Source organism: Haemophilus sp. SZY H56 (assembly GCF_054332415.1).
The window spans coordinates 1-92,528 of the sequence record NZ_JBTGNX010000010.1; the positions used below are offsets into that span (position 1 = coordinate 1).

Annotated in this window: 85 protein-coding genes, 4 tRNA genes, 1 pseudogene and 1 riboswitch; of the genes and pseudogenes, 43 read left to right on the plus strand and 47 right to left on the minus strand. The window is 39.7% G+C overall.

The window, feature by feature from the left end; genetic code table 11:
* Positions 1–104: 104 nt before the first annotated feature.
* From ACXVWP_RS08080 to wecA, 4 genes are all read right to left on the minus strand, one after another.
* Positions 105–181 (minus strand) — tRNA-Pro (locus ACXVWP_RS08080).
* A gap of 23 nt (positions 182–204) precedes the next feature.
* Positions 205–280: transfer RNA gene (locus ACXVWP_RS08085), tRNA-His, on the minus strand.
* Between the two features lie 30 nt (positions 281–310).
* Positions 311–387, minus strand: a tRNA-Arg gene (locus ACXVWP_RS08090).
* Positions 388–568: 181 nt separating this feature from the next.
* Positions 569–1,633 carry a UDP-N-acetylglucosamine--undecaprenyl-phosphate N-acetylglucosaminephosphotransferase gene (gene wecA / locus ACXVWP_RS08095; RefSeq protein WP_289902087.1) on the minus strand — a complete coding sequence of 355 codons (1,065 nt, stop codon included), beginning with the start codon at positions 1,631–1,633 and terminating at the stop codon, positions 569–571.
* 121 nt (positions 1,634–1,754) lie between these two features.
* Here wecA and hemL point away from each other — a divergent pair, with 121 nt between their 5' ends.
* From hemL to torD, 5 genes are all read left to right on the plus strand, one after another.
* The gene (gene hemL / locus ACXVWP_RS08100; protein WP_289902086.1) at positions 1,755–3,038 is read left to right on the plus strand and encodes a glutamate-1-semialdehyde 2,1-aminomutase; all 1,284 of its coding nucleotides are present in this window, start codon (positions 1,755–1,757) and stop codon (positions 3,036–3,038) included.
* A gap of 295 nt (positions 3,039–3,333) precedes the next feature.
* Positions 3,334–3,468, plus strand: coding sequence for a hypothetical protein (locus tag ACXVWP_RS08105; protein WP_049368002.1), 135 nt, complete (start codon positions 3,334–3,336; stop codon positions 3,466–3,468).
* A gap of 19 nt (positions 3,469–3,487) precedes the next feature.
* A complete protein-coding gene (gene torC, locus ACXVWP_RS08110) occupies positions 3,488–4,663 on the plus strand; it encodes a pentaheme c-type cytochrome TorC (protein ID WP_289902085.1) in 1,176 nt (391 codons plus the stop codon).
* A gap of 11 nt (positions 4,664–4,674) precedes the next feature.
* Positions 4,675–7,134, plus strand: a complete 2,460-nt coding sequence (torA, locus tag ACXVWP_RS08115) for a trimethylamine-N-oxide reductase TorA (protein WP_297569179.1) — start codon at positions 4,675–4,677, stop codon at positions 7,132–7,134.
* On the plus strand, positions 7,127–7,705 hold the full coding sequence (torD, locus tag ACXVWP_RS08120) for a molecular chaperone TorD (protein ID WP_289902083.1): 579 nt from the start codon (positions 7,127–7,129) through the stop codon (positions 7,703–7,705). The genes torA and torD overlap by 8 nt, the downstream gene beginning before the upstream one ends.
* Positions 7,706–7,750: 45 nt before the next feature.
* Here the strand turns inward: torD and glnD are convergent, their stop codons facing one another.
* Positions 7,751–10,336 carry a bifunctional uridylyltransferase/uridylyl-removing protein GlnD gene (glnD, locus tag ACXVWP_RS08125; RefSeq protein ID WP_297569176.1) on the minus strand — a complete coding sequence of 862 codons (2,586 nt, stop codon included), beginning with the start codon at positions 10,334–10,336 and terminating at the stop codon, positions 7,751–7,753.
* A gap of 61 nt (positions 10,337–10,397) precedes the next feature.
* Positions 10,398–11,201, minus strand: a complete 804-nt coding sequence (gene map / locus ACXVWP_RS08130) for a type I methionyl aminopeptidase (RefSeq protein ID WP_128787403.1) — start codon at positions 11,199–11,201, stop codon at positions 10,398–10,400.
* A 125-nt stretch (positions 11,202–11,326) separates the two neighbouring features.
* Between map and erpA the strand changes: the two genes are divergently transcribed.
* From erpA to ACXVWP_RS08190, 12 genes are all read left to right on the plus strand, one after another.
* Positions 11,327–11,674, plus strand: a complete 348-nt coding sequence (erpA, locus tag ACXVWP_RS08135; RefSeq protein WP_049357392.1) for an iron-sulfur cluster insertion protein ErpA — start codon at positions 11,327–11,329, stop codon at positions 11,672–11,674.
* A gap of 1 nt (position 11,675) precedes the next feature.
* The gene (locus tag ACXVWP_RS08140) at positions 11,676–12,029 is read left to right on the plus strand and encodes a YacL family protein (protein WP_172622034.1); all 354 of its coding nucleotides are present in this window, start codon (positions 11,676–11,678) and stop codon (positions 12,027–12,029) included.
* 24 nt (positions 12,030–12,053) lie between these two features.
* Positions 12,054–14,453 carry a penicillin-binding protein 1B gene (mrcB, locus tag ACXVWP_RS08145; protein ID WP_458473351.1) on the plus strand — a complete coding sequence of 800 codons (2,400 nt, stop codon included), beginning with the start codon at positions 12,054–12,056 and terminating at the stop codon, positions 14,451–14,453.
* Between the two features lie 211 nt (positions 14,454–14,664).
* Positions 14,665–16,569 carry an FTR1 family protein gene (locus ACXVWP_RS08150; RefSeq protein WP_289902080.1) on the plus strand — a complete coding sequence of 635 codons (1,905 nt, stop codon included), beginning with the start codon at positions 14,665–14,667 and terminating at the stop codon, positions 16,567–16,569.
* Between the two features lie 28 nt (positions 16,570–16,597).
* Positions 16,598–17,119 (plus strand): iron transporter, encoded by a 522-nt coding sequence (locus ACXVWP_RS08155; protein WP_049357398.1) that lies wholly within the window; start codon positions 16,598–16,600, stop codon positions 17,117–17,119.
* A gap of 115 nt (positions 17,120–17,234) precedes the next feature.
* Positions 17,235–18,629, plus strand: a complete 1,395-nt coding sequence (locus tag ACXVWP_RS08160; protein WP_289902079.1) for a Fe-S-containing protein — start codon at positions 17,235–17,237, stop codon at positions 18,627–18,629.
* The gene (locus ACXVWP_RS08165) at positions 18,629–19,969 is read left to right on the plus strand and encodes an ABC transporter permease (protein WP_289902078.1); all 1,341 of its coding nucleotides are present in this window, start codon (positions 18,629–18,631) and stop codon (positions 19,967–19,969) included. The genes ACXVWP_RS08160 and ACXVWP_RS08165 overlap by 1 nt, the downstream gene beginning before the upstream one ends.
* On the plus strand, positions 19,956–21,089 hold the full coding sequence (locus ACXVWP_RS08170; RefSeq protein WP_297569170.1) for an ABC transporter permease: 1,134 nt from the start codon (positions 19,956–19,958) through the stop codon (positions 21,087–21,089). The genes ACXVWP_RS08165 and ACXVWP_RS08170 overlap by 14 nt, the downstream gene beginning before the upstream one ends.
* 1 nt (position 21,090) lies before the next feature.
* Positions 21,091–21,762 (plus strand): ABC transporter ATP-binding protein, encoded by a 672-nt coding sequence (locus ACXVWP_RS08175; RefSeq protein ID WP_289902076.1) that lies wholly within the window; start codon positions 21,091–21,093, stop codon positions 21,760–21,762.
* A complete protein-coding gene (locus ACXVWP_RS08180; protein ID WP_049357407.1) occupies positions 21,752–22,231 on the plus strand; it encodes a TlpA family protein disulfide reductase in 480 nt (159 codons plus the stop codon). The genes ACXVWP_RS08175 and ACXVWP_RS08180 overlap by 11 nt, the downstream gene beginning before the upstream one ends.
* Before the next feature lie 5 nt (positions 22,232–22,236).
* Positions 22,237–22,560 (plus strand): c-type cytochrome, encoded by a 324-nt coding sequence (locus ACXVWP_RS08185; RefSeq protein WP_049357409.1) that lies wholly within the window; start codon positions 22,237–22,239, stop codon positions 22,558–22,560.
* A gap of 101 nt (positions 22,561–22,661) precedes the next feature.
* Positions 22,662–23,276: a lipoprotein HlpB gene (locus ACXVWP_RS08190; protein ID WP_289902075.1), complete on the plus strand. Its 615-nt coding sequence runs from the start codon at positions 22,662–22,664 to the stop codon at positions 23,274–23,276.
* Positions 23,277–23,398: 122 nt separating this feature from the next.
* Here the strand turns inward: ACXVWP_RS08190 and ACXVWP_RS08195 are convergent, their stop codons facing one another.
* From ACXVWP_RS08195 to ACXVWP_RS08230, 8 genes and pseudogenes are all read right to left on the minus strand, one after another.
* Positions 23,399–23,833, minus strand: a complete 435-nt coding sequence (locus ACXVWP_RS08195) for a pseudoazurin (protein WP_308602891.1) — start codon at positions 23,831–23,833, stop codon at positions 23,399–23,401.
* Between the two features lie 13 nt (positions 23,834–23,846).
* Positions 23,847–24,118: pseudogene (locus tag ACXVWP_RS08200) on the minus strand (ABC transporter ATP-binding protein); the annotation flags it as partial.
* Positions 24,117–25,256 (minus strand): cytochrome-c peroxidase, encoded by a 1,140-nt coding sequence (locus ACXVWP_RS08205; protein ID WP_289902074.1) that lies wholly within the window; start codon positions 25,254–25,256, stop codon positions 24,117–24,119. The pseudogene ACXVWP_RS08200 and the gene ACXVWP_RS08205, both read right to left, overlap by 2 nt.
* 79 nt (positions 25,257–25,335) lie before the next feature.
* Positions 25,336–26,418, minus strand: coding sequence for a lytic murein transglycosylase (locus ACXVWP_RS08210; RefSeq protein WP_289902073.1), 1,083 nt, complete (start codon positions 26,416–26,418; stop codon positions 25,336–25,338).
* A gap of 33 nt (positions 26,419–26,451) precedes the next feature.
* Positions 26,452–27,255, minus strand: a complete 804-nt coding sequence (locus ACXVWP_RS08215) for a glycosyltransferase family 2 protein (RefSeq protein ID WP_289902072.1) — start codon at positions 27,253–27,255, stop codon at positions 26,452–26,454.
* Positions 27,256–27,277: 22 nt separating this feature from the next.
* A complete protein-coding gene (locus ACXVWP_RS08220) occupies positions 27,278–28,159 on the minus strand; it encodes a glycosyltransferase family 2 protein (protein WP_289902071.1) in 882 nt (293 codons plus the stop codon).
* Positions 28,152–29,351 carry a hypothetical protein gene (locus ACXVWP_RS08225; RefSeq protein ID WP_297569161.1) on the minus strand — a complete coding sequence of 400 codons (1,200 nt, stop codon included), beginning with the start codon at positions 29,349–29,351 and terminating at the stop codon, positions 28,152–28,154. The genes ACXVWP_RS08220 and ACXVWP_RS08225 overlap by 8 nt, the downstream gene beginning before the upstream one ends.
* Before the next feature lie 8 nt (positions 29,352–29,359).
* Positions 29,360–30,130 (minus strand): glycosyltransferase family 25 protein, encoded by a 771-nt coding sequence (locus ACXVWP_RS08230; protein ID WP_297569187.1) that lies wholly within the window; start codon positions 30,128–30,130, stop codon positions 29,360–29,362.
* Positions 30,131–30,525: 395 nt separating this feature from the next.
* Between ACXVWP_RS08230 and purR the strand changes: the two genes are divergently transcribed.
* Positions 30,526–31,536, plus strand: coding sequence for an HTH-type transcriptional repressor PurR (gene purR / locus ACXVWP_RS08235; RefSeq protein ID WP_289902069.1), 1,011 nt, complete (start codon positions 30,526–30,528; stop codon positions 31,534–31,536).
* 176 nt (positions 31,537–31,712) lie between these two features.
* Complete coding sequence (ppc, locus tag ACXVWP_RS08240) at positions 31,713–34,352, plus strand: phosphoenolpyruvate carboxylase (RefSeq protein ID WP_369866768.1); 2,640 nt, start codon at positions 31,713–31,715, stop codon at positions 34,350–34,352.
* A gap of 56 nt (positions 34,353–34,408) precedes the next feature.
* Here ppc and ACXVWP_RS08245 read toward each other — a convergent pair whose 3' ends face one another.
* Positions 34,409–34,840, minus strand: a complete 432-nt coding sequence (locus ACXVWP_RS08245) for a MarR family winged helix-turn-helix transcriptional regulator (RefSeq protein ID WP_369866769.1) — start codon at positions 34,838–34,840, stop codon at positions 34,409–34,411.
* 135 nt (positions 34,841–34,975) lie between these two features.
* On the opposite strand from ACXVWP_RS08245, the gene ACXVWP_RS08250 reads away from it, so the two are divergent.
* Both ACXVWP_RS08250 and ACXVWP_RS08255 read left to right on the plus strand, forming a co-directional pair.
* Positions 34,976–35,836 carry an ABC transporter six-transmembrane domain-containing protein gene (locus ACXVWP_RS08250; protein WP_369866770.1) on the plus strand — a complete coding sequence of 287 codons (861 nt, stop codon included), beginning with the start codon at positions 34,976–34,978 and terminating at the stop codon, positions 35,834–35,836.
* Positions 35,837–35,932: 96 nt separating this feature from the next.
* On the plus strand, positions 35,933–36,256 hold the full coding sequence (locus tag ACXVWP_RS08255; RefSeq protein ID WP_049357433.1) for an HI1450 family dsDNA-mimic protein: 324 nt from the start codon (positions 35,933–35,935) through the stop codon (positions 36,254–36,256).
* Between the two features lie 67 nt (positions 36,257–36,323).
* Here ACXVWP_RS08255 and hypE read toward each other — a convergent pair whose 3' ends face one another.
* The 5 genes from hypE to ACXVWP_RS08280 all read right to left on the minus strand — a co-directional run bounded on the left by hypE (position 36,324) and on the right by ACXVWP_RS08280 (position 40,310).
* Complete coding sequence (hypE, locus tag ACXVWP_RS08260; protein ID WP_302998631.1) at positions 36,324–37,337, minus strand: hydrogenase expression/formation protein HypE; 1,014 nt, start codon at positions 37,335–37,337, stop codon at positions 36,324–36,326.
* A gap of 4 nt (positions 37,338–37,341) precedes the next feature.
* Positions 37,342–38,454, minus strand: coding sequence for a hydrogenase formation protein HypD (gene hypD / locus ACXVWP_RS08265; RefSeq protein WP_369866771.1), 1,113 nt, complete (start codon positions 38,452–38,454; stop codon positions 37,342–37,344).
* Between the two features lie 9 nt (positions 38,455–38,463).
* Positions 38,464–39,270, minus strand: coding sequence for a hydrogenase nickel incorporation protein HypB (hypB, locus tag ACXVWP_RS08270; protein WP_070590768.1), 807 nt, complete (start codon positions 39,268–39,270; stop codon positions 38,464–38,466).
* 187 nt (positions 39,271–39,457) lie between these two features.
* Entirely contained in the window at positions 39,458–39,799 is a 342-nt protein-coding gene (hypA, locus tag ACXVWP_RS08275; RefSeq protein ID WP_289902065.1) for a hydrogenase maturation nickel metallochaperone HypA, read from the minus strand.
* Between the two features lie 97 nt (positions 39,800–39,896).
* Positions 39,897–40,310 (minus strand): MerR family transcriptional regulator, encoded by a 414-nt coding sequence (locus ACXVWP_RS08280; protein WP_128787424.1) that lies wholly within the window; start codon positions 40,308–40,310, stop codon positions 39,897–39,899.
* Between the two features lie 85 nt (positions 40,311–40,395).
* On the opposite strand from ACXVWP_RS08280, the gene ACXVWP_RS08285 reads away from it, so the two are divergent.
* Genes ACXVWP_RS08285 through ACXVWP_RS08305 form a run of 5 tightly spaced genes read left to right on the plus strand, consistent with a single transcriptional unit; the run spans position 40,396 to position 43,477 of the window.
* Positions 40,396–41,079, plus strand: a complete 684-nt coding sequence (locus tag ACXVWP_RS08285; RefSeq protein WP_289902064.1) for a DUF4198 domain-containing protein — start codon at positions 40,396–40,398, stop codon at positions 41,077–41,079.
* Complete coding sequence (locus tag ACXVWP_RS08290) at positions 41,079–41,582, plus strand: carboxypeptidase regulatory-like domain-containing protein (RefSeq protein WP_289902063.1); 504 nt, start codon at positions 41,079–41,081, stop codon at positions 41,580–41,582. The genes ACXVWP_RS08285 and ACXVWP_RS08290 overlap by 1 nt, the downstream gene beginning before the upstream one ends.
* Position 41,583: 1 nt before the next feature.
* Positions 41,584–42,195, plus strand: coding sequence for a cobalt transporter CbiM (gene cbiM / locus ACXVWP_RS08295; protein ID WP_289902062.1), 612 nt, complete (start codon positions 41,584–41,586; stop codon positions 42,193–42,195).
* Positions 42,192–42,836: an energy-coupling factor transporter transmembrane component T family protein gene (locus tag ACXVWP_RS08300; protein WP_289902061.1), complete on the plus strand. Its 645-nt coding sequence runs from the start codon at positions 42,192–42,194 to the stop codon at positions 42,834–42,836. Before cbiM ends, ACXVWP_RS08300 begins: the two co-directional genes overlap by 4 nt.
* Positions 42,836–43,477 (plus strand): energy-coupling factor ABC transporter ATP-binding protein, encoded by a 642-nt coding sequence (locus tag ACXVWP_RS08305; protein ID WP_049357449.1) that lies wholly within the window; start codon positions 42,836–42,838, stop codon positions 43,475–43,477. The genes ACXVWP_RS08300 and ACXVWP_RS08305 overlap by 1 nt, the downstream gene beginning before the upstream one ends.
* A gap of 83 nt (positions 43,478–43,560) precedes the next feature.
* On the opposite strand, the gene fdhF is transcribed toward ACXVWP_RS08305, so the two are convergent.
* The 12 genes from fdhF to ACXVWP_RS08365 all read right to left on the minus strand — a co-directional run bounded on the left by fdhF (position 43,561) and on the right by ACXVWP_RS08365 (position 57,476).
* Positions 43,561–45,714, minus strand: coding sequence for a formate dehydrogenase subunit alpha (gene fdhF / locus ACXVWP_RS08310; RefSeq protein ID WP_369866778.1), 2,154 nt, complete (start codon positions 45,712–45,714; stop codon positions 43,561–43,563).
* A 183-nt stretch (positions 45,715–45,897) separates the two neighbouring features.
* Entirely contained in the window at positions 45,898–46,356 is a 459-nt protein-coding gene (hycI, locus tag ACXVWP_RS08315; RefSeq protein WP_289902060.1) for a hydrogenase maturation peptidase HycI, read from the minus strand.
* A complete protein-coding gene (locus tag ACXVWP_RS08320) occupies positions 46,346–46,753 on the minus strand; it encodes a formate hydrogenlyase maturation HycH family protein (RefSeq protein WP_329504681.1) in 408 nt (135 codons plus the stop codon). Before ACXVWP_RS08320 ends, hycI begins: the two co-directional genes overlap by 11 nt.
* Positions 46,754–47,007: 254 nt before the next feature.
* Positions 47,008–47,784: an NADH-quinone oxidoreductase subunit B family protein gene (locus ACXVWP_RS08325; RefSeq protein WP_288505530.1), complete on the minus strand. Its 777-nt coding sequence runs from the start codon at positions 47,782–47,784 to the stop codon at positions 47,008–47,010.
* Entirely contained in the window at positions 47,781–48,428 is a 648-nt protein-coding gene (locus ACXVWP_RS08330) for a formate hydrogenlyase complex iron-sulfur subunit (RefSeq protein WP_049357457.1), read from the minus strand. The genes ACXVWP_RS08325 and ACXVWP_RS08330 overlap by 4 nt, the downstream gene beginning before the upstream one ends.
* A gap of 12 nt (positions 48,429–48,440) precedes the next feature.
* A complete protein-coding gene (locus ACXVWP_RS08335) occupies positions 48,441–50,171 on the minus strand; it encodes a hydrogenase large subunit (RefSeq protein WP_297569148.1) in 1,731 nt (576 codons plus the stop codon).
* Positions 50,172–50,191: 20 nt separating this feature from the next.
* Positions 50,192–51,730, minus strand: a complete 1,539-nt coding sequence (locus ACXVWP_RS08340; RefSeq protein ID WP_289902057.1) for a hydrogenase 4 subunit F — start codon at positions 51,728–51,730, stop codon at positions 50,192–50,194.
* 4 nt (positions 51,731–51,734) lie between these two features.
* Positions 51,735–52,373, minus strand: coding sequence for a hydrogenase 4 membrane subunit (gene hyfE, locus ACXVWP_RS08345; protein ID WP_369866772.1), 639 nt, complete (start codon positions 52,371–52,373; stop codon positions 51,735–51,737).
* Positions 52,374–52,388: 15 nt separating this feature from the next.
* Positions 52,389–53,834 carry a hydrogenase 4 subunit D gene (locus ACXVWP_RS08350; RefSeq protein WP_289902055.1) on the minus strand — a complete coding sequence of 482 codons (1,446 nt, stop codon included), beginning with the start codon at positions 53,832–53,834 and terminating at the stop codon, positions 52,389–52,391.
* A gap of 11 nt (positions 53,835–53,845) precedes the next feature.
* Positions 53,846–54,808, minus strand: coding sequence for a respiratory chain complex I subunit 1 family protein (locus ACXVWP_RS08355; protein WP_049357464.1), 963 nt, complete (start codon positions 54,806–54,808; stop codon positions 53,846–53,848).
* A gap of 10 nt (positions 54,809–54,818) precedes the next feature.
* Positions 54,819–56,840: a hydrogenase 4 subunit B gene (gene hyfB, locus ACXVWP_RS08360; protein ID WP_297569144.1), complete on the minus strand. Its 2,022-nt coding sequence runs from the start codon at positions 56,838–56,840 to the stop codon at positions 54,819–54,821.
* 36 nt (positions 56,841–56,876) lie between these two features.
* Positions 56,877–57,476 (minus strand): 4Fe-4S dicluster domain-containing protein, encoded by a 600-nt coding sequence (locus tag ACXVWP_RS08365; RefSeq protein WP_014065505.1) that lies wholly within the window; start codon positions 57,474–57,476, stop codon positions 56,877–56,879.
* 347 nt (positions 57,477–57,823) lie between these two features.
* Here ACXVWP_RS08365 and hybG point away from each other — a divergent pair, with 347 nt between their 5' ends.
* Positions 57,824–58,099, plus strand: coding sequence for a hydrogenase maturation factor HybG (gene hybG / locus ACXVWP_RS08370; protein WP_005696275.1), 276 nt, complete (start codon positions 57,824–57,826; stop codon positions 58,097–58,099).
* A gap of 13 nt (positions 58,100–58,112) precedes the next feature.
* Positions 58,113–60,380, plus strand: coding sequence for a carbamoyltransferase HypF (hypF, locus tag ACXVWP_RS08375; RefSeq protein WP_128787438.1), 2,268 nt, complete (start codon positions 58,113–58,115; stop codon positions 60,378–60,380).
* A 176-nt stretch (positions 60,381–60,556) separates the two neighbouring features.
* Here the strand turns inward: hypF and ACXVWP_RS08380 are convergent, their stop codons facing one another.
* From ACXVWP_RS08380 to ACXVWP_RS08390, 3 genes are all read right to left on the minus strand, one after another.
* Complete coding sequence (locus ACXVWP_RS08380; protein WP_128787439.1) at positions 60,557–61,387, minus strand: hypothetical protein; 831 nt, start codon at positions 61,385–61,387, stop codon at positions 60,557–60,559.
* Positions 61,388–61,503: 116 nt separating this feature from the next.
* The gene (locus tag ACXVWP_RS08385; RefSeq protein WP_128787440.1) at positions 61,504–61,908 is read right to left on the minus strand and encodes a hypothetical protein; all 405 of its coding nucleotides are present in this window, start codon (positions 61,906–61,908) and stop codon (positions 61,504–61,506) included.
* Positions 61,909–61,923: 15 nt separating this feature from the next.
* Positions 61,924–62,145, minus strand: coding sequence for a helix-turn-helix domain-containing protein (locus tag ACXVWP_RS08390; RefSeq protein WP_049368124.1), 222 nt, complete (start codon positions 62,143–62,145; stop codon positions 61,924–61,926).
* A 209-nt stretch (positions 62,146–62,354) separates the two neighbouring features.
* On the opposite strand from ACXVWP_RS08390, the gene ACXVWP_RS08395 reads away from it, so the two are divergent.
* Complete coding sequence (locus ACXVWP_RS08395) at positions 62,355–63,074, plus strand: helix-turn-helix domain-containing protein (RefSeq protein WP_128787441.1); 720 nt, start codon at positions 62,355–62,357, stop codon at positions 63,072–63,074.
* Positions 63,075–63,617: 543 nt separating this feature from the next.
* Here ACXVWP_RS08395 and ACXVWP_RS08400 read toward each other — a convergent pair.
* Together ACXVWP_RS08400 and aroG are read right to left on the minus strand one after the other, a co-directional pair.
* The gene (locus ACXVWP_RS08400) at positions 63,618–64,535 is read right to left on the minus strand and encodes a LysO family transporter (RefSeq protein WP_369866779.1); all 918 of its coding nucleotides are present in this window, start codon (positions 64,533–64,535) and stop codon (positions 63,618–63,620) included.
* Between the two features lie 123 nt (positions 64,536–64,658).
* Positions 64,659–65,750, minus strand: a complete 1,092-nt coding sequence (gene aroG / locus ACXVWP_RS08405; RefSeq protein WP_369866773.1) for a 3-deoxy-7-phosphoheptulonate synthase AroG — start codon at positions 65,748–65,750, stop codon at positions 64,659–64,661.
* A gap of 414 nt (positions 65,751–66,164) precedes the next feature.
* Between aroG and ACXVWP_RS08410 the strand changes: the two genes are divergently transcribed.
* Entirely contained in the window at positions 66,165–67,556 is a 1,392-nt protein-coding gene (locus tag ACXVWP_RS08410) for a DegQ family serine endoprotease (RefSeq protein WP_128787443.1), read from the plus strand.
* Positions 67,557–67,596: 40 nt separating this feature from the next.
* Here ACXVWP_RS08410 and uvrB read toward each other — a convergent pair whose 3' ends face one another.
* Positions 67,597–69,633, minus strand: a complete 2,037-nt coding sequence (gene uvrB, locus ACXVWP_RS08415; RefSeq protein WP_369866774.1) for an excinuclease ABC subunit UvrB — start codon at positions 69,631–69,633, stop codon at positions 67,597–67,599.
* 389 nt (positions 69,634–70,022) lie between these two features.
* On the opposite strand from uvrB, the gene ACXVWP_RS08420 reads away from it, so the two are divergent.
* Positions 70,023–70,098 (plus strand) — tRNA-Asn (locus tag ACXVWP_RS08420).
* A 132-nt stretch (positions 70,099–70,230) separates the two neighbouring features.
* Here ACXVWP_RS08420 and ACXVWP_RS08425 read toward each other — a convergent pair.
* From ACXVWP_RS08425 to ACXVWP_RS08435, 3 genes are read right to left on the minus strand one after another with little or no spacing between them, the layout of a single operon-like run.
* On the minus strand, positions 70,231–71,004 hold the full coding sequence (locus ACXVWP_RS08425; RefSeq protein WP_297569266.1) for a TIGR01619 family protein: 774 nt from the start codon (positions 71,002–71,004) through the stop codon (positions 70,231–70,233).
* 9 nt (positions 71,005–71,013) lie between these two features.
* On the minus strand, positions 71,014–71,817 hold the full coding sequence (gene xthA / locus ACXVWP_RS08430; protein WP_369866775.1) for an exodeoxyribonuclease III: 804 nt from the start codon (positions 71,815–71,817) through the stop codon (positions 71,014–71,016).
* Between the two features lie 51 nt (positions 71,818–71,868).
* A complete protein-coding gene (locus ACXVWP_RS08435; protein WP_369866776.1) occupies positions 71,869–72,561 on the minus strand; it encodes a TIGR01621 family pseudouridine synthase in 693 nt (230 codons plus the stop codon).
* A gap of 18 nt (positions 72,562–72,579) precedes the next feature.
* Here ACXVWP_RS08435 and cls point away from each other — a divergent pair, with 18 nt between their 5' ends.
* Entirely contained in the window at positions 72,580–74,040 is a 1,461-nt protein-coding gene (gene cls, locus ACXVWP_RS08440; protein ID WP_369866777.1) for a cardiolipin synthase, read from the plus strand.
* A 64-nt stretch (positions 74,041–74,104) separates the two neighbouring features.
* On the opposite strand, the gene ACXVWP_RS08445 is transcribed toward cls, so the two are convergent.
* Positions 74,105–75,625, minus strand: a complete 1,521-nt coding sequence (locus ACXVWP_RS08445; protein ID WP_297569262.1) for a Na+/H+ antiporter NhaC family protein — start codon at positions 75,623–75,625, stop codon at positions 74,105–74,107.
* Positions 75,626–75,688: 63 nt separating this feature from the next.
* A riboswitch (Lysine riboswitch) is annotated at positions 75,689–75,865 on the minus strand.
* 296 nt (positions 75,866–76,161) lie between these two features.
* Between ACXVWP_RS08445 and ACXVWP_RS08450 the strand changes: the two genes are divergently transcribed.
* The 3 genes from ACXVWP_RS08450 (at position 76,162) to aroA (ending at position 78,772) form a co-directional block, all read left to right on the plus strand.
* Positions 76,162–76,566, plus strand: coding sequence for an H-NS family histone-like protein (locus tag ACXVWP_RS08450; protein ID WP_297569258.1), 405 nt, complete (start codon positions 76,162–76,164; stop codon positions 76,564–76,566).
* Between the two features lie 71 nt (positions 76,567–76,637).
* Positions 76,638–77,474: a formyltetrahydrofolate deformylase gene (gene purU, locus ACXVWP_RS08455; RefSeq protein ID WP_128787450.1), complete on the plus strand. Its 837-nt coding sequence runs from the start codon at positions 76,638–76,640 to the stop codon at positions 77,472–77,474.
* Entirely contained in the window at positions 77,474–78,772 is a 1,299-nt protein-coding gene (aroA, locus tag ACXVWP_RS08460) for a 3-phosphoshikimate 1-carboxyvinyltransferase (protein ID WP_128787451.1), read from the plus strand. Before purU ends, aroA begins: the two co-directional genes overlap by 1 nt.
* Before the next feature lie 44 nt (positions 78,773–78,816).
* Here aroA and folE read toward each other — a convergent pair whose 3' ends face one another.
* Positions 78,817–79,467, minus strand: coding sequence for a GTP cyclohydrolase I FolE (gene folE / locus ACXVWP_RS08465; RefSeq protein ID WP_128787452.1), 651 nt, complete (start codon positions 79,465–79,467; stop codon positions 78,817–78,819).
* Positions 79,468–79,621: 154 nt separating this feature from the next.
* On the opposite strand from folE, the gene moeA reads away from it, so the two are divergent.
* The 4 genes from moeA (at position 79,622) to yedF (ending at position 83,329) form a co-directional block, all read left to right on the plus strand.
* On the plus strand, positions 79,622–80,839 hold the full coding sequence (moeA, locus tag ACXVWP_RS08470) for a molybdopterin molybdotransferase MoeA (RefSeq protein WP_297569253.1): 1,218 nt from the start codon (positions 79,622–79,624) through the stop codon (positions 80,837–80,839).
* Positions 80,839–81,561 carry a molybdopterin-synthase adenylyltransferase MoeB gene (gene moeB / locus ACXVWP_RS08475; protein ID WP_297569250.1) on the plus strand — a complete coding sequence of 241 codons (723 nt, stop codon included), beginning with the start codon at positions 80,839–80,841 and terminating at the stop codon, positions 81,559–81,561. Before moeA ends, moeB begins: the two co-directional genes overlap by 1 nt.
* A gap of 233 nt (positions 81,562–81,794) precedes the next feature.
* Positions 81,795–83,018 (plus strand): selenium metabolism membrane protein YedE/FdhT, encoded by a 1,224-nt coding sequence (gene yedE / locus ACXVWP_RS08480; RefSeq protein WP_297569247.1) that lies wholly within the window; start codon positions 81,795–81,797, stop codon positions 83,016–83,018.
* 41 nt (positions 83,019–83,059) lie between these two features.
* Complete coding sequence (gene yedF / locus ACXVWP_RS08485) at positions 83,060–83,329, plus strand: sulfurtransferase-like selenium metabolism protein YedF (RefSeq protein WP_289902047.1); 270 nt, start codon at positions 83,060–83,062, stop codon at positions 83,327–83,329.
* 59 nt (positions 83,330–83,388) lie between these two features.
* Here the strand turns inward: yedF and pntB are convergent, their stop codons facing one another.
* From pntB to rsmI, 4 genes are all read right to left on the minus strand, one after another.
* Complete coding sequence (gene pntB, locus ACXVWP_RS08490; protein ID WP_289902046.1) at positions 83,389–84,768, minus strand: Re/Si-specific NAD(P)(+) transhydrogenase subunit beta; 1,380 nt, start codon at positions 84,766–84,768, stop codon at positions 83,389–83,391.
* A 10-nt stretch (positions 84,769–84,778) separates the two neighbouring features.
* The gene (gene pntA / locus ACXVWP_RS08495; RefSeq protein ID WP_054418819.1) at positions 84,779–86,320 is read right to left on the minus strand and encodes a Re/Si-specific NAD(P)(+) transhydrogenase subunit alpha; all 1,542 of its coding nucleotides are present in this window, start codon (positions 86,318–86,320) and stop codon (positions 84,779–84,781) included.
* Between the two features lie 303 nt (positions 86,321–86,623).
* Entirely contained in the window at positions 86,624–88,072 is a 1,449-nt protein-coding gene (tldD, locus tag ACXVWP_RS08500) for a metalloprotease TldD (RefSeq protein ID WP_297569243.1), read from the minus strand.
* 81 nt (positions 88,073–88,153) lie between these two features.
* Positions 88,154–89,002: a 16S rRNA (cytidine(1402)-2'-O)-methyltransferase gene (gene rsmI, locus ACXVWP_RS08505; protein WP_289902044.1), complete on the minus strand. Its 849-nt coding sequence runs from the start codon at positions 89,000–89,002 to the stop codon at positions 88,154–88,156.
* Positions 89,003–89,071: 69 nt separating this feature from the next.
* Here rsmI and ACXVWP_RS08510 point away from each other — a divergent pair, with 69 nt between their 5' ends.
* The 4 genes from ACXVWP_RS08510 (at position 89,072) to dolP (ending at position 92,419) form a co-directional block, all read left to right on the plus strand.
* On the plus strand, positions 89,072–90,793 hold the full coding sequence (locus ACXVWP_RS08510; RefSeq protein ID WP_289902043.1) for a penicillin-binding protein activator: 1,722 nt from the start codon (positions 89,072–89,074) through the stop codon (positions 90,791–90,793).
* Positions 90,794–90,796: 3 nt separating this feature from the next.
* The gene (locus tag ACXVWP_RS08515; protein ID WP_289902042.1) at positions 90,797–91,156 is read left to right on the plus strand and encodes a YraN family protein; all 360 of its coding nucleotides are present in this window, start codon (positions 90,797–90,799) and stop codon (positions 91,154–91,156) included.
* Between the two features lie 12 nt (positions 91,157–91,168).
* Positions 91,169–91,753, plus strand: a complete 585-nt coding sequence (locus tag ACXVWP_RS08520; RefSeq protein ID WP_289902041.1) for a D-sedoheptulose-7-phosphate isomerase — start codon at positions 91,169–91,171, stop codon at positions 91,751–91,753.
* Positions 91,754–91,837: 84 nt separating this feature from the next.
* On the plus strand, positions 91,838–92,419 hold the full coding sequence (gene dolP, locus ACXVWP_RS08525; RefSeq protein WP_458473356.1) for a division/outer membrane stress-associated lipid-binding lipoprotein: 582 nt from the start codon (positions 91,838–91,840) through the stop codon (positions 92,417–92,419).
* The last annotated feature ends 109 nt before the right edge of the window (positions 92,420–92,528 follow it).

Consider the following 92,528-nt stretch of genomic DNA (forward strand, 5'->3'; position numbering starts at 1 on the left):
CACCTATTAAGACTTCAAAATTAAAAAATATTTTTAAAACAAGTCAATCAACAAGTGCCCACACAGATTGTCTGATACATTGTTAAAGAGCAAAAAAAATAAATTGGTCGGCGAGATAGGATTTGAACCTACGACCCACTGGTCCCAAACCAGTTGCGCTACCAAGCTGCGCTACTCGCCGTCAGATTTCTCAACCAAGAGAAATGGGGTGGCTAATGGGATTCGAACCCACGACAACTGGAATCACAATCCAGGGCTCTACCAACTGAGCTATAGCCACCATTGATTTGTTGTTCATCGCATTGACTTCTGGCGCGCTCGACAAGATTCGAACTTGCGACCTTTGGCTCCGGAGGCCAACGCTCTATCCAACTGAGCTACGAACGCGTTACTGCGTCGTTGCGGGGCGTATATTAATGATTTACAAATATCTTGTCTAGCACTTTTTTGAAAAAAAATATCAAAAGATAAATTTTTGTTCAATTTGTATAGAATTTATTATGCATTCGTTTATTTTTAATGCTAAAACGTAAAAAAGGATAGCAAATTGCTATCCTCTTTATTTCATTTATTGCTTGTTACGACGTGCGCGACGTTTCATTCTTCGTACCCAACGGGTGATTTTCCATGCTTTTGTAATTGAATAAGCATAAAGGAAGAATAATACAATAAACGCAATAAACATTGCCCATTCATTAATATAGAAGACTTCGCCTAAAATCCCGATTGTGGCACAAATGGCCGCAAAGAAAGTAATTAATAAAAAGGCTTGGCGAGAGGTTAATCCAGCACGAACCATTAAGTGGTGTACGTGTAAGCGATCCGGGCGGAATGGACTTTTTCCTTTGCGTAAACGGCGATAAATGATGGCCACCATATCAATTAAAGGAACAGCAATAATCCAAAGTGCGGTCACTGGATTCATCGGATGTCCTTTTCCTTGCGTACTTAAAAGTAGAATCCAAATAATCGTAAAGCCGATTAAAGTACTTCCTGCATCGCCCATGAACACTTTATATTTTGGTCCGAACGGAATCCCTAAGTTTAATAATAAGTAAGGCAGAATCGCGACAATTAAACCAAAACTCCAATATGCCATATCCATTTGTCCATCACGGAACATCAAGATACCAATAGCAGCAAATGAAACAATAGACAACCCACCTAGCAATCCATCAATACCATCAATCATATTAAAGGCGTTAATAATTGCGATCGTGGCAAATACGGTAATAATCAATCCGATAGAACCAAGCGTTAATTGGAACGGCCCGAGAATTTGGCCTAAATGATCTAAATAAACATTACCTAAATCGATCATTAAAATCGCAAGAACCGCTTGAATCCCTGCACGTAAGAAAGGGCTAATATCAAAGCGGTCATCTAAGATACCGATTGCGAGTAGAATAAAGATACTGAATATATAAAGATAAGGTAAACGAAGTTGATCCCACTCCATTAAATAATAGCAAAGGTTTCCCATAAAAAGAGAAACACCGCCAATCAGTGGGATCGCACCTTGGTGACGCTTACGATAATTTGGTTTATCAGCCAAGCCAATTTTATTCGCAATTGGTCGCATCACAATCAAGGTTAAAAATGCCCCTAAGAAAGTTACAATAAGACTTAGCATAGTTTTTATCCTAAAAATTTTTTTGCAAAGGATAACATAAAGAAAAATCAGCACACAAAGATTTTTCTCAAATTCAGTTTTTTAGTACAATATGCTTACTATTAATATAAGGATTCAAATCATGACAAAATCAACCGCACTTTTCTCTCGTGCACAAGAAGTTATTCCTGGTGGCGTAAACTCTCCTGTTCGTGCCTTTAAAGGCGTAGGTGGTACACCTGTATTCATTCAAAAAGCCAAAGGCGCTTATATTTACGATACTGAAGGCAAACAATATATCGATTATGTGGGTTCTTGGGGGCCTATGATTTTAGGTCACAACCACCCTGCTATTTTAGATGCTGTATTAAAAGCAGCGGAGAATGGTTTAAGCTTTGGTGCACCAACCCCCTCTGAAATTGATTTAGCGGAATTAGTCTGTGAAATTGTGCCATCTATTGAAATGGTTCGTATGGTAAGTTCAGGTACTGAAGCAACCATGACAGCAATCCGTCTTGCGCGTGGTTATACAAATAGAAGCAAAATCTTAAAATTTGAAGGTTGTTACCACGGCCATTCTGATTCACTTCTAGTAAAAGCAGGATCGGGGGCGTTAACACTTGGTCAACCAAGCTCACCAGGTGTGCCTGAAGATTTTGCAAAACATACATTAACAGCAGAATATAACAATCTTGATTCTGTTAAAAAATTATTTGAAGAATTTCCTAACGACATCGCTTGTGTGATTATTGAACCTGTCGCAGGCAACATGAACTGTATTCCACCAAAAGAAGGTTTCTTACAAGGCATTCGTGAAATTTGTGACCAATATGGTGCACTTTTCATTATTGATGAAGTCATGACGGGTTTCCGTGTTTCACTTGCAGGTGCACAAGCTTATTATGGAGTCACACCAGATCTCACTACATTAGGGAAAGTCATTGGCGGCGGTATGCCTGTTGGTGCAGTGGGTGGTAAAAAAGTGATTATGCAACACCTTGCACCGACCGGTCCGGTTTACCAAGCGGGTACCCTTTCTGGTAACCCGATTGCAATGGCGGCAGGTTTAGCCTGTTTAACTGAATTGAAAAAAGCAGGTAACGAGCAACACCTTGCAGAATTAACCACAAAACTTTGTGATGGCTTAAAAGCATTAGCTCAAAAACATAATGTGCCATTTGTGATTAATCATGTAGGCGGCATGTTTGGCATTTTCTTCACTGACCAAAAACAAGTTACCTCTTATGCAGAAGTCATGAAATGTGATACCGAAAAATTCAAAGTGTTCTTCCATAAAATGCTCGATCAAGGCGTTTATTTTGCGCCTTCTGCTTTTGAAGCGGGCTTTATGTCTTTAGCACATACAAATGAAGACATTGAAAAAACGCTTGCTGCCGCTGATATTGCATTTGCAGCAGTGGCTTAAAATATAAAAGTGCGGTTAATTTTCACCGTATTTTAGCCAAACTAATGAAGTGCTGATTTTTATAGAAAATCAGCATTTTTTATTTTCTCAACTATCCCTTCTCTGCTCTAAAAACACTTAAAGTATAAAAAAACGTCTTTTACCCAAAAGAAGGATGCAAATTCTATTTAATCAATAAAGTTTGATATAAATCACTTTTTTTTTCACTAGCGTATGATAATATTGCCCGCTAATTAAAAATAAGTATGTAAATATGAACATATAGGGGGGGGGGGGAGCGATGAATCAATCATCAATGAGAAGCGATATCTCAAAATTACTACTTTTATTATTTATTATTTTACCTTTAGGTATGGCAATGAGTGTGGGGTTATATGGCTTTATTGTCTGGTTCTTACAATTATATGTAATTGGTTTACCAACCGCTTAGTCAATATAAGGAGCCAAAAATGAAAAAACAAATAAAGTCATTTTTTCTGAAACCATCTAACCGAATTGGACTTGGTGTACTCGTTACGCTTGGTTTTATAGCAGGTGCAATTGCTTGGCAACAATTTAATAATGTCATGGATGCGACAAGCACAGAAGAGTTTTGTGTGAGTTGCCATTCAATGGAAACACCTCTTGAAGAACTTAAACAAACTGTACATTGGAGCAATAACAGTGGCGTACGTGCAACCTGCCCTGATTGTCACTTGCCACATGACAAAACCGCAAAATATGCACGTAAAATGCAAGCAAGCCGCGAAGTATTGGCAGAATTGAGCGGTAAATATAATGAAGAAGGCTCTTTTGAAGAACATCGCGCAGAAATGGCAGAACGCGAATGGGCGAGATTTGCTGCAAATGGCTCTAAAGAGTGTAAAAATTGCCATAGTTACGATCGCATGAACTTTGAAAAAATGTCTAAAGCGGCACAAAAAGCCATGAAACCAGCTGCAGAACGTAATCAAAGCTGTGTCGATTGTCATAAAGGTATCGCTCACCACTTACCAGCTAAAAAAGCAGATGCTGGCAACACATCTAAATTTGAAGCATTCGTAGTGAGTGATATTAAACCATCTCAACAATACTATGCGAAAGCCATTGTGCCATTATTTGCAGATGAATCGTTGACTCAAAATATCGGTCATCTCGAAACAGCCGCTCCAGTTAATGCAGTAAAATCCACCGATAAAGGTGATCTTGTTGAATTGGTGATGTGGCGTAAAGACAAAGGATTTGGACGCATTTGGTATAACCAATTTGGTAAAAATATTACTGATGCGGTATTAACAAAAGAATTTATGCAGTCTGAACCGCAATATACCGTCTTAGAAACCAAAGAAGATCCATTAACGGGCTTAACTTGGCAAAAAGTGAAATTACCGGTATGGATTGCAAAAAATCAATTAATTAGCGATGTAAATACCGTATGGGAAGCGGCAGAAAACGTTTATAAAACACAATGTAGTACTTGTCATAGACAGCCACATGTTGATCATTTTGATTCCAACACCTGGATTGGTCTATTTAAAGGAATGGTTGGTTTCACAAATATTGATGAAGCAACCAGTAAAGAAGTCCTACGTTATTTACAATTACATGCTTCAGATACCGCACCTAAGAAAGAAGAAGGAAAATAGGAGATATCATTATGTTACAAACACGTCGTCAATTTTTAAAAAATATATCTCTTATGGGTGCTGCGTGCGCAATGCCTAGTTGGTTAGTCGCAAAAACACCAACAGATGAAGATATTACTCAATGGAAAATTACTGGCTCTCACTGGGGGGCAATTCGTGCCAAAGTAGAAAACGGTCGAGTCGTTGATGTAAAACCTTTTGAGTTAGATAAATACCCAACAGAAATGATCAATGGTATCAAAGGGCTTATTTATAGCGAATCACGTATTCGCTACCCTATGGTACGTTTAGATTGGCTCAAAAATAAAGAAAAAAGCGACCGCACTTCTCGTGGCGATAACCGCTTTGTTCGTGTCACTTGGGATGAAGCCTTAGATCTCTTCTACGAAGAACTAGAACGCATTCAGCAAAATTATGGTCCTTGGGCATTACATACAGGTAACGTAGGTTGGCGTTCAACTGGACAATTCCATAGCTGCGGTAACCATATGATTCGTGCGATTGCGATGCACGGAAACAGTGTTAGCACAGCGGGCGATTATTCAACTGGTGCCGGTCAAGTGATTTTGCCTTATGTATTAGGTTCAACTGAGGTTTATTCTCAAGGTACTTCTTGGGAAATTATCTTAAAAGAAAGTCAAAACATCATTTTCTGGGCAAGCGATCCGGTTAAAAACTTACAAGTAGGTTGGAACTGTGAAACCCATGAGGCCTATGCTTACTTGGAAATGTTAAAAGAAAAAATCGCGAATAAGCAAATTAACGTGATTAGCGTTGACCCTGTTAAAACGAAAACACAACGTTATTTAAATTGTGAACAACAGTACATTAACCCACAAACTGATGTGCCGTTTATGCTGGCTATTGCGCATGAGCTTTACACCAAAGGGCTATACGATAAAAAATTTATTGATGTTTACACCGTTGGTTTTGAAAAATTTGTGCCGTACTTACTTGGTCAAACTGAAGATCACATTGAAAAAACACCAGAGTGGGCAGCAAATATTTGTGGCGTGGGTGCTGATCGCATTCGTGAGTTTGCCCACATGCTTGCAGGCAAACGTACTCAACTTATTTTTGGTTGGGCTATTCAACGTCAACAACATGGTGAACAACCTTATTGGTTAGGTGCTGTTTTAGCCGCGATGTTAGGTCAAATTGGCTTACCTGGTGGTGGAATTAGTTATGCTCACCATTATAGCTCTATTGGTATTCCAGAATCTGGTGCGGCTATGCCTGGTGCATTCCCATTAAACTTAGATGAGGATCAAACACCAAAATATAATAATACAGACTATAAAGGCTACAGTGCAGTTTTACCTTGCGCCCGTGTCACTGATTCGCTGTTATATCCAGGTGAAACCATTAACTACAATGGTAGCAAAGTGGTTTATGCACCTTATAAAATGGCTATCTTTACTGGTTGTAATCAGTGGCATAGACAGTCTGAACGCAATAAAATGAAAAAAGCCTTTTTAGCGTTAGAAACGATTGTGTCGATCAATTACAGTTGGACTGCAACTTGTCGATTCTCCGACATTGTATTACCAGCCTGTACGCCATTTGAGCGTAACGATATTGATGCCTACGGTTCTTATAGCAACCGTGGCATTATCGCAATGCAAAAATTAGTTGACCCACTGTATCAATCCAAACCAGATTTCGAGATTTTTAAAGAACTCTGCCGCCGTTTTGGCAAAGAAAAAGAATATTGTCGCAATATGGATGAAATGGAATGGGTTGAAAAATTATATGAAGATTGCCGAAAAGAAAACAAAGGCAAATTTGATATGCCTCCATTTGCAGAATTCTGGGAAAAAGGCTATGTCATGTTCCCAGAGGGTAAACCTTGGGTAAGACATGCTGATTTCCGTGATGATCCAGAACTGCATGCATTAGGTACCCCATCAGGTTTTATTGAAATTTACAGTAATAAAATTGCGAGTTTCGGTTATTCCGACTGTAAAGGGCATCCAATGTGGTTTGAAAAAGCCGAGCGTTCTCATGGTGGCCCTAATTCAGATAAATTTGCATTCTGGCTACAATCCGTTCACCCAGATAAACGTCTTCACTCACAACTTTGTGAGTCTAAAGAGCTTAGAGAAACCTACAGCATTCAAGGACGTGAGCCACTATTCATGAATCCACAAGATGCAGAAAAATTAGGGATTCAACATGGTGATCTTCTACGCGTATTTAATGACCGTGGACAAGCTATTGTTGGTGCGCATATCTCTGATAACTTCCCAAGTGGCGTTGTACGTTTACAAGAAGGGGCATGGTACTCTCCAGAAGGTGCTGAAATCGGTGCAATTGATACCTATGGTGACCCAAATACCATGACATTAGATATCGGTAGCTCGATGCTTGCTCAAGCTGTATCTGCTAATACTTGTTTAGTCAATGTCGAAAAATACCAAGGCGTTGCACCAAAACCAAATGGCTTTAGCGGAGCAATAGAAGATGCTTAATTTAGATAATCAAGAACGAGCATTTATTTATCAATGGATGGGCTCTTTGTTAAGCAAAGAGCTTACCCAAGAGCAACTTTCTTATTATCAAAATGGGCATTTCGACAGCTTATTTGAGCTTTTAGGAGAAATGGGCTTTTCACAGCAAGTTGATGCATTGCGTAATGCACTAAAATCATTGCAATACGATCAACTTGAACTTGCTGCAGATTTTACTCATTGCTTCTTGTTAGAAGGAAGCTTAAGTGCAATTCCTTATATGTCAGCTTATTTACAAGATGAAGAACTTTCAAAAGCACTCTCACTTGTAGATGGTTATATGCAACACTACAAGCTCAAAGTGAATAAAGCGCAGAATGAACCAAGTGATCATATTGGAGTGCTATTGAGTATTTTTATAAAGCTCATTGAAGATCAAAATAACGAGAAACAAAAAGAATTTGCACAAATTGTTTTACTTAGTTGGATGGATTTATTTCAACAACAAAGTCAGAAAGTAAAATTGAAAAGCCAATTCTACCCTTCTCTTATTGAATTATTCGTATTGTTTCTTAAAAAAGATATTCAATAAATAGCAAAAGTGCGGTTAAATTTAACCGCACTTTTTTATTTCATATTATAAGCATTCATAGAGAACGTTTTCTAATAATCCTCTTTCCTCTTCGGTTAATGCTGTGCCTTTCTCATTTGTTAAAATAAAAAAGTCTTCTGCCTTTTCTCCTACTGTCGTGATTTTTGCATTACAAATATTAAGTTTTAATTCGGTAAAAATTTGAGTAATTTGAGCCAATAAACCGGGTTTATCTAAAGCCACTACTTCTAATTCGGTATGCTCTTTTTTAGTTTCTTTCAAAAAACGTACATCTGTTTTTACGGTGAAGTGTTGCAACTGTCGATTATTTGCAAAAGACATTGACGGCAATTTTTCGCCTAATAAAACAGAGGTTAATACCGTCTCTAATTCTCGGCGACGTTCTGAACGAACCAACTCACCATTTAATTCTGTGATGATAAAGCTGTCGAATACGTAGCCATCATCGGATGTCAAAATTTGCGCATCATGAATACTGAATTTTTTCGCACCAATGGTTGAGGCCACTTTATTAAACAAATTAGCTTGATCGGGACAATAAACGAAAATTTCAGTCCCACCGCTAGAAAAACAATTACTGATTTTAACGAGTACTTCACCATCAAATTCAGCTAATAACTCGGTATGCCACGCAATTTGTTTTGGACTATTTCGTAAGAAATAATCAGATGGGCAATGTTGCCACAACGCTGAAATTTTCTCTTCCGATAATTCTGGTTGTTCTTCGGATAAAATTGCCAACGCCAATTGACGATTTTCAAGGATTTTTTCTTCATTATCTAATAACAAATCCATCCCTTGGCGGAATTGTTGAGCCGTATAATCATACAACGAAGCAAACAAAGAACGTTTCCAACTATTCCATAAAGTCGAATTTGTCGCACAAATATCCGCAACAGTCAGGCAAGTAAGATAATCTAAACGAACACGATTTTGCACATTTTCCGCAAAGTTCATCACGACTTCCGGATCATGAATATCTCGACGCTGTGCGGTAATTGACATGAGCAAATGCTCTTTTACCAACCAGATCATTGTTTCAATTTCTCGACGATCAAAACCATGCAAACGAGCAAAGTCAGCGATATCTTCAGCCCCTAACTCCGCATGATCCCCCCCTCGCCCTTTCGCTATATCATGGAAAAGTGCGGCAACATAGAGCAAAGTGCGGTCAGGAATTTGAGTAAATATTTGATGGCAAATAGGATGTGATTCTGCCTCATCTTCGGCTAAAAAACTTTCCAATTTCAACATCACTCGCAAGGTATGCTCATCCACCGTGTAAATATGGAAGAGATCAAATTGCATCAAGCCTTCAATCCCCTGCCATTGTGGCAAATAAGCCGTTAACACACCATATTGGTGCATTGGGAGGAATGCTCGCTGAATCGCTTTTGGTTGATTAAATAACCGAATAAACTTCTCTCTTGCTTCAGGAATATCACATAATTTCTGTGTCAAACTTTCCAACGCAATCTGTAATTGGCGTAATGTTGAAGAATGAATTTCGGCTTGTTCATGCTGCGTAAGATAGAAAAAAAGATCCAAAATACGATCCAGTGAACGTAAAAACACGTCTTCCTTACGTAAACGCAAACTTTGATTCACTATTTCAAAACCGTCATCCAAATGGTGAACTGATTCCTCTCCGTTTGAAGATAAAAAATGCGCTTTATAATGCTTAATTAGAATATCGGTCAAACGAGAAATCGTGCGTAAAGCTTGGAAAAAACGTTTCATCATTTTTTCGACACCACGATTTCCCTCGCCTTCAAAACCAAGCTTCTCGCTCACTTTAATTTGACGATCAAACAGCAGTCGGTTGTCATAACGTTTTAAAATCAAGTGTAAAGCGAACCGCACTTTGAATAAAAATTCTTGGCTTTCTAATAATTGTTGGTATTCTGATGGGTAAATAAAGCCGCTTTCCAAAATGCCATCAAGGGTCATTTCTCCGGTATGACGTAAGGCGATCCAATATAAAAGGTGAAGATCCCGCAAGCCACCAGGACTGTATTTTAAATCAGGTTCTAAATTGTAACTGGTGTTGTGATAACGCTGATAACGTTCAATTTGCTCTTGAACTTTAGCATCAAAGAATGGTTTTACCGCCCAAAAATCTGGCTTTTTCAATATTTCACCTAACGCATTGAAAAGCGATACATCTCCCGATAAATAACGGGACTCAAGCAAATTGGTTGCAATGGTAATGTCTTGTTTACCTTCCTTTTCACATTCTTCCAAAGAACGAACACTATGCCCTACGTCGAATCCACAATCCCACAAGAACTGCACAAACTGAGCAATTTTTTCTTCTGTTTCAGACTCTCTTTCTTCTTTTGAGAGAATAAGAACATCTAGGTCAGATAAAGGAAAGATTTCTTGTCTGCCATAACCTCCTACTGCAATTAAGGTGAGATGAGCTTTATCTAATTCAAATTGCTGCCAAAGCTGTTTTAACAAATCATCATAAAACTGTGTTCGGTTAGCGATCAGATTAAAAATGGAATAATCAGCAAAATGCTGACGTTCAAATTCCTTCAAATTTTCACGCTGGATTTTGACCGCACTTGGCGTGAGTGGAGAATCGAAATGATAAGGAAAAAGCATAGGTATTCCACAAACAAAACAATTATAAAAAAAGCCCACTATCGTAGGCTTTTAGCTGAATTTAAAGATTATTCATTATACGTTGAATTCGGCCTTCCGCAATTTCTTCATCGCGAATTGTCATCACTTCACAACCATTTTCGGTCACCACAATTTGGTGTTCATATTGCGCTGAATGGCTACGGTCTTTGGTTTTTACCGTCCAACCATCGCCCATTAAACGCACTTCTTTTTTACCCGCATTGATCATTGGTTCAATGGTAAATACCATACCTGGTTTTAAAATCACACCACCATCGTCAGCATAATAGTGCAACACTTGTGGTTCGCAGTGGAATTCAGTTCCCACACCGTGGCCGCAATACTCACGCACCACGCTAAAACCTTGGCTTTCCGTATATTTTTGTACCGCTTTACCAATTTCATTTAAACGAATACCAGGCTTAACCGTACGTAATCCCACATAAAGCGCTTCTTGTGCCGCTTCAACCAATTTTTGGCTACGAATATTGGTTTCTCCCACGACATACATTTTAGAGTTATCACCGAAATAACCATCTTTTATTACGGTCACATCAATATTGACAATATCGCCCTGTTTTAATTTTTTATCGTCGCTTGGAATACCATGGCAAACTACTTCATTTATAGAAATACAGGTTGCTTTCGGGAAACCATGATAATTTAAGCAAGCAGGAATCACTTTTTGTACATTCACCATGTAATCATGACAAATGCGATCTAATTCACCTGTGGTCACCCCTTCTTTGACATAAGGTTCGATCATGACCAAAACATCGGACGCTAATTTACACGCTTCACGCAACTTAACAATTTCTTCTTCCGTTCTTAATGGAATGCCCATTATTTCTCCTTATTTAATTCTGATTTATTCGCATATAATAGCACTAATTCCGTGAAAAATCTTGAATGAATTAACAGGTTATTAGATAATACAAGGATTATTTTTAGGAAAGTGGGGATAGAGATATGTCAGATTTAGATATGGCCGTGCCGCTAACTTTTACTGATGCGGCAGCCAATAAAGTAAAAAGTTTAATTAGCGAAGAAGAAAACAACGAATTAAAATTACGCGTGTACATCACCGGTGGTGGCTGTAGTGGTTTCCAATATGGTTTTACCTTTGATGATAAAGTTAATGAAGGTGACTTAACTATTGAAAAATCCGGTGTGCAATTAGTGATTGACCCAATGAGTTTACAATACTTAATTGGCGGTACTGTGGATTACACTGAAGGCTTAGAAGGTTCTCGTTTTGTGGTGAACAATCCTAATGCAACCAGCACCTGTGGTTGCGGTTCGTCATTCAGCATTTAATATGGATTTTCAATTTACCTATTATCTAGGCAATGTGCACGCCAAATGTTCAATGGAACACATTGCGCTAGCCAATTGGTTTAATTCAGAAGTGCGGTCAAATCCTCAAGCGTTTTTGACCGCACTTTCTGCCTGTGAGCAGATTAAAAATAATGATGAAGTCACGTTAATTGGTTCAGAATACACCCTTTTTATCAATACCGATGAAGTGATGATTCGCGCCAATAACCTTGCGATTGAAACAGATGAAATTTTAGAAGACGACTTCCATTATTATGATGAAGAAAGCATCGCCTTCTGCGGTACAACAGACTTCATCCACTTTCTTAATGCCTATTTTGAATTTATTGCTTAACCTCATTCTCTGAAGCTAACTATTATGTCGGAAACGGAAAACACCTCTCCTGAACAACAAGAAACACAAGCGCCAGATAAGCGACGTTCTTGTAAAATCTTTTTAGCTAAAGCAGCCTTTACTTTAGGGACGCTTGCTGTATTTTATGGTGGCTATTTAGACTGGCAAATTCGCTCAAAAATGGATGGCCAAATTTGGCGTTTACCGGCAGAAGTGTATAGTCGTTTAGAAAGCGTAAAACTTTCTGATAACCTTTCTTTTGACGAAGTGATTCAAATCTTACTCGATAACGAATACCGTCAAACCACAATGATTGCAGCACCGGGAGATTTTAAGCTCGAAGAGGATACCATCGTGTTACTTCGTCGTGCGTTCCCTTATCCTGACAAACCAGAGCCACAACGTGTATTACGTTTACGTTTTACCGATAACAAACTTTCTCGTATTGAAGACTTGGTCAACGTAAAAGCCGTTGATGAATTCCGTCTTGCGCCTAAATTAATTGCCATGTTGGAATCAGATAATGAAGATCGTTTGGCGATCCCATTACAACAATACCCTCGCTTACTCATCGATGCCTTATTACTCACAGAGGATCGCCGCTTTTATGAGCATAACGGGATTAATCCAGTGGGTATTGTGCGAGCGATGATTGCCAATATTAAAGCTGGTCAAACGGTTCAAGGCGGCAGTACACTCACTCAGCAATTAGTTAAAAACCTATTTTTATCCAGAGAACGTTCCCTGACACGTAAAGCCAATGAAGCCTTAATGTCATTGGTGTTAGATTGGCGATATGATAAAAACCGTATCTTAGAAACCTATCTGAACGAGATTTACCTTGGTCAAAATGGTGATATTCAAATTCACGGTTTTGCGTTGGCGAGCCAATTCTATTTTGGTCGCTCCATCCGTGAAATTAGCCTTGACCAAATTGCCCTTTTAGTCGGCATGGTGAAAGGTCCATCCCTTTATAATCCATGGCGAAATCCACAATATGCACTCGATCGCCGAAATGTGGTGTTAAAACTGATGCTTGATCACCAAATGATTGGGGATGAGTTGTATGAGATGTTGAGTAAACGTCCATTAGGCGTGCAAGCTAAAGGTCAAATTTCTCGTAAATACCCTGCTTTCATTCAAACATTGCAAGCCGATCTTCGCCGTCAATTAGGGGAAAATAAAACCTCTGCGCTACTTGGTGCGCGTATTTTCTCCACTATGGATTTAAAACAACAGGAACAAGCTGAAAATGCTGTGGTGAATACGGTCAATCATTTACAACTACAAACCAAAAATCCACACCTTGAAGGTGCCATGATTGTGGCGGATTATCACCTGGGTGAAGTACGTGCTGTCGTAGGTGGATTACAAACAAAATATGCCGGATTTAACCGTGCGTTAATGTCAAAACGTCAAATTGGTTCTTTGGTAAAACCATCCATTTATTTGACCGCACTGATGAATCCGGAACAATTTCGTTTAAATACGCCAATTCAAAACCAGCCAATCACGATTTATGTTAAAGGTAGCCAACCTTGGCAACCTCGTAACTACGATCGCAAATACAGCGGTTCGGTGATGTTGATGGATGCCCTTGCTCGCTCGATGAATATTCCAACGGTAAATATTGGGATGAAAGTCGGTTTAAGCAAAGTGATCAATACGCAAAAAGCCATGGGCTGGGATAATGTAGCGATTCCAAAAGTACCTGCAACCTTGCTTGGTTCTTATAGTATTTCACCTTATGATGTGACCAAACTCTATCAAACCATTGCAAATCAAGGTGGCAAAATTGAGTTAAGTACCATTCAAAGCATTGCTGATCGCCAAGGGAATATTATTTACGAACACAATACGGTGCCGGATCAAGTGGTACCGAGAGAAGCGGCTTATCAAACCTTGTATGCGATGCAACAAACCGTAGAACGTGGTACCGCGCGTAGCTTACAAAATGATTACGCGGATCTTCGTCTTGCAGGTAAAACAGGCACCACCAATGATGCCCGTGATACGTGGTTTGTCGGTATTGATGGTAAAAATGTCAGCACCATTTGGCTAGGTCGTGATGATAACGGTGAAACCAAATTGACGGGAGCCTCAGGTGCATTACAAATCTATAAAGATTATTTAAACCGTGTCGTTATTGAAAAACTAAAACTCGGACAACCTTCTACGATTAAATGGGTTGGCATTAATGCTTACGGCAGTTGGAGTTGTGGTAGCAGTCGGACAATCCCTGTGTGGATAAATAAAGATCAAAACTTCTGTGCGTCTGCGCCAACGACGAGTACGGCAACTGCTACAGCGGCGCAGACTACACAATCGCCACAACCTGAACAACCAGAATCACCAAAACAAGAAAGTGTATGGGATGTGTTAGATAATAAAGCGCCTGTTGAAGAAGCCGCACCCACTCAATAAACTCGCTTATTTTTGACCGCACTTTGATATCGCCATAAAGCGCCTAACAAAGGCGCTTTATTCTTTTAAGCATACAACCGTCCTCTAAACATTTCTGACTCTTGTGAATTTTTTGATCTTCATCACAAAAATAGGAATTATTCATTGTCATTTTACTGATATCAAAGTATAATTATTAATAGGAATTAATTTCATTTGAGGTAAATAGGCGATGCTATTCCGTTCTATTCGATTTTTCTTTTTAATTTTTTCACTCGCCTTCTCTTCTTCACTCTTTGCACAAGACGACTACCAACAGTGGGTTAATGATATTACGTCACGCTTAGATAAAACCGCTCAACTTGTCCAGCAAGGTAATACTGATGATGCTCGCACTGAAGTGCAAATGGCTTATTTTGAAGTGTTTGAAAATCTAGAAGGTCCAATTCGTATCAATTTCTCGGCACAAAAAAGTTACCAAATGGAAGCGACTTTTGGTGAGATCCGTAAAATGATCGGTGAAGGCAGTTCACAACAAGAGATTCAAGCTAAAATCGATCAGCTCAAAAAAGAATTACAAGAAGTGTTGCCATCATTGATTGAAGGTCATCAGCTCAATGCCGATGGTCAACATGGTGTTTATGATAATCAAGCGATTGCCCCTTATTGGCAACAAAGTTTTAAAACCATTGATGATTTGCTCGCTCAAGGGCTCGAAGCGTATCAAAATGGTGATCTCGCTAACGCGAAAAAATTGTTCCAACAAGCGCAATACGATGGCTATAAAAATTCAGAAATGGAAATGTCCATTCGCCAAAATCGCTCTGCAGAAACTTCAGCGGCGATTAATCAACAGTTTTACAACATCATCCGTTTAAGTGAACAAACCGATCAAATCACAGAGATTGGTTATCAAAGTACGCAATTATTACAAGATATTGAAGAAAACTTGCCTAACCTGCCAACGACACGTGAAGAACAAAATGTTCAATCCAATGCAGCGCAGCAAGCAACAGATAATCAACAAGAGCAAGATTGGAATAAGATTAAACAAGAGATCAACCAACGTATTCAACAAGCTATTGCGCTCTATCAACAAGGTGAAAGCAAAAAAGCAATTCTTTCTGTACAAGACACCTATTTTGATGTGTTTGAAAGCAGTGGTATGGAGAACAAAATTGGCTCTCGTGATAGCAACTTTAAAGCGGAACTTGAAGGCTACTTTACCCGTCTAGTCAGCTTAATGAAAGCTGAACAAAGTGATAAGTTACAAGCGCAAGCTGATGGTTTAGACCTGAATCTAACTAAAGCGGTTGATATGTTACAGGGCGGAGAACAAAGTGATTGGTCTATGTTCTTATATAGCCTTTTAATCATTCTTCGTGAAGGTTTGGAAGCCTTATTAATTGTTGCGGCTATCGTGACTTACTTAATTAAAAATAACCACCAAGATAAATTGCCAGTTATCCGCCAATCTGTTTATGTGGCATTAATTGCCAGTGTGGTTACCGCATTTATCTTCCAACTTATCTTTGAAAATTCCGGTCAAAACCGCGAATTGCTCGAAGGCTTTACGATGATTTTTGCTGTAGTCATGCTCTTTATGATGAGCTACTGGTTATTGTCCAAAGTCGAAGCACAAAACTGGAAACGTTATTTAGAAGGCAAACTCTCAACTGCCCTCACTACTGGCTCACTCATCGGCTTATGGCTTACCAGTTTCTTAGCCGTATATCGTGAAGGGGCAGAAACCGTATTGTTCTACTATGCCCTCGTGGGTGATGCGAAAAGTGCGGTCAGTTTTATCTATCTTTTCGCAGGTATCATTGTCGGTGTAATTATTCTCACCATTTGCTACTTCGTGATGCGTTATACCGTGGTGAAATTACCGCTTAAACCATTCTTTATGTTCACGGGTTCTTTCATGTATTTAATGGCCTTTGTATTCGCCGGTAAATCTGTTTTAGAACTCATTGAAGGCAAACTTTTCGAGCCAACGCTGATTAGCGGTGTGCCTGAAATTTCGTGGTTAGGTATTTATCCTTATATGGAAACCCTAATCCCACAAGCAATCTTACTCATCGCAGCCGTATTTGCTCTGTTTATTATGAAATATCAAAGCAAAAAAGCCGCGTAATACCCAACAATCCTTTAGGAGAAAAACAATGAAAAAAGCACTTTTAGCAACAGCATTATTTGCGGGTATTTTTACCGCGTCTACTGCAAACGCATTCCAAGAGTACCCAATCGGTGAAGCGGTAACCATGAATGAAATGGAAATTGCGGCGGTTTATCTCAAACCAATCGATATGGAACCTCGTGGTATGGGTTTACCTGCGGCAAAATCAGATATTCACTTAGAAGCGGATATCCACGCAGTAAAAGGTAACAAAAATGGCTTTGGTGATGGTGAATGGATGCCTTACTTAACCATCAACTATACTTTGGTAAATGCTGATACGGGTGAAAAACAAGAAGGTACTTTCATGCCAATGGTAGCGGGGGATGGTCCTCACTACGGTGCAAACGTGAAAATGATGGGCGTAGGTAACTATAAATTAACTTACCACATCGATCCTCCATCAAAAGCGGGTATGCACCGTCATACCGACTCTGAAACGGGTGTAGGTCGTTGGTGGAAACCATTTGATGTAAGCTATGAATTCAAATTCACTGGCATCAAATAATCTCAGGTAAACATTGATTTTACCGACTTGCCTTCCCTTGTATTTCAGGGGAAGGCAATAGCATTTCATTTAACCTTAAAATATCGTCTGTTTTATCCTATTAAATGGTCAAACTATGAATTATTTTTTTACTTTCCTGCTTCAAGCACTTTTACCTTTTTCATTATTGCTCGGTGTTTATCACAGTAAACAATCCACTGTGAGTGCGAAAAAAATAATTTGGCTTAGCCTATTCGGTTTTATTGCCGGTATCGTACTGCGCCTTAGTTTACCTACGGGACAAATCACCAATTTAATCGTTAATGGCGTGATATTGACGCTGTTGACTATCTTTGCCTTATGTTTAATTTTCGGCAAAGGTCGCTTACCTGCCTTTTGGCAAACGGTATTAATGCTCATCGCTGGAAGCTTCTGGGCAAAAGATCCTAACATTACCGCTCTCGTTTCTACTGATGTTATCAATACCGATTCGATCTTACATATAAGTGCGGTCATTTTTGCCTTTGTTTTTTGTCTATGCTTACAAGGCTGGATCTATTTACTTCTAAAACAAGCGGTAAAAACACAACAAAAATCAACCGCACTTTTAAAAGGTGCTATTAGCCTTCTCTTAGTTTGCTTGCTTGTTCCACTTATCGGTGAACTCTTATTAATTTTAATGAAACTTCAGGTGCTTGAACTTACCAAGCCTCGTTTAAGTTTTGTTGCGAAATCAGGCGAAATCACTCGTTGGTTAAATTACATCTGTGCAACATTGCTCTTAGTTGTACTTGCCATCTTTTACGGCAAAATTCATTTATCACGCAAGCAACAAGTTAATACCACACAAGAACCGATTGAAAAACGCCAAAAATTAGCTGCATTACGTACCTCTTCTCACCTACTCGGTTGGGGCTATTTAGCTTTAGCGATTACTTTTGCAACGCAACTTTATTGGGAGCAAATTGCTTCTCGTCCCCCACAACTTTCAGAAGCAATTCCTGTTACCTTAGATGACAAGCAACAAGTTCGCATTCCGATTGAGCAAGTAAAAGACGGCAAATTACACCGTTTTGTTTGGATTGCTGATGATGGTAAAGCTGTGCGTTTCTTTGTCATTAATCGTCAGCCAGATAAATTGAGCTTAGCCGCAGTATTTGATGCCTGCTTGCTTTGTGGTGACCAAGGCTATGTGATGGAAGGTAACCAAGTCGTTTGCGTGGGTTGCGGCGTACATATGTTTATTCCATCTATTGGTAAACCGGGTGGCTGTAATCCTGTACCGATTGAAGATTGGCAACAAACTGAGACTGAAATTCTCATTAATCGAACCAGCTTAGAAGAAGGGCTGAATTTATTTAGCACGATTGTTGAAATCGATGTAAAAGATCCTATTAGTGGCACCCAAATGAAAAACACTAAAACAGAGCACAAATATAATTACGAAGGTAAGACTTACTTCTTTGAAAGCGAGAAAAATCTTGATTTATTCCGTGATAACCCTGAAAAATATTTAGGTAAGGGGGAATAATGCTAGCAAGAATGTTATTCCAATCTTGGCGTTTTAGCATAAAACGTAAATTTTTAGCCGTGGTGACTATTTTCTTGGCTGCGGGATTAGTCTCTGCGCTATTAGCTGTTTCTATTGATATCGGCGACAAAATGGCGAAAGAACTAAAATCTTACGGTGCCAATATTTTAGTTGAACCTGCGAGCAATGCAGCCTTGCCTGGCGAACTCAGCCATAACACAGATTTAAGTAGCCAAGATTTCCTCGATGAAAAAGAACTGCCGAATATTAAAGATATTTTCTGGCGAAATAACATTGTGGGATTTGCGCCATTATTAAGTGCAGATGTGAAAGCAGAAATTCTTTCTGCAAAAACGTATGAAAAATCGACCGCACTTGAACAAATTAATGTGCTTGGTACATTTTTCGATCACAACATTCCTGTACCAGACGAAGACGATTTCCATACTGGCCAAAAAATTATTAGCCCTTATTGGCATGTTCAAGGAGAATGGGTAAACGATCTTGAAATGCCTGAAGGTGAATTTATTCCTGCGATCATTGGTGAACAATTAGCACAACGAACTGGGTTAAAACAAGGCGATAAAATCAAGCTCCACTATCAAAATGATGAACTTGATAATCAAAGTGCGGTTGAAATTACCGGGATTTTATCTACTGGGGGCGCTGAAGATAATCAATTAGTCATGCCACTCAATGCCGTGCAAAAATTACTAGGTTTAGAAGGAAAAATTCAAGCGGTTAAAGTGTCTGCGCTTACTGTTCCGGAAAATGATCTTTCTCGCAAAGCACGTGCCAATACCGATGCATTGGATGCTGAAGAGTACGATCGTTGGTATTGTACAGCTTATGTTTCGTCTATTTCACATCAGTTAGAAGAAGCTATCTCTGGTGCTATTGTTCGCCCAATTTGGCAGGTTGCCGCATCAGAAGGTGTAGTCATTGGTAAAATCCAGTTATTGCTTGCTGTCGTGACTCTTGCTGCCTTAATCGCCGCTGCTATGGGCATTGCCTCATTAATGAGTACTGGGATCATTGAGCGCTCAAAAGAAATTGGTCTAATGAAGGCTTTAGGCGCATACCAATGGCAAATTGCTTTATTATTTTATTGTGAAGCCATTATCAGTGCCTTAATTGGTGGCACTCTTGGTTGTATTGCAGGTTGGGGCTTAGCAAGATTTATTGGTTCAGCGCTATTTGGCGTACCACTGAGTTTCGCTTGGATTGTCATCCCTTGCGTATTGATGCTGTCTATTTTAATTGCTGTGGTGGGCACTTGGTTCCCAGCCCATCGTATTGCCAAACTTTACCCTGTGGAGGTGCTGTATGGCCGCCAATAAAAGTATGTTTTGGCGTTTAATCTTCCAAGCATTACGCCTACGTTTACAACGGGTATTTATTATCTTCTCTGCGTTGACTGTCGGTGCGTCCATTGTGACCGCAATGGCTGCAGTATATTTTGATATTAATACCAAAATGAGCCAAGAGCTCCGTACTTTCGGGGCAAACTTTTACATTGGGGCTGCCAATGGTGGTTTGATGAAAGAACGCCAATTAAAACAAATTCTTCATCATGCACCGGATAATTTTATCACCGCTGCCAGCCCTTATTTATATGGTGTTGCACGAAGTGATTTAGAAAAAATCGTGATTATGGGCGTGTGGTTTGAAGATATGCGTGTGCTCGCGCCTTATTGGCAAATTACCGGTTCGTCCATTAATGTGAATTTTGACGATCGCCATGCCATGATTGGTAAAACCTTAGCTGAACGTCTTAATTTAGGCGTTGGGAGTAAGTTAAAGCTTTCCAAAAATGCCGTCGAAAAACATGAATTCACGATAAAAGGTATTGTTGAGGCAGGCGATGCCACAGACAACATGTTAATCGTTAGCTTAGAATTTGCACAAAGTTGGTTAGATAAAGAAGGATTGGCAAACAACGCCTTGCTCAATGTCAAAAATGAACAAGGTAACGTTGCACAATTTGCCCAAGACATTATGCAACGCCAACTCGATCTAACTGCTCGACCAATTCGAAAAGTCTCAGCGTCTGAAGGGCAGATTTTAGATAAAATTAAAGGATTGATGGGCTTAATCTCATTAGTCATTTTGATTCTCGCTACCCTTTGTGTGAACACCACGTTGATTGCGATTGTTGGTGAGCGAGCAAAAGAATTTGCACTACAAAAAGCCTTAGGTGCTAAACAAAGTGACATCATTAAACAGATTAGTACTGAGATTCTGATCATTGCACTTTGTGCTATTGTTGCGGGACTGATTCTCGGCTACATTTTGGCACAATTACTTGGATTAACCGTATTTAAATCTTACATTGATATGCGTCTACCGGTTATTCCTATTACTATCGTCTTATCGTTATTGGTTGCCTTTATTGCGGTGATTGTACCAACCAAACGCGCTTTAAATATTCAAACCGCAAATGTGTTGAAAGGGGAATAAAATGAGTGAATTTGTGATTGAAACGCAACATTTATATAAACGATTCGGGCAAGTCACTGCTTTAGAAGATATTAATATTCAAATTCGCCAAGGTGAATTTATTGCCATCATGGGGGCATCGGGTTCCGGTAAAACCACGCTCATGAATATTCTGACCGGTTTAGATACCGCCAGTGAAGGTAAAGTCATTTTAGATGGTGTCGATGCAGCCCAACTGGATGAAGTAGGTCGCCAACGTTTCCGAGCGGAAAAAATTGGTCTAGTTTTCCAACAATTCCATTTAATTCCTTATTTGACCGCACTTGAAAATGTGATGCTCGCACAGCACTATCACAGTGTGATTGATGAAGCGGCGGCTAAAGCGGTACTCGAGCAAGTGGGACTAGGTCATCGTATTGATCACCGTCCAAGCCAACTTTCCGGAGGCGAACAACAACGGGTATGTATTGCTCGTGCATTAGTGAACCAACCTCCGGTCATTTTTGCCGATGAACCTACGGGTAACCTCGATGAAAAAAATGAAGCGCTTGTACTGGATTTACTACAAGAGTTAAATCGTCAAGGTAGAACCATTGTGATGGTTACACACAATCCTGAATTGAGTGAGTTAACCAATCGTGTTATTTATCTCCACCACGGAAAATTTGTAAAAGAGGACATTCATGAAAAATAAATTCGTAAAACTACTTGCGATAAGTGCGGTCATTTTTGGCAGCGTTTCTTGTAAAGACGAAGTTGCGGCTATTGGTCAAAAAGCGCCAGACATCGCTGCCTATGATTTACAAGGTAAAGAGGTGAAACTTGATAATTGGCAAGGCACTCGCCTACTGACATTCTGGTCTGAAACCTGTGGTCGATGTGTCGCTGAGTTAAAAGAATTTGAAAAATTGGCTGAAGCTAATCCAAATAAAGTTCAACTTATCGCTATTAACGTAGATGGTGATAAAGTGGATACCAAAGCCGTAGTCGCCAAACGTCAGCTTATGCTGCCAGTTATCAAAGACCAATTAAAAATCACAGCGGAACGCTATCAGCTTATTGGCACGCCAACAAGCTTTGTGATCACACCTGAAGGCAATATTCAGGCTAAATATGAAGGGGCGATTCCCGCAGCAGATTTAGATAAATTATTTAAAGGCTAGCCAAAATGCAAAAACGAATTTACTTACTCTCTATTTTTTTACCCGTTTTAGGCTTTTTATTTGCGGCTCCAGCCCTTTCTGCCGAAGCTGACTTAGTGAAAGCAGAAAAGGTATATAAACGGTCTTGTGCAACTTGTCATGGAAAACAAGGCGAAAAACCAGCAATGGGTGAATCAAAAATCATTAATCAGCTAAAACCAGAAGAAATTTCAACCGCACTTTCAGAACGAAAAGCAGGAAATATTCCTAGCGCAGGAAGCCCTGCAAAACAACGTTTAAGTGAACAAGATATTCATAATTTAAGTGAATATATTCAAACACTAAAATAGTTTTTGAAATTTTTTTAAACTAATTTTAGAATGTAAGGTCTTAGAAAGGGCTTAATTTTTATAAGCTAAGAAGTTTTTTATATATCAATAAAGGATTGTTTATGAACAAATTTACTAAAATCAGTGCAACTGCATTATTTGCATTATTCTTAACTGCTTGTGATAAACCAGCAGATAAACCAGCTCCGGCAAAACCTGAAACTACTCAGCCTGCGCCAGAAGCTAAACAAGAAGCAGCAAAACCTGCTGAAGCGGCTAAACCAGCTGAAGCAACTCCTGCTCAAGAACAAGCTGACTACAACAAATTACTTGAATGGAATGCAAGCCAAGCTCAAGCTCAAATGACTGCACAACAAAAACTTCAATCTGATTTAGCTGCTGCGGTTGAAGCAAAAGATGAAAAGAAAATTGAAGAAGCAATCAAAACTTTCAATAAAACGGTTGAAGATACTATTGCAAGCTTAGATAAATTAGAAGTTGCTTCACCTTCAGTGAAAAACATCAAAGATCAAAATAAAGAAGTACTTGCGTTATCAAGTGAATTATTAGTTGATCAATTAAACTTAGCAACTAAAGCACCAACTGAAGAACAAACTAAAGCTTACCAAGCTAAAGTTGAAAAACTACAAGCTGCAGTCGCTAAATTACAAAAAGACGGTGCTGATTTAGCACAAAAATTTGCACCTGCAGCACCAGCTGCTCCAGCTGCAAAATAATTAAGCGTTAAAGATGAAAAAACCTTACTGTAACAAGTAAGGTTTTTTTATTTATAGCTAGACAGCATCTACCTATAAAATAAGATGCGCCAATCATTAAACTGGCGCATCGATTTCAATAATTATTTTACTTGAGCAAAATATTTTTCAAGACGACCTTTGTTCGTCATGGATTTCTTCTCAAGATCTTTCACCACTTTCTCCGCTTGTTCTTTGTTTGGTAGATTATCACCCACTTGAATCACACCATTCATATTCATTGAACGGTGTACTGGACAACTATAAACATACACACCTTCTTTATCTAAAGTGATCGTAAGCTCCTGATCTTCTTCAGATTGGAATTTTTGTGCACCTTCAGGAATCGCTTTACTGTGTACAAAGTGGCTTTTATTTTCTGGACGAAATGTCACTGTATCACCTGGTTGAACTTTTAAATAACCCGGTTCAAAAACCATTGAGCCTTCACTATTTGAATTTAACATTTTAATGTCATAATGTGCGGCTTGAGCAGCAAAACTTAAACCTACTAATGCTGCAAGTACAATTTTCTTCATTTTCATTTCCTTCTTAAGAATGTGCTGATTTACGTTGTGGACGAACCACTGCAAACCGGCACTACATTGCAATAATTCAACGTTTACATGATACAAACGATTAATGGTTTCGACTTGTAAAACATGATGAGCATCGCCTACGCCTTGCACTTTATCTTCACCAAGTAAAATCAACTCATCTGAAAATTGAGCGGCAAGACTTAAATCATGTAATACCATTATAGTAATCAGATTTTTCTGTTTCGTATAGGTGTAAACTTATTCTAATAGATTAATCTGATAATTATTCTTCGTAAGCTTCGTCAGTTAACGTTTTTAAGAATGCTTCTAATGCATTAATCTCTTCATCTGTAAGCGGTTTGGCTTTTAAAACATCAGGATTAATGGTTGGAGCATATTCGGCTTTATCCCACGCTTTTCCTGTTTCAGGATTGATTTTACGATTAGGATTATTAAAACTGTCTTTAAATAGCAAAACGGTTTTTAAATCACGGAAAACGCCGTTATGCATATAAGGTGCTGTGACACCAATGTTACGCAATGTTGGCACTTTAAATTTACCTTTTTGCTTTTCATCGCCTTTTACCATTGGATTATCCAATAGTCCATTATCCACATAATCAGCCGCAAGTTTATTTAACTTAATTAACGCTTGGTTACTTGGCACGCCGATATTGTAATAGCGATAATTCGTAAAGGTCTCTTTTACTGAATTCGCGTCACTTGATTGATGGCAATTACTGCAGTTTGTTCGTGTTTTATCGAAAAATAATGCCTTACCTTCCGATTCAAGTGCGGTCAATTCCGCTTCATTTTTTAATGCACGATCATATTTTGAAGAGAATTGCGCAAATAATTCATGCTTTTCGAACTCTGCAATGGCTTTTTCCATAATGGCATAGATTCTGTCGGTATCAGCCCAAATACTTTCACCATAAATATCTGTAATTGCCTTGTAATAAATTGAATTTGCTTTTAGACGTTCGACAATCGATTTTTTATCTGGCATGCCCATTTCCACTGGATTAATAGGTGGACCACCTGCTTGCTCGGCTAAATCTTTTGCACGCCCATCCCAGAATTGTCCGCCAACATAATCTTGAGTTTTTTCATCAAAATGAAAATCTGGTGAAAACATCGCATAAAGTGCCGTGTTGGCATTGCGATTACCATGAAGATGCGGATTATCTCCCTCGGAGACCATTTGATTTGCCGAATTTTTACGTTGATCCACAAAGGCCGTACCCGGGTTGTGACAAGTTGAGCAGCTTTGTGTTTTATTAAAAGAAAGCGATTTATCAAAAAACAGCACTTCACCCAATCCTTGATAATTCAATTCTTTTCCTTTAGCTTGATCAGCTAAGGTATAATTGCTCTGTATCAAAGGTGCAAACAATAAAATAGAAAGCCATTTTTTTTGCATCGTGTTCTCCAAATATTCAAATTATAGATAAAAAATAATCCAACAAAGCTTTGCTGGATTATAAAAGGAAAATAATTTTCTACAAGCCGGTGGCCATCTTAATGCGATCAGCAAACATACCAATACTCACGCCGAAATAGTTTGATTTGTTCCAATCTAAAATTGTGCGGTAGTTATTGGAGACCAAGAATGCACGGCCAACTTCTTTATCGGGACGAACTAACCAAAGATCGGCTTGCGAAAGTGCGGTCAATTTATCTTGTTCTTGTTGGCTGAAGCTCGCTAAGGTGATACCTTTGGATTGCCAGTCACTTAATGAACGAGCTTTGTTTTTCTCAATGCCTGAAAGCGATAAATCTAATGGTTGATTTAATGTGACTTCAACGCCCCAAGGCAATTTGTTATCCCAACCTACAGTGTGAAGATAATTTGCAATTGAAGCAAACGCATCAAATTGGTTCGTCCAAATGTCCTTCACACCATCATTATTACCATCTGCCGCATAATTCAAGAATGCACTTGGCATAAATTGAGTTTGTCCCATTGCGCCCGCCCAAGAGCCTAACATTCTGTGACGTTGAATATGATCACGTTCTAACATTTTCATCGCATTCACAAATTCTTTACTGAATAAGGCTTCACGTCTGCCATCAAATGCTAATGTGGCTAAAGCGGAAAGCACATCATAGCGACCTTGGTAGTGACCAAAGCTACTTTCCATACCCCATAAGGCAAGGATATATTCCTGTTGAACACCATAACGTTGGCTTGCTTGTTGTAATGGCGCTTGGACTTCCCAATAACGCTCTGCGGCAATATCCACTTTGTTTTGAGTCAGTACTTTATTCAAATAATTGGTTGTGCCGTTTGGATTGGGTAATTGAGGTTTATCTGCACTACGTTTACTTCTACCCGCTTGTGCACGATCTAAATCCACGGCCTTTTGCATATACTGAATATTATTCTGCGCATTTAATACTGAAGCCGATACACCTTCAGCCGCTGCTTTACCTTTTAAAAACTGTACATAATCATTGAAGTTATTTAAAGTTCTCGGTTTACTATAAATAGCACTACTATTTACCATTGAAACGCTCGAGCAGCCCACTAATAAAAGTGCGGTCGATAATGCCGTCATTTTTAACGTTGAGATTAAATTCATTTGTTTTCCTTTTTTAATTATCAAAATATCGCATTATTTGCGTAAAAATTGGTTATAAACCGCTTTCAATAACGAGGTTGGTAATAAGCGAGAACCTGAACGCAAGACAAAGGTGAATAGGCCTGAAAATAAACCTTGAATACCTAAGCGGTGTTTCAATTTAAATAAACGCCATTCTGCTTTCGCTTGGTTTAAACCTCGACGACGCCCGACCATGCCATTACCCACGCGGGCATAAACTAAAATGTCCGGCAAGTTTGCCACGTTTTGACCTTGTGCTACAAGCTTAATCCACAGGTAATAATCTTCCTGTAAATCCTCATATCCACCACAATTAATGACCGCACTTTTTTGATATGCCACCGTCATGTGATTGAACGGACAACGTTTTTGCGTAAATTTAACGATATCTTGTGCATCAGTCGGCACATGACGATATGCCACGATGTCTTGAATATTTTCGCCAAACTCAGCAATCTGCCCACCAAAAATAATCGTATCCGGATGTTGCTCAATAAACGCCACTTGTTTCGCAAAACGCTCTGGCACACAAATATCATCTGTGTCCATACGGAAGACCCAATCGTGAGAACAATGTTTTAATCCTTCATTGAGTGCTTTGCCTAAGCCTAAGTTCTTTGGCAACTTCACTAAGTTTAAGGGTAATTTGGTTTCGAATTCAGCAACCACGGCTTCCAATTCTGGTGTTACCGCACCATCAAACACCAATACGATCTCATCTGCTGGATGGGTTTGAGCCACTAAACTTTCAAAACATTCTCTTAAATATTGTGGATTTTCCTTAACGTATAAGGACATTAAAACTGAAAATTTCATACTTCTCTATCTAATAAGTTATCTATATAAACCGTTTCAAATTAATTGCCAATTTAGGTGAAATTAGAACCACAAAGGCAATAATTAGCTGCTTAATACTTTTCGTTAATTTAAAAATCTCAAAATAGTAAAAAGCCGCTTTACGGGATAAATTCATTATATGTGGGTAAGCCAACATATATTGTGCGTTGATGGCAAAATTCTTTTCTTGCTCTGCCGTTTTCACATAATTTTCACGGATATAATCAATCGCTTTTTGCGTATTAGTCGTATCCGTTGATACGCTAGAACGCTTAGTATGGAACGTACAATAAGTTAATGGTTCTGCTACTTTACACGCTTTAAACGTAGGATCTTGCACAAGTTTCAGCAAGAAATCATAGTCTTCCAATGAACGAAGTGCGGTTGATAATCCGCCAATTTTTAAAAACAGATCTTTTTTCACCCCAATCATCGGCATACCACCAATTTTATTCGCCAGTAAAATTCGTTCAACGCTGATCTCTTGTGGCTCAATTGGGTTGGTCACATAGCTAAAGCCTTCATTCACCATTTCACATTTAGCTGGATGGTAAACAAAGTTAACATCAGCATGCTCGGTAATCACATCGGCTAATTTCTGACATTTATCATTTGCAAAACGATCATCATCATCAAGGAATAACAACCAATCATTATCGGCATTTCTTGCCCCGATATTACGGCTTTCTGCTGCCCCTTGGTTGGTTTCGTTACGAATAACTTTAACTGCAAATGGATAAGATTGTGTCACTTCAACGGGTTCTTTAGAACAATCATCCACAATCACCACATCAAAATTATAAGTGGTTTGCTTGGTTAAACTTTCCAATAACGCAGGAATTTCTTCTTTCCGATTATAAGAAGGCACGATGATACTAAACATCTTTCGGCTCCTTTTGTTTAAATAAAATAAGTTGTTTACCGTGAGTGCCAAAAAGCGATAAGAACATCAGCATGACAAACATAATGCCCGGGAAAGCAAAGGTGTCTGCTTTGATATTACAGAACGCTAAAATCACAAAGGCAGAAAGGATAAATTTCCAGCTGCCATCAAACCAGTTTAAGGCAACTTTGCGTACAAAATAGAATGTCACGGCAAAACACACTAAAGCATAAGACACACCACCATAAAGAATTTGGCGTAAGAAACCAGAGTCCGTATGCCCATAATAACGACCGACTTCTAACTCACCTGTCATATACATACCATCGCCATAAATGAACTGCTTGAGCGTTGGCATAAAGAGGTGGTTTTTCATCAAGGTATCTGTTGACGAACTGACAAATCCTTCACCGTGTAATAAATTAATCACGGGTTCTAAAGCATGTGCAACATAAGGATTTTCTGGTAAGAAATACGCCAATAACAAGACCAAAATAGCAAATGCAATGAGTGATGGAACATAACGCCATTTGAAATACACTAAAATGCTCACAACCGATAACAGAAGGAATGTACGTCCTGAAATTAATCCGATACATAGCATAAAAAACACTAAAATACTTGGAAGTGTATTATGTTTAGCGTTGTAAGCCAGTAAGAAATGCAACAGCATTAAATAGAATAAACTCAGTTGGAAAAAGGCGGTTGCGGTGATGTTATATAAGCGATATTCCTGCTCTGAACCATAAAAACGTGCGGGCAACACTGCATTGGTTGAAAGCAAGAAATCGATCACAAATGATGCGCCGAGCAAGCCAATGATGCCCACTGCAAATTGCACCACTACACCAATTTGCAAATCTCGCACGACTCGTTGTTGTCCGTTTGCATTGGCATAAAACGCATTATACAGTCCCACGCCTAAGAGGAATAAAATCAATTCCTTCACATACATGGTGATAACTGAAAGATCTTTTGTGCCATTAAGTAATAACGGAATCACACTGAAAACAATCAATCCGCCTAAAACAGCAAGACTGTCTAAAGGCAAAATGATGCCTTGCGGTTTCTGCTTTTTAATGTACTGATAAGCCAAAACAACCAATGCAGCCAAGCCCGCGACGAATGACATTCGTACGACATGGAACAGCCAAGGATCGTAAAGATAAAAAAGGTTAAAAAGTGCGGTCATTTTTTACGTTATTTTCCTAAATTCTTTTTCACCGCTAAGATTTTTTTGAGCGGATATTTCATTAATTTCTTTACTAAATTATTAGATTTTGAACCACGAATCGCTTCCAAATTACTCACTAACTGTGGATTTTCAATGGCCACAAGCGGACGAACCACATTGTTATTGATTTGGAATTGGGTTTCAAATAATAAGAAATCATCAGCCAGCCAAAACGGCTTTTCTTGTTTGAGTTGCTTTAAAAATGCACGTGCCGCTGATTTTTTAATTAAGTATGCTACCGTGCCTGCAAAATAACTTTTATATGGGTAAGCTACGGTGACATCACCCACTGTTTGACGTAAAAATGAGAAGGTTGTCGGATAATTAATTTCCAATTCCACATCATCAAATTCCGCAATTTTTGACTGCCCGATTAATACAATATCTGCATCGCATTTTTCGGTTAAAAGTGCGGTTGTGTTTGGCGATAAATTAGCGTTAAATAACGCATCATCTTCACAGACTAACGCATAGTCATTTTCCGTCACATTTTGATCTTCTACGATCTGACGATAAACCGCTAAATGGCTTAATGTACAACCAATTTCGCCTTTTGTGACGTTGCGTCCATAATGCTGTTCAAACTTCGTTGGATTGAATACTTCAGCCAATTCATCCCACTCTTTTTGCATGGTATTAATCGCTGAAAATACAGCAAAATCGGCGGTATCAGGTTGAGCAAAAAACAGCTCACGACGCTGAACATCTTTATCTAGTGAAATCAAATATTTATTCATCATTATCTCAATTTAGTTTTTGCGTTATTTTGATTGCAACAAACGAAAATAGTTGCAAATTATACTAAAGAAATAGCCAGTTGGCATTGCTTTTAGCTCGGAGACAAAAAACAACCAAAAAAATAACCGCACTTTAATTGCTTAAAGCGCGGTTAATCCTAAATATGTTTTTCTTTCTATTAAAAAATTGCAACAGCTAAACCAACTACAACACTTAAAGAAAGTACTACTGTTAGCATCGCGTAACCAAAATCACCCATTTTAATTTCCCACTTGTTTAGTTAAAGATATCCTATTCTAACAATAAAGTACGTTTTTTCAAAAAATTTTTATAATCTGCTTAACCTCTTTAGTTTCAATCTTTATAATAGAAAAAATTTTCTAGAGGCAAAATTATGGCAACAATTAAAGATGTCGCGAAGATGGCTGGTGTTTCAACTACCACAGTTTCCCATGTAATTAATAAAACCCGTTTTGTAGCAAAAGAAACCGAAGAAGCGGTGATGCAAGCCATTAAAAACTTGAAATATTCACCTAGTGCTGTTGCGCGGAGTTTGAAAGTCAATACGACAAAATCTATTGGGATGATTGTTACCACTAGTGAATCCCCTTATTTTGCTGAAATCATTCATGCCGTTGAAGATCATTGTTATCGCCAAAGCTATTCATTGTTTTTATGTAACACACAAAATGATCCAGAAAAGATTAAAAACCATTTAGACATGCTTGCCAAAAAACGTGTAGATGGCTTATTAGTCATGTGTTCTGAATATACATCCCATTCACTTGATATCCTTTCTAACGCAGCTGACATACCAATGGTTGTAATGGACTGGGGGCCTAATACTGATACAGATGTCATTGAAGATAATAGCTTTACGGGCGGATATATTGCGACTAAGCACTTAATTGATTGTGGTCATAAAGCCATTGGTCTTATTGCGGGGGAATTGGATAAAACTACCGCAAGAACACGTTATGAAGGTTTTGTGAAAGCCATGAATGAAGCCAATCTGCCAATTCATGAAAATTGGATTATGGAAGGTTTCTTCGAGCCTGAAGATGGTTACGAGTGTATGAATAAAATTCTCGTACAAGACAGCCTACCTACTGCTGTCTTCTGCTGTAATGATGTGATGGCATTAGGTGCAATTTCTGCTATTACAGAAAAAGGCTTGCGCGTGCCTGATGATATTTCGATTATTGGCTATGACAATATTCACTCATCACGTTTCTATGCACCGCCACTCACCACGATTCACCAATCTAAATCACGTTTAGGTGCACAGGCGGTTAATCTGTTATTTGAACGAATCGCCAATAAAGATAACGACAGCCACGAAAAACATCGTATTGCGATCCATCCAGAATTGGTACTACGAAAATCAGTCCGTACACTTGCATAAACATTAAATTTTTTGACCGCACTTTAAATTTTATCTAAAAAAGTGCGGTCTTTTTTTACTTATTTTCAGCTTTTTTGATTTAATACAAGTTTTCGACGTATAGCATTTGATCCCGATACATATTTTTGGTTATATCTATACTGGTTTTATTTTATTTTTTCTTTATCGGAGTTTATATGACTGATGAGTATCGCACTCTCCGCCATAATATTAATATGTTAGGGCGTTTTCTTGGAGAAACCATCAATGATGCACAAGGCGAAGACATTCTTACCTTGATTGAAAATGTTCGCCAATTGTCCAAACAATCTCGAGCAGGCGATAGCCAAGCGCGTAAAACCTTGTTGGATACCCTTTCCACCATTTCTAACGAAAACATTATTCCCGTTGCGCGTGCATTCAGCCATTTTCTTAATCTGACGAATATCGCTGAACAATACCAAACTGTCTCTCGCCAACATAAAGATTTACAATCCTCTAACCGTTCTTTGAGTGCGTTATTTCAACGTTTAAAAGCACAAAATGCCTCAAAAGAAGAGGTTTACAAAACCGTTGAAAACTTACTTATTGAACTGGTATTAACGGCACACCCTACCGAAACCACACGACGTTCGTTAATCCACAAACACGTTGAGATCAATAAATGCTTAAGCAAATTAGAGCACGATGATTTAACGCCTAAAGAACGCGGCATTATTGAACGCTTGCTACTTCGTTTAATTGCTGAAGCATGGCATACCAATGAAATCCGTACCGTTCGCCCTACGCCATTCGATGAAGCAAAATGGGGCTATGCCATGATTGAAAACAGCCTATGGCAAGGGGTGCCGGAATTCTTACGTCAATTAAATGAACATGCTCGTGAATTTTTGGGGTACGATTTACCAGTGGGCTTACGTCCTGTCCGAATTTCTTCTTGGATGGGCGGTGACCGTGATGGTAACCCGTTTGTCACCTCAAAAATAACCCAACAAGTGCTCTATCTTGCTCGTTGGAAAGCAGCGGATTTATTCTTAAATGACATCAAATCTCTTGCCGATGAATTATCCATGGTGAAATGCACACCAGACTTTACCGCAAAATATGGTGAACATTTAGAGCCTTATCGTTTTGTGGTCAAACAACTTCGTGAAAAACTTATCGGGACTCTTGATTACTTTGAAGATTGCATGGCAAATCGTCCGCCTCGTGTAAGTCAGGCGGATATCATCATGGAAGATAATCAACTTTGGGAACCGCTCTATGATTGCTATCAATCATTAATGGCGTGTGGCATGCGTATTATTGCCAATGGATCCTTATTGGATATTTTGCACCGTATTCGCTGTTTTGGGGTCACCCTTTCACAAATGGATATCCGTCAAGAAAGCACGCGTCATACAGATGCGATTGCTGAAATTACACGTTATCTTGGCATTGGAGATTATGCACAATGGAGCGAAGCTGAGAAACAATCTTTCTTGGTGCGTGAATTAAATTCTCGCCGTCCATTAATTCCAACCCATTGGGAGCCGTCTGCAGAAACCCAAGAAATTTTAGAGACTTGCAAAGTCATTGCCCAACAAAAACAAGGCGTAATTGCTTGCTATATTATTTCAATGGCAAGAAGTGCCTCTGATGTTCTTGCTGTGCATTTATTATTAAAAGAAGCGGGCGTGCCTTATCACATTCCTGTCGTGCCACTTTTTGAAACCTTAGATGACTTAGATGCCTCTGAAGGTGTCATGCGTCAATTATTCAATATTGGTTGGTATCGTGGCTTGATTAACAATCATCAAATGGTGATGATTGGTTATTCAGACTCAGCTAAAGATGCGGGAATGATGGCGGCTTCATGGGCACAATATCGTGCACAAGAAGCGTTAGTCAATTTAACTGAAGAACTGGGCATTGAGCTGACTTTATTCCATGGTCGTGGTGGTACAATCGGTCGAGGTGGTGCGCCTGCACATGCGGCATTACTTTCTCAACCTCCGCGCTCACTCAAAAATGGTTTACGTGTGACTGAACAAGGGGAAATGATCCGCTTTAAACTTGGTTTACCCGAAGTTGCGGTTGAAACCTTTGATCTTTACGCGAGTGCAATTTTAGAAGCAAACTTACTTCCACCACCAGAACCTAAAGCAGAATGGCGTACCGTCATGGATGAGCTTTCCGCTACTTCATGCGACATTTACCGTAGTGTTGTTCGTGGTGATAAAGACTTCGTGCCTTATTTCCGCAGCGCCACACCGGAACAAGAACTGTCTAAACTGCCACTCGGCTCTCGCCCTGCAAAACGTAATCCAAATGGGGGCGTAGAAAGCTTACGTGCTATTCCATGGATTTTTGCTTGGATGCAAAACCGCTTGATGCTACCAGCATGGCTTGGTGCGGGTGCGGCAATTCAAAAAATTGTAGATGAAGGCAAAGGTCATATTATTGAAGAAATGTGCAAAGCTTGGCCATTTTTCTCTACTCGCGTGGGTATGTTAGAAATGGTGTTCAGTAAAACTGATACTTGGCTTTCTGAGCAATATGATCATAACTTAGTGAAAAAAGAGCTTTGGTACTTGGGTGAAAATCTGCGTAACCAACTGAATGCGGATATTAAAACCGTGCTTTCGCTTTCTCACAAAGATGAATTAATGGCGGACTTGCCGTGGATCGCCGATTCTATTGCGTTACGTAATGTTTATACGGATCCGCTCAATCTCCTTCAAGTGGAATTGCTCCGTCGTTTCCGTGAATCGCCTGAAAACCCAAGTCCTGATGTGGAACAAGCCTTGATGATCACCATCACAGGTATCGCTGCAGGTATGCGAAATACGGGCTAGTTACAGCAAATATAAATAAGTGCGGTCAAAAATAATGATAAATTTGACCGCACTTTTTATTTATTCATTACATTTCGACAGATTTGGGAAAATTCAGACATTAATGCAAAAAGTTGAGTAGATTTCTCTTTTCCAAATACATTAAATGCATTCTCAAACATCTCTGTGGTCGCCTCATAAATCGGTTCTGCTTGCAATTTACCTGCATTTGTTAATTGCATAATTCGCTCACGCTTATCCGTTGAACTCGGATAAAATTCAATCCAGTCTTTTTCTCGAAACTCTTTGCAAATATTAAACACGGTTTGTTTAGGTATATACCATTCATCACAAATTTTCTTTTGTGTGCATTGCCCATTTTCAGCTCCCGCTAAACAATAAAGCACTGCAAAATGATTGTAATTAAGTGCAAACTTAAGATCGATCCATGTATCCAGCACCTCATCAATTTCTGAAATGTGCTTACCAAGCAACTCAAAATTATTCATTTCTATCCCTCAACTTTCTCTGTTTGTCTTATTCTATCATTTCAATTATAAAAATATAGTCTTAAAATTTACTTTATTTTAGTAAATTTTAAGACTATAATTTGTAGAGTTTAGCAATTATTAGACTATATTTTTATGACTAAAATGACTTCAAATGCGATAGAAAATATTAAATCAATCGCCAAAAACAACAAAAAACGTCTTTTCTTTACTTTCAGCTTGGTCACATTAGAGAACATTCTCTTTATTACTTATCCCGTTTTTGGGGGCTTTGCTGTTAATGCAATAATGAATGGAGATGTCTTGCTTTCACTTAGCTATTCCCTTTTAGTGCTTATTATTTGGGGAATTGGTGCAGCTCGCCGTGCAGTAGATACTCGTAGTTTTGCTCGTATTTACGCAGAGCTTGCCGTGCCGGTTATCATTAACCAACGAGAGAAAGGATTAAATACCTCAGCAATTACTGCTCGTGTAGCATTATCACGTCAATTTGTGGACTTTTTTGAACAACATCTACCAACATTAATTATGTCGAGTTTTTCCATCATTGGTGCGGCTATAATGCTATTGTGGCTAGAATTTTGGTCAGGCATAACGGCTTGTCTAATATTGGTATTTTTTGGTCTTTTATTACCTACATACTCAAAAACAAATGATTTGCTTTATTTAAAGCTTAACGATCGGTTAGAAAAAGAAGTCAACGTAATTGAACAAAAAAGTAATTATTACTTAAATAAACATTATGACTGGCTTGCTCATTTACGTATCCGTTTATCTAATCGTGAAGCAACGGGTTATTTATGGATTGGCATTGCATCAGCTATTTTATTTGGTGTCACTGTAGTTAATTTAGCCACAACTAAAGGTGTGCAAGCTGGGCATATTTATGCAGTAATTACTTATCTTTGGACATTTGCGATTAGCCTTGATGATGCACCTCGATTACTAGAGCAATTTTCTAATTTGAAAGATATAGGAAAACGAGTTGAGGTTTAACTACTATAAGCAAAATATAGATGAATTTGACCGCACTTTTTGTTTTCTGTTTCTTGCGGTATCATACGCGCAATTGACTTGATGAAGGAAAACCCAATGACAACTGATATTCAAAAACTTGATCCCGATGCAGCGATTGATCTTGCTTATGATATTTTCTTAGAGATGGCGGGGGAAAATCTCGATCCCGCTGATATTATGCTATTCAATCTGCAATTTGAAGATCGTGGTGCAGTCGAGTTTGTCGAAACTGCAGATGATTGGGAACAAGAAATTGGGGTGTTAATCGATCCTGACGCTTTTGCTGAAGTTTGGGTGGGTTTAGTGAATGAGAAAGATGAAATGGATGATGTGTTTGCGAAATTCTTAATTTCACACCGAGAAGAAGATCGTGAATTCCACGTTATTTGGAAAAAATAGCACTCTTCTCACACATACCAATTTACAAACTAAAACCGGTTTAATTTAACATTAAACCGGTTTTTGCTTAACAAATGCGTGGTAAAGGTTCGTTGCGTGGTAAGTCTAATAAACGACTTTGACCGAAAAGACCAACTGCACGAACTTTGCCATCAGTCGTTACCTCACCAATGACAGCTGCGTTTTCACCTAATGGATGGCGACGAAGTGCGGTCAGAATCTCAGCTGTTTTTTCTTTGTCTGCCACAATCACTAATTTGCCTTCATTAGCAAAATTTAATGCATCCAAACCGAGTAATTCACAAATACCGCGCACTTCCTGACGAATTGGTAACACTGTTTCATCAATTTGAATCCCTACTTTTTGTGCCTGTGCAAATTCGTGAAGTACTGCATTCACACCACCACGGGTCGCATCGCGTACAGCTTTCACCCCTTCAATTGGACGAATGCAATCAATGAGCGGTGCAAGCACAGCACAATCACTGCGTAAATCCGTTTGAATACCAAGATTTTCGCGTAAATTCAAAATGGTTGCACCATGATCACCTAAAGTACCACTCACGATAATCTGATCACCTGGCTGAATGCGATGTACGCCCCAGTCGAGTCCATTTGGAATCACACCAATGCCTGCCGTATTGATAAAGACTTTATCTATCGCGCCTTTTTGTACTACTTTGGTATCACCGGTTACCACTTGAATACCGGCTGACTGACAGGCTTTTGCCATTGATTGGATCAATTTTTTTAAGGTTTCCAGTGGCAAACCTTCTTCTAAAATAAATCCACAAGACAAATATTTTGGTACGGCACCGCATACCGCGACATCGTTAGCTGTGCCACAAACAGCGAGTTTACCAATATCTCCACCTGGGAAAAAAATCGGATCAATCACAAAACTATCGGTAGAAAATGACAATGTTCCACCTAAAGCATTTAACTCTTGTAAAGCAATACGAGCCTGATCTTCGCCTTGTGAAAGTATTGGATTATCAAATGCCTCGACAAAATAATCGCGGATCAACTCTTGCATGGTAGCACCACCATTTCCGTGTGCCATTGTAATAAAATCAGTCATTGTTTTATTCCCGTCTATATTGATAATAGGCCGCACATGCCCCTTCGGAAGACACCATCAATGCACCATAGGCATTGTCAGGATTACATTTTTTAGCAAATAATGGGCAATCCGCCGGCTTACATTTCCCGATTAATACATCGCCGCAACGAGAATCAGGATCATCGGCAACTTGGTGTGGCTGACAAGCAAAATGGCCTTCTGCATCAAAGCATTGATAATCATCTGTCAATTCTACACCTGATTCTGCAATTTCGCCCAATCCACGCCATTCGCTGCTGGCTTTCAAGCGGAACACTTTACTGATTGCCTGTTGTGCTAACTCATTGCCATGTTGGTGTACGATACGTTTATACTGATTTTCCACTTCGCAGCGTTGTTCAACAATCTGTGTCACCAACATTAAAATTGCTTGTAGGATATCTAAAGGCTCAAAACCAGTGATTACAAAAGGCTTATGGTAGGTATCACACAATTCCTGATAAGGTTCAGAACCAATCACCATGCTGACATGACCTGGCGCAAGGAAGCCGTCAATTTTGACTTGTCCTTGTGACAATAAGCTGTGTAATGTCGGGATGATGGTAATATTTTGGCATACCACAAAAAAGTTTTTTACCTGCTGTTTTTTCGCTTGTTGCAAGGTAATCGCGGCACTTGGCATGGTTGTTTCAAAACCAAGTGAAAAGAATACCACTTTTTTATCAGGATTATTTGATGCGATATTCAATGCATCGAGCGGTGAATAAACGATTCGAACATCTGCGCCCTGTGCTTTGGCTTCTAATAATGAACCTAAACGTCCGCGTACTCGCATCGCATCACCGAAAGTACAGAAAATCACTTCTGGACGACGAGCAATCTCAATACATACATCAATTCGCCCCATCGGTAAGACACATACCGGACAGCCTGGACCGTGAATAAATTCAATACTTTTCGGTAATAAACGATCCAGCCCAAATTTAAAAATGGTATGAGTATGTCCGCCGCAGACCTCCATCAGATATAACGGATTTTCTGGTGTAAAGTACGGTTGTTTTTCCATTATTTTTTGTAGTCGCTGCAACAGACTTTTGGCCAGTTCAGGATCACGAAATTCATCAACAAACTGCATTTGATGCTCCTATCGTTCTTGCGCTTTTAACCAGTCTAGCCATTGCTGTAATCCTTCTCCACTTTGAGAAGACAACTGGATAACCTCAATTGTTGGATTCACTTGTTTCGCATAAGCAATACATTTTTCCACATCGAAATTTAAGTACGGCAGTAAATCCACTTTGTTTAAAATCATTAACTTAGAAGCCGCAAACATATGTGGATATTTGAGTGGTTTATCTTCACCTTCTGTTACAGATAAAATCACTACTTTGGCATGCTCACCTAAATCAAATTCTGATGGGCAGACTAGGTTTCCGACATTTTCAATAAACATCAGACTATTTTCCTGTGGCTGCAATTTCACCAATGCATTACCAATCATTTGTGCATCTAAATGACAACCTTTACCCGTATTAACTTGAATTGCTGGCACACCGGTTTGACGAATACGATCCGCATCGTTTTCTGTTTGTTGATCGCCCTCGATCACATAACAAGGATAGTCATTTTTTAATGCATTTAACGTAGTCGTCAATAAGGTTGTTTTGCCTGAACCAGGACTTGAAACAAGATTAAGTGCCAAAATATGCTGATTCGCAAAAAAACGACGATTCATATCGGCTAATTGATTGTTGGCACCAAGAATATCTTGTTCTACTTTCAGTAATCGTTGCTGTGTTTCTTCTTGTTGCGGCGTGTCTGGCATGCGGAAGGAGGAGTGAGAAAAATTAGGTAGTTTTGTCGCATGTTGCGCATTGGAATCATGATGAACATGCGGTAATTCACCGATTCTGACTTGGTCTGGATGGCCACAGCCACAGGTTGTACACATAAGTCACCTCAATAATTTTTCGTTTATTCTGTAAATGCTTAGAATCTATGCTAATTCATGTGTGTTAGAATACCATATTCTCAATGTTAAATATATTCTTTGAAGAGAGATAAACACATACTATCAATCAGTTAGCGGGTTTTATATTCAAAAGTCAGACGACATTCTAACCAATTAAAATACTCTGCTATTTTACGGCAATTTCTTTCACTCTAAATTCTGTGCCGCTTCGACGTTGTAAACATGCACTGTGACAATGTGGACAGCAATCCTGATAGGCCTCAATCTCTACTTCCTTTTGACATTGCCAGCACCATGCTATCGCGGGTAAATGAATAAAATGTAATTGGCAATTTTCAGCAACAGTATCTTTACGCATAATTTCAAAGCAAAATTCAACCGCACTTTGCTCGACACAAGACAGTGCTCCAATTTCTAGCCAGATATCTGTCACTTCATGGATGTTATGCTTTTTCTGTTGCTGTTCAATAATTTCCATCATGTTCTGACAGAGGGACATTTCGTGCATGATTTTCTCCTTAGGATAAAAAGCAGTATGTTTTAATTCTGCTCTTTTTACTATTCATTTTCTGAGTTTCAATATTCACCCGTGTTGGCATTATACTTTATTTCAACGGCACAAAATTAATGCCACTGTGCTGCAATAAAGTGTTCATTAAATCATTATTTTGCTCAAAGTGACTACATTTACCTTTGAGCTGAATTAAGCGAAGTCTCAAGTGAGCTAATTCATGGATCCGTTTTGATACTTCTCGAATATGTCGATCTAGCAGCTCATTGATTTCCCTTTCCTGCTCTTGAGTGGCACATTGCGGATTCAGCAACATTTTGATTTCTTTTAGTGAAATATCCAAACTGCGGCAATAACAAATAAAAGAAAGTTGTTTCAAATGCTCTTCCGTATAAACACGAAAATTACCGCTCGTTCGTTTGGCGGGTTCGATTAATCCTTGCTTTTCATAGAAACGTACGGCCTCCACCGTACAGCCAACGATATTGGCTAGTTGACCAATTTTCATTTTTATAAAATTACACTTGACTCTGAAGTTACTTCATATTTTATACTTTATCATAGTATTCACATGTTAGAAAAGGAGAACTTCCATGAAAAAAACAGCATTGTTTATTACCGCACTATTCGGTGCTTCACTTGCTAATGCACATAATGTTTGGTTGGAGCCTGCTAAGGATGCAAAAGGGCAATATGTGGTTAAATTTGGTCATGAGGAAACTGAAACCTATCCTCAAAGCAAATTAAAAGTGGTACGCCTACTCGATGCTAAGGGCCAATTGCAAAATGCCACTGTAAACTTTAAGGAAGGCGAAGCACACTTTGCTGCACCAGATGCAGCCATCGCGTTTATTCGCTTTGATAATGGTGTTTGGTCAAAATTACCTAGCGGTAAATATGTCGAAAAAACCAAACAACAGGCACCTGAAGCTGTACGCAGTGTTAATCCAATCAAATTCGGTAAAGCCATTTTACACTGGGATACGCAAGCAAATAAATCACACAATATGGATTATGAATTAATCCCTCAAAGTGAACCGAAAGCGGGACAACCACTCGATATTCTCGTGTTAGTAAAAGGTAAACCTGTGCAAGGCATCAAAGTGGGGTTAGGCGAAGATCACCCATTCAACTTAACCAATGAAAAAGGTATCGCACAATTCACCCCTAAAGCGGGTTATAACAAAGTTTGGGCTGAATTTGACGAGCCAGTTAAAGAAAACCCTGACTATACCGAGCGCAGTGTTGAATATATGCTGACTTTTGATGCAAAATAATGAAAAGAGTTATATTTTTAACCGCACTTTTCACCTGGCTGTGCGCACCATCAGCATTGGCTCATAGTTTGCATGTTTTTGCACAATATGATGGACGCACAGTCTCTGGTAAAGCCTATTATTCCGATATGACCCCTGCGGCAGAAACTTATATGGAAATTTTGCAAGCAGGCCAGGACTCTCCTCTATTGGAAGGCAAAACGGATCGCGATGGGCAATTTGCCTATCCGATCAATACGACTACCGAAGGTGCCATTAAAGTGGTGATAGAAGGTGAAGAAGGACATCGAGCCTCAATTGTTGCCAACAGAGTATCTGCACAAACCACTAATAACAGTAACAATGCATTGATGTTGGTTCGCGAAGATATTTCTAAATTAAAAGACAAAATTTACCTGCACGATATTATTGGTGGTATCGGTTATATTGTTGGTATTTTTGGCTTATGGGCATTGATTAGAGCCTCAAAGATGACGCGTGCGTCGCAATCTAAGGAAAGATAATATGCATTTATCGGAAGGTGTGTTGCATACACCCGTATTGCTTGGTGGTGCAGCTGTCGCATTAGTCTGCGTAATGATTGGCCTGAAACGCCTCAATTCGCAGCAATTACCGCTAACAGCATTGTTTGCTGCTGCTTTTTTTGTTGCGGGTACCATTCATGTACCGGTTGGTATTGGTAGCGTGCATCTCATCTTAAACGGCATGGCCGGCCTGTTTCTCGGCTGGGCTGTTTTCCCTGCTTTTTTAATCGCATTGGTATTACAAGCCCTGCTATTTTCCTTCGGGGGATTTGCCGTATTAGGTGTCAATTTATGCGTAATGGCATTACCAGCCCTTCTTGTACATTGGCTATTTGCAAAAAGGCTTGAAAATGACAATTCCCGTCGCACTCAAATTACTGCAGGAATTGGAGCTGGCGTGATCGGCGTTGGCGGTTCAGCCTTGCTCGCTTCTTTAGTCTTGGCTCTAGATGGCGGTAAAGCCTACAGCGATCTAATTATGCTTCTGGTGATATCACATATTCCCGTGTTTATTGTCGACAGTATCGTCAGCGTCGGGGTGGTCTTATTGTTAAACAAAATGTATCCAACAGCGCTCAGTGTAGTGAAATGAATTTTCTTGCTATTTTTCAACCGCACTTACGATTAATTTATGTGTTTTTGTGTGGACTTATCGTCAGCACAATGACACATATTTCAACGCTTATTATCCTTAATCTGATCGTATTCAGCGGGTTACTTATTGCGCTAATACGTTATCAAAAATCCCTTGCCGGTTATTTCAAATATTGGCTAAAACTGAATTTTTTCACTTTGCTTGTTTGGTTGACCTTAAGTTGGAAAATCACCGAGCAAGGTTTAGTATTAAATCCAATGGGTATTCAGCTCGCACGGCTCATCACGCTACGCTTCAATTTGATTTTAAGTTTAACTCGCCTCTTGTTAATTGATATGAACAAGAGCCTTTTATTACAAGCATTATGTCGTTTACCATTGCCCGAAAAACTACTTCACCTATTTGTTCTAACCGTACGTTATATTTCTGTACTCGGTGATGTACATAAAAAAATGGATATGGCAATGCGCGCACGCGGATACCAGCCAAAACTTAACAGCAGAACCTTATTCATTGCATCACAACGCGTGGCATTATTATTAATTCATGCTCTCGTTAAAGCAGAAAAAACAGAAATGGCGCTAAAAGCACGTGGCTTTCAGCTGCATGATGTGAAAAAAACACAGGATAAATCTTGATGAACGTCCTCGAAGTCAAACAATTACAGATCATGCGCGACCAACGTGTGATTATTGATAACCTTTCTTTTGAGCTCCCTGAAGGTCATCGTCTTTTTTTACAAGGCGATATTGGTTGTGGGAAATCAACGCTATTACATAGCCTATTAGGGTTTATACCTTACCAACAAGGTGAGATTCGCTGGTTCGATAACACCTGCCGTCAAGAAAAAGATTTTGTACCGTTACGTGGAAAGATTGGTATCTGTTTCCAACATGCAGGCGATCAACTTTTCGGTCCAACCGTATTTGATGATGTGGCCTTTGGTCCACTTAATCAAGGATTGAACAGAGATGAAGCCTATCAAATTGCCTTGCAACAACTGGAACGTCTGAATATTGTTGGATTAAAAGATCGTTCCGTGAATACCCTATCTGGTGGTGAACAGAATTTTACTGCACTGGCTGGCGTGCTAGCGATGCAACCCAAAGTATTATTACTTGATGAACCAACCAATGGACTGGATGTAAAAAATATTGCCAAACTGACCGCACTTTTACGCGAGTTACAGTTACCAATGCTTATTGCCTCGCATGATTTACACTTTAGTGAAACGCTCGCCGATTCCTGTTTGTCTTTAGCCACAGATAATGATGGCTAAATGCGTTCATAATCATGAGAAAATAATTGAATAAAAAACGGGCGAACCATTTAAGTTCGCCCGTCATTCATTTATGACACTAATTAAGCCACAAGTGCGGTTTCTTTTAAGCGATTTTTTAATTTCGCGTATTCAGTGACCACATAGCGTTCAGCCCAGGCTTGGTCTTCAATTTTCTCAATACGAACCGCGCTATATTTGTATTCCGGCGTTCTAGAACCCGGGTTCAAATGTTCAGCGGTTAATTCGTTACATTTACCGATCCACCATTGATAGGTCATATAACAAGCGCCTTTGTTAGTACGAGTGCTCACATCCGCGCGAGAAATCACTTTACCACGCGGAGAAGCAATCCAAACCAAGTCATTATTTTTAATACCTAATTCTTTGGCATCTTGATCATTCATTTGTACGAATCCCGGCTCATCCGCTAGTGCAGCTAGAGCGCGGCAGTTACCAGTCATTGAACGGCAAGAATAGTGACCAACTTCACGCACGGTAGAGAGTACTAATGGGAATTCTTCAGAAAGCTCTTCCATCGGTGGCTCCCAGTCGCAAGCAAAGAACTCAGCTTTGCCGTTTGGACGGTCGAAGATTTGGCCTTTATACAAGTATGTTGTACCTTGATCTTCAGGGCCCTCATCAGTACATGGCCATTGGATATAACCCATGCCTTCCATTTTTTCGTAGGTTGCCCCTTTGTAAATTGGGCAAAGTAAACGAAGTTCATCCCAAATTTCTTTGGTATTGTTATAGTGCATTGGGTAACCCATTGCCGTAGCAATTTCGCTAATGATCACCCAGTCATCCTTGACATCGCCAGTTGGCTCGACGGCCTTATAGAAGCGTTGGAAACCACGGTCGGCGGCACTATACACCCCTTCATGTTCAGCACAAGAAGTCGCAGGTAATAAAATATCTGCTTCTGCTGCGGTTTGAGTCATGAAGATATCTTGAACGATAAGAAGCTCAACCTTCTCGAAGGCTTTTTTAACCGCATTAATATCAGGCTCAGTTTGTAACGTATCTTCACCCATGATATAGAATGCTTTAATTTTATCTTCCATGATCGCTTCAGGGACTTCACTCAACGGCACACCTGGTTTAGTTGGAATAGATGGCACGCCCCAAGCTTTCGCAAATTTTGCATTAATCTCTGGATTAGCAAAACTTTGATAGCCAGGTAATGTGTTGAATAACGCACCCATATCGCACGCGCCCTGTACGTTGTTTTGACCACGTACTGGGTTCACCCCAACATTTGGTTTACCTAAGTTACCGGTAAGCATTGCCAAGCTTGCTAATGCACGTACGGTTTCTACACCTTGACGGAATTGGCAAACGCCCATACCCCATAAGATAGTAGCGGTTTCCGCTTTCGCATAAGTGCGGGCAATTTCACGCAACATTTCAGGCTCAATACCGGTGATGTGTTGAGTGGATTCCGGTGTATAAGCTTTCACGGTTTCATAGAACGCATCGAAGTTTTCGGTGTGTTCATCAATAAATGTTTGATCTTGTAATCCTTCTTCTAAAATCACATTCATCATCGCATTCAAGAATGCCACGTTAGACCCGTTAGCAAGCGGTGCATAAATATCCGCAATACGGGCTGTTTCGATTTTACGAGGGTCACAAACAATCACTTTCGCCCCTTTTGCTTTGGCGTGGTTAATCCGACGCGCCACAATAGGATGTGAAGTGGAGGCATTATAGCCAAAAATAAATACGCATTTGGTATCTTCAATCTCAACAATTGAGTTGGACATTGCGCCGTTACCGACCGATTTGAGCAGACCTGTTACAGAAGGGCCGTGTCACACGCGCGCACAACAGTCAATGTTGTTATTTCCTAATACCGCACGGGCGAATTTTTGCATAACGAAGTTCACTTCGTTACCTGGTCCACGGGAAGAGCCCGTTACCATAATAGATTCGTTACCGTACTTTTCTTTGATTTCACTGAGACGTTTTGCTGTGTAAGAAATCGCTTCTTCCCAGCTCACTGGTGTGAATGGTTCGCCACGTTTGTAGCGGATCATCGGTTGAGTCAGGCGAGGAGTCAGGATTTTTGTATCATGCACAAAATCCCAGCCATAATATCCTTTTAGGCATAACTCCCCTTCGTTTGTCTTGCCGTTTGCACCTTCAGCTCCCACAATTTTGTTGTTTTCCACCAAAAGATGGATTTTACAACCTGAGGCACAATACGGACATACGGTAATTACTTTTTTAATAGCCATAGTAACGTCCTTATTTTAGATACAACACGAGGTTAGAGATAGAATTAGAATAATTAATTCTGGGTATATATTACACCCAAAATCAACTTATAGTCTTATAAAAAACATGGATTTATTGATATAAAACAGGTTTTCGTAATATTTTTAAAATATGTTTAGAAAATCACCCTCACTTTTTTACAAAACAGGAATCTCTTCAAGCGATCTTCCCTCTTTTAAAAAATCATACATAAATTGCACAGACTCTTTTACGCTTTCTGTCATTGGAAAACCAAAGGAAACCAGATCGGGTTGAAGCCCAACAAAAACAATTTGTTTAATATCTTGTTCCAGTTGCTCGATGAGATAATTGAGCGGCATATTATGCGTACTCATGAAAAACATTTCCGCAATGCTCTCTTTTTCAATGATTCGGATTTTGCCCGGTGCTAATTCCATATCAGCCGCATCGAAAATTAAAAGCAAATCAGGTTTCATGCCTCGCACAATATGTGCAACATTTTCCGGTGCTGAGCCACCGTCAAGTGCGGTCCAATTTGGCAATGGATTCTCATTCAATAGCTGATAGAGATAAGGGCCAGCACCGTCATCCCCCATCATGCTGTTGCCAACGGTTAAGATCACATTATTCGTCACGACGTTTCACCATAATATACATCACAGGTTCACGCTGAATTGATGCTAACGTATTCATCAGAATTTCGACCCACTCTTGATGTTCTGGGGTGAAATTTGCTTTATTTTCATCCATCGCTTTCGCCAATAAATTGACATGGCTAGAATCAATCACGATTTCACCGAATCGTATTAAGCCGGCAAATTTACGTTTAGCATCCCCTTCTGGAAAGCTATCTACAAAACGTTGATAAGCATCGTAATCGCAAACCAGTAATTTTTTAAAACAATCAATTACGCCAACATGGTGACCTATCGCCAAAGAGTAATACATCACCTGTTTTGCTTGCTCTGGCACCTGTTCATCGTTTTCGACGAAACGCTCATTGAGTAAATAGAAAAAAACATGGGTTGTCATGGTACGTCCTATAAAACTTGTAAAGTAATTTCTTCGCTAATCAATACTGCCAAATCTCCCCTTACCCCTCTTTGCTAAAGAGGGGGATTTTTCTTTAGCAATAAAGCACTCCTCTCTCATTTTAATTTTCTGTTGTTAATGCAGAAAACTAGATTGAAATTGACCGCTCTTATTCCCCTCTTTAGCAAAGAGGGGTAAGGGGAGATTTGGCAGAAATCAAAACGGAGCTATTAGTTTATTTAGCAATCGTTAGACTATCCCGAAAACGGCATACTAATCGCATGCAAACGATTGACGATTTCGCTTAAACGCGGATCGGCTTCGCGTTCTAGGTATTCACCTAAACGTACACCAAATGGCACTTTATCATTTTCTGTCATCATTGCCATAAATTGGTTAGCAATGTTGCCGCCTTGACGATAACCGGCAAGACGACGTGCTTCACGTTCAAGACTAATACGCAAATCTAACGGAATGGTTGGGAAACGCAATTTAGCTTCTGCGTTAGGATCAGCTTTTTCTTGTTTACCTTTGAGTTTTTGATCAAGCAAACCAAGTGCTACTGCGAATCCATAAATGGTCGCTGCAGGAGTTGGAGGACAGCCAGGGATATACACATCAACCGGTACAATTTGGTCAGAACCACCCCATACACAATAGAGATCGTGGAAAATACCACCGCCGCAACCGCAAGCTCCGTAAGCAATACAGATCTTTGGATCAGGCGCAGCTTGGTAAGCACGCATGGCAGGAGTGCGCATAGCACGAGTAACCGCACCGGTGAATAATAAAATGTCTGCATGACGAGGTGAAGCGACCACTTTAATACCAAAACGTTCTGCATCGAATGTTGGCGTAATGGTACTGAAAATTTCGATTTCACACCCATTACAACCGCCGCAGTCCACACGATAAACATAAGCTGAACGTTGAATATCTTTCAGCAACGTTTGTTTCATTTTGGCAATATTTTCATCAATACTAAACGGTGTTGATATGCCATTGACCGGCATTGGAATTTGTGTGTTCATCGTCTTTCGCCTCCTGCTAAAACGTTAGGTACATCAACCGCACTTTGTTCTCGTTGTTCGAGTGCTTTTTTGAAATTCAAGCGAACTGGCTCTTTAAAGTCGATTAATTTCATCCGCATGTTGGATTCCATATTCGCGGTTTTTTCTAAGCTGTGCTGACGTTTACAAACCGGACAAGTATGCAACTCTGCCAATTTTTGTTTCACTAATTCTGGTTTATCCAAAGTTTGTTTGAATAAATCAATGGTGTAATTCAGTTCTTTATAAGAAATAAACGGTTGACCACATTCCTGACAAGTTACTGTAGCAAAGGTAGTTTCTTGGAAAAGATCCTGTTTATTGGTCACTGATAGTTCAAAATCTTGTGATAAGCGAATGGCTTTGGTTGGGCAAACTTCTTCGCAACGTCCACAGAAAATACAACGACCAAGGAATAATGACCAGGTACGTTCGCCTGTCACTGGATCCGTTCTCATGGTCAACGCATTGGCTGGACAGGCAATGGTACAAGCCGCGCAGACTATACATTGATCAGAATTGAGTTCCGGTTTTCCTCTAAAATCATCATCAACTTCATAAGGTTTGAACGGATATTTGGTGGTAACATCACCGGCTTTAAATACCGTTTTTAGTAATTTAAACATTTTCCGCCTCCCCTATTTCAATGGTGAATTTTTACGTTCGATACCGTAGCGTTCAATCTCTTTATAATCCACGGTTTTCGCTTTGCGTTTACGTACATCCACCACGGTGACACGGTCGGTACAAGAATAGCAAGGGTCAAGACTACCAATAATAAGTGGCGCATCAGACACAGTGTTGCCACGCAACATATAGCGCAAGGTTGGCCAGTTAGCATAAGTGGCAGCACGACAACGCCAACGGAAAAGTTTTTGGTTGTCGCCTAGCATTGACCAGTGAATATCTTCACCACGTGGCGCTTCCGTAATCCCTAAAGCAAAACGTCCTGGCGTATAATTGAAACCTTCTTTTAAGATTTCACCACTCGGCAAATTGTCCACCATGTAATCAATGATATTCATAGACTCAAACACTTCATTAATCCGCACTTTCACACGGGATAATACATCACCATTTGCTTCAGTGAAGAGATTGAAAGGGATATCGCCATAACCGGAGAATGGGTGTACTTTACGCACATCACGCGCAAAGCCAGAACCACGAATCATTGGACCAACCGGACTAAAGTCACGAGCGATATCTTTTGCCAAGACACCAACGCCTACCGTACGTTGTTCCATATTCGGTGTATTTAATAAAATATCGGTTAAGGTTTTGAGTTCTTCACGCATTTCACCGATAAGCTTGATACATTGCTCACGTTGATGTTTCAACATATCACGACGCACACCACCGATAAGGTTAATACCATAGGTTTTACGTGCACCAGTTAGCACTTCAGCCAAGGTCATGGATTTCTCACGAACACGGAAGAATTGCATAAAGCCGGTATCAAAGCCGGTAAAGTGGCTAGATAGACCTAAGTTTAATAAGTGACTGTGTAAACGTTCTACTTCTAACAAAATCGCACGGATCCATTCAGCACGTTTTGGAATTTGAATCCCCAAAGCGCTTTCTACGGAATTGGCATACGCCACACTGTGAGTAAAACCGCAAATCCCGCACACACGGTCAGCAAGGAAGTTGACTTGGTCGTAATCCATGCGAGTTTCTGCCAATTTTTCCATACCGCGGTGCACATAGAACAAACGATAGTCCGCATCAATGATATCTTCCCCATCCACGAACAAACGGAAATGTCCCGGTTCATCTGAGGTGATGTGTAATGGGCCAATTGGCACAATGCGCGCTTCGCCTTTTTCATTAATGAATTCGTAGGTTTCTGTTGCGGTTGTCGGATCGGGACGTAAGCGATAATCCATTGAGTCTTTACGTAATGGATAAAGATCATCCGGCCAATCATCTGGCAACACTAAGCGACGTTGGTCAGGTAAACCAACGGCTTTCAAACCATACATATCGAATAATTCACGTTCGCCCCAAACAGCTGCTTTGACTTTTGGTGTCACTGACGGAAATTCTAAGCTCACAGGATCAACTAAGGCTTTAATAGTGATAAAAGTTTTCACTTCCCCTTCCATGGAAAGCACGTAGTACACTGCATAGTTGCCATGAATTGAACGCTCATCATTCCCGAATACCAAAGGTAACCAACCTTCATGTTGATAATAAAGGTATTCAACTACATCAGGTAACATATTGGTTTTAATGGTAAGGGTAACCTGATTTGGTGTTGACCACTCCTCATCCAAAATGGTATTTGGAAATTTTGCATTGACTGCTTCAATGTAATTTTTACCAATCATTTTGGCTGGATCGACTGATGTATTTTTAGTTAATTCCATATATTTATCCCTCCTGTCGATCATTGCGCTAAACTTTGCCAAGGTAAAATTAACATTTCACCAAAAGACACTTGTTCAGATCCGAGTACAATTCCGACCGCACTTTTTAATAACTGCAAAATTGGTTCGGCAATATGAATACCCATAATAAACATGAATAACAATAAAATTGCCATCGCCACGAGTGAAACTTTGTTCACATCCCCCACTTCAATATTATCTGGCTGTTTGCCTAATACAGTTTTTAATACCATTAAAGACAATCCAGCTAACACAATAGTGAGTAAAATTAAACAGAATACCATTAACCAAGTTTTACCTGCGTAAATACCCGCAACAGCAATACTGAATTCACTGACGAACACGTTAAATGGTGGAATACCACCTAGTGCTAATGCACCTCCGGCAAATAATACCGCTGTCATTGGTGCCACATGCCATAAACCTCGTACTTGGTTCATATCACGGGTTTTGTATTTCAATAAAATGTTACCAGAAGCACAGAACAGCAAGGTTTTCGCTAAGCTATGGTTAATGGTATGTAATAACCCAGCAAATACGCCGATTGGGCCACCTAAACCAAAAGCGAAGCTAATTAAACCCATGTTTTCAATACTGGAGTATGCCAATAAGCGTTTGATGTCGAATTGAACGATAATAAACAAGGCCGCAACCAATACAGAAAGTAAACCAAATACCAACAATAAGGTTTGAGGGTAAGTTGGACCAACTGCTTTAGAAACTAAGATGTAGTAGCGCAATACCACCAACATGGCACAGTTCAATAATACCGCAGATAAAATCGCACTCACCGGACTTGGCGCTTCACTGTGTGCATCGGATAGCCAAGTATGCATTGGAAATAGACCGCACTTAGTACCAAAGCCAACCAAAATGAAGGCAAAAGCAAGATACATGAGCATCGGATTCAAACCAGCCGCTTGCTGATTGATTTCTGTCCAGAAAATGGCTTGGCTAGGATCTGCCAAAAGATTCGTACCATTAGAGAAGGTTAAAATCGTGCCATACAATCCGAACGCGACCCCAACAGAACAAATAATGATGTATTTCCATGCGGCTTCAAGAGAAGTTTTTTGTTTGTATGTACCGACCAAGAACGCAGAACTTAATGTAGTTGCTTCAATAGCAGCCCACATCAAAATCACGTTATTGGTGATCACAGAAATAATCATAGTGAAGAAAAACAAATGCAAAAAGCCGTAATAATTGCAATATGTTTTCAAATCAAGATGCCCTTCGCGATATTCAGTACCAATATAACCGATTGAATAAATACCGGCTAATGTTCCAACAATAGCGATGAGCCCTAAGAAAATAGCAGATAGACTGTCGATGTAAACCCAGTTATTTAATGCACTGATTTCCCCCTGAGTTAGCACGCCATTAATAATTTGTAAGGCAAATGCTAACATCAAAATCAAACCTGTAACATGAAGTGCGGTACAAATTGTCCGTGCTTTTGTCACGCCACAAGCGAAACTGGCAAGTGATATTGCTAAAGGTGCGATTAATAACGCGATTATCCATTGTTCATACATAGCGTTACCCCTTCAAACTCATAAGTTGTTTTGCATCTAATGAGTGGAATGTACGGTAAATTTTGTTTACCAACACCACCATTATGATGACGGCAAAGATAGCATCTGTGGCAATTCCGATTTCCACTAACTCAGGTGCTTTATTTGCCAATAAGGCTAATGTGAGATGAGAACCGTTTTCCATCAAACAATAACCGAATACTTGTTTTACGATATTGCGTTGGCTAACAATGCACACTAAACCTAATAAGAAGTGACTTAATGACACTGATAATGCCGGTTTAAGATGCGCAACCAACGGTAAATCGATTGGGACAACGACAAAGTAGCACAATGTCACTATCACTGCTGTGATCGGGATCAACCAAGCGACATTTATTCCAGCAGGAGTTTGACTTTCATCAACTTTTTTCATCGCATAGATTAAAATCGCGGGCACCAAAACCACTTTGGTAATAAATGCGCTGATTGACCACATATAAAGTTCATGGGCTTGCATTTCATTGGCAAGATAGACAAACAGTAACACCAACACCAATGATTGCAAACTATAAAATAACGCAGCTTTTTTGTCGGTTCGAGCCATAATTACGCAAAGAGAGGTAATAATGAGTAAACACGCAAGTCCATTTATCATTAACATAGATTCCTCCTTAACCTAACCAGCCAAACCTAGCCAATATGCGGCGATAAAACTGGACACCACGGACATCACCATTAATACAACTAACACAAAACGCATAGAGAATGGTATAGGTTGTGCATTGGCAACTGCTTCTGATGGTTTACCAATGACACATTGTCCGAATTTATACAACAACCACACGAATGTCGCGGTAGATTCAACTAAAGCAAGTACCACTAACCAAGTAATCCAGCCATATTCATTGCCTAATTCAAATCCGGCCGCAAATAATGGATATTTACTGAAGAATCCATTAAATGGTGGTACCCCAGCAATAGCTAATGCTGCAACACCAAATCCTGCACCGACCACTGGCATTGTACGCATAATACCTCGTAACAATGGCATTGAGCGGGTTCCTGTCGCATAACTTAATGAACCAGCGACCAAGAAGAATAAGCTTTTCGCGAAAGCATGGTTGAAGATGTAGCTAATCGCTGCCACAAAGGCCAATTTAGAACCTAATGCAGCAAGAGAAATCCCAATGAAAATATAAGAAAGTTGGGTAATGGTGGAATACGCCAATAAACGTTTTAAGTCAGTTTGTGGCAAGTACATCAAGAAGCCGTAAATCAAGGTAATCATCGCCATGATGATGCCGACTTCACCCACAATATGTGGAATCTCACCAGCAGACATAACTGAACGAGCGAAAATATAGACCCCAACTTTAACCATTGATGCAGCGTGCAAATATGCACTCACCGGTGTTGGTGCTTCCATCGCATTTGGTAACCAAATTTGCATTGGTAATTGCGCTGATTTACCCCACGCAGCAAACATCACACCAAATAGCACGATGGTTTTCGCACTCGGATCTAAATGTTCTAATGCTGTGATGGAGAATGTACCTGATTGGCTGAACAAATAGGCTGCAGCAATATATAACCCGATTGCACCAACATGGGTAATAATCAACGCTTTCATTGCAGCGGCTTGGGCTTTTGGTGTTTGGTAATAACTGATTAATGCCCAAGAACATCCCCCAGTAATTTCGAAGAACAATAATTGTCCTGCTAAAGTTGAGGAATACACCAAGCCTGCCATGGCACCAATAAAGATGAGCAAGAAGGCATAAAAACGTGGTAACCCGTTATGTGGGTGCTCACGGTTTTTATCGGTTAAGTATCCGCAAGAATATAAGCAGATTAAGAAACCCAAGGCCACAACGGCAAAGGCAATTAATGTACTGACTGCATCAAGAGTGACACCAAAGATCGCCGTTTTATCAAAAGCGACGATGTCATAAGTGACGCTTTGATGACCATCGGCAAACCATTGCCCAGCAACTAACATGGTTCCTAACGTAGCAAGCGCTGCAAATACAGTGGCAATTTGAGCAAAGTGTTTTTTGTTCAAACCAACAATAAACGCCCCTACGAAAGGTAAAATGATTGTAATCAGAGCTAAACGTTCCATATTTGTCCTCCTTACAACCCTGTGAAGTAAAATACAAACGCTAACACAGAAATGCCGAAGCCGACTACGGTTAAACGTCCTGTTAACATAAAGCGGGTACGAGAGAGTGTGTTTTCAAAGACACAAGCCAATACGAACACCACTAATAATTTCACGAAGAATAAAACACCGCCTAAAACGACCGCACTTAAGCTCATCTCTGTTGGGATACCAAACGGAAGCAACACGCTCACAAAGATAGATGCTACAACCATAGATTTTAAGCTTAAGCCGACTTTTAATAAGGCGAGTGCTGGACCAGAATATTCAGTCAATGGACCTTCTTGTAATTCTTGTTCCGCTTCTGCCAAGTCAAATGGAATTTTCCCCATTTCAATAAACACGGCGAAGAATGCTGCTGCGATAGCAATCACTGTCGCAATTGGATATTGCCAAGTATTTTCGGAAAGTGCATTACCGATAACCGCAAAATTGGTTGAACCGGCAATTAAAGCAATCACAAGGAATGCCAACATGAGAATTGGTTCTACTAAAACACCTAATGTGACTTCACGGCTTGCCCCTAAACTTGAGAATGTGCTGTTTGAATCCAAACCCGCAATTGAGAAAAAGAAACGGAACAAGGCGAATAAGTAAATCACGGTGATTAAATCACTGCCAGCGCCAAATGGTGCGATACGAGTAAATAAAGGCAAACTCATGGCAACCACCATCACTGTGCTAATTAGCACATAAGGCATCGCTTTAGAAACCCAACCCGCATTGTCTGGCCAAATGTTTTGACGTTTCATTAATTTCGCAATGTCACGATAATCTTGTAACACGCCAGGACCGCGACGAGATTGAATACGAGCACGGATCATACGTGAAATACCGGAAAATAACGGTGCAAGGGCGAGCAAAATCAAGGCTTGCACAATGGCAAAAACAAACATTCCGGCAGATGTTGCAATTTCTGAAGGTAACGTAATCATCTTCAACCTCCTACATCAACGCAATGGAAAGTAGTATTGCCACCAAGGCAATCACGAAGTACACGCAGTACACACGGAAATCACCTTGTTGCAACCATTGAATTTTAGTTCCTAACCAAGGAATAAAACGAGCGATTGGCATCGTCATTTTTTCTTCCCAGAAAGGTTCAGCTTTTGTTGCACCTTTAATTACCGCTTGGATACCTTTATCACCTAAAGGTGCGGGATCCAACACTTCGCGCAAGGTATAAAGTGATTTGAAAATCGTACGCAACGGACGAGTGAAACTACCTGCAGAGGCCGCCATATCTTGTTCATAAGCATAACCACAAGCCCATGGATTGCCTTTTGCACGATCGGATAAACGTTGATTTTTGGTGAAGGCGTAAAAACTAAATGGCAAGAAGAAGAATGCCAATAGCATGATAGTCACCATCGGTGTTGAAAGCACGGTATGCGGTTCAGCTTGTGCGACCACCACACCATTTTGAGCCAACATTAGCGGCTCACTGTGAGCAAGTGCGGTCGAAATTTTCGCAATTATTGGAGTCACCACAGATGCACCCACACCTAACAATACACAACATAACGCTAATACCGCCATCGCAATTACCATTGGTTTTGGCACTTCACGTGCATTGGCTGCTTTTTCGCTACGCGGTGCACCACCAAAGCTGATGCCGTACACTTTCACGAAACAAAGTGCCGCTAACGCACCCGTCAATGCCAACATAATAATGGCAATTGGACCGGCAAGTTTTAAGACGAAATCATCACTTTGACTTAAGGTGAATAAGGATTGATAAGTAAACCATTCACTGACAAAACCGTTAAACGGTGGCAATGCAGAAATCGCCATGGTACCGATTAAGAAACAGAATGCGGTGTAAGGCATAAGTTTGCCTAAGCCGCCCATTAAGTCCATGTCTTTAGTGTGCAAGCGATACATTACAGAACCTGCACCTAAGAATAACAAGCCTTTGAATACAGCATGGTTAAGCAAGTGGTATAACCCACCAAGTAAGCCCACGGTTGCTAATACTGGATGATGTGTCGCGATACCAATCATACCAACGCCCACCCCCATCATAATGATGCCGATATTTTCTACCGTGTGATAAGCCAAGAGTTTTTTGATGTCATGTTCTGCCAAGGCATAAAGTACGCCGAGTACGGAAGATACTGCACCGAAACCAAGTACTATAACGCCATACCAAACATTGGTAGAACCGAGAAGATCAACACCTACTTTAATGATCCCGAAAATACCAATTTTTACCATCACTCCAGACATCATCGCTGAGGCATGAGAAGGTGCAGCTGGGTGAGCTTTTGGCAACCAGCTGTGTAATGGAATCATCCCTGCTTTGGCGCCAAAACCTAAAAATGCCAAAATAAAGGCGGTAAAGGCAAGCGGTGCCGGTAAAGTGGTTTGACGGAATGCGCTAAATTCAAAGCTACTGGCATAGCAGTAGAAAATGAAGAAGGCGATCATAATTAATACCGAACCGGCATGCGCAATAAAGAAATAAAGCAAGCCTGCATTTACGGCATTGTCATCTTGTTCGGTAAGGACTAAGAAATAAGATGCCAATGACATCATTTCAAAGAATACAAGGAAGTAGAATGCATTATCGCTGGTGACTAACGCAACCATGGAAGCGATAAATAAATTCATGAAGAAACCCATGGAACCTGCGCCTTTACCTTTATATTCTTTTACATAAGAGAAAGAATAAAGTGCGGTCACAATAACTAATAAAGAAATGACACACACCATAAAGGCTGCCAATCCGTCAATACGGATGGAGAACGAGGCAAATTCAAATGGGGTTTTGAAAACATCAACGACTGTGTCGCTGCTGATCAGAACGGGGATGCAGGCAACAATACCTAACACTCCAGCAAGTACACCGGTCACGCCGGATATATTGATTGAAAGTTGTTCGTTTCGTCTCACTGCGAGCGAAATAAACGCACCTACGACATAAATCAACAGGGTCGTGATGAGTAAATTGATTGGTAAACTCATAATATCACTCCATTGATTACAAGTTAAACACACTAATTATCTTGGGATAGCAGGCGAAGAAACCATTGCCATTTCACGTTTTCTTTCGTTAGCCTGTTTGATACTCTCATCACTAATAATAAATAACGTTTTGGTCGGGCAGGTTTGCACACAAGCCGGACCATCTTCACGGAAATAGCAAAGATCGCATTTCACCGCAATGGCTTTCACACCTGGTTGCCATGCCAACATATTGTGTAAATCCGTATTATCTGGTGCAGTACGAATATCTCGTTTTACCGCATCAGTGAAGGAGAATCCTTCATAATAGGTTGGTGCGTCAATCGGTGCAGAACCATGTTGGGTAATGGCACCGAATGGGCAAGCAATACCACAAAGTTTACAACCGATACAGAGACTTTCGTTAAGTTGAATAGTGTCATTGATATGTGTAATTGCGTGCACCGGACACACAGTAGCACATGGTGAATCATCACAATGACGACAGAGAATTGGCACGGTTACATCATCATTACGCATGACTTGTAAGCGTGGAAAAGATTGTAATCCGAAAGCTTTATGCACTTCGCTACAAGCGGCCATACAGGTGTTGCATCCAATGCAATCCTTCGGATCACCGATTACAAAACGATTCATACATTCCCCCTCCTTGTATGTAAATAACGTTTTTTACAATAACCACTCTAGGAGTAAGGATACTCCTGTAAAAAAGTAAAGCTCAAGAACTAATTCGAAAATTTGTGATTAAGATCAAAAGATTTCCATTGTTTTTCTATTACTCTGATGCACCTGTTAAATAACAGTGAAACATAATAATTTTATGTTAAAAATGTGAACAGACTTTAAACAAAAATGCAGTAGCCTTATTTAAAATATGGCTATACAAATTTAGGTGCTTACATGATAAAATTTCACACTCGCAGTACGTTTATTGAAACACAATAAACGATTTATCTCATAAACATTCTAACTAAGGACAGATTATGTGTTTAGGTATTCCAGGACAAATTATTCAAGTTGCAGACAGTGCATTACAGCTTGCTGTAGTCGATGTGTGTGGTGTTAAAAGAGAAGTTAATATTTCATTAATTTGTCAGGATGACCCCAAACCTCTCGTTGGTAAATGGGTACTCGTGCATGTGGGTTTTGCCATGACGATTATCGATGAAGAAGAGGCCAAACAAACGCAAGAAGCCTTAATTGCCATGAGCCAGCTAGAACACGAAGTCGGCGATTTTCTTGGCTTAAATCAAAAATAAACAGGATTGCGTTATGCAAGGGATCGAATTACGCATAAAAGGAAAGGTTCAAGGCGTGGGATTTCGCCCTTTTGTTTGGCTTCTGGCAAATCAATATAAGTTAAACGGAGATGTAAATAATGATGGGCAAGGCGTATTAATTCGTTTTGTCTCCCCATCAGCAGATGCACTCAAGCAATTTTTGTCCGACCTGCAAAACAAACTCCCGCCGCTAGCGCAAATTACTGACATTACTCAGCGTCCAATAGATTGGCCAGAAGCAACCGCTGTAACGGGCTTTACCATTCGGGAAAGTGAAAACAATCAAATGGACACGCAAATTATTCCAGATGCAGCTACCTGTCCACATTGTTTAGCTGACTTATTCGATCCCAATAACCGACGCTATCATTATCCTTTTACTAACTGCACCCATTGCGGTCCGCGTTTTACCATCATCAAGGCAATTCCTTACGACCGAAAAAACACGGCAATGGCTTCTTTTCCACTTTGTCCACAATGTGAAAAAGAATATAAAGATCCCGCTGATCGTCGTTTTCATGCTCAACCCAATGCTTGTTCTGTTTGCGGCCCCCATATTTGGTTACAAGATCGAGAACAAACGCTTGCTACTCATGAAACTGCGCTAAAACAGACCGCACTTTTATTACAACAAGGTCATATCGTTGCGATTAAAGGCTTAGGCGGTTTTCACCTAGCCTGTGATGCAAATAACCAAAAGTCTGTTGATTTATTACGTCAACGGAAACATCGTCCGACAAAACCATTAGCCATTATGGTGCCTGACCTGCAGTTTTTACAAGATTTAAGTGCCCAAGAAACAGAATTACTAACCAGCAGTGCTGCGCCAATTGTACTTCTTTTAAAACACAAAGTGCCGCATATTGCGAATAACATTGCGCCAAACTTACAGGAAATCGGAGTAATGCTTCCAAGCAACCCACTGCAGCATTTGTTGTTACGAGCGGTTAATCGTCCGCTCGTGATGACGTCTGCAAATGCAAGCGGACATCCTCCTGTATTGAAAAATGAACATGCAGTGGAACAATTAGCTGATTTAGCTGATTTTTATCTTTGTCACAACCGCGATATTCTACAACGTGCCGATGATAGTCTCGTTCGTGTTGCCTTCGATGGATTAGAAACATTGCGTCGCGCTCGTGGCTATGTACCCGATGAAATACCACTTGAAACACAAAGCACGAAGAATGTGTTGGCTTTAGGATCTGATCTGAAAAATACATTCTGCCTGCTACGTCACAATAAAGCCGTACTGAGCCAACATATTGGCGATACAGCAAATGAACAAGTGCGGTCACAATTGAGTGAAAATCTTGCATTATTTCAGCAGATTTATCAATTTAAACCAGACATCATCGCGGTTGATGCTCACCCTGGCTATTTTTCATCTTCCATTGGTCAACAACTTGCCGAACAGCAACAAATCACACCAATAGAAGTACTGCATCATCATGCTCATATTGTCAGCGTGATAGCCGAGCACAATTGTAATGAACCAGTAATTGGTCTTGCTCTAGACGGTATCGGCATGGGCGAAAATGGACAACTTTGGGGAGGCGAATGCCTACTCGTTGACTATCAACATAGTCAATATTTAGGTGGTCTGCCGGCTGTTGCTCTACCAGGCGGTGATCTTGCAGCGAAACAACCTTGGCGCAACTGGCTGGCTCACCTGCATCAATTTGTGCCACAGTGGCAAGAAATACTCACAAAAACTTGTGCTGAACCGAATTGGCAAATACTAGTCAATGCCATTGAGCGCGGACTCAATTGTCCACCTATATCATCTGCTGGTCGTTTATTTGACGCCGTAGCTTATGCTCTCGGTATTGCACCAACCATTGTTTCTTGGGAGGGCGAAGCCGCCTGCCATCTAGAAGTTCTGGCAAATAACTCATCCTTTGCTACACACCCAAAAAGTGCGATCAATATTCCAGTAAAAATGCCGCTTATCGGCAATAAACTGGATTTGGCTTACTTTTGGCAAAGTTGGTTGAATTATCATGCTTCTGTTGAAGATAAAGCCTTCGCCTTTCACTATGCTCTCGCCCAAGGGTTTGCTGAACTTGCTGCAAATCAAGCTCGCAAATACCAATGCCGTACTATCGTGTTATCTGGTGGTGTGATGCATAACCAACTACTACGTCGCTTATTAAAAGAAAATTTGAGCGAATTCCATGTATTAAGTGCGCATAAACTACCGATGGGTGATGGAGGCCTCAGTTTAGGTCAGGCTGTTATTGCCATGCATAGAAACTGATAATTCCTAATATTAAAATATAAGAAAAAGAGTTAATATAAGTTCGCAAAACTTTTTGCATAAAATTGGAATTTATTTTGCATAATCCTGAAACCTTTATGTAAAATGAATCACAAATCAAACTGAAATAAAAACGCCCTTTAAATCATCATTAAAGGGCGTTTAAATTTTAAGTATTAAAACTTATAAACCATGTTATCTTCATACTTGCCGGAATAACTTGCTGAAGCCTTAACAACAACGCGCTCGGAGTTGTAAAAAGCTTCCCAATTATCAACTTTATCCTCTACCATATATTCGATAAAGCGAACAAATTCACTCTTTGTTGAGCTAAAGAATACATAAGGAGGGCGCGTGATGTTGATTAATCGGAGGAAGTCGATTAAATCAAAGTACGTCGCCTGTTTATAGCTTTCCTGGCGGGTGCATAAATATGGCGGGTCTAGAACAAATAATGCTTTAGGGTCGCTGCTAAATTTAGGTAAAAGCGTGTGGAATGACTCGCGCGCAATCTCAAGTCCGTCTAAATATCCATCCGCTTTCGGATAATCAGACTGTCTAACACAATGCCAAAAATCGCGCTGAAATAAGTCGTCCAATGTTGCCACTTGTTGGCCACTAAAAAGAAGCCAGCTTGCCAGGCTATTTAGGTCAATATAACCTTTGAAATTTTGAATGATTTTGATGCATTCTGCCTTACAATCCTTCGTCAATCTTTTGTTTTTTTGCGTAGCGTTATCAACTACCGCGTAAAGCTGTGCGCGAAGTGCATTAATGTCATCAATATGTGCTAATCGTTCAGCATACCCATCAAAATCGTTATAAATTACGCGTGCTTTAGGCTTGAGCTGTTTTGCTACATGGCTTAATAAACCACTCCCGCCAAATGTATCAATGATAGTCCAGCCCTCGCCATCATTCTTAATATTGGCGTTTAACACTTCCTCGAAGCACTTTAAAAACATCCTCTTTTGCCCAACAAACGGTAGTGGTGCTTGTTTAAACATAGTACACTCCGTTTGTTTGTTTGTTTGTTTGTTTGTTTGTTTGTTTGTTTGTCATTATTATCTCTTATAATCATTGACTTATAACAAAATGCGGCCCAAATTGACCGCACTTTGAGTTATAAAATGTTTTTATAATCATATTTTACGATTTCAAAATCTTTGGTCGCATTTAAATCTACCTCGCCTTTTTTAATACGCTCTAACTCGTTTAACATCGCTGTCTTAGCGTCGGCGTAGGCGTCAGGATTAATAACCCCATCTGAACCATATGCATCTCGCTCGAATGGTATGTCGAGTAAAGCTTGCAGTCCATTTTGATTTACTTGAGCCTTCGCACCATACTTATTTAAGTATTTATCATAAGATTTTTCGCGCACACTTTGTAACCAGTTATCTGTTAGCCATTTCGCTAGATACTTATAGATTAGTTCTTCTCTATTTTTTAGCTCTTCACGTTCCTCACGTTCTTTACGCTCACGCTCTTCGCGTTCCTCACGTTCATGAATAAACCATAGTTTCACGATAATCCTTCCTTATTAGTCTAAGTATCTGCTTGGCCATATATCCTTTGGTTCCTTACCTAGTGCATCAGCAATAATCTTTTCCCCCTTTGGATAGCGTTTATCAAACGCATTTCTTAGAGTTGTTTTTGCTAATCCATGCTGAATCCCTAATTGAGCTAATGAAATCCCTTTCTTAATCAATTCAGCTCTAATGTCAGCTCTATGCATATCATTAAATCTTCCTTTTTCTTTCATTTTGTGCGATCCTTAAAAGTTAGTTGTTTGACTACTTGATTAAGTACTTAATCATCTACGATTTAGAATATATATCAAATCATTTTCTTAATCAATAGGTGATTTAATAAAATTTTATAAAATCTTTCTATTCGGTGTTTAAATTATTGATTTTATTTAACTTAATCAGCTGAATCTTTTTAAATTATTTTGATTAAGAAAGGTGATTTATGAAATCATTAGATAAAGTTTGGTTTACTGCCAAAGAACTTGAGGCTTTAAAGCTAAATGGACTGCCATCTCATGCAACAAACATCACAAGGAAAGCTAAAAATGAAAATTGGCTATCTAGAGAAGCTAAAGGTATAAAAGGAGGTGGGTTCGAATACCATATATCTACATTGCCAAAAGAAGCACAGATGTCTTTAGGGCTAAGAGATAGCATTCAATCCATAAAGAGTAATGCATTCAAAGCTATGGAAGAGCACGCTATAAAAGAGAATGGATTTGCTGATTTTAAACAGATGAACAGAGATCACTACGAACCTATTGATGATTTTAGGGGTGTCAGAGTTTCAGCAGGCTTAGGTTTAGAAAATGAAGAACAATATGATTCAGCTTACATAATGGTTGAAAGCTCTTGGTTTCAAAGAACTGGCAATAAATCAAAACATTGTGCAATGTTTACCGTAAAAGGGGAAAGCATGGAGCCTACCTTGAAAGATGGCGAAGAAATCATTGTTGACCGCTCTAAGCGCGAATTAACAGAAGGGAAAATATTTGTACTAAACCACAACGGATCAATGTTGGTAAAGAAAGTACAGTTTACCTACGGTGGAGTAGAGCTAATTAGTGACAACCCATCCTATCGCCCATTAAAACTAGACACAGAAGAAGCAAACAGCCTTGTCGTGATAGGGCAAGTTGTGCGTGGTTATCGGGACTTCTAATATGTCACCGACATCAATGTCGGTAACATCCCAAAAAACAGCATAACAAGTGCTTTCTTAATATTTTAAAACACAACGGCACGGATGCCAGTGTTCCTTTCAAATACCGCCCAATAATGGCGCATTTTCGCTAATTCTACCCATAATTACACACAACAAACCGCTAGATTTCACCCAAACGCACCAAAACAACCATAAATAACCAATAAAAAAGGCAGTTCCCACATAGAACCTGCCTTAAACTCATTTATTAAAAACTTTAAAACCTTTTTAAAATTTTAAAACGGTTTAAAAACCACAAATCCACCGTTCATTTTTATGCAAAATAAAACCCAATTTTCGACCATTTTACAGATTTTCCCACCATTTTCATTTTTTGCATAAATCCGACCAGCAAATCACCCAACCCCGCACCACACAAGCCCTAAGCCAAATTTTTCCCGCCAAATTTTTTCTTTTCCTTTATGCAAATATTGTCACTCCCCCACATTAATCGAAAAATAACGATTAACGCTTTTGTTTTTGTATTTCTTTTTTATCTTTTTATAGCGGAATACTGGAAAAGAAAACCAATAACAATGGTGGCAGAATATTCGTCACAAAGCCGAATGAAATCGCAATTGGCGTGACTTCAATGCCCCCTGCTTTTTGAATAATCGGCAATGTACAATCTATTGCAGTTGCCCCCGTGATTCCAATCGCGGTTGAACGGAAGTGACGCATAAATAATGGAATGACAAATAAACTCACAATTTCACGGGATAAATCATTAAAAAAGGCAATACTACCCTGCACCGGTCCCCACGCATTAGTTAATACCACACTAGATAACGAATACCAGCCCATTCCAGAGGCAAAAGCGAGTCCTTGAGTAATGGGCATCGCTAAAACGAAAGCAGCAACCACGCCACCTAGTAACGAGGTAAACGTAAACACCATCCCTGTTTGGAAACCATGTTTATTGAAAAGTGCTTCTTTTAAGGAAATGCCGTTATTTCTTAGTTGAATACCCACAAAGAAAATCAGCACAATCAATACATATAGATTTATACCTGTAGGCAACATAAGATAGGATTTAAAAAAGAAACCACAAAGAGTACCAAGTACCACTGTGCCCGAAAGCTTGAGAGAATCGATTAAGGAATGCCAACGAGAATCAATTTTACCTTGTGATTTAAGTGGCTCAGCAGGATTAAAACGATCATAAAGCATCAGACCGATCATATTTGAACCCAAAATGATCGCCGATAGCGTCAATGCGGTTGTACCAATAATAGGAAGTTTATGTTCTAAATCATCCAATTGACCAAGTAAATACCCCATTAAGAAAAGGATGATGTAAAGCAAAAACATGACAATATGATTAATCTTTGCGATATAGGATTTATTATTGACCTTCAGTAGATAGCCTAACACCATCGGTACTAAGACAATTAATAAGCCATTTATCATATCCTGCATCATACATCTCCTTTCTTATTCCACTGAGGCTAGCATACCCCTTTTCTCCCCCTTTTTCAAAGCGCATAAAAAAGTGCGGTCAAAATTAACCACACTTTTAATTATCTGAAAAATAAAAAATTATTAGTTATTTACTCGGCGGCGAGCCGCTACGGCATCAGATAACTGTTTTAACACGATTTCTGTATCTTCCCAACCGATGCAAGCATCAGTGATACTTTGTCCGTAAGTATGCGCTTTACCATCGACTAAGTCTTGACGCCCCTCAACGATATGACTTTCTACCATGACACCGAAGATCTGCTTTGAACCACCTGCAATTTGCTGGCAAACATCTTCACAAACATCCATTTGTTTTTTGAATTGTTTGCTACTATTTGCATGGCTAAAATCAACCATGACATGTGGAATACGACCTGATTTTTCGATGTCTGCACAAACTTTTGCAACGTCTTCCGCTTTATAGTTAGGACCTTTATCCCCACCACGTAAAATAATGTGGCAGTCTTCATTTCCTTTTGTTGAAACAATAGCCGAATGACCAAATTTTGTCACAGATAAGAAGTAATGCGAAGCTTCTGCCGCGCCCATTGCATCTAATGCTACTTTTACGCCACCATTTGTGCCATTTTTAAAACCTACCGCACAAGATAAGCCTGAAGCTAATTCACGGTGAACTTGAGATTCAGTTGTTCTCGCACCAATTGCGCCCCAGCTCATGAAATCCGCTACATATTGTGGTGTGATCATATCTAAGAACTCACCTGCTGATGGTACGCCTAAGTTATTGATGTCAGATAATAATTTACGTGCAATACGCAAACCATCATTTAAACGATATGTATCATTTAAATAAGGATCATTAATTAAGCCTTTCCAACCCACTGTTGTACGCGGTTTTTCAAAGTAAACGCGCATCACCACTTCAAGTGTATCTTTATATTCATCACGTAATACTTTTAAACGTTTAGCATAATCTAATGCGGCTTTAGGATCATGAATCGAACAAGGACCAATTACTACAAGTAAACGATCTTCTTTACCATGAATAATATTGTGCGCATGCAAACGGGTTTCATGAACTAAATCTGCCGCTTCTTCACTTGCAGGAAATTTTTCTAATAAGGCAATGGGAGGTAATACCTGATCGACTTTTTCAATTCGGGTATCATCATTTGCAACTTTTACTTCGATTTCTTCTTTCTTCGTCGCCATATGTCACTCTCTAAATCTTAAATGTTGTGTTTCAATCTCATGGCGTTACTCTACACCCATTTTTTGTACTAGTAAACTAGTTCATTTAAATTCATACACTAATTTTATACAATTGCATAAAACTTGTACTCGTTAAGCAATCCTAGTAACTCGTTATTAAACTACCTTTCACCTTATCTGGCAAGGATTTTGGCGTAAAAATAGGTTGTACCTGCTCCATTTAAAATAGATTATTCTTTTATCCTCTAAAATGAATAAATAAATTTAAATAAAATGTGGTCATAAAAAACAATTTCAATTCCAACCGCACTTTTTTAAATATTTTTTAAACTCCCTTGTTTTTACTGAACATTCCCCTCATTTTTTTGTCTGATTGAACACTGATTCAGTCATTTATTTTTACTTGGAGAACTTATGAAGAAAAGAAATTTTGTATTAACCGGTATCGCATTAGGTTTAAGCGTATTTGCGACCTCTTTATCCGCTCAAGCAGCTATTCCGAATGAAATCGTAGAACAAGGCAGCCTTGCGCCAATGTTAGAAAAAGCGCAAGCAGCAGTCGTGACTCTTTCTGTTGAAGGCAAAGCAAAAGCAAACAGCCGTTCAGTATTACCTGATGATATTCCAGAAGAATTTAAATTTTTCTTTGGTGATCAATTTGGCGAACAATTTGGTGGAAACCGTGGCTCATCACGCAACTTCCGTGGTTTAGGTTCTGGCGTGATCATCAATGCAGATAAAGGCTATGTTTTAACTAACAATCACGTGGTAGATGGTGCGGATAAAATTACCGCAAAATTACAAGACGGACGTGAATTCAAAGCAAAACTCGTTGGAAAAGACGAACAATCTGATATCGCTTTAGTACAAATTGAAAAACCAACTAATCTTACTGCTATCAAAATGGCGGACTCCGATAAATTACGTGTCGGTGATTTTACTGTGGCTATCGGTAACCCATTTGGTTTAGGTCAAACTGTAACCTCTGGTATCGTTTCAGCACTTGGCCGCTCTACTGGTTCAGATAGCGGAGCGTATGAAAACTATATTCAAACCGATGCTGCGGTAAACCGTGGTAACTCTGGTGGTGCATTATTGAATTTACGAGGTGAATTAATTGGCATTAATACCGCAATTATTTCTCCAAGTGGCGGTAACGCTGGGATCGCCTTTGCAATTCCAAGCAACCAAGCCAACAATCTCGTTCAACAAATCTTAGAATTTGGTGAAGTACGCCGTGGTTTACTCGGTATTAAAGGTGGCGAATTAAATGCAGACTTGGCAAAAGTCTTTAATGTCAGTGCGCAACAAGGTGCTTTTGTGAGTGAAGTCATTCCAAATTCTGCTGCCGAAAAAGCGGGCTTAAAAGCGGGTGATGTGATTACCGCAATGAATGGTCAAAAAATCTCAAGCTTTGCCGAAATGCGTGCAAAAATCGCGACTTCTGGTGTTGGTAAAGAAATTGAGCTCACTTACTTACGAGATGGTAAAACTGAAAACGTAAAAGTGACCTTGCAAGCAGACGATGGTACACCAACAACAAGTAAAACCGAACTTCCTGCATTAGACGGTGCAACCTTAAACAACTATGATGTAAAAGGCGTGAAAGGTGTGGAAATTAGCAAAGTACAGCCAAATTCAATGGCAGCACAACGCGGCTTAAAATCAGGTGATATCATCATCGGCATCAACCGTCAGCCAATTGAAAGCATACAAGACTTACGCAAAGCGCTAGATGAAAAACCATCTGCCATTGCACTTAATATCTTACGTGGTCAAAACAACTTCTACTTATTAGTGCAATAAAATGAAAGAGCGGTCAATTTGATTTGACCGCTCTTTTACTTTATTCCGATATCATAAACTGCTCCCTTAATTGATGAAGCTGATCGCGTACTGCGGCGGCTTTTTCAAACTCGAGATCTTGAGCAAATTTATACATTTGTTGTTCCAATTTCTTAATTTGTTGTTGGTATTCTTTGGCGGATTTAGGTGTATTGTAAAGTGCGGTCGGTTCAGCTGCCGTTTTTCCACGCTGTTTCAATTTAGCTTTTTGATTTGCACCTTGACCAATATCTAATAACTCGCCGACTTTCTTATTCAATGCCTGTGGAACAATGCCCTTTTCTTCATTGTATTTCATTTGTTTTTCACGACGGCGATTCGTTTCGGTAATGGCTTTTTCCATAGATTTAGTAATGCTATCTGCATACAAAATCGCTTTACCGTTCAAGTTTCGAGCGGCTCGACCGATGGTTTGGATTAAAGAACGCTCAGAACGCAAGAAACCTTCTTTATCGGCATCTAAAATGGCGACAAGAGAAACTTCTGGAATATCTAAACCCTCACGTAATAAGTTGATACCGACTAACACATCAAACTCGCCTAAACGTAAATCACGAATAATCTCTACACGCTCAACAGTATCAATATCTGAATGCAGATAACGTACACGAATGCCGTGTTCGTCTAAGTAATCCGTTAAATCTTCCGCCATTTTCTTCGTCAGCGTGGTGACTAAAACACGCTCATTTTTATCCGCTCTTTGACGCGCTTCAGACAGCAAATCATCTACTTGAATGGATACTGGACGAATTTCAATTTGTGGATCGAGCAAGCCCGTTGGACGTACCACCTGATCGACTATTTCACTGCCCGATTTTTCTAACTCATAAGGACCTGGTGTTGCGGAAACGTAAATCGTCTGCGGCGCTAAACGTTCAAACTCTTCAAAGCGTAATGGACGATTATCCAATGCTGAAGGCAAACGAAAACCATATTCCACCAAAGTTTCTTTACGAGAACGGTCTCCGCGATACATCCCGCCAATTTGCGGCACTGTCACGTGTGATTCATCAATAATCAAAATCGCATCAGACGGCATATAATCAAATAATGTCGGAGGCGGTTCGCCTTCATTTCTGCCTGAAAGATAGCGTGAATAGTTTTCGATGCCTGAGCAATAGCCGAGCTCATTCATCATCTCAATGTCAAATTGCGTACGTTGGGTTATACGCTGCTCTTCTAGTAATTTATGTTCTTTGATGAAATATTCACGGCGTTGCACAAGCTCCGCTTTGATTTTTTCAATCGCATCTAAAATACGTTCTCTTGGTGTGACATAGTGAGTTTTTGGATACACCGTAAAACGCGGAACTGCGCCAAAACTTGTGCCAGTTAAAGGATCAAATAAACTTAAACGTTCAATTTCATCATCAAATAATTCAATTCGTACCGCTCGATCGTCAGATTCAGCAGGAAAAATATCAATCACTTCGCCACGCACTCGGAATGTACCACGCTGAAAGGCTTGATCGTTTCTGGTATATTGTAATTCCGCTAACTTCGCTAAAATCTGACGTTGATCGATAATGGCACCTTGCTGTAAATGTAACATCATTTTTAAATAGCTATCAGGATCCCCCAAACCATAAATCGCTGATACGGACGCCACTACGATAGTATCTCGACGTTCTAAGAACGACTTTGTGGCAGAAAGACGCATCTGTTCAATCTGATCATTAATAGAAGCATCTTTCTCAATAAAGGTATCACTACTCGGTACATAAGCTTCCGGCTGATAATAATCATAGTATGAAACGAAATACTCCACTGCATTTTCAGGAAAGAATGCTTTCATTTCTGCATAAAGCTGAGCAGCGAGGGTTTTATTTGGGGCAAGTAGCATCGCTGGGCGATTTAATGTCGCTATGACATTTGCAATGGTAAATGTTTTACCTGACCCCGTTACTCCTAGAAGTGTTTGATGTGCCAAACCATCCTCTAAATTTTCGACTAATTTTTCGATTGCTTGGGGCTGATCGCCAGAAGGTTGAAAATCGGAATGAAGGATAAAAGGCTTAGTATTAATTTTCTCTACCATAAGTGCTGTTAATTTTTTAGCTATTTTAGAAGTGTAGCTATTTTAGCACATTTATTACTCCATTTTGAGCAATAAAAATCCAAGTTTTACACATACTTAGACCTGTCAAGCCTTAAGCACTTCAAAATTGAAAAATATTTCATTTTTTTTGCTGGACTTTATGCAACATATTGATATTAAAAAAAATATTTACTTATGGCTAATAGGTGAACAATTTAAGGAAAAGCCAGTCCGCACAAGTGGTTAAGCATTTTAAACAAAAACAATCCACAAAGTTATCCACAGGCTTTGTGGATAGAAAAACTCTCACTTTTTTGTCATTTTTTTTATTGACAAACATCGCTTCAATCATTAAAATGCGCGCCTATTCTTTGTGATACTAAGTTTATTCCTCCTTAGTTCAGTCGGTAGAACGGTGGACTGTTAATCCATATGTCGCAGGTTCGAGTCCCGCAGGAGGAGCCAACTTTCTCTTTTGGTTTAGCTTTCGTTTGTCTCCTTTTACGAATCCTAAATTAGTAGCCAAAAGAATTTAAGCCTATCGTATTGATGGGCTTTATTTTTATCTAATCTATACTGATTTAATGAATTATCGCACTAATTTAATGCTGAACGATCAGCGATTAAATTATCGCACTCCCAGCCGATATAATCGCCTGAAAATTCTATGGCTAGTTTTTCAAAGCGCTCTACCCACTGGAAGATCTCATTGCTATCTAATGAAAGCTCTTGCTCTAATTTCACCATAAAGTAAGGTTCTTCATCTTCTTCTGTTTGAATGGCTTGGCTAGAATATTTCAACGTATTAAAAGAGATTTGTCCGAGCGTTAATTCATCCATAAAGGGAAACATTTTCTCTTCTTCATCAAAATGGAAAGTATGTTCGATTAAATAAGTATCACTTAAATTACGCCCTTTGCTATTCAGCATGCTCAAAATTTCTTCTGTCGCATTTAATTTCATTTCTAATGGTGAAGCCAATAAGAAATCGAAATAGGTATCCCAATTAGGATCATTCTGTACGTTGATTTCTGAAACAAAATCAAGCTGTTGAAGGGTTTCTTTAAGCAAAATATCATGTTCACAATAGAAATGCATTTTTGCCTGATGGTTGCAAATAAAGTGCCCAGCAAAAAAAACATTCGGAAGTGCGGTCAATTGAGCAAGAACTTTAAAAAGACGATTAATCAATTTTTCATATTCGTCTTCATTCGGCAAACCGTCCTCATCACCTTGATAAGACACGGTAAATTGCACTACTTTACTAAGATGTTTACCATGGTAAACATCTAAATCTTCAATATTTGCAGTAAACACAGCAGGCATACCATTCACTTGTGAACGATAATTCTGCCAATTTGCCATATCCATTTTGCTTCCCTATTTAAATTCTGCCCAAATTGGAGCGTGATCTGACGGTTTTTCCATCGCTCGAATATCTAATGCAATACCAACATCAATACAACGCTCTGCTAATTGACGGTTCACTAAAATATGATCAATACGTAATCCACGATTGTCATCAAAACCTTTTGAGCGATAATCAAACCACGAGAACTTGTCATTGACTGTTGGGTTTAATTTACGGAACGTATCTTCCAAGCCATAATCGTATAAACGTTGATACCATTCACGCTCTTCGGGTAAAAAAGAACATTTGCCGGTACGCAACCAACGCTTGCGGTTTTCATCGCCAATGCCAATATCTAAATCGCTTGGGCTAATATTCATATCACCCATAATTAAAACAGGGTTTACTTTATCGTGATCTTGTTCTAAATAGCGTTGAAGATCGGCATAAAACTTTTCTTTTGCTGGAAACTTGGTTTCATGTGCACGACTTTCGCCTTGTGGGAAATAGCCATTGATTACCGTTAACAAACCAAATGGCGTTTCTAAATCTGCCATAATAATGCGTTTTTGTGCATCTTCATTATCTGTTGGAAAACCACAACGCACCGCTTTGGGTTCTTGTTTGATTAACAGTGCTACACCGTAATGCCCTTTTTGCCCATGGTGAAAAACGTGATACCCCAGATTGTCGGTAATTACATAAGGAAAATCTTCATCCGCGACTTTAATTTCTTGTAAACCAATCACATCCGGTTGGTATTTTTCAATAATTGCTTCAAGCTGATGAGGGCGGGCACGTAAACCATTAATATTAAAAGAGATAAATTTCATTTTTGTTCCTAATGTGAAAAATTGTGGCTATTATACAAAATAATTGAAATCTTAACCGCACTTTTCCTGTTCAGTTGACTCAGCATGCTCTGAGCCAAATTTTTGAATCTGAGATTGGACGCTCTCACGATGCCACAACTCTCCTTCTTTCGGAGGGGTAAACACATCAAATGCTTTACCTTTAAATTCAAATTGCAATCTTGCAGCATGTAAATAAGTGCGGTCAATTTTTTCCGTCTTTTTGCCATAAAGCGCATCGCCTAAAATGGGACTAGCTAAGCTTTTCATCGCAACACGTAATTGATGAATTTTGCCTGTTTGTGGCTTTAAAATAAATAATCGTAAATTAGGCTCACAACTTACACTTTCAAAACGAGTAATAGCAGGATTTTCTTTCGATTGGCAGAGTTTCCAGGCTCCGTTCCTGGCTTTTTGCATATCCCCTACAATCAATCCTTGTTTCTTTTTGGGTTTCTGATTGCTAAGAGCGAGATAAGTTTTTTGAATATGGTGTTCAGAAAAAAGTCGGAAAAATTCAGCCGCACTTTCGGCGTTTAATGCTAAAATGAGTAAACCTGATGTCACTTTATCTAACCGATGTACAAGCCAAACTTGTGACACGCCAAGCTGCTCAGCAAGCAAAGTGGTTAAACCAATTTCGCTTTGATCTTTATGCACGCTCAGACCACAAGGCTTGTAAATAATGATAAAATCATCAGTCTGATAAACAATGTCTAATTTCATAAGTGTGGTTAAAATTTAATGAATTTTGAACATATTATACTGGTTTATATTATTCCCGTGTTAATTTGGGTGGCGGTTATTTCTGTCACCTTGCGGTTGCTCGTCAAAAAACAAGCGGTTTCCGCTACGTTGTCATGGCTGATGATTATTTACCTCGTGCCGCTGATTGGTGTCATTGCCTATTTAATTTTTGGTGAAGTGAAACTCGGTGCTCGCCGTGCCAAAGCATTTCAGTTGTTAAAACCTAAATACATCAAATGGCTTAATCTGCTTTCAGAGCAAAAAGATGTGGTCACTCACTCTAAAGACCCACGTTATCGTGCTTTATTTAAATTAGTCCACCAACGCTTAGGCATTCCGAATATTCGAGGAAATGAATTACATATTCTCGATACCCCGGAAACCATTATTCGAAGTATCATCGGTGATATTCAACAAGCTCGCCATTCCATTAATATGGTCTTTTATATTTGGAGTAATGATGGGTTAATTAATGAGGTTAAACAAGCGTTAGAAGAAGCTGTGCAACGTGGCGTAAAAGTTTGTCTTTTACTGGATTCCGTTGGTAGTAGAGCCTTTCTTAAAAGTGTTATTTGTAAAGCAATGCGAGCGAAAGGCATTGAGATTACAGAAGCGCTACACGTAAACTTATTCCGTATGTTCTTCAACCGAATTGATTTACGCCAACACCGTAAAATTATCGTCATTGATAATCAAATTGCCTATACAGGTAGTATGAATATGGTGGACCCTAATTTCTTCAAACAAGAAAGTAATGTGGGCAATTGGGTAGATATAATGGTGCGAATTAATGGTCCTGTTTCGCCGATTTTAAACAGCCTACACGCTTGGGATTGGGAAATTGAAACGACGGAAGAATTACCGCTTTTATTACCAAACTGCCCGATTATGGAAATTGACGATAACGACACGCATTCAGTGCAAGTCATTGCGAGTGGACCCGCTTTTCCTGATGATCTAATCGCTCAATCTCTTGCTACCGCCATTTATGCAGCAAGGGAAAGTATTGTTATCACCTCGCCTTACTTTGTACCAAGTCACAATATCGCTGAAGCATTACGTATTGCCGCATTCCGTGGCGTTGATATCACGCTTATTTTACCGAAACAAAATGATTCCCTAATGGTTCGCTGGGCAAGCCGTACCTTCTTTGATGATTTGCTAGAAGCGGGAGTAAAAATTTATCATTTTGAGGCGGGGCTTCTGCATACAAAAAGTATACTGATTGATAATAAACTTGCACTTGTTGGTACAGTAAATATGGATTTGCGTAGTTTTTTACTTAATTTTGAAATCACCATTGTCGTCGAAGATCGTAATTTTGCGAATGAAGTCGCAACACTCCACGAAAATTACTTAGCGAATTCATCTAAACTCGATATGCAAGAATGGCTTAATCGCCCTCTCTATCATCGAATTATCGAACGATTGTTTTTCTTGTTTAGTCCATTATTATAATTTTGATAATGAATGCAAAAAGGGCGTACTGCATAGTACGCCCCTTTCTTCTTTTACTTATTGATTAACGTTTTTTCACGATAAACACTAAAGCAACTAATACTGCTGCAGTTGCTACAAATCCCGCTAAACCTGATTTTGTAAAACCAACTACAATGTAACCGACAGCACTTGCTGTTGCTACTGTTGCCGCATACGGTAATTGTGTGGTGACGTGATCCATATGGTTACATTTCGCCCCAGTTGATGACAAAATCGTCGTATCAGAAACCGGTGAACAATGGTCCCCACATACTGCACCAGCCATTACGGCTGAAAGACAAGGGAGTAATAACTCTGGTGCTGAATTGGTCGCCATTGCTGCTGCGATTGGCAACATAATCCCGAATGTTCCCCAACTTGTCCCTGTTGAGAACGCCATTGCCGCACCAAGTACAAATAAAAGAACAGGTAAAAATTGAACAGGAATGCTACCACTCACTAAAGAAGATAAGTATTTACCTGTTTGTGCATCACCTACTACTTTATTAATTGTCCAAGCAAAGAATAAAATGGCAATTGCCCCTAACATCGATTTAATACCAACAATCCAGGCTTTTCCATATTCTTGTAAAGAAACTTGACGCTCAAGGATAATCAATAATGTTGACATTGCAACCGCACTTGAACCACCTACAACCAGTGATATTCCCACCGTTGTATTCTCAAAGGCACCTAAGATACTAAATGGTTTTCCATCAGCAGTTAAAGCTTCACTCCCCGTGTGGATCATCATAAATACAGTCACCACAATTAAAACCACAATCGGTAAAATTAAATTACGAACTTTACCTTTTACACCTTCAATGACTTCTTCTTTATAATCACGCTCCATGGCTAATTTTTCATGGCGAGCCATCGCCGCAATATCAAATGAGAAATAAGCAACAAAGAACACCATTAATAATGAGAAGATCGCATAGTAATTCATTGAACTCATGGCAACGAATGCACTCATTGGCGTATAAGATGTAATAGAATAGGTTGCCAATAAACCGGCTACGAGAGTAATAATATATGCTCCCCAGCTAGATACTGGCATCATGACACACATAGGTGCGGCCGTTGAGTCAAGAATATACGCTAATTTAGCACGAGAAACTTTAAAACGATCGGTGACTGGACGAGCAATTGCCCCCACAGCAAGACTATGGAAATAATCATCAATAAATGTCACAAATACTAAAGATGCGGCTAATAATTTTGCACCACGACGACCTTTAATCTTCTTTTGAGCCCATTCAGCAAAAGCACGATTGCTACCTGATACCGTTAAAAGTGCGGTCAATACGCCAAGTAAAACGAGGAAAAACACGATATTCATATTTGAATTCATGCCATTTTCGTCACTATAAACTAACGCAACAACATTATCTTTTAAATAAATAAGCGCATCCAATGGATGGAAGTCAACCAACATTAACGTCCCAACAATAATCCCTGCGCTTAGAGAAACCAGAACCCGACGCGTTGCAATCGCTAAAACAATCGCAAGAAATGCGGGTATAACTGAATAAATAGATGAAGAATAATCAATTAGTTCCATTAAGTTATACCTATAAATTAATGGAGACAACGGCAAGAAAAGATACAATCAAGTATAACCAGACCGAACCGTAGCGCTCCATAGTTAATACATAAAACTATGACAGTCACGTTCCTTTCGAACACGCAACCAACCGAATAAAATGACTTTTATTCGATTTCGGCAACCACTCCTTTCCTTTCTCTTCAACGTTATCCACTCTAAGAAAATACTTATAGTAATCGCACCTCTACTGTTGTATAGGATATAGAAAGATTACATTAAAACAGATAATATTACCAATAAAATCTTATGTTTTTTCCTAGATCTATTGTTTTATTTACCATTACTTATAAGATTGTTACGTGTTTGTTAAGAAATTTAACCTCTATATGAGGAAAACAATATAAGAATAATTCAATTGATAATATAAATATGATGACATTCGACTAATTAATTATTGTATTTTTGTTAATTCATATTTACCAAATATATTATTTTCGCTATCATATGTTTTGAAAATAATTAAGCATTCACACACGTAAAAAGAGGTAGTAATGAACGAATTAACAAAAGGTTTAACTAATCTTCGTAGCTTGCGCGCAGCTATACGCGATTTAACATTAGAGCAAGCTGAAAATTCACTTTTAAAATTACAAGCTGCTGTTGAAGAAAAACGCGCTCAAGCCGCTGAAATTAAACAAGCTGAACAAGAACGTCGTGCTCGTATTGCCAAATATAAAGAGTTAATTAAACAAGAAGGTATCACGGCAGAAGAATTAACGGCAATTATTGGTATTGCCCCAGCTTCAATTCGTAAAAAACGTGAACCTCGTCCAGCAAAATACAAATATACTGATGAAACAGGTCAAGAAAGAACCTGGACTGGCCAAGGTCGTACACCTCGTGTGATTCAAAAGGCCTTGGATAAAGGTGTATCTTTAGCTTCTTTCGAAATCTAATTTCATTATCAACTATGTAGAACCCATTTTTATGGGTTCTCTTTTTTTATTTACCTTGCAAAATATTCATTATGTTAGAAAAGAAAATATTACTGACCGACTGTCCAGATGACAAAGGCTTAATCGCTAAAATCACCAATATTTGTTACAAACATCAATTAAATATCCTACACAATAATGAGTTTGTTGATTTTGAAACAAAGCATTTCTTTATGCGTACCGAATTAGAAGGGATTTTTAATGAAGACACCTTGCTAGCTGATTTAGATTATAGTTTGCCGAAAGGGACAAACTGTCGGCTAATCAGTGCAAAACGTAAACGTATCGTAATTTTAGTGACTAAAGAAGCGCACTGTTTAGGTGATATTTTAATGAAAAATTACTACGGTGCATTAGATGTAGAAATTGCGGCAGTAATTGGAAATCACGATAATTTACGCGAATTAGTTGAACGCTTTGATATTCCATTCCATTGTGTCAGTCATGAAGGGCTCACTCGTGTGGAACACGATAAATTACTCGCTGAAAAAATTGATGAATATGCACCTGATTATATTGTGTTAGCTAAATATATGCGTGTATTAAATCCAGAATTCGTGGCGCGTTATCCCAATCGCGTCATCAATATTCACCATTCATTCTTACCCGCATTTATTGGAGCAAAACCCTATCAACAAGCCTATGAACGTGGCGTAAAAATTATTGGTGCAACGGCTCACTTTATTAATAATGAATTAGATCAAGGTCCGATCATTATGCAAAATGTAATAAATGTGGATCACACTTACTCTGCCGATGCCATGATGCGTGCAGGCCGTGATGTGGAAAAAACCGTATTAAGCCGTGCGCTTGATCTTGCCTTACATGATCGTATTTTTGTGTATAAAAATAAAACGGTGGTCTTGTAATGAAAGCAATCACTTTAGAGCCAATTTCTCGCATTGAAGGTGAGATCAACTTACCTGGCTCGAAAAGTTTATCAAACCGTGCATTATTATTAGCAGCATTAGCTAAAGGCACCACAACGGTCACTAACTTGTTAGACAGTGATGACATTCGTCATATGTTAAATGCCCTTAAATCTTTAGGGGTGAATTACCAACTATCCGAAGACAAAACTTGCTGTGAAGTTGAAGGCTTAGGTGGCGCATTTCAGGTTGAAAATGGCTTGTCGCTGTTTCTAGGCAATGCTGGCACCGCTATGCGACCTTTAACCGCTGCGCTTTGTTTAAAAGGCGATACAGAAGGCGAAGTTATTTTGACTGGTGAGCCCCGTATGAAAGAGCGTCCAATCAAACATTTGGTTGATGCACTTCTTCAAGCAGGCGCCAATGTTCGTTATTTAGAAAATGACGGTTACCCACCAGTTGCAATTCGTAATCAAGGGATTAAAGGTGGCATGATTAAAATTGACGGTTCAATTTCTTCTCAATTTTTGACCGCACTTTTAATGACTGCGCCTCTTGCTGAAGGCGATTTAGATATCCATATTGTGGGTGATTTAGTTTCAAAACCTTATATTGATATTACCCTCGCGATGATGAAAGATTTTGGTGTTTCGGTTGAAAATCAACATTATCAAGTGTTTAAGGTGAAAGGTAACCAATCCTATGTTTCACCTGGCAAATACATGGTCGAAGGTGATGCCTCATCTGCCTCTTATTTCTTTGCCGCTGCCGCGATTAAAGGCAACGTAAAAGTGACGGGAATTGGCAAACATTCCATTCAAGGCGACCGCCTATTTGCTGACGTGCTAGAAAAAATGGGCGCTAAAATCACTTGGGGTGAAGATTTTATTCAAGCAGAACAAGCTGAACTCCACGGCATTGATATGGATATGAACCACATTCCTGATGCGGCTATGACGATTGCCACAACCGCTTTATTTGCCAAGGGTGAAACCGTTATTCGCAACATTTATAACTGGCGTGTGAAAGAGACCGATCGCCTTTCAGCTATGGCTGCCGAGTTACGAAAAGTCGGTGCAGAGGTTGAAGAAGGTGAAGATTTTATTCGAATTCAACCGCTTCCCCTTTCTCAATTTAAACATGCCGAAATTGAGACTTATAACGATCACCGTATGGCAATGTGCTTTGCGTTGATTGCTTTATCGGATACCCCCGTCACGATTTTAGATCCAAAATGTACGGCTAAAACCTTCCCAACATTCTTCGATGAATTTGAGAAATTAAGTGTTCGAAGCTAAAAACATAAAAAAGCACCGAATGCTCGGTGCTTTTTTCGTTATTTCTAAATAGAAGATAAAAATTCTTTTCGAGTTTCGCGATCTTCTAAAAAGACCCCGCCATAGGCTGATGTCACGGTATAACTGTGGGTATCTTTTACTCCGCGAGCTTTCACACAGAAATGTGTTGCTTTCACATAAACGGCCACATCATCAGTTTCTAAAATGGTTTGAAATGCCGTTAAAAGCTGTTCAGTTAAACGCTCTTGTACTTGTGGGCGTTGCGCAAAAAACGCCACAATGCGATTGATTTTAGACAAGCCAATCACCCAATCTTTTGGATAATATGCGACAGCAACATTGCCATCAATTGTCACAAAATGATGCTCGCAAGTACTGGTCAAGGTGATGTCATTCACTTGCACCATTTCGCTCACTTTCATTTGGTTTTTGATTTTCGTCATTTTCGGGAAATTGGCATAATCCATTCCACTGAAAATTTCATCAATAAACATTTTGGCTAAGCGATTTGGCGTTTCTTCTAAACTATCATCATGCAGATCTAATCCAATCAATTCCATCACTTCACGCATATGCGAAGCAATCGCCGCACGGCGCTCATCTTTACATTGAGTCGGATCAATCATTGGTGTTTCGATGCCTTTGGCTACCAAGGCTCGGCGGACACTTTCCGCATCAGGTGAAATCGCGTTCATTTACTTTCCATTTATAAAAAATATTGTGTTATTTTAACAAAAGATGAATTATTCGTAAAATGCGAAAAATCACCCTAATTTATTAATTTCCTTCATATTGTATTTCGGGCTACAATATATCCACGTTTATTTTGCTCAACCCAAAGGATTGATTATGTTGCCACTTGAAGATGCCTTGGCGCAAATGCTCAACCAACTTCCCTTCCCAACAAAAACTGAAACACTGGCTTTAACTGAAGCTGCAGATCGTATCTGTGCGGAAGATGTGATTTCTCCGATTAACGTGCCTTCTTTTGATAACTCTGCGATGGATGGCTATGCAGTTCGTTTAGCCGATTTACAGCAATCCATGACGCTTTCTGTCGCAGGAAAATCCTTTGCGGGTAATCCATTTCAAGGGGAATGGGTAGCTCAAAGTGCGGTCAGAATTATGACGGGGGCGATGATTCCTGAAGGTGCTGATGCGATAGTTATGCAAGAAGATGTCACCGTCAATGAAGATGGTTCTGTTACCTTTGCAGCATTACCTAAAGCGAATCAGAATATTCGCCGTATTGGTGAAGATGTGAAAAAAGGTGATGTGGTATTACATCAAGGGGATGAGTTAAATGCCGTTTCTTTACCTTTACTCGCGTCATTAGGCATCGCTGAAGTGAAAGCTTACCCTCGCTTAAAAGTGGCCGTGCTTTCAACGGGTGATGAATTAGTGCCTGTCGGCCAACCATTACAAGCGGGACAAATCTACGATACCAACCGTTTCACCGTCAAATTAATGCTAGAAAAATTAAATTGTGATGTGCTCGATTTTGGTATTCTGCCAGATAACCAAGCAGAATTTGAAGCGGCCTTTGTGAAAGCACAAGCTCAGGCCGATCTTGTCATCACGAGTGGTGGTGTTTCGGTGGGGGAAGCTGACTTTACGAAAACCGTGTTAGAAAAAGTGGGCCAAGTGAATTTCTGGAAAATTGCGATGAAACCCGGCAAGCCATTTGCTTTCGGTAAGTTAGAAAATGCTTGGTTCTGCGGTTTACCTGGCAATCCCGTTTCTGCATTAGTGACATTCTATCAATTAGTGCAACCGGCTATTGCCAAATTAAGCGGTAAAAAACACCCGAAAAAACAACCGCACTTTCAAGCGATTGCTCAAACCAATTTGAAAAAAGCACCAGGTCGTTTAGATTTCCAACGCGGTTTCTATCAAATCAATGAAAATGGTCAACTTGAAGTGCAACCGGTGGGTTTCCAAGGCTCGCATTTATTCAGTTCTTTTGTGAAAAGTAACTGTTTTATTCGTTTAGAAAAAGATCGTAGTAATGTGGCAGCTGGCGAAATCGTCACCATTGAACCGTTTAATCACCTATTGGGGCAATAATGGCTGAATTAAGCTACGAAGAAGAACTGCGTTATAACCGCCAAATCATCTTAAAAGCGGTTGATTTTGACGGACAAGAAAAGCTGAAAGACAGCCGAATGTTAATTGTCGGTCTAGGCGGTTTAGGCTGTGCGGCAAGTCAATATCTTGCAGCGGCTGGCGTGGGTCATTTAACCTTATTGGATTTTGACACCGTATCGCTTTCTAATTTGCAACGTCAGGTGTTGCATACGGATAGCCGATTGAATATGCCTAAAGTGGAATCGGCAAAAATCGCATTACAACAGATTAATCCACACGTCGAAATTGAAACCATCAATGCACAACTTTCCGAAGAAAAACTCGCGAAAATCATACCGCACTTTGATGTGATATTAGATTGTACCGATAACGTGGATATTCGTAATATGTTAGATCGTGGTTGCGAACAAGCGAAGATCCCGCTTGTTTCCGGTGCTGCGATCCGTTTAGAAGGACAGGTTTCCGTCTTTACTTATGAACCCAATACCCCAACCTATCGCCAGCTTAGTCAGCTCTTTGGGCAAAATGTTTTAAGCTGTGTAGAAGCTGGCGTACTGGCGCCAATCGTGGGGATTGTGGGTTCAATTCAAGCCTTAGAAGCCATCAAAGTGCGGTTAAAAATCGGTTCAAATTTATGTGGACGCTTATTGTTAATCGATGGATTAACCATGCGTGTACGAGAAATGAAATTGCCCGTTTAAGTTTTCTCTTAACATTTAGACAGACAGTAAGTCTGTCTAAATCCTAAATTACCCACAAATAATTATCCCTCCCCTCGTGCATTAACAAAAAACAAATGCTATTATCTTGCTCGACAATTCATTTGTCTTATATCGCAAGTTTTGTGTATAGGAAAATGGCAGACACTTCAAAAATCTCTTCATTTTATACCGCACTTGCAAATCATCATTTCAATTTAAGGATTTATTCACTCATGAAAGAGATTTTGCAGCAATTCAAACAAAATTATCTGATCAAATACTGGAATCCTGTCGCGGCAGTTATTGCAGCCGGACTCATTTCAGCTTATTACTTTGGGGTAACGGGCACTTATTGGGCGGTTACTGGGGAATTTACCCGTTGGGGCGGTCATGCTTTGCAAGCGCTAGGCGTCGATGTGTCCGACTGGAGCTATTATAAAATTATCGGCATGCAAGGCACGATCTTCACCCGTATTGATGGTGTGATGATTTTAGGTATGTTTGCGGGGTGTATTTCTGCTGCACTTTGGGCAAACAACGTAAAATGGCGTAATCAACCACACAAACGTCGTATTGTCCAAGCCCTTATTGGTGGTGCATTAGCGGGGTTTGGTGCTCGTTTAGCGATGGGTTGTAACCTTGCCTCTCTCTTCACCGGTATTCCACAATTTTCGGTTCACGCTTGGTTCTTCACTATTGCAACTGCTGTAGGTACTTATGCAGGGGTAAAAGTGACCTTACTACCGATGTTTCGCGTGAAATTAGAATTGAAAAAAGGTGCAGCAAAATTACAAGAAACAGACCCGAAACAAGCTAATCGTCGTTTCTGGATTGGTATGGTTGTCTTTTTTGCCTATCTTATCGCTTCCCTTTATGTGATGACAAACTCCGTCAAACTTGGCTTTGCAATGCTTTGCGGTTTAGCTTTCGGCTTATTAATTGAACGTGCTCAAATCTGCTTTACTTCTGCTTTCCGTGATTTATGGGTAACAGGTCGTGCTTATATGGCAAAAGCGATTATCTTCGGTATTATCGTAGGTACACTTGGCGTATTCAGCTATATTCAATTAGGCGTACCAGCCAAAATCATGTGGGCAGGCCCAAATGCCATTATCGGTGGTTTATTATTCGGTTTCGGTATTGTGTTAGCGGGCGGATGTGAAACCGGTTGGATGTATCGCTCAATGGAAGGTCAAGTTCACTTTATGTGGGTGGGCGTGGGTAATGTTATCGGTTCAACTTATTTAGCCTATGCATGGGACGATCTTGCACCAGTGCTCGCATTAGATTACGAAAAACTTAACTTATTGAAATCCTTTGGCCCTGTTGGCGGTTTATTAGTGAATTATGGCTTGCTTATTCTTTGCTTAATCGCTGTCATTTGGTGGGAACATCACTTCTTGAAAAAGGCTAAAGCAAAAATTGCGGCAGCAAATCCACAAGCTTGTGGTTGCTAATTAAATATTAACGAATTCCTTCAAAAAAAGAGGACATTATTATGGCATTTATCGTTGTTCAAAAATTAGATAAAGATCCGAAAGACATCACCCCAGATTACACGTTAGATACGCTAGGTGAACCTTGCCCGTATCCAGCAATCGTGATGCTCGAAACCATGCCTCAATTACAAAAAGGCGAAATCTTAGAACTATTAAGCGACTGTGCTCAATCTATCAACAACATTCCTGTTGATACTAAAAACCACGGCTACACTCTATTAAGAGTAGAACAAGATGGCACCAAATTACGCTATTTGATTCAACGTTAATGTAAAAAAACCGCACTTTAATCTCTCAAAGTGCGGCCTGTTTTACTTCAGTTTTTTTCTTATTTGTTTAATGCTGTAAGAATGTCATCAACACGTTCTTTTGCATCACCAAAGAGCATTTGAGTGTTTTCTTTGAAGAATAATGGGTTTTGAACGCCCGCGTATCCCACCGCCATAGAGCGTTTGAATACGATAACGTTTTGTGCTTTCCATACTTCTAACACTGGCATACCTGCGATTGGGCTGTTTGGATCTTCCATCGCTGCTGGGTTTACGGTGTCGTTTGCACCGATAACTAATACCACATCAGTATCCGCGAAATCATCATTGATTTCATCCATTTCAAGCACGATGTCATAAGGCACTTTCGCTTCGGCTAAAAGTACGTTCATATGACCCGGTAAACGACCTGCAACAGGGTGAATACCAAAACGCACGTTAATACCACGCTCACGCAATTTCGCCGTAAGTTCAGCCACTGGATATTGCGCTTGTGCTACCGCCATACCATATCCTGGCGTGATGATCACAGAGCTTGCATTTTTGAGTAATTCAGCCACTTCTTCTGCGGTTGTTTCACGGTATTCGCCTTGTTCTTCATCAGAAGATACTTGAACATCATTACCAAAACCACCAGCGATAACGCTGATAAATGAGCGGTTCATCGCTTTACACATAATGTAAGAAAGAATCGCACCAGAAGAACCCACTAATGCACCGGTGACGATAAGCAAGTCATTGCTTAGCATGAAACCTGCTGCAGCCGCTGCCCAACCAGAGTATGAGTTAAGCATTGAAACCACAACCGGCATATCCGCACCACCGATAGATGCCACTAAGTGCCAGCCGAATGCAAGTGCAATCGCGGTCATGAGTAACACTGGGAAGATATTATCTGGGTTGTTTAAGAAAGCGACCATCAATAAAGCAGAAACTACTAACGCCGCTAAATTTAATTTATGGCGATGTGGCAACATTAATGCTTTTGAATTGATTTTGCCGCTTAATTTACCGAATGCTACGATAGAACCCGTGAATGTTACCGCACCGATAAAGATCCCTAAGAATACTTCAACGTTATGGATATTCATTAACACAGGATCGGTTTCGTGTGTTAAGCCGTAACTGTTAAAGCCTACAAGCACGGCTGCTAAACCTACAAAACTGTGAAGGATCGCAACGAGTTCAGGCATTTCAGTCATTTCAACTTTTAATGCACGTTGAACACCAATCACGCCACCGATGATCATCGCAATAATGATCCATAATGTACCTTCAGATTGCGGGCCGAAAATGGTTGCAATAAGGGCAATTGTCATACCGACAATACCATACCAACAACCAGCTTTTGCCGTTTCATGTTTAGAAAGACCGGCTAAGCTCATAATGAAAAGTAATGCAGCGATAATATAGGCTGCTTGTACTAAACCTTCAGACATCGTCTTCTCCTTAACCTTTTCTAAACATCGCCAACATACGTTGGGTTACACGGAAACCACCAAAGATGTTGATGCTTGCCACCAAGATTGCCACAAAGGCTAATGCATCAATAAAGAAGTTGCCTGTTGGTTGTCTAATTTGCAGTAATGCACCCACAATGATGATACCTGAAATCGCATTGGTTACCGCCATAAGTGGGGTGTGTAAAGCGTGGCTGACGTTCCAAACCACGTAGTAACCGACTACACAAGCCAATACGAATACGGTGAAGTGAGAAAGAAATGCCGCTGGCGCCACAGATGCAAGCCAGAGGAATAACACACCTACACCCGCCATCACACCATATTTGATGCGAGGATCCGCCGGTTTTTCTTCCTCTTTTTTAACCGCACTTTGTGCCGCTTTCGCTTCTTGTTTTGGTTGTGCTGACACTTGGATTTGTGCTGGTGGAATTTCTTCCCCATCACGTACCACAGTCACACCGCGTAATACCACATCTTCAAAATCGATATTGATCTTGCCGTCTTTTTCTTTACAAAGTAGTTTTAATAAATTAACTAAGTTTGTACCGTAAAGTTGGGAAGATTGTGTTGGTAAACGACTTGGGAAATCGGTATAACCAATGATTTTCACTTGGTTTTCAGTGGTGACGACTTTTCCTGCTTCAGTGTAAGCACAGTTACCGCCTGTTGCAGCCGCTAGATCCACCACCACAGAACCTGGTTTCATGGAATCAACCATTTCTTTTGTGATTAAGCGAGGGGCTGGTTTACCTGGAATTGCTGCAGTGGTAATAATGATATCCACTTCTTTCGCTTGTTCCGCATAAAGCTCCATCGCACGACGGTTAAATTCTTCTGACATCACTTTCGCGTAACCATCGCCACTACCGCCTTCTTCTTTGAAATCAATTTCTAAGAAAGACGCGCCCATACTTTGTACTTGTTCTTTTACTTCAGGACGAGAGTCAAAAGCACGTACAATCGCACCAAGGCTATTCGCAGCACCAATCGCCGCTAGACCTGCAACACCCGCACCAATGACTAACACTTTTGCCGGGGGTACTTTACCTGCTGCAGTAATTTGTCCAGTGAAGAAACTACCAAATTCATGAGCTGCTTCAATCACCGCACGATAACCAGAAATATTCGCCATAGAGCTTAATGCATCAAGCGCTTGCGCACGGGAAATACGTGGCACAGAATCCATCGCTAATACATTAATTTTTTTCGACGTGAGTTTTTTCATTAAATCCGGATTTTGTGCGCGCCAAATGAAGCTCACAAGTGTTGCACCTTCCTTCATTTGATCAATTTCTGCATCCGTTGGTGGATTCACTTTAAAAATCACATCCGAATGCCACACTTCTGAACTTGAGCCAATTTTTGCGCCGGCGTCGATAAATGCTTGGTCTTCAAAACTTGCTTTGAATCCCGCATCGTGTTCTACGATGACGTCAAAGCCCAGTTTTAAGATCTGCTGAACCGTTTTTGGCGTCGCCGCCACACGATTTTCGCTATCAAGCAGTTCTCTAGGTACACCAATTAACATAAATGTTTCCCTCTAGTTGATAAAATTTCAGACAAGCTCACGCCTGTCTCTACCTCTTAAATGACAAAAAGTCATGCACGGTAAATGTACCACTTATTGGGATTGTTTGGGGAAATTTTTAACTGGTTTTACAAGATATTGTGATAGGGATCACAAAAGGATTGAAATAGAAATATGGTACGCTTAGTTTCTCACATAACTCAATGATTATTCATCAAAAATCGATTGATAAAAATACCTAAAAAATTGACCGCACTTAAATGGAGGAATAAAAAGCCCGACATGGTTTATCGGGCTGTATGTTTAATTGGTTCCACCAACGGTGATTTCATCTATTTTCAAGGCGGGCTGACCAACGCCGACTGGCACACTTTGGCCATCTTTGCCACATACACCGATACCAAGATCTAAGTCTGTTTTATCTGCGACCATAGACACCTTTTGCATCACATCAATACCGCTACCAATTAATGTAGCGCCCTTAACCGGTTTGGTGATTTTACCTTTTTCGATCAGATAAGCTTCAGAAGTCGAGAACACAAATTTACCCGAAGTGATATCCACTTGCCCACCACCGAAGTGCGGTGCATAAATACCACGATCCACAGAGGCTACTAAATCCTCAAATTTGCTTTGCCCCGCCAACATATAGGTATTTGTCATTCGCGGCATTGGTAAATGTGCATAAGACTCACGACGACCATTTCCTGTTGGTTTCACACCCATTAATCGAGCGTTGAGTTTATCTTGCATATAGCCTTGCAAAATCCCGTCTTTGATTAAAACGTTACATTGACTAGGCACACCTTCATCATCAATGGTTAAAGAACCACGGCGGTTTTGCAATGTGCCATCATCCACAATTGTGCATAATGGCGACGTCACTAACTCACCAATTTTTCCTGTAAATAGAGAGCTTTCTTTGCGGTTGAAATCCCCTTCTAAACCATGCCCTACTGCTTCATGAAGCAATACGCCAGGCCAACCTGCCCCCAATACCACAGGCATTAATCCTGCTGGTGCAGCGACCGCACTCAAATTCACAAGGGCTTGACGAACCGCTTCTTTGGCAAAATTAACGGCACGAATATCCCCATTTACCACGTCAAAGAACCAATCTAAGCCAAAGCGTCCACCTGAACCGCAACTACCACGCTCACGTTTGCCATCTTCTTCCACGAGAACCGAAATAGATAAACGCACAAGCGGGCGAATATCTGCAGCAAGAGTGCCATCCGTTGCGACCACTAACACTTCTTCATAAATTGAGCTTAATGCTGCGGAAACATGCGTAACACGAGGATCTTCAGATCGAGCTGTATGATCCACTAAGTATAATAACTCGATCTTTTTCTCTTTACTTAAACTTTCTAACGGGTTAATCGCCGCATAACGCTGAACCGCATTCACCGCATTAAATGCCTGAGGCGAAATTAAATTACCTTCTTTAATTTGTGCAATGCCTTTTACAGCTTCAGCACATTGTTGTAATGAGGCTAAATTGATTTGATCAGAATACGCAAAGCCTGTTTTTTCACCCGAAACGGCGCGCACACCAACACCGCGATCAATATGAAAGCCACCTTCTTTAATAATGCTGTCTTCTAATACCCAGCTTTCATCTTGGCTTAATTGAAAATAAAGATCCGCATAATCAATATGACGATGCGACATTACATCAAAAATATTAAGCAATGATTGATGCGATAAATTGCTTGGTGCAAGTAAGGTATCTGAAACCTGTTTTAACATTTGTTCTCCGAAATTTATAAAAATTAATTCAGCCAAATCTCTCCTATCCCCTCTTTGCTAAAGAGGGAGATAGTTTTTTGACTAATCTAAATTATCTAATCCAAATTGGTATAAGGCATTTTTCTTATAACCATAAAGTTCTGCTACAATCGCCGCAGCCTTTTTTAAAGGGAGTTCTTTGGCAATCAAAGTGAGTGCTTTAATTGCTTGTGGTGAAAATTCTTCGCTATCTTCTAATTTGGGTTTGCCTTCCAAGATTAACACCATCTCACCTTTTGTGCGATTCGGATCTTCACTTAACCATTGACGAAGATCACTTAATTTATCCCCTGCAATGGTTTCCCACGTTTTCGTAATTTCACGTGCAAGCACAACATAACGATCACCACCTAATACATCTTGCATATCGGCAAGGGTATCTAAAATGCGATGCGTTGATTCATAGAAAATTAAAGTGCGGTCTTCTTCTGCGACGTTTTCTAACTTATCTTTACGTGCCTTAGTTTTCGCAGGTAAAAAACCTTCAAAGCAAAAACGATCTGACGCAATGCCTGATGCACATAATGCAGTAATCGCTGCACAAGCACCTGGTAGTGGCACTACTTTAATGCCCGCTTCACGACATTGACGCACTAAATGAAAACCTGGATCGCTAATTAAGGGGGTTCCTGCATCGGAAATTAATGCAATATTGATACCTTGTTTTAGCTTTTCTACCAACACATGTGCTTTTTCTTGTTCATTGTGATCATGCAAGGCAAAAAAAGGCTTTTTGATACCATAATGACTGAGCAATAAACCACTGTGGCGCGTGTCTTCCGCAGCAATTAAATCTACATGCGAAAAGGTCTCTAAAGCACGTTGCGTAATATCTTGTAAATTCCCGATTGGCGTAGCGACAATATATAAAATTCCGGTTAAATCATTCATTTTTGTTTGCTTTTACATTGTGAGATAAGTAAGATCGCCCATTATTGATTTATTCATTATGGAGCGAATATGTCTATTCTATTACAAGGCGGTCGTTTTAAAAAACGTTTAATGCCGATTTTATTGTCTGTTGCATTAGCAGGTTGTTCTAACTTATTCGATAGCAGCTTTACCCAAACATTACAACGTGATGCCAATGCAAGTTCTGAATTTTATATGAATAAATTAGGACAAGCACAAGATAAAGAAGATCAACAAACTTACAAACTCTTAGCGGCACGTGTATTAATTACTGAAAATAAAGTACCCCAAGCGGAAGAGCTATTAACGGAGTTAGTTGACTTAAACGAAGCGCAACAATTAGACCGTACGTTAGTTGAAGCGAGTATCTCTGCGGCGAAAGGCGCTAATGAGATGGCTGAAAGTCAATTACGTGCGCTTGATCTTACGAAATTAAGTCCATCACAAAAATCCCGTTATTACGAAACCTTTGCGCAAACTGCAGAAAATCGTAAAGATGTGATTGAAGCGGTGAAAGCACGCATCAAAATGGATGAAAACTTAACAGATATACAACGTCGTAAAAATAATGTCGATAAGACTTGGGCATTACTCCACTCTGCTAATACAGGGGTCATTAATAATGCCTCAGATGAAGGCAGCGTAGCACTCGGGGGGTGGCTCACTTTAATTAAAGCCTATAATGACAACATTCGTCAGCCAGTACAATTAAGTCAAGCGCTACAAAGCTGGAAATCCGCTTATCCAAGTCACGTTGCAGCTACTTTTTTCCCTAAAGAGCTAGAAAGCTTATTAAATTTCCAACAAACAAATTTAGCTCAAATTGGGTTAATCTTACCCTTAAGTGGAGATGGACAAATTTTAGGTACAACGATTCAATCAGGTTTCAATAATGCCAAAGGTGACTCAACTATCCCAGTGCAGGTCTTTGACTCATCAACCACACCAATTAACGAAATTATTGTACAAGCTAAAAACGCTGGCATTAAAGCATTAGTCGGACCATTGCTCAAACAGAATGTGGATACGATTATTTCAAATCCTACAGAAGTGCAAGGTATAGATGTGTTAGCATTAAATGCGACACCGAATGTGCGCACAATTAACCAAATGTGTTATTACGGTTTATCTCCAGAGGATGAAGCGGAATCGGCTGCAAATAAAATGTGGCAAGATGGTATTCGCCAGCCCATCGTTGCGATGCCACAAAATGATTTAGGACAACGTGTTGGTAATGCGTTCAATGTACGTTGGCAACGTTTAGCGGGTACAGATGCGAATATTCGCTACTATAACTTACCAGCTGATATTACCTATTTCTTCCAAGGTGCTTCACAAGATACAGCTGGGCTTTATGTCGTGTCATCGCCAGATGAATTAGCAGAAATTAAAGGTTACTTAGATACCAGCAATCCGAATGTTCGCATTTATGCAAGTTCTCGTTCAAATGCGGCAAGCAATACTGCGGAATACTATGCAAAAATGAATGGCGTTCAATTTAGTGATATTCCGTTCTTTAAACAAAATGATTCTTCACAATACCAAAAAGTAGCGGGTTCAACCGGTGGTGAGTTCCAATTAATGCGTTTATATGCAATGGGTGCTGATGCATGGTTGCTCATCAATCACTTTAACGAATTACGCCAAGTACCGGGTTATACCTTAAGCGGTTTAACTGGGCAGCTTAATGCCGATTCAAACTGCAATATAAATCGTGATATGACATGGTATCAAGTACAAGATGGTCACGTAGTTACAGTTGCAAACTAATCTATGTTTTCATTAAAACGCCAACAAGGGGCGGGCTTTGAACATCAAGCCCGCCTTTTCTTAGAAACCAAAGGCCTTAAATTCATCGCGGCGAATCAATATTTCAAATGCGGTGAATTAGATCTTATTATGCAAGACGGTCAAACGATTGTTTTTGTTGAGGTACGTCAACGATCCAGTTCGACATTTGGATCCGCTGTTGAAAGCGTGGATTGGCAAAAGCAACAAAAATGGCTAAATTCCGCAAATTTATGGCTAGCCAAACGTAACCTAAGCCTTGAAGATGCGGATTGTCGTTTTGATCTTATCGCCTTTGGAAAAACCGCCAGTGATATCCAATGGATTCCTAATTTTCTCGATTAACCTTTTCCGATTATGTTACAAAAAGTTAAAGATATTTATAGCGAAAGTATTCAGATTCAAATCTCTGCTTCGAGTCTATTATCAGAAAATATTGCAACTGCCACACAAATGGTCATGCAATGTTTGTTAAGTGGTCATAAAGTGATTGCCTGTGGTGTCGCTCGCTCTTATGCGAATGCACAATTCTTAGTATCAAATTTGCTTAATCGTTATGATTTTGAGCGCCCTAGCCTGCCATCCGTACATCTTAGCCTTGAAAGTGCGGTCGGTTCTTCACTGGTTTTTGATCAACCTATTGATCAACTGTATCAGCATCAATTCAACGCTATCGCGAAGCCTGGCGATTTATTGATTGCCTTTGCGCCGCTTGGAACAGAAAAAGCGGTACTGAATACGATTGCGAATGCCGTCAACAAAGAAATTCAGGTCATTGCCTTAACCGGTGCAAACAATGATGCGATTCAAGGTGTGTTAGCTGAAGCTGATTTAGAAATCTCTATTCCCGCGACGAAAGAAGCACGGATTTTGGAAAATCATTTATTTGTTATTAATGCTCTTTGTGAGCTTGTTGATAACACGCTTTTCCCAAGAGCTTGACATTAAAGGCTTTTCCAACCAAACTATTTCTAAAATTAATTGACTAACTAGTTAACTCACTCATTTATAAAAAGGAGATTAATAATGAAATTAACCCCATTAAAAAAACTCGCCTTCGTACTTGGTGCATCGATTATGTTACAAGGCTGTGTGGCTGCTGTACTTGGTGGCGCAGCTGCTGGTGCTAAAGTTGCAACGGATCCTCGCACAATGGGGACGCAAGTCGATGATGAAACGTTAGAAATAAAAGTTGAAAATGCATTAGATAAAGATGCACAAATTAAATCAGAAGGTCGTGTACATGCCGTTTCTTATAGTGGTCGTGTATTATTGATTGGTCAAGTGCCGAGTGAAGGCGTGAAAGAAACCGCAACCAGTCTTGCAAAAGGCGTGGACGGCGTGAATGACGTCTATAATGAATTACGTGTGGGCAATAAAATTAACTTTGGTCAAATTACTAAAGACAGCTGGATTACCACACAAATTAAATCAAAACTCTTTGTTGGCGATAATGTAAAAGCAACAGATGTGAAAGTGATCACCGAAAATGGTGAAGTATTCTTACTCGGAAACGTCACTCAATCACAAGGTGACTCAGCGGCAGAAATTGCAAGTAAAGTGTCTGGTGTTCAAAAAGTCGTCAAAGCATTTAAATACTTGAATTAATTAAATTTTTAAACTTTAAAGTGCGGTCAAAATGATCTGCACCCCAAAAGTTGGACTCAACAAACCAACAATTGAGGTGCAGATTTTTTATGGGTAAACACTACACAAT

Coding starts and splice junctions, on each gene's coding strand:
- wecA (WP_289902087.1), bottom strand. CDS start 1,633: ATGCTAAGTCTTATTGTAACTTTCTTAGGGGCATTTTTAACCTTGATT.
- hemL (WP_289902086.1), top strand. CDS start 1,755: ATGACAAAATCAACCGCACTTTTCTCTCGTGCACAAGAAGTTATTCCT.
- ACXVWP_RS08105 (WP_049368002.1), top strand. CDS start 3,334: ATGAGAAGCGATATCTCAAAATTACTACTTTTATTATTTATTATTTTA.
- torC (WP_289902085.1), top strand. CDS start 3,488: ATGAAAAAACAAATAAAGTCATTTTTTCTGAAACCATCTAACCGAATT.
- torA (WP_297569179.1), top strand. CDS start 4,675: ATGTTACAAACACGTCGTCAATTTTTAAAAAATATATCTCTTATGGGT.
- torD (WP_289902083.1), top strand. CDS start 7,127: ATGCTTAATTTAGATAATCAAGAACGAGCATTTATTTATCAATGGATG.
- glnD (WP_297569176.1), bottom strand. CDS start 10,336: ATGCTTTTTCCTTATCATTTCGATTCTCCACTCACGCCAAGTGCGGTC.
- map (WP_128787403.1), bottom strand. CDS start 11,201: ATGGGCATTCCATTAAGAACGGAAGAAGAAATTGTTAAGTTGCGTGAA.
- erpA (WP_049357392.1), top strand. CDS start 11,327: ATGTCAGATTTAGATATGGCCGTGCCGCTAACTTTTACTGATGCGGCA.
- ACXVWP_RS08140 (WP_172622034.1), top strand. CDS start 11,676: ATGGATTTTCAATTTACCTATTATCTAGGCAATGTGCACGCCAAATGT.
- mrcB (WP_458473351.1), top strand. CDS start 12,054: ATGTCGGAAACGGAAAACACCTCTCCTGAACAACAAGAAACACAAGCG.
- ACXVWP_RS08150 (WP_289902080.1), top strand. CDS start 14,665: ATGCTATTCCGTTCTATTCGATTTTTCTTTTTAATTTTTTCACTCGCC.
- ACXVWP_RS08155 (WP_049357398.1), top strand. CDS start 16,598: ATGAAAAAAGCACTTTTAGCAACAGCATTATTTGCGGGTATTTTTACC.
- ACXVWP_RS08160 (WP_289902079.1), top strand. CDS start 17,235: ATGAATTATTTTTTTACTTTCCTGCTTCAAGCACTTTTACCTTTTTCA.
- ACXVWP_RS08165 (WP_289902078.1), top strand. CDS start 18,629: ATGCTAGCAAGAATGTTATTCCAATCTTGGCGTTTTAGCATAAAACGT.
- ACXVWP_RS08170 (WP_297569170.1), top strand. CDS start 19,956: ATGGCCGCCAATAAAAGTATGTTTTGGCGTTTAATCTTCCAAGCATTA.
- ACXVWP_RS08175 (WP_289902076.1), top strand. CDS start 21,091: ATGAGTGAATTTGTGATTGAAACGCAACATTTATATAAACGATTCGGG.
- ACXVWP_RS08180 (WP_049357407.1), top strand. CDS start 21,752: ATGAAAAATAAATTCGTAAAACTACTTGCGATAAGTGCGGTCATTTTT.
- ACXVWP_RS08185 (WP_049357409.1), top strand. CDS start 22,237: ATGCAAAAACGAATTTACTTACTCTCTATTTTTTTACCCGTTTTAGGC.
- ACXVWP_RS08190 (WP_289902075.1), top strand. CDS start 22,662: ATGAACAAATTTACTAAAATCAGTGCAACTGCATTATTTGCATTATTC.
- ACXVWP_RS08195 (WP_308602891.1), bottom strand. CDS start 23,833: ATGAAGAAAATTGTACTTGCAGCATTAGTAGGTTTAAGTTTTGCTGCT.
- ACXVWP_RS08205 (WP_289902074.1), bottom strand. CDS start 25,256: ATGCAAAAAAAATGGCTTTCTATTTTATTGTTTGCACCTTTGATACAG.
- ACXVWP_RS08210 (WP_289902073.1), bottom strand. CDS start 26,418: ATGAATTTAATCTCAACGTTAAAAATGACGGCATTATCGACCGCACTT.
- ACXVWP_RS08215 (WP_289902072.1), bottom strand. CDS start 27,255: ATGAAATTTTCAGTTTTAATGTCCTTATACGTTAAGGAAAATCCACAA.
- ACXVWP_RS08220 (WP_289902071.1), bottom strand. CDS start 28,159: ATGTTTAGTATCATCGTGCCTTCTTATAATCGGAAAGAAGAAATTCCT.
- ACXVWP_RS08225 (WP_297569161.1), bottom strand. CDS start 29,351: ATGACCGCACTTTTTAACCTTTTTTATCTTTACGATCCTTGGCTGTTC.
- ACXVWP_RS08230 (WP_297569187.1), bottom strand. CDS start 30,130: ATGAATAAATATTTGATTTCACTAGATAAAGATGTTCAGCGTCGTGAG.
- purR (WP_289902069.1), top strand. CDS start 30,526: ATGGCAACAATTAAAGATGTCGCGAAGATGGCTGGTGTTTCAACTACC.
- ppc (WP_369866768.1), top strand. CDS start 31,713: ATGACTGATGAGTATCGCACTCTCCGCCATAATATTAATATGTTAGGG.
- ACXVWP_RS08245 (WP_369866769.1), bottom strand. CDS start 34,840: ATGAATAATTTTGAGTTGCTTGGTAAGCACATTTCAGAAATTGATGAG.
- ACXVWP_RS08250 (WP_369866770.1), top strand. CDS start 34,976: ATGACTAAAATGACTTCAAATGCGATAGAAAATATTAAATCAATCGCC.
- ACXVWP_RS08255 (WP_049357433.1), top strand. CDS start 35,933: ATGACAACTGATATTCAAAAACTTGATCCCGATGCAGCGATTGATCTT.
- hypE (WP_302998631.1), bottom strand. CDS start 37,337: ATGACTGATTTTATTACAATGGCACACGGAAATGGTGGTGCTACCATG.
- hypD (WP_369866771.1), bottom strand. CDS start 38,454: ATGCAGTTTGTTGATGAATTTCGTGATCCTGAACTGGCCAAAAGTCTG.
- hypB (WP_070590768.1), bottom strand. CDS start 39,270: ATGTGTACAACCTGTGGCTGTGGCCATCCAGACCAAGTCAGAATCGGT.
- hypA (WP_289902065.1), bottom strand. CDS start 39,799: ATGCACGAAATGTCCCTCTGTCAGAACATGATGGAAATTATTGAACAG.
- ACXVWP_RS08280 (WP_128787424.1), bottom strand. CDS start 40,310: ATGAAAATTGGTCAACTAGCCAATATCGTTGGCTGTACGGTGGAGGCC.
- ACXVWP_RS08285 (WP_289902064.1), top strand. CDS start 40,396: ATGAAAAAAACAGCATTGTTTATTACCGCACTATTCGGTGCTTCACTT.
- ACXVWP_RS08290 (WP_289902063.1), top strand. CDS start 41,079: ATGAAAAGAGTTATATTTTTAACCGCACTTTTCACCTGGCTGTGCGCA.
- cbiM (WP_289902062.1), top strand. CDS start 41,584: ATGCATTTATCGGAAGGTGTGTTGCATACACCCGTATTGCTTGGTGGT.
- ACXVWP_RS08300 (WP_289902061.1), top strand. CDS start 42,192: ATGAATTTTCTTGCTATTTTTCAACCGCACTTACGATTAATTTATGTG.
- ACXVWP_RS08305 (WP_049357449.1), top strand. CDS start 42,836: ATGAACGTCCTCGAAGTCAAACAATTACAGATCATGCGCGACCAACGT.
- ACXVWP_RS08320 (WP_329504681.1), bottom strand. CDS start 46,753: ATGACAACCCATGTTTTTTTCTATTTACTCAATGAGCGTTTCGTCGAA.
- ACXVWP_RS08325 (WP_288505530.1), bottom strand. CDS start 47,784: ATGAACACACAAATTCCAATGCCGGTCAATGGCATATCAACACCGTTT.
- ACXVWP_RS08330 (WP_049357457.1), bottom strand. CDS start 48,428: ATGTTTAAATTACTAAAAACGGTATTTAAAGCCGGTGATGTTACCACC.
- ACXVWP_RS08335 (WP_297569148.1), bottom strand. CDS start 50,171: ATGGAATTAACTAAAAATACATCAGTCGATCCAGCCAAAATGATTGGT.
- ACXVWP_RS08340 (WP_289902057.1), bottom strand. CDS start 51,730: ATGTATGAACAATGGATAATCGCGTTATTAATCGCACCTTTAGCAATA.
- hyfE (WP_369866772.1), bottom strand. CDS start 52,373: ATGTTAATGATAAATGGACTTGCGTGTTTACTCATTATTACCTCTCTT.
- ACXVWP_RS08350 (WP_289902055.1), bottom strand. CDS start 53,834: ATGGAACGTTTAGCTCTGATTACAATCATTTTACCTTTCGTAGGGGCG.
- ACXVWP_RS08355 (WP_049357464.1), bottom strand. CDS start 54,808: ATGATTACGTTACCTTCAGAAATTGCAACATCTGCCGGAATGTTTGTT.
- hyfB (WP_297569144.1), bottom strand. CDS start 56,840: ATGAGTTTACCAATCAATTTACTCATCACGACCCTGTTGATTTATGTC.
- ACXVWP_RS08365 (WP_014065505.1), bottom strand. CDS start 57,476: ATGAATCGTTTTGTAATCGGTGATCCGAAGGATTGCATTGGATGCAAC.
- hybG (WP_005696275.1), top strand. CDS start 57,824: ATGTGTTTAGGTATTCCAGGACAAATTATTCAAGTTGCAGACAGTGCA.
- hypF (WP_128787438.1), top strand. CDS start 58,113: ATGCAAGGGATCGAATTACGCATAAAAGGAAAGGTTCAAGGCGTGGGA.
- ACXVWP_RS08380 (WP_128787439.1), bottom strand. CDS start 61,387: ATGTTTAAACAAGCACCACTACCGTTTGTTGGGCAAAAGAGGATGTTT.
- ACXVWP_RS08390 (WP_049368124.1), bottom strand. CDS start 62,145: ATGAAAGAAAAAGGAAGATTTAATGATATGCATAGAGCTGACATTAGA.
- ACXVWP_RS08395 (WP_128787441.1), top strand. CDS start 62,355: ATGAAATCATTAGATAAAGTTTGGTTTACTGCCAAAGAACTTGAGGCT.
- ACXVWP_RS08400 (WP_369866779.1), bottom strand. CDS start 64,535: ATGCAGGATATGATAAATGGCTTATTAATTGTCTTAGTACCGATGGTG.
- aroG (WP_369866773.1), bottom strand. CDS start 65,750: ATGGCGACGAAGAAAGAAGAAATCGAAGTAAAAGTTGCAAATGATGAT.
- ACXVWP_RS08410 (WP_128787443.1), top strand. CDS start 66,165: ATGAAGAAAAGAAATTTTGTATTAACCGGTATCGCATTAGGTTTAAGC.
- uvrB (WP_369866774.1), bottom strand. CDS start 69,633: ATGGTAGAGAAAATTAATACTAAGCCTTTTATCCTTCATTCCGATTTT.
- ACXVWP_RS08425 (WP_297569266.1), bottom strand. CDS start 71,004: ATGGATATGGCAAATTGGCAGAATTATCGTTCACAAGTGAATGGTATG.
- xthA (WP_369866775.1), bottom strand. CDS start 71,817: ATGAAATTTATCTCTTTTAATATTAATGGTTTACGTGCCCGCCCTCAT.
- ACXVWP_RS08435 (WP_369866776.1), bottom strand. CDS start 72,561: ATGAAATTAGACATTGTTTATCAGACTGATGATTTTATCATTATTTAC.
- cls (WP_369866777.1), top strand. CDS start 72,580: ATGAATTTTGAACATATTATACTGGTTTATATTATTCCCGTGTTAATT.
- ACXVWP_RS08445 (WP_297569262.1), bottom strand. CDS start 75,625: ATGGAACTAATTGATTATTCTTCATCTATTTATTCAGTTATACCCGCA.
- ACXVWP_RS08450 (WP_297569258.1), top strand. CDS start 76,162: ATGAACGAATTAACAAAAGGTTTAACTAATCTTCGTAGCTTGCGCGCA.
- purU (WP_128787450.1), top strand. CDS start 76,638: ATGTTAGAAAAGAAAATATTACTGACCGACTGTCCAGATGACAAAGGC.
- aroA (WP_128787451.1), top strand. CDS start 77,474: ATGAAAGCAATCACTTTAGAGCCAATTTCTCGCATTGAAGGTGAGATC.
- folE (WP_128787452.1), bottom strand. CDS start 79,467: ATGAACGCGATTTCACCTGATGCGGAAAGTGTCCGCCGAGCCTTGGTA.
- moeA (WP_297569253.1), top strand. CDS start 79,622: ATGTTGCCACTTGAAGATGCCTTGGCGCAAATGCTCAACCAACTTCCC.
- moeB (WP_297569250.1), top strand. CDS start 80,839: ATGGCTGAATTAAGCTACGAAGAAGAACTGCGTTATAACCGCCAAATC.
- yedE (WP_297569247.1), top strand. CDS start 81,795: ATGAAAGAGATTTTGCAGCAATTCAAACAAAATTATCTGATCAAATAC.
- yedF (WP_289902047.1), top strand. CDS start 83,060: ATGGCATTTATCGTTGTTCAAAAATTAGATAAAGATCCGAAAGACATC.
- pntB (WP_289902046.1), bottom strand. CDS start 84,768: ATGTCTGAAGGTTTAGTACAAGCAGCCTATATTATCGCTGCATTACTT.
- pntA (WP_054418819.1), bottom strand. CDS start 86,320: ATGTTAATTGGTGTACCTAGAGAACTGCTTGATAGCGAAAATCGTGTG.
- tldD (WP_297569243.1), bottom strand. CDS start 88,072: ATGTTAAAACAGGTTTCAGATACCTTACTTGCACCAAGCAATTTATCG.
- rsmI (WP_289902044.1), bottom strand. CDS start 89,002: ATGAATGATTTAACCGGAATTTTATATATTGTCGCTACGCCAATCGGG.
- ACXVWP_RS08510 (WP_289902043.1), top strand. CDS start 89,072: ATGTCTATTCTATTACAAGGCGGTCGTTTTAAAAAACGTTTAATGCCG.
- ACXVWP_RS08515 (WP_289902042.1), top strand. CDS start 90,797: ATGTTTTCATTAAAACGCCAACAAGGGGCGGGCTTTGAACATCAAGCC.
- ACXVWP_RS08520 (WP_289902041.1), top strand. CDS start 91,169: ATGTTACAAAAAGTTAAAGATATTTATAGCGAAAGTATTCAGATTCAA.
- dolP (WP_458473356.1), top strand. CDS start 91,838: ATGAAATTAACCCCATTAAAAAAACTCGCCTTCGTACTTGGTGCATCG.